Raw genomic sequence first — 111,016 nt, 5'->3', positions numbered from 1 at the left:
TTTTTTTCCCAAACGACCGTTTCCACCCCCTTGGGGGTGCGCGCTCCTTGCGCCCCGGGCCCGGACTGGGGTGTGGGGGGGGGCGTTTCCCCCCCGCCCCACCACACGTGTCACGCCAGTGTACTGACCGACTGTCAGGCCCGTTGCAGCAAGGGCTGTTCCGCCGCGCCGAACAGTCGTCCGACGGGGCGTCAGGCCGCGTCGCCCGCCTTCAGGGCGATCTCGACGACCGCGCCGGTGCTCTTCTTCGACTGCCTCAAGCGGCCCTCGAGCCAGGAGGCGAAGGTGGTGAGGGCGAAGTTCACCGTGATGTAGAGCAGTGCGATCACCAAGAGGGTCGCGATGGTGTTGCTGTAGTTCGCCGAGATCTGCCGGTTCATCGACATCAGCTCGGCGAAGCCCAGCACCGCGCCGCCCAGCGCGGTGTCCTTCAGGATCACCACGAGCTGGCTGACCAGCGCCGGCAGCATCGCCGTGACGGCCTGCGGGATCAGCACGTGGACCATGGTCTGGCCCTTGCGCATGCCGATCGCCTTGGCCGCGTCGGTCTGACCCGAGGGCAGCGAGAGCACGCCCGCCCGGACGATCTCGGCGATGACGGCGGCGTTGTACAGGACCAGGCCCGTCACCACGGCGAACAGCGGCCGGGTCTCCGAGGGGACGTCGGTGAACTGCACGTACAGCTGGTAGCCGAACAGCATCAGCATCAGCACCGGGATGGCGCGGAAGAACTCCACGACGGCGCCGACCGGTATGCGCACCCAGGTGTGGTCGGACAGTCGGCCGATGCCGAGCAGGGCGCCCAGCGGGAGCGCGATCACCATGGCGATCGCGCCGGCCTTGAGGGTCTCCAGCAGGCCGGGGATCAGGAACGTCGTCCAGACCTCGCCGTCGGTGACGAACGGGCTCCACTTGTCGGCTTCGAGCTGCCCCTTCTCCGACATCAGGCCCAGCGCCCACCACAGGGCGAGCCCGATGAGCACGAGGAAGACGGCGGAGTAGATCCAGTTCCGGACCTTGGCCTTGGGGCCCGGGGTGTCGTACAGCACGGAGGTCATCGCTTCACCGCCACTCGTTTGGCCACCCAGCCCAGCAACAGGCCGGTGGGCAGGGTCAGCAGGACGAAGCCGAGGGCGAAGACCCCGAAGACCGCGAAGAGCGCGTCCGCCTCGTTCTCGACCATTTCCTTCATCAGCAGGGCCGCTTCGGCCACGCCGATGGCCGCCGCCACCGTGGTGTTCTTGGTGAGTGCGATCAGTACGTTGGCGAGCGGTGCGATGACCGCCCGGAAGGCCTGGGGGAGCACGATCAGGGTGAGCACCTGGAAGAAGCTCAGCCCCAGTGCGCGGGCCGCTTCGGCCTGGCCGACCGGCACCGTGTTGATGCCCGAGCGCAGCGCCTCGCAGACGAAGGTGCCGGTGTAGGCGGTCAGTGCGAGGACCGCGAGCCGGAAGCCGGTCTCCTTGAAGGTGCTGCCGCCCAGCGTGATGCCGAGCGTCTGGCTGAGGCCCAGCGAGGCCGCGATGATCAGCACGGTCAGCGGGGTGTTGCGGACCACGTTGACGTACGTGGTGCCGAAGCCCCGCAGCAGCGGGACCGGGCTGACCCGCATCCCCGCGAGGACGGTGCCCCAGATCAACGATCCGGCCGCCGAGTAGAGGGTGAGCTGAACCGTCACCCAGAAGGCTCCGAGCAGGTCGTACTGCCCGGAATCAAGAAAATCGAACACGATGCCCTGCGCTCTCCCCAGGATGGCCGGTGAGGGGCGCCGCCGCCCGTGACAGGCGGGCGGCGACGCCCCTCACCGATGAATCAGCTGCCTTCGGTGATCTGCGGGGCCGGCTCGCTCTTGTAGTTGGCCGGACCGAAGTTCTTCGTCACGGCCGCCTGCCAGGCGCCGTCCGCGACCATCTTCTTGAGGGCGGCGTTGACCTTGCCCTGGAGCTCGGTGTCGCCCTTCTTCAGGCCGATGCCGTAGTTCTCGTTGCTCAGGCTCAGCCCGACCAGCTTGAACTTGCCCTTGTTCTTGTCCTGCGCGGCGTAGCCGGCCAGGATCGAGTTGTCCGTGGTCAGGGCGTCAAGCTTCTTGTTCTCCAAGCCGGTCAGGCAGTCGGAGTAGCCGCCCTGCTCCAGCAGGTCGGCCTCCGGGGCCAGCTTGGTCTTGACGTTCTGCGCCGAGGTCGAGCCGGTGACCGAGCAGAGCTTCTTCTTGTTCAGGTCCTCGGCCTTGGTGATGGACGAGTCGTCGGCCCGGACCAGCAGGTCCTGGTGCGCGAGGAAGTACGGGCCGGCGAAGGACACCTTCTCCTTGCGCTTGTCGTTGATCGAGTAGCTCGCGACGACCAGCTTCACGTCACCGTTGGCGATGAGGTTCTCGCGCTCGGAGCTGATGGCCTGCTTGAACTCGATCTGGTCCGGCTGGTAGCCGAGCTCCTTGGCCACGTAGGTCGCCACGTCGACGTCGAAGCCCTGGAACTTGCCGTCGGGGGTCTTCAGGCCCACACCCGGCTGGTCGAACTTGATGCCGATGACGATCTTTTCCTTCTTGCCGCCACCGCTCGCACCGCCGTCGGCGGAGGCCTTGTCGCTGTCGCCACACGCGGTCGCGGTCAGGGCAAGGGTGACGGCGATGGCCGCGGCCGCACCGGCCTTGAAGAGCTTCATGGTGAACTTCCCTCGGATGAGACGTTGTTGAACGACGAGCGACGTGTGCGACGCACCGCCGGCCGGACGGGCCGGCCCCACGGGCCGACCTCGTGATCCGTCATCGGATCACTATCACCACGACGGTCAGTGGTGCAGGATCTTCGACAGGAAGTCCTTGGCGCGGTCACTGCGCGGATTGCTGAAGAACTGCTCGGGCGTGGCCTCTTCGACGATCTTTCCGTCGGCCATGAACACGACGCGGTTGGCCGCGGAGCGGGCGAAGCCCATCTCGTGCGTGACGACCACCATGGTCATGCCCTCGGCGGCGAGCTGCTGCATGACTTCCAGCACCTCGTTGATCATCTCCGGGTCGAGCGCCGAGGTCGGCTCGTCGAACAGCATCACCTTCGGGTCCATCGCCAGCGCACGGGCGATGGCCACGCGCTGCTGCTGGCCGCCGGAGAGCTGCGCCGGGTACTTGTCCGCCTGGGAGGCGACCCCGACCCGCTCCAGCAGCGACAGCGCCTTCGCGTGGGCGGCGGCCGAGTCCGTCTTGCGGACCTTGAGCTGGCCCAGCATCACGTTCTGCAGCACCGTCTTGTGCGCGAAGAGATTGAACGACTGGAAGACCATGCCGACGTCGGCGCGCAGCCGGGCCAGCTCCTTGCCCTCGGCGGGCAGCGGCTTTCCGTCGAGCGTGATGCTGCCCGAGTCGATGGTCTCCAGGCGGTTGATGGTCCGGCACAGCGTGGACTTGCCCGACCCCGAGGGGCCGATCACCACGACGACCTCACCGCGGGCAATGCTCAGATCGATGTCCTGAAGCACGTGCAGCGCGCCGAAGTGCTTGTTGACGTTGCTCAGTACGACCAGGCTGTCCGCGGCGCCGGCCGCGTCCTGCACGTCCTTGGTCACTGATACTCCGCTCATCGGCTTCTTGCTCCGTCCTCCTCGGTTGGGAGGACAGTAGTGACGCGGCCTGCACATCGTCATCACATCTGAGGGAATATTGAGCATAACGATCCGGCCTCGCCCGGATACGCTCCGTACGGATGGTGGATCTTCGGCCCCCTTGCCCGTACCGGGTGGGTAACGGAAGGCGCGCCGCGACGGAACCCGCTTGACGCGGGCCTCCCCATCGGCGTGGATGCTTGGTGGCCCCGGGACGGGGCAAGATCTTCACCTTCGGGAACAGGAAAGGAAAGGGGGACGCCATGAGACTGCTGCTCGTCGAGGACGACGACCACGTCGCCGCCGCCCTGTCCGCGATCCTGGCCCGCCACGGCTTCCAGGTGACCCACGCCCGCAGCGGCGAGGAGGCACTGCAGGCGCTGCTGCCCGCCGGCGCGGCGCCCCACGCCTCTCCCTACGGGGTGATCCTGCTCGACCTCGGACTGCCCGACCAGGACGGTTACGAGGTCTGCGGCAAGATCCGCAAGCGCACCGCCACGCCCGTCATCATGGTGACCGCCCGGGCCGACGTACGCTCCCGCATCCACGGCCTGAACATGGGCGCCGACGACTACGTGGTCAAGCCGTACGACACCGGCGAACTCCTCGCGCGCATCCACGCAGTCGCCCGGCGCACCGGAGCCTCCGAGGAAGCCGCCGCCACCGGGACCGGCGCGCCGTCCGTGGTCCGCCTCGGCCCCGTCAGCATCGAGCTGGCCACCCGCCGGGTCACCGTCGACGGCGCCGACGTGCCGCTCACCCGCAAGGAGTTCGACCTGCTGGCCCTGCTCGCGCAGCGCCCCGGCGTCGTCTTCCGCCGCGAACAGATCATCAGCGAGGTGTGGCGCACCAGCTGGGAGGGCACCGGCCGGACCCTGGAAGTCCACGTCGCCTCGCTGCGGTCCAAGCTGCGCATGCCCGCCCTCATCGAGACCGTCCGCGGGGTGGGCTACCGGCTCGTCGCCCCGGTCGCCCCCTAGCGGGGCCACGCCGTGCGCGCCCGGCTGCTCCCGCTGCTCGTCATCCTGATGGCGGGCACGCTGCTCGCGCTCGGCTTCCCGCTCGCCGTCAGCCTGGCCGCCGGACAGCAGCAGCGCGTGGTGGTCGACCGGATCGACGACAGCGCCCGCTTCGCCGCCCTCGCGCAGTTCGTCATCGACGCCGAGGGCTCCAACTCCACCGGCGCGGACGAGCGCCGCGAGACCCTCGGGCTCGAACTCGCCCGCTACCAGCAGCTGTACGGAATCCGCGTCGGGATCTTCCTGCGCGACGACAACGCCATGGTCCGCGCCCCCGGCTGGTGGGAGCTGCCCGAATCGGGAGAGGGCCGCCGCGCCTTCGAGGAAGCCCTCGCCGGACGGCGCAGCCACGACCCCGGCCAGGTCTGGCCCTGGCAGACCCACGGCAAACTCCTCGTCGCCTCCCCGGTCGTCCTGGACGGGGACGTCGTCGCCGTCGTCGCCACCGAATCGCCCACCGGGCAGATGCGCGCCCGGATCCTGCGGGGCTGGCTGCTCATCATCGGCGGGCTCGCCGGCGCGATGCTCGTCGCCTTCGGCGCCGCGCTGCGGCTCACCAGCTGGGTGCTCAAGCCCGTCCAGACCCTGGACGCGGCCGCCCACGGCATCGCGACCGGGCGGATGAACTCCCGGGTCGCGGCCGCGGGCGGGCCGCCGGAACTCCAGCGCCTGGCCCACTCGTTCAACGAGATGGCCGACAACGTCGAAGAGGTACTGGAGCAGCAGCGGGCGTTCGTGGCGGACGCCTCCCACCAGCTGCGCAACCCGCTCGCCGCGCTGCTCCTGCGGATCGAGCTCCTCGCCCTCGAACTGCCCGAGGGGAACGAGGAGATCGCCTCCGTGCGCACCGAGGGCAAGCGCCTGACCCGGGTCCTGGACGACCTGCTGGACCTGGCGCTGGCCGAGCACGCCTCCGCCGAGATCACCCTGACCGACATCGGGGGCCTGACGGCCGAGCGGGTCGCCGCCTGGCGCCCCTACGCGGAGGAGAAGGGCGTCCGGCTCACGGGCACGGGCCGGGCCGCCGTCACCGGCTGGGCCGATCCCATCGCGCTGTCCAGCGCGCTCGACGCCGTCATCGACAACGCCCTCAAGTTCACCCCTGAGGGCGAGGAGGTCGAGGTTTCGGTCTCCGTGGAAGGGCGCACCGTACGGGTCGTCGTCGCCGACCGGGGGCCCGGCCTCACCGAGGAGGAGCTCCTGCGGATCGGCGACCGCTTCTGGCGCAGCGGCCGCCACCAGAACGTGAAGGGCTCCGGACTCGGCCTCTCCATCTCCCGCGCGCTGCTCGCCGCCGGCGGCGGGTCGCTCTCCTACGAGGCGAACCCGCCGCACGGGCTGCGCGTGACGGTGACCGTGCCGCGGACGGACCCGCACGCGCCCTGACCGCCGGGGCCCAGCGGTTACGGGGCTTCGGTCCAGGTGAGCGTCGTACGGGCCGGGCCGGAGACGGCGTAGACCTCGTCCACCGCCCGCACCTCGAAGGCGGCCGCCCGCTCCCGGCCCGCGCGGGCGACCGCCGGGAGGAAGAGGGCCGTGCCGCAGGTGCCGGCCAGGAACCGGCGGGTGCCGTCGGGGAGGGCGCGCGCCACCTCATAGTGCCGGACCGGCCCGGCTGCCCGCTGCCAGGACAGCCGCACCGCCGCCTTGCCCGCCCGTTGGGCCGAGGCGTCCACGGTCAGCGTGCTCGGGGCGCCCGGCCGCCGCCGGGCGGACGCGTCGCGTACCGTCACCGCTCCGAGCCGCCAGCGCACCGGTTTCGTACCGCGCCCGGTGATCCGTACGGCAAGGCCGTGGGCGGTCTCGCCCGCCAGGGCCGACAGCGGGACCCGGGTCGTGCGCCAGCCCTGCCCGGCGCCGGGAGTCTCGGCCCTCAGCCAGGTGTACGGCACCGGCCCGCCCGCGGCGGCCGGCTCGCGGGTGGCCACGCCGACCTCGACCGCGACCGGACCCGACTCGGCCCAGTGGACCAGTTCCAGCACCGTGGAGCGGGTGAGCGGCAGCCGGGTGGAGTGCAGGGCGACGCTGGCCGGGGCGGTGAGGCGGCCCGAGACGAGCAGGCTGGAGCCGCCGCGCCAGGCGGCTGCGAAGTCGAGGGTCACCTCGGGGCGTTCGCCGGCGGTGTCCACGACCCAGCGCCGGCCCGGCAGCCGGTCCTGGAGGCCGAGGTGGTTCCACGGGGTGTCGCCGACGGACCTGCCCTGCTCGTACCAGCGCTCGCCGTGACCGGTGTTGAACGCGCAGGCGAACGGGAGCGCCGTCACGGTGGAGCGGTCGGCGACGGCCGTGGCGGGCGCGCGCCAGCCGGATTCGGGCGCCGGGCGGGCCGGGTCCAGGGACTCGCCCGTCCAGAACCGGTCGTCGGCCCGGTGGAAGGCGCCGGGGGAGCGGTCGGCGAGGTGGTTGCGGGTCCACTCGGGGCGGTAGAAGCCGTAGCTGACGACGTGGTCGCGATCGCCGCCCGTGTCGCGCGGAATGATCGCGTCCCAGTCGACGCGGGAGTTCCAGCCGTTGGACTCGGTGTCCACGGCCGCCCACAGCTCGTACCGGGAGCGGCCCAGCCGGTCCGCGAGGGCGCCCGAGGCGGCGAGCGTCTGCGGGGTCCAGCGGAAGTCCACGAACATCGTGTCCGCGACCGCGCCCCGGCGGTCCTCGAAGAACTCCTGGTTGAGCTCGTTGAGGGCGCCCTGCCAGCCCACCCGGCCGGTGGAGTTCATCGCGTCGTACCAGGTGATCCGCAGTCCGTGCGGCTCGCCCGCGGCGCGCAGGGCCCGTAGGAACTCCCGCATGCGGGCGGCGAGTTCGCTGTCGCCGCCCCCGGTCTCGGCGTTGACGAACCAGCCGTCGAAGCCGTACGCGCTCGCCACCCGGACCAGCTTCTCGGCGATCGGGAAGCGTCCGAGGGCGTCGCGCTGGACCAGGTCCCGGGTCCACTGGAGGTCGCCGCCGTAGGGCACGGGCGGCAGGAACACGTTGCCCAGCACCCGTACGCCGTTGCGGTGCGCGGCGTCGACCACGGGCGCGTTCGGGGCGAGCACGATGCCCTCGCCGGCGGAGCCGCCCCAGAACACCAGCTCGTCGATGTACGCCCAGTGGCCGAGGGCGTAGTAGTCGGCGGTCGGGGAGCCCTGCGCCGGGTTCCCGGCGGTCGGCCCGAACGAGACGAGCGAGGCGATCCGGGCCTGTCCGCCGCGGGCGGTCGCGTTCGGCGCCACCGGCGTGAACCGCTCGGCGAGCGGCACCGTCGCGGTGTTGTGGGCGAGGTCAGGATCGGACTCGGGGCTCCACTGCTTGAGCGAGCGCCAGGTGATCCCCGGGCCGGGGACGCCCTCGGGCAGCGAGTCCGGGAACCAGTAGGAGGCGTACGGGGCGAGGTCGGCCGGGGCCGCTCGCGGCGTGGGGGTGGCCGCCGAGGCCTGCGGCGTGAGCGCGGGCGCACCCAGCAGGGCGGCGGCCCCGGCGCCCGCGGCCAGCACGGTGCGCCGGGTCGGACGTATGGGCGTCGGCTGTGCGGAGGGGGACGTACGAGGGTCGACGCCGTTGTCGGTCTCGGACATGCGGGCTCCTGAGTCGGGAGGGGAGGGGGAGGGTGACCGGAAGGGGGAGGGCGACCGGAAGGGGGAGGGTGACCGGAAGGGTCAGATCACGTCGGGAACGTGCAGCACCTCGGTGATTCCGCGCGCGGACAGGTGCGCCGGGTCCTGCGCCAGCTCGGCCAGCACCACCGCCGGCCGTTCTCCGGCCGAGGTGAGCGCCGCCCACGCCTCGAAGAACGCCCCGCCCGGCGCGCACACCGAGCGCTTCGGAGCGGCCTCGGCCCCGCCCACGTCCACGGCCAGCGCGGTGGACCGTACGGCCGGGCGGTGCTCCCGGCCCCGCCACTGTTCGGCGATCCGGGCGATGGCCTTGCCGGCGGGCTTCGGCGCGCGGTCGTTGGTGAGCAGCCCGAGGCCGTACTCCAGCTCCGGGAAGTCCGCCAGCTCCCGGGACACGTCGTGCGAGCACCACCAGGTCACGCCCCACAGGTCCGGGCAGTCCAGCGCGTTCGCCACCGTGGCCTCGGTGAACCCGGCCGCCCGCTCCGGCCGGATCAGCGGCGCCGGCGCGCCCACCTCCTGGAGCCACACCGGGCGGTGCGCGTCGCGGGCCCAGGCCTTGGACAGCTCGACCAGGTACGCGGCGTGGTGCTCGGTCGCCGTCCCGGCCGGCCCGTGGCGCTGGGCGGTGCCGTTGAACACCCAGGAGTGCACGGCGGTGGCCGCGCCGAGCCGGGCCGCCTGGGCCGCGGTGAACGGGTGCCCGTCCTGGTACCAGGCGGCGTCGTACTCGGCGTGTACGTGGAACCTCCCGGGCGCGCCCGCCTCGCAGGCGGCGAGCATCCGCTCCAGCCAGCGGCTCGCCTGCTCCCGGGTGATGCGGTCGGGGTCGGGGTGCGGGTCGTCGGAGAACTGGTTGACCTCGTTGCCGACCGTCATGCCCAGGAAGTTGGGCCGGTCGGCGAGAGCGGCGGCCAGCGTGCGCAGGTACTCCTCCTGCCCGGCCAGGACGTCCGGGTCGCTGAAGATGTTGCGCCGGTGCCAGGTCCCGGTCCACGCGGGCAGGAAGTCGAAGCTCGACAAGTGCCCTTGCAGCCCGTCGACGTTGACGTCCAGCCCGCGTTCGGCGGCCGCGTCGGCGAGCGCGACGAGCTGCTCGACGGCGCGCGGCCGGATCAGCGTCCGGTTCGGCTGGAACACCGGCCACAGCGGGAACACCCGGACGTGGTCGAGGCCGAGCGCCGCGATCGAGTCGAGATCGGCCCTGACCTCGTCGAGGTCGAAGTCCAGCCAGTGGTGGAACCAGCCCCGGGTCGGGGTGTAATTCGCGCCGAAGCGGAGGGTTCGTGGGGCGTGGTGCATGAAAGGTCCTGGAGTTCAGGGGAATGCGCCGGATGCGCACAACCTGCCCCGCCGGATGAAGGAAGTCAACAGGGCAGCTAATGCGCTTCAGTCCCGTTGACAGAAGGGTTGTTACTGCTGAAGCTGATCTAACTAATACGGTTTAGCCCTGGTCGTCACACAAGGAAGTGTCCGGAAATGGACAGCGGTATTTCGGTCACGTCGGTCACCACTCCGGCCCTCTTCACCGGGCCGCTCGAATCGCCCTCGCAGGTGGTGCGGATCCACATCCGCGGAGGCAGCGTCCGGCCGGCCCGATGTACGTCTCGGTGTACGGCCCGGGCATCACTGCGGAGCACCCGCGGATCGTCCGCGCGGACCCCGCCGACCCCGCTGCCCCCGGGACGCCGTCCGACGCGACGGTCACGATCGCCGCGCACGACGGCGCGCACGGCGGCCCGGTGGCCCTGGAGGTCCGCGCCCCGCACGGCTGGCGGGCCTCCTGGACCCGGCGCCGCGCCGACCTCCCGCCCGGCGGGCACCTGCGCTTCCCCCTGACCGTCGAACCCGCCGCCGGCGCCGGGCCCGGCGAGCACCTGGTCCGGATCCTGGCCGCCACCCCGGCGGGGGAGTTCGAGGACGCGCTCACGGTCACCGTCCCCGGCGGCCGGCTCCCGGCCGGGCTGTGGGTGCAGGCACCGGACGCCGCCGTCACCGTGGCCCCCGGCGCGCGGGTCCGCGTACGGGCGCGCATCGGCAGCACCGGTATCCGCAGCCCGCTCACCGGCACCGCGTACCTGGCCTCCCCGTACGGAACCTGGCACCTGGCGGGCCCCGCCGCCCGGCCCGTGCACGTGGAGCCGGACCGGCCGGCCGAGCCGGAGTTCGAGATCCGCCCGCCCCTCACCGCCCCGCCCGGGGACCACTGGATGGTGGTCAAGGCGGTGTGTCAGGGCAGGATCGCGTACGGTCCGGCCATCGCAGTTCGCATCACCGGAGGTTGAGGCAGGCCATGGCCCGCAGACCCACCATCAAGGACATCGCCCGCCAGGCCGGGGTGTCGGAGAGCGCCGTCTCCTTCGCGCTCAACGGCCGCCCGGGCGTCTCCCAGGACACCCGCGCCCGGATCCGCCGGGTCGCCGAGGAGCTCGGCTGGCAGCCCAACAGCGCCGCCCGCGCCCTGTCCGGCGAACGGTCCGGCGCCGTCGGCCTGGTCCTCGCCAGACCCGCGCACACCCTCGGCGTCGAGTCCTTCTTCCTCCAGCTCGTCTCGGGCATCCAGGAGGTCCTCGCCGCCGAACGCATCGCCCTGCTCTTCCAGGTCGCCCCGGACCTCGACGCCGAATGCGCGGTCTACCGCCGCTGGTGGGCAGAACGGCGCGTGGACGGTGTCCTCGTCGTGGACCCGCGAACGGACGACCCGCGCCCGGCCCTCCTCGAACAACTGGGCCTGCCCGCAGTCACGGTGGGCCAGAGCGATCCGCCCTCCACGCTGACCTCGGTCTGGGCGGACGACGCCGGAGCCATGGCCCAGGTCCTGGACCACCTGTACGGGCTCGGCCACCGCCGCATCGCCCACGTCGCCGGACTGCCCGGCCTCGCCCACACCGCCCGGCGGATCGCCTCGCTGCGCACCGAGGCGCAGCGGCGCGGTCTCGGCCCGGACCGGGTCCGCTCGGTGCCCACCGACTACTCCGACGCCGAGGGCGCGGCGGCCACCCGGCGGATCCTCGCCGAACCGCGGCCGCCGACCGCGCTGGTCTACGACAACGACGTGATGGCGGTGGCCGGCATCGCCGTCGCCGCCGAGCTGGGCATCCCGGTGCCGGCGCGGCTGTCCATCGTGGCCTGGGACGACTCCGCGCTCTGCCGGGTCACCCACCCCCGGCTCACCGCCCTCGTCCGCGACACCGCGGGCTTCGGCCGCCTCGCCGCCGAGGAACTCCTCGCGGCCCTGGCGGGCGGCCCGCCGCGGTCCCGCGAGAGCGAGCGGCCCCGGCTGGAACCCCGGGAGAGTACGGCCCCGCCGCCCGCCGCATACTGAATCCGTACCCTTCCTGGAGCCGCCACCGTGACCACTCCCGCCCCCACCTCCGCCTTCCGCGCGCCCCGCGCCGCCGCCCAGGCCGCGGCCGGCCCGACGGTGGCGATCGACATCGGCGGCACCAAGGTCGCCGGCGCGCTGGTGCACCCCGACGGCACGATGACGGGCACCACCCGCCGCCCGACCCCGCGCGGCGCGGACGGCGACACCGTCTTCGCCGCCGTCGCCGAGGTCGTCGCGGAGCTCGCCGAGGACCCCCTGTGGTCCTCCGCGGTGCGCTGCGGCATCGGCAGCGCGGGCCCGGTGGACACCTCGCGGGGCACCGTGAGCCCGGTGAACATCGGGGCCTGGCGGGGGTTCCCGGTGCAGGCCCGCGTCGAGGCGGAGCTGGCGCGCCACGGGGCCGGGCTCCCGACGGTCCTGGCCGGTGACGGGGTCGCGATGACCGCGGCCGAGCACTGGCTGGGCGCGGCCCGGGGCCACGCCAACGCGCTGTGCATGGTGGTCTCCACCGGCGTGGGCGGCGGACTGATCCTGAACAACCAGCTCCACCCCGGCCCCACCGGCAACGCGGGCCACATCGGCCACATCAGCGTCGCCTTCGACGGGGAGCCGTGCGCCTGCGGCGGCCACGGCTGCGTGGAATCCATCGCCTCCGGCACCGCCATCGCCCGCTGGGCCCTCGCCCAGGGCTGGACCGGCCCCGACCCCACGGCGGCGGGCGTCGCCGCCTCCGCCGAGGCGGGCGACCCGGTCGCGCTGGCCGCCTTCGACCGCGCCGGCCGCGCGCTGGCCGCCGCCATCGCGGCCACCGCCACCCTCGTGGAGAGCGACATCGCGGTCATCGGCGGCGGGGTCGCCGCCAGCGGGGACACCCTCTTCGAACCGATCCGGCGGCACCTGGCCTCGTACGCGACCCTGTCCTTCGTCCAGGACCTCCAAGTGGTCCCGGCGACCCTGGGCACCCACGCCGGCCTGATCGGCGCGGCCGCGGCCGCCATGATGCTGCTGCCCGCCGAGCCCGCCGAGCCCGCCGAGCCCGCCGAGCCCGCCGAGCCCGCCGAGCCCGCCGCTACGGCTTGACCGAGCGGTAGTACCGCATCGCGCCCTCGTGCAGAGCCAGCGGATCGGTGTAGATCGCCGTCCGCAGGTCCACCAGCTGCGCCGCGTGCACCTCGTGCCCGATCCGGTCGCGGCTGAGGATCACGGTGCGGGTGAACTGCTCCGTCAGCCTCGCGCCCGTGTCCTCGCGGGTCACCAGCAGGTTCGGCACGGCCAGCGTGGCCACCGACGAGGTGTTGCGGGCCCGCCCGTACGCGTCCTGCGGCATCACCGCCGCCCGGTAGTACCGCGCAGGGCTGCCACTGCCCTGGAGCTGTTCCACGAGGTCGCCGAGCTGGACGAGCCGGATGTCGAACCGCTCCGACAGCTCCCGCACCGCGTTGGTCGGCAGGCCCCCCGACCAGAAGAACGCGTCGATCCGGCCCGCCTGCAGCTCCGCCGGCATGGTGTCGATGCCGATGGACACCGGGGTGATGTCCCGCTGCGGGTCCAGCTTGGCCGCCGTCAGCAGCCGGTCCGAGATCAGCCGCACGCCGGAACCGTCCTGCCCGACCGCCACCCGCTTGCCGCGCAGGTCCCGGGCCGACTGCACCGGCGACCCGGCGGGCACCACCAGCTGCACGTAGTCGTCGTACAGCCGTGCGCAACCGCGCAGCCGCTCCGCGCCGGGCTTCCCGTCCAGCCGGTACTTGGCGACCGCGTCCGCCGTCGCCACCGTGAAGTCCGCCTGGCCGTCGGCCACCCGCTGGAGGTTCTGCTGGGAGCCCTCGCTGGTCTCCAGCCGGACGTCCGTCTCGGGCATGTCCCGCGCGAGCTCGGACCGCAGGAGCTGCCCGTAGCGGTGGTACACGCCCGTGCTGACGCCGGTGCTGAACACCAGCTCGCCCTTCAGCTCCGGCTCCCCGAAGGGTCTGAGCCACCACACCAGCGCCCCGAGCACGACGAGTACGGCCACCAGGGCCCGCAGGGCATGGCGCCTGCTGATCCGGGGCGGTACGAGAGGCATGTCCGCGATCCTGCCACCCGTCCGCCCTCCTGTCACGGCTGCCGGGGGACGGCCGCGGAATCGACCGCGCGGGCGGCCCGGGACCAAGCCTTACCCTTGTCGGGTGAGTGTCGAGGGCGAGGCTGCTGTTTTGAAGACGTACGAGGTGCGCACCTACGGGTGCCAGATGAACGTGCACGACTCCGAGCGACTGTCCGGTCTGCTGGAGGGCGCGGGGTACGTCCGCGCCCCCGAGGGCTCGGACGGTGATGCCGACGTCGTCGTGTTCAACACCTGCGCCGTGCGGGAGAACGCCGACAACAAGCTGTACGGGAACCTCGGCCGGCTCGCCCCGATGAAGACGAAGCGTCCCGGCATGCAGATCGCCGTCGGCGGCTGCCTCGCCCAGAAGGACCGCGAGACCATCGTCAAGCGGGCCCCCTGGGTCGACGTCGTCTTCGGCACGCACAACATCGGCAAGCTGCCCGTCCTGCTGGAGCGCGCCCGCATCCAGGAGGAGGCTCAGATCGAGATCGCCGAGTCGCTGGAGGCCTTCCCCTCCACGCTGCCGACCCGGCGCGAGTCCGCCTATGCCGCCTGGGTCTCGATTTCCGTCGGCTGCAACAACACCTGCACCTTCTGCATCGTCCCGGCCCTGCGCGGCAAGGAGGAGGACCGCCGTCCCGGCGACATCCTCGCCGAGGTCGAGGCCCTGGTCGCCGAGGGCGTCTCGGAGATCACCCTGCTTGGCCAGAACGTCAACGCCTACGGCTCCGACCTGGGCGACCGCGAGGCCTTCAGCAAGCTGCTGCGCGCCTGCGGCGCCATCGAGGGCCTGGAGCGGGTCCGCTTCACCTCCCCGCACCCGCGCGACTTCACGGACGACGTGATCGCCGCGATGGCCGAGACCCCGAACGTCATGCCGCAGCTGCACATGCCGCTCCAGTCCGGCTCGGACACCGTCCTGCGGGCGATGCGCCGCTCGTACCGCCAGGAGCGCTTCCTGGGCATCATCGAGAAGGTCCGCGCCTCGATCCCGCACGCGGCGATCTCCACCGACATCATCGTGGGCTTCCCCGGCGAGACCGAGGAGGACTTCCAGCAGACCATGCACACCGTCCGCGAGGCCCGCTTCGCGAACGCCTTCACCTTCCAGTACTCCAAGCGCCCCGGCACGCCCGCCGCGGACATGGAGGGGCAGATCCCCAAGGAGGTCGTCCAGGACCGCTACATGCGCCTGGTCGCCCTCCAGGAGGAGATCTCCTGGGAGGAGAACAAGAAGCAGGTCGGCCGGACGCTGGAGGTCATGGCCGCGGAGGGCGAGGGCCGCAAGGACGGCGCCACCCACCGCCTCTCCGGCCGCGCCCCCGACAACCGCCTGGTGCACTTCACCAAGCCGGACGCGGAGGTCCGTCCCGGTGACGTGGTGACCGTGGAGATCACCTACGCGGCCCCGCACCACCTGCTGGCCGAGGGACCCGCCCGGGAGGTACGCCGTACCCGTGCGGGCGACGCCTGGGAGAAGCGCAACGCCGCCCCGGCCCAGCCGGCGGGCGTCATGCTCGGCATCCCCACCCTGGGCGTGCCCGCGCCGCTGCCCGTCGCCACCTCGGGCTGCGCGATCGACTGACCCCCGGGGGACGGCGGCGGCTAGGCTGCGGATCATGCTCGTAGCCGCCGCCGTCTGTCCCGCCCCGCCGATGCTCGTGCCCGAGGTCGCCGCGGGGGCCGCCGCCGAACTCGGTGCCGCCCGCACCGCATGCTCCGACGCGCTTGCCGTGCTGGCCGCCTCACGGCCCGATCTGCTCGTGGTCGTCGGAGCCGCCGATCCGGAACACCGCGGCTCCTACCCCCAGGGAGCGCGGGGCACCTTCCACGGCTTCGGGGTCGGGGCCGACGTACAACTGGGGCAGGGGGAGGAGGGGCCGCGCCTGCTGCCCCCCTCGCTGGCCGTGGGCGCGTGGCTGCTCGGCCGCGCGGGCTGGGGCGCCGCGCCCGTGGAGGGGCTCGGGGTCGAGGACGCGCTGGAGACCGCAAGGTGCCTGGACGCCGGCCGGGAGCTCGCCGCCCGCGACGACCGGGTCGCCCTCCTCGTCATGGGCGACGGCAGCGCCTGCCGCACCCTGAAGGCCCCCGGCTACCTCGACGAGCGCGCCGCCGCCTTCGACGCGGCGGCCGGGCGGGCCCTCGGCGCCGCCGACGTGCCCGCGCTCACCGCCCTGGACGCCGGGCTGGCGTCCGAGCTCCAGGCCGCCGGGCGGGCCCCCTGGCAGGTCCTCGCCGGCGCCGCCGAGGGTGCTGGGCTGGCGGGGCGGCTGCTGTTCGAGGACGCCCCGTACGGGGTGGGGTACTTCGTCGCCGCCTGGTCCTGAGCGAACGGAAAGGGGCGCGGGACCGTGTGGTCCCGCGCCCCTTTCCGGTTCGGATTCCGAGATCGCCTCAGGTGGCGGCCGGCGGAGTCGGCCCGCCGGTGGTGTCCTTGTGGGCGATCTTGCCCAGGGCGCCCTTCGCCTTGTCCGCGCCGCTCGAGATCTGGCCGTGGTACTTGCCCTTGGTCTTGGAGTCCACGGCCTTCGCCATCTTGTCCAGACCCTGGCCGATCCTGCCCTCGTGCTGCTGCGCGAGGTCCCCGACCTTGTCCTTCGCGGGCGCGAGCTTGGCCTTCAGATTGTCCAGCAGGCCCATGGGTCACCTTCCTGGGATCCCCCCGGACGGAGTCCGGGGGAGGTAGCTACGTACGGGCGCTCTCGCCGGCCTCGTTGTCCGCTGCGACCTCCGCCGACTGCTGCTTCGGGATCTCCACGCCTTCCGCCGCGGACGCCTCGGCCTCAGCCAGCCCGGTCTCGGCCTCCTCGGCCGTCTCGGACTCCGCCGTCAGGGGCTCGGTCGCGTCCTGCTCCGGCGCGACCTCATCCTTGTTGCGAAAAAACCGGTCAAAAATGCCCATGTCTACTCCCGTAACGCTACTCGTGTGAGTGAAGTTCCGCCTTGGCCGGACCGGTGTCCGCCAGGCGTACGCCGACCGTGCGCCGCGCGCACCCCGGCCGGAACCTCGCAAGGGCAACGAACCCGCCCGTACCCCGTCACGTAACTCGATCGGGTACATGCCGTGGGGTTTGCGAGACTGGGGCGGTGAGGAAAGCAGCCCCCGCCCCGCGGGTCATCGCCGTCGTCGGCCCCACCGCCGCCGGAAAGTCCGACCTGGGCGTAGCCCTGGCCCGCCATTTCGACGGCGAAGTCGTCAACGCCGACTCGATGCAGCTGTATCGGGGGATGGACATCGGCACCGCCAAACTGACGATGGAGGAACGCGACGGCGTCCCGCACCACCTTCTCGACATCTGGGACGTCACCGACACCGCGAACGTCGCCGAGTACCAGCGCCTGGCCCGCATCGAGATCGACAAACTGCTCGCGCAGGGCCGTACGCCGGTCCTCGTCGGCGGATCCGGGCTGTACGTGCGCGGCGCCCTCGACGCGATGGAGTTCCCCGGCACCGACCCCGAGGTCCGGGCCCGCCTGGAGCAGGAGGCCACCCTGCGCGGCCCCGGCGCCCTGCACGCCCGGCTCGCGGCCGCCGACCCGGCCGCGGCCGCGGCGATCCTGCCCAGCAACGGCCGCCGCATCGTGCGCGCCCTGGAGGTCATCGAGATCACCGGGCGCCCCTTCACCGCCAACCTGCCCGGACACGAGTCGGTCTACGACACCGTGCAGATCGGCGTCGACGTGGCCCGGCCGGAACTCGACGAGCGGATCGCACTGCGGGTGGACCGCATGTGGGAAGCCGGGCTGGTGGACGAGGTCCGCGCGCTGGAGGCCCGCGGACTGCGCGACGGAATCACCGCCTCCAGGGCGCTCGGCTACCAGCAGGTGCTCGACGCGCTCGCGGGGGAGTGCACCGAGGACGAGGCCCGCGCCGAGACCGTCCGTGCCACGAAGCGGTTCGCCCGCAGGCAGGACTCCTGGTTCCGCCGTGACCCGCGCGTGCACTGGCTCAGCGGCGCCGCCGCCGACCGGCCGGAACTCGCCGGACTCGCGCAGTCGTTGGTCGAACGGGCGGTCACAGCCTGATCACGTGATGGCATCGGGACGCCCCGGGCGCCCGTGCGGGGCCCGGTGGCGTGCCATCATCAAACTCCAGCCGGTGCGGTCACCGGCGGTGAACGGCGGCGTACGAAGTCCGAGTGGGGAGGGCGCGTGGCGATGGAGGCCGGCCCTCGAGACACCGGGCGGGACGAGACCCGGCGGGAAGCGGACCCGATGCTTCTGGCCGGGCCCGGGCCCGGCCCGGACGACGGTCCCGCACTGCGGGACGTCCCCGGCACCCCCGATGGGCTGGGGCTGCCCGCCGAGCCGGCGCGGCTGAGCCCCGACGGCCCCGACACACCGGACCCCGCCGAGGTGGAGAGCGCCTCCGGTCCGGAGTTCGAGGTGGAACTGCGCCCGCAGCGCCGGCTGCGGTTGTGGCAGATCGCCCCCATCGTGGTGCTCGCCGCCTCCGGCTCCCTGATGTTCGCCTTCCCCCTCGCCTTCGAGTTCGGCGACGGCGGAGCGGTCGTCGCCATGCTCGGCTTCCTCATCTGCTGCTGCGCGGGCGGCTGGGGCATGATGGCCGCGCGCCGCGTGGGCTACGCCCTGCCCGGACTCCCGGCCCGCGGGGCCGGGCAGCGCCCCGACTGGCGGGTGGCGGTGCTGTACGCGCTGGCCGCGCTGGCCGTCGTGGCGCTCGCGGTGTACCGGGTGGCCCGGCTGCGGTAGGGCGTGCGGGCGTGCGGGCCGGCGAAGGGGCGTACCCGAGAGCCCGTCTCAAGGGTCAGTCGAGCCGGTCGGTGTCGGCGGCGCCTCGCTACCATGGCCTGGTGACGCAGACCAGCATCTCCTTCCTCAAGGGCCACGGCACCGAGAACGACTTCGTGATCGTCCCGGACCCGGACAACGCCGTCGAGCTGCCCGCCACCGCCGTCGCGAAGCTGTGCGACCGGCGCGCGGGGATCGGCGCGGACGGAGTGCTGCACGTGGTGCGGTCCGCCGCGCACCCCGACGCGGCGCACATGGCCGACGAGGCCGAGTGGTTCATGGACTACCGCAACGGGGACGGCTCCATCGCCGAGATGTGCGGCAACGGCGTCCGCGTCTTCGCCCGCTACCTCCAGCACGCCGGGCACGTCGAAGCCGGTGACCTGGCCGTCGCCACCCGGGGCGGCGTCAAGCACGTCCACCTCGACAAGGCGGGCGACGTCACCGTGTCCATGGGGCGCGCCCGGTTCCCCGAGGGCGAGGTCACCGTCTCCGTCGGCGAGCACTCCTGGCCCGCCCGGAACGTCAACATGGGGAACCCGCACGCGGTCGCCTTCGTTGACAGCCTGGACGACGCCGGGAACCTGTACACCCCGCCCCCGTACAGCCCGGCGTCCGCCTACCCGACCGGTGCCAATGTGGAGTTCGTCGTCGACCGCGGCCCCCGGCACGTCGCCATGCGCGTCCACGAGCGCGGCTCGGGCGAGACCCGTTCCTGCGGCACCGGCGCCTGCGCCGTCGCCGTGGCCGCCATCCGGCGCGACGGCGCGGACCCGGCCGCCACCGGCGAGCCGGTCACGTACACCGTCGACGTCCTCGGCGGCACCCTGCTCATCACCGAACACCCCGACGGGCAGATCGACATGACCGGACCGGCCGTCATCGTCGCCGCGGGCGAGTTCGATCCGGCCTGGCTCACCGAAACGGCTTTCGCCTGAAGCTTCCCTCTAATGGGTGATCCGTTTCACGCTGTGCGAGAGGTGGACTGCGCCACGTGGTGGGGTCGGTAGCATCAGGCACCGGCCCTGAGGGCTCACCCCATGCCCGCCACCGCCGGTCGAAGCCGCCGGAGGTGCCCATGAGTGCAGAGGCCACGAACCCCGAAGCACGCCCCGAAGCGCGCCCTGAACTCCGCAGACGTGGCCGGACCAGGCTTGATCTGCGCCGACTCGGCCGCGCCGCCCTGCTCGGACCCGCCTCCCGGGACCGGCTGCCGGACGCCATCGGCCACGTCGCCGAGGCGCACCGGGCCCACCATCCGGACGCGGACCTGTCCGTCCTGCGGCGCGCGTACCTGCTCGCAGAGACCTCGCACCGCGGCCAGATGCGCAAAAGCGGTGAGCCGTACATCACACATCCGCTCGCCGTCACCCTCATCCTGGCCGAACTCGGCGCCGAAACCACCACTCTGACGGCCTCGCTCCTCCACGACACCGTCGAGGACACGGACGTGACCCTGGATCAGGTGCGCGAGGAGTTCGGCGACGAGGTCTGCTTCATCGTCGACGGCGTCACCAAGGTGGAGAAGATCGACTACGGCGCCGCCGCCGAACCCGAGACCTTCCGCAAGATGCTCGTCGCCACCGGCAACGACGTCCGCGTGATGTCCATCAAACTCGCCGACCGGCTGCACAACATGCGCACCCTCGGCGTGATGCGCCCCGAAAAACAGGCCCGCATCGCCAAAGTCACCCGGGACGTCCTCATCCCCCTCGCCGAACGGCTCGGCGTACAGGCCCTGAAGACCGAGCTGGAAGACCTCGTCTTCGCGATCCTGCACCCCGAGGAGTACGAGCACACCCGCGCCCTCATCGCCGCCCACGCGGGCGAGCGCGACCCGCTGCCCGCCATCGCCGACTCCGTACGCGCCGTCCTGCGCGACTCCGGCATCGGCGCCGAGGTGCTCGTACGGCCGCGGCACTTCGTCTCCGTACACCGCATCGCCCTGGGGCGCGGCGAGCTGCGCGGCTCCGACTTCGGCCGCATCCTCGTCCTCGTCGGCGAAAACGCCGACTGCTACGGGGTGCTGGGGGAGCTGCACACCTGTTTCACCCCGGTCGTCTCGGAGTTCAAGGACTTCATCGCCGCCCCGAAGTTCAACCTCTACCAGTCCCTGCACACCGCCGTCGCCACCCCCGAGGGGTACGTCGCCGAGGTGATCGTGCGCACCCGGCAGATGCACCGCGTCGCGGAGGCCGGGGTGGTGGCGCTGGGCAACCCGTACGCCACGGCCACGGCCGCAGCCGCCGCCACAGCCGCCACCGGCGGTCCGGCGGGGGAGTCGGCGGAGTGCGACGAGGAGCGCGTGGACCCCACGCGGCCCGGCTGGCTGTCGCGGCTGCTCGACTGGCAGCAGTCGGCGCCCGACCCCGACACCTTCTGGAACGTGCTCCGCTCGGAACTGGCGCAGGACCGGGAGATCACCGTGTTCCGCGCCGACGGCGGCACGCTGGGCCTGCCGGCCGGTGCCAGCTGTATCGACGCCGCCTACGCCCAGCACGGCGAGGCGGCCCACGGCTGTATCGGCGCCCGGGTCAACGGGCGCCTCACCTCCCTGTCCTCCCCGCTCTCCGACGGGGACACCGTCCAGCTCCTCCTCGCGCACGACGCCTCCTCCGGCCCCGCCGCCGACTGGCTGGAGCACGCCCGGACCCCGGCCGCCCGCATCGCCATCGGCAGCTGGCTGGAGGCCCACCCCGACGGGGCCGGGCCGGCCGCCGCGGTGCCGCGGGCGCCGCTGTCCGTGGTCGGGGCCCGGGGCGGCGGGGGCAACGCCGTCGCCGACCTGCCGGACGCCACCGTGCGGCTCGCCGGGTGCTGCACGCCGGTGCCGCCCGACGCGGTCGCGGGGTTCGTCGTACGGGGCGGAGCCGTCACCGTGCACCGGATCCAGTGCACGACGGTGGCCCAGATGCGCGCGGTGGGGCGGACCTCCGTCGCCGTGCACTGGCGGGCGACCGCCGACTGCCGGGTCACGCTCCTCGCCGAATCGTTCGGCCGCCCCCATCTGCTGGCCGACCTGACCGAGGCCATCGCCCACGAGGGGGTCGAGGTCGTCTCCGCGACCGTGGAACCGCCCGTGGAGCAGCGGGTCCGGCACACGTACACCCTCCAACTGCCCGACGCGACCGGACTGCCGGCGCTGATGCGCGCCATGCGCGACGTGCCGGGCGTGTACGACGTCAGCCGGGCGTAGTCCACCGCGTGAGGTGTCCCCGTTCGGGTGGACCCGTCGCGCGCCGTTCGCGGCGGTGTGGCGGGCGCTGGTAAGCGGTGGGGGATGCAGCTCACCTCCCCGCGCCTGCGCGCCGCCCTGCTGGCCGCGGCCTCCCTCACCCTCGTCGCCGCCGTGCTGCCCCCGCCGAAGCCACTGGGCATCGGCGACCGGCTGTTCCCCGAGCTCGGGAACCCCGGGTACGACGTGCTCTCGTACGACCTGTCCTTCACCTACAAGGACAACCGCACCCCGCTCGACGCCGTCACCGTCATCAGCGCCCGCACCAGCCAGCCGCTGGACACCGTCAACCTGGACTTCGCCCACGGCACGGTGGCCTCGGCCGAGGTCAACGGCGAGCCCGCCCGGTTCGAGAGCGCAGGGGAGGACCTCGTGCTCACCCCCGCCCGGCCGCTGACCGGCGGCTCGCCCCTGCACATCACCATCCGGCACACGAGCGACCCGCGCGGCCGCGGCGACGGCGGCTGGGTGCCCACCGACGACGGCCTCGCCATGGCCAACCAGGCCGACGCCGCGCACCGGGTCTTCCCGTGCAACGACCACCCCGCCGACAAGGCGTACTTCACCTTCCGGATCACCGCTCCGGCCGGGCTGACGGCCGTCGCCAACGGCATGCCGGGCGCCATGCGCGTCCCCAGGGCCGCCGCCGCCACGACATGGACGTACCGGACGCTGCATCCGATGGCCACCGAGCTGGCCCAGGTCTCCATCGGCGTCTCGACCGTGGTGCACGGCACCGGACCGCACGGGCTGCCGCTGCGCGACGTGGTCGCGACGGCGGACCGGGAGAAGCTGGACCCGTGGCTGAAGAAGACCGCCGGGCACATCGAGTGGATGGAGCAGCGCGTCGGGCGCTACCCCTTCGAGAACTACGGGGTGCTCATCGCGCACGCCAAGACCGGTTTCGAGCTGGAGACCCAGACGCTGTCGCTGTTCGAGAGCGGCCTGTTCTCCGGCCAGGGCTACCCGGAGTGGTACGTCGAGTCCGTGATGGTGCACGAGCTCGCCCACCAGTGGTTCGGCGACAGCGTGACCCCGCGCACGTGGTCGGACCTCTGGCTCAACGAGGGACACGCCACCTGGTACGAGGCCCTGTACGCGGACGGCCTCGGCAAGTACTCCCTGGAGCGGCGCATGCGCGAGGCGTACCAGCGCTCCGACCAGTGGCGGGCCGCGGGCGGGCCCCCGGCCGCGCCGAAGGCGGCCGCGCCCGGGCAGAAGATCGGGCTGTTCCGGCCGGTGGTCTACGACGGGGCCGCGCTGATCCTGTACGCCCTGCGCCAGGAGATCGGCGCCGAAGCCTTCGACCGGGTGGAGCGGCGCTGGGTGGGCGAGCACCGCGACGCGGTCGCGGGCACGGAGGACTTCGTACGCCTGGCGTCGCAGGAGGCGGGGCGGGACCTGGGGGCCTTCCTGCAGCCGTGGCTGTACGGGAAGACGACCCCGGCGATGCCGGGCCACCCGGAGTGGGGCGGGGCGGCGGGCGCGGCGGGCACGGCGGGCACGGCGAAGAAGGGCGCGGCGGGCGCGGCGAAGAAGGGCGCAGCGCCCCACACGAAGGCCGCGGGGGCCGAGAAAAGGGTGTGACGGGCGCCGAACGGGCATGCCACCATCGACGAGGCCGCGCTGCGGGGAATCGTCCGGCGGTGTTACACGTTGGACGTGACAGTGTTATGTCACGCGTGGCAGTAGCTTTGGCCTTGGCTCCGCCCCGGCCGATGCGGACGCGGACACATGAACATCCGCACACGCGGACGCAGGCAAACGAATCGAATCGACGTAAGGATCCAATGACCTCCTCTTCTTCCCCTTCCCAGGACGCGCGGGACGCACAGGACGTGCCGGACTCGCAGAGCTTCACCGAGAGCCTTCGGGCCGACGCCCTGATGGAAGAGGACGTCGCCTGGAGCCACGCGATCGACGGAGACCGGGACGGCGAGCAGTTCGAACGCTCCGAGCGCGCGGCCCTGCGCCGTGTGGCCGGCCTCTCCACCGAACTCGAAGACGTCACCGAGGTCGAGTACCGCCAGCTCCGCCTGGAGCGCGTCGTGCTCGTCGGCGTCTGGACCTCCGGCACGGTGATCGACGCCGAGAACTCCCTCGCGGAGCTCGCCGCCCTCGCCGAGACGGCCGGTGCCCTCGTACTCGACGGTGTCATCCAGCGCCGCGACAAGCCCGACCCGGCCACCTTCATCGGTTCCGGCAAGGCCCGCGAGCTGCGCGACATCGTCATGGAGAGCGGCGCCGACACCGTCGTCTGCGACGGCGAGCTCAGCCCGGGCCAGCTCATCGCCCTCGAAGACGTCGTCAAGGTGAAGGTGGTCGACCGGACCGCCCTCATCCTCGACATCTTCGCCCAGCACGCCAAGTCCCGAGAGGGCAAGGCCCAGGTCGCCCTCGCGCAGATGCAGTACATGCTTCCGCGCCTGCGCGGCTGGGGTGCCTCGCTGTCCCGGCAGATGGGTGGCGGCGGCGGTGGCGGCATGGCCACCCGAGGCCCCGGTGAGACCAAGATCGAGACCGACCGGCGACGCATTCGCGAGAAGATGGCGAAGATGCGCCGGGAGATCGCGGAGATGAAGACCGGCCGCGACATCAAGCGGCAGGAACGGCGCCGCAACAAGGTGCCCTCGGTCGCCATCGCCGGCTACACCAACGCGGGCAAGTCCTCGCTGCTCAACCGCCTCACGGGCGCGGGCGTCCTGGTGGAGAACGCGCTGTTCGCCACCCTCGACCCGACCGTGCGCCGGGCCGAGACGCCGTCCGGCCGGGTCTACACCCTGGCCGACACCGTCGGCTTCGTCCGGCACCTGCCCCACCACCTCGTCGAGGCGTTCCGTTCCACGATGGAGGAGGTCGGCGACTCCGACCTCATCCTGCACATCGTGGACGGCTCGCACCCGACCCCGGAGGAGCAGCTGGCAGCCGTACGCGAGGTCATCCGTGAGGTCGGCGCGGTCAACGTGCCCGAGATCGTGGTGATCAACAAGGCGGACGCGGCCGACCCGCTGGTGCTCCAGCGCCTGCTGCGGATCGAGCGGCACTCCATCGCTGTCTCGGCACGCACGGGCATGGGCATCGAGGAACTCCTCGCGCTCATCGACACCGAGCTGCCGCGGCCCGAGGTCGAGGTGGAGGCCCTGGTGCCGTACACGCGCGGCTCGCTGATCGCCCGGGCGCACGCCGAGGGCGAGGTGATCTCCGAGGAGCACACTCCGGAGGGCACCCTGCTCAAGGCGCGGGTCCACCCGGAACTCGCGGCGGACCTGGCTCCGTACGTGCCCGCCAAGCAGTAGACACGCGACACATGGCTGAGGGCCCCCTGCGGTGCAGGGGGCCCTCAGCCATGTGCGGTGCCGTCGCGGCTACTTGAACTTGCCGCTCACCGCGTCGAAGATCCCCTTGGCCTCCGGCCCCAGCCGCGGCCCCGCCAGCCAGCCCGCCTTGGCCGGGCCGATCGAGGTGTTCGAGACCAGCGCCGGCTTGCCGTCCGCGCCCGCCGCGATCCAGCCGCCGCCCGAGGAACCGCCGGTCATCGTGCAGCCGATGCGGTACAGCACGGGGTCCGTCTTGTTCAGCGCCAGCCGGCCAGGCCTGTCCGTGCACTGGAAGGCCTTCTGGCCGTCGAACGGCGCCGCCGCCGGATAGCCCGTGGCCGTCATGCTCGACACCTTCGCCACCGCCGGGGCGTTGAACTCCACCGGGAGCGCCGTACCGACCGTCTCCTCCAGGGACTTGCCGCCGCCGCCCTCGGGCGTCACGTGCAGTACCGCGAAGTCGTACGGGGCGCCCGCGCCGCCCGTCGGACCGCCGGTCGCGATCCACTGGTCGGAGGTCTGCGCCCAGTCGCTCCACCACACGCCGTACGGAGCCACCTCCGCGCGCGGCGCGCCCTTGAGCTGCGCCGCAGGCTTGCCCGCGTTGTTGTACGACGGGACGAAGGCGATGTTGCGGTACCAGCCGCCGGCCTTGCCCGCGTGCACGCAGTGGCCCGCCGTCCAGACCATGTTGGACTTGCCGGGGTGGGCCGGGTCCTTGACGACGGTCGCCGAGCAGACCATCGAGCCCCCGGGGCCGTCGAAGAAGACCTTGCCGGACGCCGGGACGCTCTGGTGGTACGGCGGGTTCGCGGGCTTGGCCGCCACCGGCGCCGGGGTCGGGTCCGTGACTCCCTGGTCCTTGCCCGCATCCGGGTCGACGGCCGGGGGCTGCGGCGTCTCGGCGTCGCGCATCCGGTCCGGGTCCCACAGGCCCTCGATGATCGGGTTGATGTAGTCACCCGCCTCGCGGAGCCAGTCCTCCTTGTCCCAGTTCTTCCACGCACCCCCCTTCCACTTCTCCAGGTCGATGCCGTGCTGCTTGAGCCTTTCCCTGAGCTGGTCCGGGATCTTGATCCCGTCCACCCCGCCCGGAAGGCTCGCCGCCACGGTCGGCTTGGCGTCGGCCTCCCCGTCGCCGGGTCCGCAGGCCGCGGCGGTCAGCGCGAGCGCGGCCGCGCACAGGGTCGCGATGACCGGTCGGTTCGGTCGCATGTCGTGAGTCCCCCTGGTGGTTCTGGAAGTGAGGCGTATGGAGTTGGCTCCGGGTGCAGCCCACCACTATGCCGCTGCCGTGGGGGACGGCACAGGCCGGGGCGGCGGTTCCGGGGACGGGACCGTGTCTTGCCGGCCGCCCCGACTTCCGCCGGGGCAAGGATCTTGGGCCCGCCCGTGATCCGTCGCCGTCACCGTCGTTGGTACGTACGGGGGATGGGGGAGCAGCGCTCGTGTTCGAGGCGCACTCCGAGGGAGCGAACCGTGCGGGAGGACCGACACTCGTGGCTTTGACCGAGCAGGCCGCGGCTGAGGCTGCGAGTGAGGCGTCGACTGAGGCATCGACTGAGGCGCACGTCCCGCCGCAGGCGGGGCGGGGACCCGGAGCGGGCGCGGAGGCGATCCTGCGCAGGCAGGCCCAACGGGAGTCCGCCGCGCGGACCTACGCCCGCTCCCTGCCCATCGTGCCGGTGCGCGCCCGGGGGTTGACCATCGAGGGCGCGGACGGACGGCGCTACCTCGACTGCCTCTCCGGCGCCGGCACCCTCGCCCTGGGGCACAACCACCCCGTGGTGCTGGAGGCGATCCGGGGAGTGCTCGACTCGGGAGCTCCCCTGCACGTCCTGGACCTGGCGACCCCCGTCAAGGACGCCTTCACCACCGAGCTGTTCGCCAACCTGCCCGCGGAACTGGCCGCAGACGCCCGGATCCAGTTCTGCGGCCCGGCGGGGACGGACGCCGTCGAGGCCGCGCTCAAGCTGGTGCGCACCGCCACCGGCCGCTCGGGGCTGCTCGCCTTCACGGGGGCCTACCACGGGATGACCGCCGGGGCGCTGGACGCCTCGGGCGGCGCGCCGGACGTACGGGTGACCCGGCTGCCGTACCCGCAGGACTACCACTGCCCCTTCGGGGTCGGCGGCGCGGAGGGCGCCCGGCTCGCCGCGGCTTGGACGCAGAACCTGCTGGACGACCCCAAGGGCGGGGTGCCCACACCCGCCGCGATGATCGTCGAGCCGGTGCAGGGCGAGGGCGGGGTGAACCCGGCGCCGGACGCCTGGCTGCGCCGGATGCGGGAGATCACCGCGGCCCGGGGCATCCCGCTGATCGCCGACGAGGTCCAGACGGGCGTGGGCCGCACCGGCGCCTTCTGGGGCGTCGACCACGCCGGGGTGGTGCCCGACGTGATGGTCCTGTCCAAGGCCATCGGCGGAAGCCTGCCGCTCGCGGTGATCGTGTACCGCGCCGGGCTGGACCTCTGGGCCCCCGGAGCCCACGCCGGAACCTTCCGCGGCAACCAACTGGCCATGGCGGCCGGCACCGCCACGCTGGCCTACGTCCGGGAGAACCGGCTCGCACAGCGCGCGGCCGAGCTGGGCGCGCGCATGCTCGCCTCCCTGCGCGGCCTGGCCCCGGCCCACCCCTGCATCGGGGACGTCCGCGGCCGCGGCCTCATGATCGGCGTCGAACTGATCGACCCGGACACAGCAGCCGCCGCCCCCGCCCTCGCGGCGGCCGTCCGCCAGGAGTGCCTGGACCGCGGCCTGATCGTCGAGCTGGGCGGCCGCCACTCCAGCGTCATCCGCCTGCTCCCCCCGCTGACCCTGACCGACGAACAGGCCGCGGCCGTCCTGGACCGCCTGGCCGACGCCATCCCCGCCGCCACCCGCCGCTAAGGACCCGCCATGCCCGACCCGCACCCCCCCACCCCCGCGCCGGGCCCCACCCCCGCGCCGGGCCCCGGCCACTCCCTGGTACCAGGCCCCACGGCGCCACCGCTGGATGGCACCCCAGCCCTCGCGCCGCCCGCGCTCGGCGACGCCCAACCCCCGGCGGTGGGGCGCACCCCGGCCCCGCCCCCGGGGCACACCCCCGGCCTTTCCCCGGCGCCGGGGCACACGGCACCACCGCTGGGCGCCGTCCCGGCCTTCGCGCCGCCCGCGCTCGGCGCTGCCCCAGCCCCGGAGGGGCACACCCCGGCCCCGCCGCTCGGCGATGCCCCTTCTCCCGTACCGCCCGCGCTCGGTGACGCCCCTGCCCCTGCCCCGGCCCCGCTGCTCGGCGGCGCCAGGGACTCGGCGCCTGCCCCCGCGCCGGGGCACGCCCCCGGCCCCTCGGCGGTGGTCGAGGGCGCCCCGCAGCGGGGCGGTGCCCTTTCCCCCGCGCCGTCCGCGCCCGGCGGCGACCGTTCCCCGGGCCCCGGAGACGGGTCCCAGTCCTCCGCTTACTCCGTGCCCGGGCACGAGCCGCCGCTCGGCGGCGCACTTTCCCCCGAGTCCCAGCACAGCGCACCGCCGCCCGGCGGACTCGTGCCGGGGCACACCCCGCAGCCGCCCGGCGGGGCCCCTTCCTCCGCGCCCGGGCACGCCGCGGCGCCCGCGCTCGGCTTCGTCGCGCCAGCCGGTCCCTCGCCGGTGCCGGAGGTGGCCGGCCCCGTGCCCCCGGCCGGCAGCGCGTACCCGGCGGATCCGCGGCCCGGAACCCCCGCCCCGCAGGCGGGCACCCCGGCATGGCCGGCCGTTGCGGTGTCGCCGCCATGCCCCGCGCGGGCAGCCGAGGACCAGCCGCCCGCGCCGCAGCCGACGGGGGAGCGGGCCCCCGTCGCGGATCCGGGTGCCACCGTGCCGCGGCAGAAGGACGGCACGGCCAGACCCCGGACGTTCGCGGCGGAGGGCGGCGGCGCACTGCCCGACCCGCTGGACCACCCCGACCCCGCGGCCGCCGCCGAGGCCGCGGCGGTGGAGAACCTGCTGCGGTGCTGGGTCCGCGAAACCGGACTCGGGCGGCCCGCCGGACCGGTGCTGCGCATCCCCCTCCGCGCATCCGGCACCGCCCTGCTCGTCCCCGTCCGCTACTGGTCCCCCGCAGGCTGGCACCGCTTCGCCCAGGCCCGCCTCGAGGGCGCCCCCGCCGGCGCCCCGGCCGTGGACGCCGTCACCCTCGCCGCGCTCATCTCCCGCGAGGGCCCCCGCACCGCCACCGCACCCGGAGCACCCGGAGCCCACGCAGCCCCCGGAGAACACGGCGGCTCCGACCTCGTCGGCCGGGTCGCCGACTCGGTACACCGCACCGCCGAGTTCATCGCGGACCGGCGCCGTCGCCCGACCGCACCCGCCACCGTCGCCCTGGACCGTTTCCTCAGCGCCGAACAGTCCCTCCTCCTCGGTCACCCGCTGCACCCGACCCCGAAGAGCCGCGAGGAACTCTCCGCGGCCGAGGTGCGCCGCTACTCACCCGAACTCCACGGCTCCTTCCCCCTCCACTGGATGGCCGTCGCGCCCTCCGCGCTCGCCACCGACTCGGCCTGGACCGAACGCGGCCGCCCGATTCCCGCCGCCCAACTGCTCGGACGGCTCGCCCCGGGCCTCCCCCTCCCCGCCGGAACCACCCCCCTTCCCCTGCACCCCTGGCAGGCCCGCGACCTCCTCCAGCGCCCCGCCGTCGCCGCCCTCCTCGACGCGGGGCTCCTGCACGACCTGGGCCCGTACGGCGAGCCCTGGTATCCGACCTCCTCCATCCGCACCGCCCACCGGCCCGGCGCCCCCGCGATGCTCAAGCTGTCCCTGGGCCTACGCATCACCAACTCCCGTCGCGAGAACCTCCGCAAGGAACTCCACCGGGGCGTCGAGGTACACCGGCTGCTCCGCACCGGCCTCGCCGAGCAATGGCAGGCCTCCCACCCCGGCTTCGACATCGTCCGCGACCCCGCCTGGCTCGCCGTCGACGCCCCGGACGGCAGCCCCGTCCCCGGACTCGACGTCCTGCTGCGCCACAACCCCTTCCGCTCCGGTGACGACGCCCTGTGCATCGCCGCACTCACCGCACCCCGCCCGTGGCCGGGCCGGACCGCCATGCGCTCCCGCCTCGCCGAGACCGTCTCGCGGCTGGCGGCCGCCACCGGACGTACGACCGCCGCGGTCTCCGCCGAGTGGTTCCTGCGCTACCTCGACCACGTCGTCCTGCCGGTCCTCGCCTTCGATGCGCTCGCCGGCATCGCCCTGGAGGCCCACCAGCAGAACACCCTGGTCCTCCTCGACCCCGCCGGCTGGCCGGTCGGCGGCCGCTACCGCGACAACCAGGGCTACTACTTCCGCGACTCCCACCGCGCGGAACTGGAGCGCCGGCTCCCCGGCATCGGCAGCACCAGCGACACCTTCGTCCCCGACGCCGTCACCGACGAACGCTTCGCCTACTACCTCGGCATCAACAACGTGCTCGGCCTCATCGGCGCCTTCGGGTCCCAACGGCTCGCCGACGAACGTGTCCTGCTCGCCGCCTTCCGCCGCTTCCTCGGCAAGGCCGCGGACCTCGGCCCGCTCCCCGCGCAGCTGCTCGACTCACCCACCCTGCGCTGCAAGGCGAATCTGCTCACCCGTCTGGGCGGCCTGGACGAGCTCGTCGGCCCCGTCGACACCCAGTCCGTCTACGTCACCATCACCAACCCCCTTCACGACTGACGCGTCCGCGACCCCACGGAGAAGAGCCCCGATGCCCTCCACCGACTCCCACACCGTTGCCGCGGGCCGCGCAGCCGATGCCCTGGCCACCACCGGCGAATCGCGGCTCAACGCCGAGTTGCTGCCCCTGCTCGCCGAGGCGGACCTGCTCGACTCCCCGGCCGGCTGGGGCACCGCCACCACCCAATCCGGAGCCTTCCGCCTGGAACCCCTCCGCCTCGACCGGGACCTGGAGCTCCTCACCGGCTGGATGAACGACCCCGAGGTGGCCGCCTATTGGGAACTCTCCGGCCCCGCCGCCACGACCGCCGCCCACGTGCGGGCGCAACTGGTAGGGGACAGCCGCAGCATCCCCTGCCTCGGCCTCCTGGACGGCACACCGATGAGCTACTGGGAGATCTACCGGGCCGACCTCGACCCGATCGCCCGCCACTACCCGGCGCGCCCCCACGACACGGGTATCCACCTGCTCATCGGAGACGGCACGAACCGGGGCCGAGGTCTGGGGACCGCACTCCTGCGCGCCGTCGCCGACCTGGTGTTCGACAACCGTCCTCGCTGCACACGCGTCCTCGCCGAACCGGACATTCGCAACACCCCCTCCGTATCAGCCTTCGTGAACTCCGGCTTCCGCTGTTCCAAGGAAATCGACCTGCCCGAGAAGCGAGCCGCTCTGATGATTCGCGAGCGGGCGCTGCGCAATCTCCTCTGAGTGCCGCCCCGCTGCATTCACCGCGCCGCTCCTCGCAGCCCTTGCCTCTTCCCTTTCCTTCGCCTCTTCCCTCACCGCTTCACGCCTCTCACCTCGAAAACTCTGCGTCGCGCAGCAAAGTTCCCGATCTCCGAGGAGTGCCGTGCCGAATTTTCCAGCCGTCCCCGCTGGCCCCGACGCCACGGGCCCCGGCTCCGCCGAGCCCCCCGTGCCGCCGTCGTCCCAGCACCCCTGTACGCCGCCCGAGCTCAACCGCGCGACCTGGGATTCCGCCACCGCCCGGCTGCTCGCCAAGCTGCTCGGCGAGTTCGCGTACGAGGAGATCATCAGCCCCGTACCGGCGCCGGCCGCCGCCGGTGACGCCTGGACCCTGACCCTCGACGACGGCAGCAGCCTCGGCTTCCGCGCCCGCCGCCGCGCGTACGGCAGCTGGCACGTCGCACCCGACACCATCACCCTCACGCCGCCGCACCCCTCCACCGAGCCCCCCACCGCCTTCGGGGACCCGTACGCCTTCCTCATCCGGACCCGCCGCCTCCTCGGTCTCGACGGCGCGACCCTCGGACACCTGGTCCGCGAGCTCAGCGCGACGCTCGCCGCGGACGCCCGCATCGAGCACACGGCCCTCACGGCCGACGTCCTCGCCGACCTCGACTACGCCGCCCTCGAAGGCCACCAGACCGGGCACCCCTGGCTCGTCCTCAACAAGGGCCGCATCGGACTCTCCGCCTCCGACACCGCCGCCTGGGCGCCCGAGGCCCGCGTCCGACAGCGGCTGCCCTGGCTCGCCGCCCACACCTCCCTCGCGACCTACCGCGGCACGGCCGGCCTCGAAGACCCCTCACGCCTCTACTCCGCCGAGCTCGACCCCGCCACCCGCGCCGCCTTCGACCAGGCCCTGCGCGAGCGCGGCCTCGACCCCCGCGGCTACCTCTACCTCCCCGTGCACCCCTGGCAGTGGGACGAGATCGTGCTCCCCCTCTTCGCCCCGGCCCTCGCCTCCGGCGCGCTGGTCCCGCTCCCCGCCGACCCCGACGTACGCCTCCCGCAGCAGTCGATCCGCACCTTCCTCAACCTCACCCACCCCGACCGGCACAGCGTCAAACTGCCGCTCTCCGTCCTCAACACCATGGTCTGGCGCGGCCTGCCCTCCGACCTGGCGCTGGCCGCCCCCGCAGTCACCGCCTGGATCCACTCCCTCCGCGACGCCGATCCCTTCCTCCGCGACGAATGCGGGGTGATCCTGCTCGGCGAGGTCGCCTCCGTCACCGTCCGCCACCCCGTCTACGACCAGCTCCCCGAGGTCCCCTACCAGTACAAGGAACTCCTCGGAGCGATCTGGCGCGAGCCCCTGACCGGCCGCCTCGCCCCCGGCGAACGCGCACGCACGCTCGCCTCCCTCCTCCACACCGATCCCCGCGGACGGTCCTTCACCGCGGAACTCGTCGCCCGATCCGGCCTCGCGCCCACCGTCTGGCTCCAGCGGCTCTTCGCCGCCCTGCTGCCCCCGCTGCTCCACTTCCTCTACCGCTACGGCACGGTCTTCTCCCCGCACGGCGAGAACGCCATCGTGATCTTCGACGAGCGCGACGTCCCGGTCCGGCTCGCGGTCAAGGACTTCGTGGACGACGTCAACATCAGCGACGAGCCGCTGCCCGAGCTGGCCGCGATGCCCGCCGAGGTCCGCGCCGTGCTGCTCACCGAGCCCGCCGACTTCCTCCCCCAGTTCATCCACTCGGGTCTCTTCGTCGGCGTCTTCCGCTACCTGTCCGCACTGTGCGAGGACCGCCTCGGCGTCGCGGAGGACGAGTTCTGGTCGCTCGTACGGGCGGAGATCATGCGCCACCAGGCCCGGTTCCCCGAGCTCAAGGACCGCTACGAACTCTTCGACCTGCTCGGCGAGCGCATCGTGCGGCTCTGCCTGAACCGCAACAGGCTCTACGAGGACGGTTACCGGGACCGCCCCGACCGCCCGCACGCCGTGCAGTACGGCACCGTGCCGAACCCCTTGTACCGGCCGTGAGCCCTCGCCGGTGCGGTCGCTGTCGGTGGCGCCCCGTAGGGTTGGCAGTGCTATGACGAAGCCCTCCCTCCCCGACCTGCTGCACGCCGCCGTCTCCGCCGTCGGCGGCACGGAGCGCCCCGGCCAGGTGACCATGGCCGAAGCCGTCGCCGAAGCGATCGACGACAACTCCCACCGGCTCATCCAGGCCGGAACCGGCACCGGAAAGTCCCTCGGCTACCTGGTGCCGGCCCTCGCGCACGGCGAGCGCGTGGTCGTGGCCACCGCGACCCTGGCACTGCAGCGGCAGCTCGTCGAGCGCGACCTGCCCCGGACGGTGGAGGCGCTGCACCCGCAGCTCCGCCGCCGTCCGCAGTTCGCCATGCTCAAGGGCCGCTCCAACTACCTCTGCCTGCACCGCCTGCACGAGGGAGCGCCGCAGGACGAGGAGGAGGGCCTCTTCGACCAGTTCGAGGCGGCCGCTCCCACCAGCAAGCTCGGCCAGGACCTGCTGCGCCTGCGGGACTGGGCGGACGAGACCGAGACCGGCGATCGCGACGACCTGACCCCCGGCGTCTCCGACAAGGCCTGGAGCCAGATCTCGGTCTCTTCGCGGGAGTGCCTGGGCGCGACGAAGTGCGTGTACGGAGCCGAGTGCTTCGCGGAAGCCGCGCGCGAGCGGGCCAAGCTAGCCGATGTGGTCGTCACCAATCACGCGCTCCTGGCCATCGACGCCATCGAGGGTGCCCCGGTGCTGCCGCAGCACGAGGTGCTGATCGTGGACGAGGCCCACGAGCTGGTCTCGCGGGTCACCGGCGTGGCCACCGGCGAGCTCACTCCCGGCCAGGTCAACCGTGCCGTGAAGCGGTCGGCGAAGCTGGTCGACGAGAAGACGGCGGACTCCCTGCAGACCGCCTCCGAGTCCTTCGAGCGCGTGATGGAGCTTGCCCTGCCGGGCCGCCTCGAGGAGGTCCCCGAGGACCTCGGCTACGCGCTGATGGCCCTGCGGGACGCCGCGCGCAATGTGATCTCCGCGATCGGCGCGACGCGCGACAAGTCCGTCCACGACGAGGACGCGGTCCGCAAGCAGGCCCTGGCCGCGGTGGAGAGCGTGCACGGGGTGGCGGAGCGGATCGTGAACCGCTCCGAGTACGACGTCGTCTGGTACGAACGCCACGACCGTTTCGGCGCCACCCTCCGGGTCGCCCCGCTGTCGGTGTCGGGCCTGCTGCGCGAGAAGCTGTTCGAAGACCGCTCGGTGGTCCTGACCTCGGCGACCCTCAAGCTCGGCGGCGACTTCAACGGCGTCGCGGCCTCGCTCGGCCTGTCCGCCGAGGGGGTCGAGGGGGACGACGTACCGGCCTGGAAGGGCCTGGACGTCGGCTCCCCCTTCGACTACCCCAAGCAGGGCATCCTCTACGTCGCGAAGCACCTGGCCACCCCCGGCCGCGAGGGCACCCGGGGCGACATGATGGACGAGCTCGCCGAACTGATCGAGGCGGCCGGCGGCCGCACCCTCGGCCTCTTCTCCTCCATGCGCGGCGCGAAGGCGGCTGCCGAGGAGCTGCGCGGCCGGCTCGACAACCCGATCCTGCTGCAGGGCGAGGAGACGCTGGGCGAGCTGATCAAGGCCTTCGCCGCGGATCCGAAGACCTGCCTGTTCGGCACCCTGTCGCTGTGGCAGGGCGTGGACGTGCCCGGACCCAGCTGCCAGCTGGTGGTCATGGACAGGATCCCGTTCCCGCGGCCCGACGACCCGCTGATGAGCGCCCGGCAGAAGTCGGTCGAGGAGCACGGGGGCAACGGCTTCATGGCCGTGGCCGCCACGCACGCGGCCCTGCTGATGGCCCAGGGCGCGGGTCGTCTCGTACGCGCCACGGGCGACCGGGGTGTGGTCGCGGTGCTCGACCCTCGCCTGGCCACGGCCCGGTACGGGAGCTTCCTGCGGGCCACGCTGCCGGACTTCTGGTACACCACGGACCGCAACCAGGCGCGCCGCTCCCTGTCCGCCATCGACGCCGCGGCGCAGGCCGACGGCAAGTAGCCGACGGCAGGCCCGTACGGGATACGGCGAGGCGCGGGGGCGCACAACAGCCCCGGGACCGGCGCAGTGGGTCCCGGGGCTGGCGAGAGGCGTCGGGTCAGACCCGGCGCAGTACCGCGACGACCTTGCCGAGGATGGTGGCCTCGTCGCCGGGGATGGGCTGGTAGGCGGAGTTGTGCGGGAGAAGCCAGACGTGGCCGTCCTCCCGCTTGAAGCGTTTGACCGTGGCCTCACCGTCGAGCATCGCGGCGACGATGTCGCCGTTCTCCGCGACGGGCTGGCGCCGGACCGTGACCCAGTCGCCGTCGCAGATCGCGGCCTCGATCATCGAGTCGCCCACGACCTTGAGGACGAAGAGCTCGCCATCGCCGACGAGCTGGCGGGGGAGGGGGAACACGTCCTCCACCGACTCCTCGGCGAGGATCGGACCGCCGGCCGCGATCCGGCCGACCAGGGGAACGTACGAGGCGGCGGGCTTGCCGGTGGTGTCCGTGGGCTGCGAGCTGGGCTGGTCGGAGCCGCGGACCTCGTACGCCCGGGGCCGGTGCGGGTCGCGGCGCAGGAAGCCCTTGCGCTCCAGGGCCATCAGCTGGTGCGCGACCGAAGAGGTGCTGGACAGGCCGACCGCCTGGCCGATCTCGCGCATCGACGGCGGGTAGCCCCGCCGCTGCACCGAGTCGCGGATGACCTCGATGACCCTCCGCTGCCGGTCCGTGAGCCCGGAGCTGTCGGCGCGGATGCCTGGAGGTCGCCCTGGCAGCGATCGTGCGGGGCGCACGGGCTCCGCCTCCGGGTTCAGGCTTGCGTCATTCATGGCATGCACCGGCTCGAGTCGGCTCTGGGAGCGGTTCTGGGCAGTGATGGTGGCACTGTCTGCGGTGGTGGTCACGTCGGCCCCTCTCGAAATGTTCTCCCTAGCTGGACAACGGTAGTTGCTTTCGAAAGGTTGCGCCAAACACACGTTCGAGTGAAAAATCGCAGATCGTCCGTCGTGGTCACATCGCGAGGTGTATAGACGAACGGTCGACCGAACGCGGGTTCGGCTCGGCGTCCCCTGCTTACGGTACCCTTCCGGGTCGGGTCGCCACCGTCCGGGCCGGGGCTCAGTGTGGCACCGCGAGCCCCTGTATCCGGCCATCGGACACCGCGACACGCTGAGCCGTGCAATTCCACCGCAACCCAAGATCTAGTGGTTGGATGAGCGCTGCCACCCAGAAGTTGTGGTCCTCGGTCTGTCGCGGTCCTCGACATCGCATATGCTGGTGGCTGCTTCACGAGCCCCCGACAGAGCCTGTCTCTGCCGTTCAGGGGCCCCGTGAGGTGATTCAGTCGTGCCAAGAGGGAGGGTGAGGGAACCATGCACTGCCCCTTCTGCAGGCACCCCGACAGCCGCGTCGTCGACAGCCGGACCACGGACGACGGCACGTCGATCCGCCGGCGCCGCCAGTGCCCCGACTGCTCCCGTCGCTTCACGACGGTGGAGACGGCCTCGCTGATGGTGATCAAGCGCAGCGGGGTGACCGAACCCTTCAGCCGTACCAAGGTCATCTCCGGCGTGCGCAAGGCGTGCCAGGGGCGGCCGGTCACCGAAGACGCCCTCGCCAAGCTCGGCCAGCGGGTCGAGGAGGCGGTGCGCGCCACCGGGAGCGCCGAGCTGACCACCCACGACGTGGGTCTGGCCATACTCGGCCCGTTGCAGGAACTCGACCTGGTCGCCTACCTCCGGTTCGCGTCCGTGTACAAAGCTTTCGACACCCTTGAAGACTTCGAGACCGCCATCGCGGAACTCCGCGTGCCACGGCCTCACCCCCAAGAGCGCGAGCCCGGTGGGACCGGTTCGGTCCCCGTGCCCGCCTCCGCCGCCGACTGACCGGACGGCCCGCACCGCGCTGCACTCGCATCGTGGAGCGGCCGGTTTGTCAGGCGATGAGACGTAGATACAAGACACAGCACCGTGCCGCGGAATAGCGCTGGCACTTTAGGGCGTTTTGCCCGCATTGGGAGGCGGCATGACAGAGACGGCGAGCAGCTCGGCACGTGGTTCCCGCGCCAAGGGGACCAAGGCTGCGAAGAGCGGCCTGCGTATCGAGCGCATCCACACCACCCCCGGCGTGCACCCGTACGACGAGGTGAGCTGGGAGCGCCGTGACGTCGTCATGACCAACTGGCGCGACGGCTCGGTCAACTTCGAGCAGCGTGGCGTCGAGTTCCCCGACTTCTGGTCGGTGAACGCGGTCAACATCGTCACCAGCAAGTACTTCCGCGGCGCGGTGGGCTCCCCGCAGCGCGAGACCGGTCTGAAGCAGCTCATCGACCGGATCGTGAAGACGTACACGAAGGCCGGCGAGGACTTCGACTACTTCTCGTCGCCCGCCGATGCGGAGATCTTCGAGCACGAGCTGACCTACGCCCTCCTGCACCAGATCTTCAGCTTCAACTCGCCGGTGTGGTTCAACGTCGGCACGCCCCAGCCGCAGCAGGTCTCCGCCTGCTTCATCCTGGCCGTCGACGACTCCATGGAGTCGATCCTCGACTGGTACAAGGAAGAGGGCATGATCTTCAAGGGCGGCTCCGGCGCCGGCCTGAACCTCTCCCGCATCCGCTCCTCCAAGGAGCTCCTCTCCTCCGGCGGCAACGCCTCCGGCCCGGTCTCCTTCATGCGCGGCGCCGACGCGTCCGCCGGAACGATCAAGTCGGGCGGCGCCACCCGCCGCGCGGCCAAGATGGTCGTCCTGGACGTGGACCACCCGGACGTCGAGGCCTTCATCGAGACCAAGGTGAAGGAGGAGGAGAAGATCCGCGCCCTGCGCGACGCGGGCTTCGACATGGACCTGGGCGGCGACGACATCACCTCCGTCCAGTACCAGAACGCCAACAACTCCGTCCGTGTGAACGACGAGTTCATGACGGCCGTCGAGAACGGCACCGAGTTCGGCCTGCGTGCCCGCATGACCGGCGAGGTCATCGAGAAGGTCGACGCCAAGGCGCTCTTCCGCAAGCTGGCCGAGGCCGCGTGGGCCTGCGCCGACCCGGGCATCCAGTACGACGGTGTGATCAACAACTGGCACACCTGCCCCGAGTCCGGCCGCATCACCGCGTCCAACCCGTGCAGCGAGTACATGCACCTGGACAACACGTCCTGCAACCTCGCCTCGCTGAACCTGATGAAGTTCCTGAACGACGACGGCAAGGGCAACCAGTCCTTCGACGCCGAGCGCTTCGCCAAGGTCGTCGAGCTCGTCATCACGGCGATGGACATCTCCATCTGCTTCGCGGACTTCCCGACGCAGAAGATCGGCGAGAACACCCGCGCCTTCCGCCAGCTGGGCATCGGCTACGCCAACCTCGGCGCCCTGCTGATGGCCACCGGCCACGCGTACGACTCGGACGGCGGGCGCACCCTCGCCGCCTCGATCACCTCGCTGATGACCGGTACCGCGTACAAGCGTTCCGCCGTGCTGGCCGCGATCGTCGGTCCGTACGACGGCTACGCCCGCAATGCCGAGTCGCACCAGCGCGTCATGAAGCAGCACGCCGACGCCAACGCCGTCGCGCCGCGCACCGAGGACCTGGACAACACCATCTGGGCCGCGGCCACCGAAGCCTGGCAGGACGTCCTGCGCCTCGGCGAGAAGAACGGCTTCCGCAACTCCCAGGCCTCCGTCCTCGCGCCGACCGGCACCATCGGTCTCGCGATGTCCTGCGACACCACGGGCGTCGAGCCGGACCTGGCCCTGGTCAAGTTCAAGAAGCTCGTCGGCGGCGGCTCGATGCAGATCGTCAACGGCACCGTCCCGCAGGCCCTGCGCCGCCTGGGTTACCAGGAGGAGCAGATCGAGGCGATCGTCACCCACATCGCCGAGCACGGCGTGGTCGTCGACGCCCCGAGCCTGAAGACCGAGCACTACTCGGTGTTCGACTGCGCCATGGGCGAGCGTTCCATCTCCGCGATGGGCCACGTCCGCATGATGGCCGCGATCCAGCCCTGGATCTCCGGTGCGATCTCGAAGACGGTCAACATGCCGGAGACGGCGACCGTCGAGGAGATCGAGGAGATCTACTTCGAGGCGTGGAAGCTGGGCGTCAAGGCGCTCGCGATCTACCGCGACAACTGCAAGGTCGGCCAGCCCCTCTCCGCGAAGAAGAAGGAAGCGGAGAAGGTCGAGGTCAGCGAGAAGGCCGAGTCGACCATCCGTGCGGCGGTCGAGAAGGTCATCGAGTACCGCCCGGTCCGCAAGCGCCTCCCGAAGGGCCGCCCGGGGATCACCACCTCCTTCACGGTCGGTGGCGCCGAGGGCTACATGACGGCGAACTCCTACCCGGACGACGGTCTGGGCGAGGTCTTCCTGAAGATGTCCAAGCAGGGCTCGACCCTCGCGGGCATGATGGACGCCTTCTCGATCGCCGTGTCGGTCGGTCTGCAGTACGGCGTCCCGCTGGAGACGTACGTCGCGAAGTTCACGAACATGCGCTTCGAGCCGGCCGGTATGACGGACGACCCGGACGTGCGGATGGCGCAGTCGATCGTCGACTACATCTTCCGTCGCGTGGCGCTCGACTTCCTGCCCTTCGAGACCCGCTCGGCCCTCGGCATCCACTCCGCCGAGGAGCGTCAGCGCCACCTGGAGACCGGTTCGTACGAGCCGCTCGAGGAGGAGCTCGACACGGAGTCCCTGGCCCAGTCCGCCCCGCTGGCGGCGGTCCCGGAGGCCCCGAAGCCGATCGCGGCCGTTCAGGTCCCGGCCCCCAAGACGGCGCACTCCAACGCCGAACTGGTCGAGATGCAGCTCGGCGTGTCCGCCGACGCCCCGCTCTGCTTCTCCTGCGGTACGAAGATGCAGCGCGCAGGCTCCTGCTACATCTGCGAGGGCTGCGGCTCCACCAGCGGCTGCAGCTGACGCGCGGGACGGGGCGGAACTGCGTGGGATGTGACATCCGACGCAGCCCGCACAGGTAGCTGACCAGCAGCTCACGAAGGGGACCGGCCGAAGGCCGGTCCCCTTCGTCGTGCGTGACCCGCTCGTATCCGTACGCCCGCCCGTACAGGAGGCCGGGGCCATGTCCGGATCTTTGCGGCTTCTGCCAGTGCGAAGGCCTGCCGGGATCCGCGGAGACTGCCAGCCAGAAGCCGCGGCGTTCCCGGGAGGGGCCGTGGCCAATCAAGCGGCGCGGCGCCGCGGACGTGTTCGGAGTCGACATCTCCGGTGAGATGGCCGCCGTGGCGCAGGCGTTGGAGGAGCGCAACCCGCTGGGTGTGCGCTACGGGGTGGGCGATGTCGGCGAACTGCGGCCCCTCGGGCAGCACTTCGACGTCGCCGTTGCGGTCCAACTGCTCAACTACGCGCAGGACGTCGCAGCCTTCGAGCAGATGTGCCGCAACGTGCACCGGAACCTGGCGCCCGGCGCCGAGTTCTTCGTGCTGAACCAGGCACCCGACTACCGTTTCGACGGCCCGTCCCCGGACAAGTACGGCTTCCGCTCCGAGCTGACCGGCGAGGAGACCGAGACGGGACCGCGCGTACGGATCACGGCGCTGCTCGACCAGCACCCGATCGAGTTCGTCACCACCTGCCCGCGCCGCGAGGTGTACGAGAAGTGTCTGCGGGCGGCCGGATTCAGCGAGGTGGCCTGGGTCCCGGTGGAGGTGTCCGACGCCGGCGTGCGCACGTTCGGTGCGGACTTCCGGGCGGACTTCCTCGCCACCCCCCCGCTGGAGATGCTGGGCTGTCGCGCCTGACGGCTGGCCGGCCCAGCGGGCATCCCGGCGGCTCGGCTTCCGGCCCGGCTTCTGGCCTTCGGCGCACCCGGGGCGAGGTGGTGAAGTATTTAGCTAATTAGCTTATGTGCTAAAAAGGTCGCATGGCAGAGAACAGCGAGACAGGCGACGAGGCCGGCGTCTTCCGGGCGCTCGCCGATCCCACGCGGCGCCAGATCCTGGAGGATCTGCGCGACGGGGAGCTGGCGGCCGGGGAGATCGCCGGCCGGTTCACCATCAGCGCCCCGTCCGTGTCGCGGCACCTCGGAGTGCTGAAGTCCGCGGGACTGGTGCGGGAGCGGCGCGACGGCAACCGGATCCTCTACACGCTCGTCGAGGAGCGGCTGGCCGCCTCCGTCGGGCGGTTCCTCAGCATGGTGTGCCCGGAGCAGATCGTGCTCCGGCACCAGCGGCGCAAGAACGAATCGGGGGAGAGCGCGCAATGATCGGTCCGAAGATCGCGAGTGTCATCGAGCGTCGGCTGCTCGTGAACTACCGGGTCGACCCCGAGGTGGCGGCGCGGCAGCTGCCGGCGGGGATGCGGCCGCAGCTCGTGGGCGGCTGGGCCGTCGCCGGGATCTGCCTGCTGCGGCTCGGGGACACCCGGCCGCGCTGGGCCCCCGCCGGCACGGGCGTGCGCAGCGAGAACGCCGCGCACCGGATCTCCGTCGAGTGGGACGGCCCCGACGGGGTCGAGGCGGGGGTCTGGATTCCGCGGCGCGACAGCGGCTCGCGGCTCAACGTCCTCGCAGGCGGTCGACTGTTCCCCGGAGCGCACGGGTCCGCCGTCTTCGACGTACGGGAGAGCCAGCAGGAGATCGGGGTCGGGTACGAGACCAAGGACGCCTCCACCCGCGTACGGGTCGTCGCCCGGGTCACGGACGAACTGCGCGGGAGCCGGCTGTTCGGCGACCTGGCCGAGGCCTCCGCTTTCTTCCGGCAGGGCGCCCGCGGCTACTCGCCCGGGCGCGCCGAGGGCCGGTTCGACGGCATGCAGCTACACACGGACGCGTGGCGGGTGGAGGCCACCGAGGTCACCCGGGCCGAATCCTCCTTCTTCGAGGACCCCGAGCGCTTCCCGCCGGGCACGGTCCACTTCGACTGCGCTCTGCTGATGCGCGACGTGCCCGTGGAGTGGCACCCGTTGGACTCCACCGCGAGCGTGGGGTGCGCCGCGCCGGCCGCCTGAAAGCGGTTGGCGTCCGGGGGTGGCCAGCTGATCATGGTGCGGGGCGGCGGTGACCGCGCGGCCCGGACGTGACGGCGGAGTGTGGGGGAGCAGCCATGTGGAGCGGTGACGAGCTGGATCTGGACGCCTATCTGGCGCGGATCGGGTACGGGAACGGCAGCGGGAACGGCAGCGGCGGCAGCAGCGGGGAACTACGGCCGGACCTGCGGACGTTGTACGAAGTGCACCGGGCCCACACCGGTGCGATCACCTTCGAGAGCCTGGACGTGCTGTTCGGCCGCCCTGTCGAGCTGGACGTCAAGAGCATCGAGGACAAGCTCGTGCACGCCCGCCGCGGCGGCTACTGCTACGAGCAGAACTCGCTGCTGGCCGCCGCCCTGGAACGGATCGGCTTCGAGGTCTCCGGGCGCGGCGCCCGCAACCGCACCCGCGGGGACGCCCTGCTCGCGGTGACGCATGCCGTCCTCGTCGTCACGGTCGACGGCGAACCGTGGCTCTGCGATGCCGGGTTCGGCTACCAGGGCCCCCGCGAACCGATCCCGCTGGCGCGCCCCGGTGTTGAGGTGCGACAAGGGGAGTGGACCTTCCGCGTCCGCGAGGAGGAAGGCGGAGTCTTCGCGCTGGCCGCGCTGCGCGAGGGGAGCTGGCGGGACCTGTACGCCTTCTCTCCGCAGCCCTACCACCCCGTCGACTACGTCGTGCTGAACCACTACAGCTCCTCCCACCCCCGGTCCTCCTTCGTGGGGCGGGCCGTCGTCCAGTACCCGGGCGGCGCCGTCCGGCTGGCCCTCGTGGGGCGGGAGTTGACCCGGCTGTACCCCGACGGGCGGGTCACGCGGGAAGACGTCGCCTCCGAGGGACTGCTCGATCTGCTCGACCGGGAGTTCGGGTTTCGGCTGTCCGAGCGGGACGCGGCGGAACTGCTGCGGATCCAACGCGCCGGGGACTGACCCGGGCCCCGCCGGGACCGTACGATGGCGCAGTGCTGGTCAAGTGGATTCGCTGCACGGTGACGGACCGACGCGGGTTCGAGCGTGGGCAGCGCAAATGGGCGGGGCTGCCGGGAGAACCGGGATTCCGGGGACAGGGCGGCGGCTGGAGCCGAGGCCGGCAGGGGGTGGCGCATGTCTTCGCGTTCTGGGAGAGCCGCTCCTTCTACGACTCCTTCATGGCCCGGTCGCACGACAGGCTGGCCGCCTCCCAGAACGGCACCTACACCGACGCGCGCGTCACACTCTTCGACCACCGCTTCGACGTGAAGACCGGCTTCGAGCCGCGCTTCACCGACGCCGATGTGGTCAGGGTGGCCCACACCCGCGTGCGCGAGGGCCGCGTGGACCACTTCGCCCTCATGCAGGAGAAGGTGTGGAACCCGGCCATGGCGGGCTCACCCGGCATGGTCCGGGGCCTGTTCGGGGAGGCGCCGGGCCGGGAGTTCCTGGTGCTGTCGATGTGGCACGCTGCGGCCGAGCACGGCAAGTACCGGCAGGAACGGGTCGAGCGGCTCTCGCTGCGCGCCCAGATCCAGGCCGACGTCGAAGCCCTCACCGGAGACGTCGTCGACCTCGAACCCGCCTGGACGGTATGACCGTAAGACCATCACCGCGCCGACCGGCGTGCCCGGTGGGTCCGTCCGTGCGCGGCCGAATAGGGTCGGGGAATGGCACGACCACGGCGCATCGTCCTTGTCCGGCACGGGGAATCGGAGGGAAACGCCGACGACTCGGTGTACGAGAGGGAGCCCGACCATGCCCTGCGGCTGACCCGCACCGGGCGCGAGCAGGCCGCGGACGTCGGCGTACGGCTGCGCGAGCTCTTCGGCGACGAGCACATCAGCGCGTACGTCTCCCCGTACCGCCGGACCCTGCAGACCTTCCGGGAGCTGCGGCTGGACCCGACGCGGGTGCGGATGCGCGAGGAGCCCCGGCTGCGAGAGCAGGACTGGGGGAACTGGCAGGAACGCGAGGACGTACGGCTGCAGAAGGCGTACCGGGACGCGTACGGTCACTTCTTCTACCGCTTCGCGCAGGGCGAGTCGGGGGCCGACGTGTACGACCGGGTCGGGTCCTTCCTGGAGAGCCTCTACCGCAGCTTCGAGGCCCCGGACCATCCGGAGAACGTGCTCCTCGTGACGCACGGACTGACGATGCGGCTGTTCTGCATGCGCTGGTTCCACTGGTCGGTGGCCGAGTTCGAGGCCCTGTCCAACCCCGGAAACGGCGAATTCCGGATGCTTCTGCTGGGCTCGGACGGCCGGTACCGGATGGACCGCCCGTTTGAGCGGTGGACCACACCCGAGCCTTATGACCTGGACGGCTAAAGTGACGCGGGATGACCGCTGACTCCTCTCCCGAAAGGCGCTACGCACGCGCCATGGCCAGCCTCCGCGGGCTGGCCCTGGGTGACGCCCTGGGCTCCCAGTACTTCGTCCCCGTGAACTACCCGCTGCTCAAGCAGCGCGAGCTGCCCGCCGCTACCGACCCGTGGCAGTGGACCGACGACACCGAGATGGCCTGCTCGGTGGTGGCCGTGCTCGCCGAGCACGGGCGCATCGACCAGGACGCCCTGGCCTCCTCCTTCGCCCACCACCACGACTTCGACCGGGGCTACGGCCCCGCCGTGAACCGGATGCTGCGCCTGATCCGCGAAGGCGCGGACTGGCGGACGCTGGCGGCGGAGCTGTTCAACGGGCAGGGCTCGTGGGGCAACGGCGCGGCCATGCGGGTCGCCCCGCTGGGCGCCTGGTACGCGGACGACCCCGAGCAGGCCACCCACCAGGCGGAGATCTCCGCCTACACCACGCACCAGCACCGCGAGGCGGTGTGCGGCGCGATGGCCGTCGCGGCGGCGGCAGCGCTCGCGGCGGCCCCGACGGGCCCGCCGAAGGCCGCCGACCTGCTGGACGGTGTGATCGCGCTGGTGCCGCGCAGCGCTGTGGGAGCCGGGCTGCGGCGGGCGCGGGACATGCTGGACTACGGCGACGCGACCACCGTCGCAGCGGTACTGGGCTGTGGGCGGCGCACCAGCGCCCACGACACCGTGCCGTTCGCCCTGTGGTCGGCGGCGCGGTCGCTGGACGACTACGAGCAGGCGTTCTGGACCACCGCCAAGGTGGGCGGGGACGTGGACACGACCTGCGCGATCGTGGGCGGTGTACTGGGGGCGCGCGGGGACGCGGTGCTGCCGGCCACCTGGCTGTCGCGGACCGAGGCCCTCCCGGCCTGGCTGCCGGAGGCGGCGCGGTAGCGCGGTCTGCGCCGGTCTGTACCCCTCCGTTTGTCACGGTCCTGCCACAGGGCCCTTTTGAGCCTGTTCAAAACTGCATGTCACCGGCCTACTCTGTCCGCTTCGCCGCCCCACCAGATCATCGTGGGCGGCCGCAGGGGAGGGGAACCCGATGGCAGAGACCACCGACAGAGCCGACGACGGCGTTAACGACGGAGCCGACGACGGCGCGGCGAAGGCCGCGGACGCCGTGGCAGGGAGCGCCGCCGCCGGGACAGCGGCGGGGCAGGCTCCGGTTGCGGAGACGGCCAAGGGCGGAGCCACCGGCCTGCCGAGCCGACCCGCCGCGGGGGCGGGGGCCGGCGCAGGATCCGCGCCGCCGCCGCCGACGCCCACGCCACCGGTGGCCGCGCCGCCCGGCTGGGATCCCAAGGCCTGGCAGATCTACCAGGCGCGCCAGCGCCGGGCCCGGTCCGGAGCCTGGTCCCTCGCGCCGCTGTCCTGGGCCGAGGCCGCCCGCCCCGGCGACACGGGACCCGTCGGCAGCGCCGTCCTGGCCGCCACCGCCGCCTCGGGTCTCGCCGCCGCGCTGCTGCTCGCCGACGGGCTGGGCTCCGGCCTGCTGATCGCGGCGGTGCCCGCGATGCTCGGCGCGTACGCCGCCGCCCGCACGGCTCGGCGTACCGCCCGCCCGTGGACCGTGGTGTGGGCGCTCGGCTGTGTCGCGCTGCTGGCCGTGCCCGCCCTGCGCGACTCGGGCTGGCCCGCCACCCTGGCGGTGCTGGCCGCCGTACTGACGGGCGCCCTGGCCCTGCACGGGGGCCGTAGTTGGCCCGGAATCCTGCTCAGCCCGATCGGGTTCGTCGACTCCGCCGTACTCGGCGTGCGCTGGGCCTGGACCGGCATGCGGTCGCGCGGCGGCGGTGTGCCCCGGGACCGCTGGCTGCCCGTGCTCAAGGCCGTGGTGGTGGCCGCTGTCCTGCTGGTCCTCTTCGGCACGCTCTTCGCGTCCGCCGACGCCGCCTTCGCGGACCTGGTCAGCGGACTGACGCCCGAGATCAGCGCCGCGGACGGGCCGCTGCGCTTCCTGCTCTTCCTCATCGGGGCCCTCGTCGCGCTCGCCGTCGCCCGCACCGCGGCGGCGCCCTCGCGCTGGGACCGCATCGAGGTGGCCCCCGGCAAGCCGCGCTCGCGCGTCGAATGGGCCCTGCCGCTCATCGTGCTGAACCTGCTCTTCGCCGGCTTCAACGCCGTCCAGCTCGCCGTGCTCTTCGGCGGCTACGAGAAGGTCCTGGCCAGCACCGGTCTCACCTACGCCGAGTACGCCCGCCAGGGCTTCTGGCAGCTGCTCTGGGCCACGCTGCTCGTGCTCGTCGTCATCGCCCTCGCCCTGCGCTGGGCCCCGCGCGCCGGAGCCGGCGACCGGCGGCTGGTCCGGGCGGTCCTCGGCACCCTGTGCGTACTCACCCTGGTGGTGGTCGCCTCCGCGCTGCGCCGCATGGACCTCTACGTGGACGCCTACGGGCTGACCCGCCTACGGGTGTCCGTGGCCGGCATGGAGCTGTGGCTCGGGCTGGTCATCGTACTGATCACCGCCGCCGGTGCGTTCGGTGCACGGTGGCTGCCCCGTGCGATCGCGGCGAGCGCCGTGGCCGCCGTACTGGCCTTCGGGCTGCTGTCCCCGGACGGGCTGATCGCGGAGAACAACGTCACCCGCTACGAGCAGGACGGCAAGATCGATCTCGCTTACCTCCATGCCCTGTCGGCGGACGCGGCGCCCGCCCTGGACCGGCTGCCGGAGCCCCAGCGCTCCTGCGCCCTGATCGACATCAACAACGACCTGGCGCACGACGGTGACAAGCCTTGGTACGCCATCAGCCTCGGCGAGTACCGGGCCCGGCAGATCCTGCGCGATCGCCCGGTGAAGGCCTCGTTCGTCGAGTGCCGCAAGCTCGGAGCCTTCGGGACCCGCGTCGAGTACTAGTACGGGTACGGGTCAGGTCGGGGCGGGTCGTACGAGGATCCGGGCGCGGGGAGCATCCGCGCGCCCGGACCCTCGTGATGGTCGTACGGGTATCCGAGCTCAGGCCGCCGGACCGGCCTGCGCGACGGCTCCGTTGAGGGCCTCCAGGTCGCTCTTGCGGACCCGGATCACCAGCAGCGCGGTGACCAGGGCGATCCCCGCCATGGCCACAGCCGCAGTGAACGCGGTGGACATGCCGTGGGTGAGGACGATGTCCCCCCAGGGGTCGGGCAGCCGTCCGGTCTCCTTGAAGACGGCCAACTGGCCCGGCTCGGCCTGCGCCACGAAGGCCGGCACCTGCCGGTCGGCCTCGGTGCGCGCGGCCGTGCCGAAGACGGTGACCAGGATGGACAGGCCCAGCGAGCCGCCGACCTGCTGGCTGGCGTTGAGCAGCCCGGAGGCCGCGCCGGCTTCGTTCGTGGCCACCCCGGAGACGGCCGTGAGGGTGAGGGTGACGAAGTTGAGGCCCATGCCGAAGCCGAACAGCAGCATCGGGCCCAGCACCCCGGCGACGTACGAGCTGTCGGTGCGCAGGAAGGTGAGCCAGATGAGCCCGGCACCGGTGAAGGCGGATCCGGTGATCATGAACGGTTTGGGGCCGAAGCGCGGCAGGAAGCGCTGCGAGAGGGCGGCAGCGCCCACGATGGCCACCGTCGTGGGCAGGAAGCCGAGCCCGGAGCGGATCGGGGAGAAGCCGAGCACGTTCTGCACGAACTGGACGATGAAGAAGAACATGCCGAACATCGCGGCGGCGAGGCTGAGCATGATCAGGTAGGTGCCGGCGCGGTTGCGGTCGGCGAACATCCGCAGTGGGGTGATCGGTTCGCGGGCCCGGGACTCGATGACGACGAAAGCGCCGAGCAGGACGATCGCCGCGCCGAACGAGCCGAGGGTCAGGCCGTCGCGCCAGCCGTCCTCGGACGCGCGGATGAACCCGTAGACGAGCGAGGCCATACCGCCGGTGGAAGTGAGCGCTCCGGCGATGTCGAAGCGGCCGGGGTGGCGCTCGGACTCGCCGATGTAGAGCGGGGTGAGGACGGCTATCAGCAGGCCGATCGGCACGTTGACGAAGAGGACCCAACGCCAGTCGAGCCACTCGGTGAGCATGCCGCCCGCCAGCAGGCCGATAGCGCCGCCGCCCGCCGAGACGGCGGCGAACACCCCGAAGGCGCGGTTGCGTTCGGGGCCCTCGGCGAAGGTCGTGGTGATGAGGGCGAGCGAGGTCGGCGAGGCGATCGCGCCGCCGATCCCCTGGAGGGCGCGGGCGGCGAGCAGTTGCCAGGGCTCCTGGGCGAAGCCGCCGAGGAGGGAGGCCAGGGTGAAGAGCAGGATTCCGGTCAGGAACACGCGACGTCGGCCCAGGATGTCGCCGGCCCGGCCGCCGAGCAGCAGCAGGCCGCCGAAGGCCAGGGTGTAGGCGCTGATCACCCAGGACAGGTCGGTCGTGGAGAAGGCCAGGTCGGTCTGGATGTGCGGGAGCGCGATGTTCACGATCGTCGCGTCGAGGACGACCATGAGCTGGCAGGCGGCGATGACGGCGAGCGCCACTCCGGTGCGCCCTTCGCGGTGGGCCGCACCGGGAGTTCGGGGCTTGGAGAGTTGAGGAGTTGTCACTGAGGATCCCCCCCAAAGTGAAATAGTGAACGCACTCGTTCACTGCGGATCCACCGTAGGAGTGAGCCTTAGTGAACGCAAGCGTTCACTAAGGCTGAAAATACGTGCGAGGGACGCACGAGCCGGTCGGAGGTCGCAAGGATGGTGGGTTCGCGCTGGTCGGCGGCGTCGCCGGGGCGCAGGCGGGGGTCGGAACTCGAACGGGCGATTCTCGACGCCGCGTTGGAACAGCTGAGCACCGTTGGCTGGAACGCGCTCACCATGGAAGGTGTGGCGGCCGGTGCGCACACCGGCAAGGCGGCGCTGTACCGGCGCTGGCCCGCGAAGCCCGACCTGGTGGCCGACGCGCTGCGCACCGCGCTGCCGCCGCTGGGCGAGATCGGGGACCTCGGCTCGATCCGCGAGGACTTGTACGAGCTGTGCGTGCGGATGCGGGACGTGATGCATTCCAGGGCCGGACAGGCCTTGCGGGCGGTCCTTCACGAGTGCGACCAGACGCAGGCGGACCGGTTCCACGGGATCATCCGGGCCGGGCTGCACGAACCGGCCCACTGCTTGATCCGGGCGCTTGTGCAGCGGGGGATCGAGCGGGGCGACGTCCGGTCGGAGGCGACCGGTCCGCTCGTCGTGGACGTCATTCCGGCGATGATGATGTATCGCGCGAAGATGTGCGGCAGCGAATGGACTGAAGCGGATATCGCGGAGATGATCGACGAGGTGATGGTGCCCCTGCTCCGCTCGTGACCCGGTGCGGCACATCGGTGACGGGGGCGGGGTGTGCAGGCGGCGCGGGGCGGCGTACCCTTGCTGGCGCCATGCCGTACGAAGCACCCACCCACACCGTCGAGCGCTCCCTCCGTGCAACCACCGGCGCCAAGGTCATCGCCGGGGTCGACGAAGTCGGACGAGGGGCCTGGGCCGGTCCCGTCACCGTGTGTGCGGCGATCACCGGTCTGCGCCGGCCGCCCGACGGGCTGACCGACTCGAAACTACTCACCCCCAAGCGACGCGACGCGCTCCTCGATGTCCTGGAGAGCTGGGTCACCGCGTACGCGCTGGGGCACGCCTCCCCGGAGGAGATCGACGCACTCGGGATGACCGCGGCCCTGCGGCTCGCCGCGGAGCGCGCGCTGGAGGCGCTGCCGGTCCGGCCCGACGCGGTGATCCTCGACGGCAAGCACGACTATCTCGGCCGGCCCTGGCAGGTCCGTACGGTGATCAAGGGCGACCAGTCCTGCATTTCCGTTGCCGCGGCTTCGGTGATCGCCAAGGTCCGGCGCGACCGGATGATGGCGGAAATCGGCGGACAGGGCGGCGGAATTGAGGATTTCGCTTTCGCCGCCAACGCCGGATATCCCTCGCCAGTGCACCGGGCGGTGCTGGAGGAACGGGGTCCGACCTCGTACCACCGGCTCTCGTGGTCCTACCTCGACGCGCTGCCGCGCTGGCGCCACCTCAAGAAGGTGCGGCGCAGCGAGGAGTCGATGGAACTGGAAATCGGAGGCCAGCTCGGCTTCGATTTCTGATCGCACCCATGTGCCGCCTGCCGGTACGTTTCGTACCGGTGTTTGATAGATGTCAACTCATGCCTCTCACCCCCGCCCCCGAGGAGCCTCAGATTCACGAGAGTGCCCAGGGTCCCCGCGTGACGCCGGCCGCGAGCCGCACCGCGCAGACCCCCCGCCCCGTACCTGGTCCGCGTCCCGCCGCCGTCCCGCGGCCCGGGCGCCCCGGTCCCTCCCCCGCAGCGGCAAGCCGCGCGGGTGGTACCCCCATGCCCACACCGCCCGCGCAGCGTGCTCCGCAGGCCACCGCCGGGCCCGCTCCGGCGGCCCCCACCGCGCCGTCCGTCTCCGCGGCGGTGCCGCAGGTCCAGCTGATCCCGGCCTCCGCCGAGGGTGCGCTGGACGCGGCCGAGGAGGCCGTGGACCTGCTGCTCGACACCGGGCGCGCGCCCGGCGACATCCTGGTCCTCACCACCGGCGACGCGCACCCGTGGGCCGCGCACGAGCTGTCCTTCGGCGAGGCCGCGTACTGGGCCCTGCACGATGCCGGGGACGACGTGTTCTACGCGGACGCCGCGCAGGTCCAGCGCGCCGCGGTCCGTCCCGTCGTGGTCTTCGCGGCCAACGGCGGACCGGTCGACGCGGCCGCCGGCGCTCTGCCGGTCGCGCTCGCGCGAGCCGGTGCGCTGCTGATCGTGTGCGGTGACCCCAAGCAGGTCAACTCCTTGCTGGGTGCGGGCGTCTGACGCCCCGTTCCCGGCGCGGGCGAGGAGTGGGGCGGGCGCGCAGCCGGTCCCGCTGAAGTCCGAGGCCTGACCCGACCGTACGCCCGAATCCGGGTGTACGGCCGTTGGGCATGCCCGGGTGTGGGCGCTGTGGGGGTACGGATGCTGCGGCCGGTGGTCGGGGCCCCGGTTGAAGAGGCCCGGTCGGCTCGGTGGTTCGGTCGGCTCGGTTGGTTCGGTCGCTCGGCTCGGTCGGCTCGTCAGCTGGTCGGCGGAGGCGTCAGCGTGCCGCGGTGCGCCGCAGGGCCTCGGTCGCACCGCCGCCGGCGTGCAGCGCGAGCGGGGCGAACTCCGTCACCACGTCGCCGAGGCGCTCCGGCCGCGATTCCGAGCTGGGCCGCCGGCCGCCGCGCCCCTCGCCCAGCACCTGCCAGCCGCCGCGGGTCAGGGTGATGTAGGCGCCGCAGCGCAGCCCGTGCAGGGTGCAGGCGTCCCGCAGTCCCCACATCCAGGCCCCGTCGTCCTCGGTCCAAAGCTCGTCGCCCTCGCGGCAGTGCATCAGCACCACCGTCCGCACCGGCGTCCGCCGACGCAAGTCGTGCGGGATGACCCGGCGCAGGCGGGAGAGCAGCGCGTTGCGGTAGTCCCAGCCGTCGGCCGACGCCGTGCGCTGCGTGAAGGAGGCGCTCGCGACGAGCTGTTCCTCCGGTCCGAGGACGGCGAGCACCACGGTGGACGGCACGGGGCTGTGCCGGGAGTGCAGACCGCTGACGACCTCCCGCGGGTTGCGCAGCAGGGGAATCCCGGCCGCGGTCCACTCGGCGGGTTCCAGCAGTCTGCCGTGCCGGCTGGTGCCACCGGTGGCCATGGCCAGGGACGCGGTCGAGGGCGGGGCGAATCCGAAGGTCACGGTCCTCCCTTCGGGTACACGCCCGCGGACGGGCACGGCTGGCTGAGGGCGCGCCGCAGCGCGGCCCAGGAGGGTGCCGACGAGCCGAGCGGGAGCACTCCGATTCTCGCGTGGCTGTTGAGCATGCGGCAACGAGCAATTGGCGCCGCCGACCGGAATTCGCCGGTATGCCGTTCATATCCTTGCCCCGCCACGCCGTTGATGACGCATCGGGCTACGGCTGGAGCGCCAGTACCAGCGGGAACACCCCCTTCGCGCCCGCCCGACGCAGGAGCCTGGCGGCCACGGCGAGGGTCCACCCGCTTTCCGCCCGGTCATCCACGAGGAGAACCGGACCCGCTGCCTCTGCGAGTGTCGCAGCGAGGGCCGGGGGAACGGTCAACGCCTGGTGGAGGCCGCGCACCCGCTGGGCGCTGTTCGAGGAGGGCAGCCCGAACTCCGGCGCCTGGTCCGTGTACGCGAGCGCCCCGAGCAGCGGCATCCGTCCGACCTCCGCGATCCGCGCGGCCAGCGAACCGACCAGCTGGGGACGGCTGCGCGAGGGCAGCGCGACCACACCGACCGGCCGGCCGGGCGCGTCCGGGGCCCCGGACGCCCAGCCGCCCGGCCCCCGTGCCCAGTCCGCCAGCACGGCCACCACGGCCTGCGCGACATCGTCCGCGATCGGCTGGTCGGAAGCCTGCGGCGCGAGCATCGGCCGCAGCCGGTTGCCCCAGCCGATGTCGGAGAGCCGGCCCAGCGCCCGCCCGGTGAAGGCCTGTTCGCCCACCGGGATCTTGCCCTTGAGGTCCACGCCGACCGCGGCCAGTCCCGTCGGCCACATCTTGCGCGGCTCCAGCTCCACCCCGGGCCGGCCCAGCTCCCCGCGGGCGGTGTCCAGCGCGGTGGAGGAGACCTCCGCCGTGAACCGGGCCCCGGCGCAGTTGTCGCAGCGGCCGCACGGTGCGGCCTCCTCGTCGTCGAGCTGACGGCGCAGGAACTCCATGCGGCACCCGGTGGCCGCCGCGTAGTCCCGCATCGCCTGCTGCTCGGCGGCCCGCTGCCGGGCCACCCAGGCGTATCGCTCGGTGTCGTACGCCCACGGCTCGCCGGTGGAGGTCCAGCCGCCCTTCACCCGGTGCACCGCGCCGTCCACGTCGAGGACCTTGAGCATGGTCTCCAGCCGGGTGCGGCGCAGGTCGACCAGCGGCTCCAGAGCGGGCAGCGACAGCGGCCGGCCCGCCTGGGCCAGGACTTCCAGGGTGCGGCGCACCTGCTGCTCCGGCGGGAACGCCACCGAGGCGAAGTACTGCCAGATCGCCTCGTCCTCGCGGCCGGGCAGCAGCAGCACCTCCGCGTGCTCCACACCACGGCCGGCGCGGCCGACCTGCTGGTAGTAGGCGATGGGGGAGGAGGGCGAGCCCAGGTGCACCACGAAGCCGAGGTCGGGCTTGTCGAAGCCCATGCCCAGCGCGGACGTGGCCACCAGGGCCTTGACACGGTTGGCCTGGAGGTCGTTCTCGGCCTGCTCGCGGTCGGCGTTCTCGGTCTTGCCGGTGTACGAGGAGACCGTGTGCCCGCGGTGTCGCAGGTACGCGGTGACCTCCTCGGCGGCGGCGACCGTCAGCGTGTAGATGATCCCCGAACCGGGCAGCTCGGCGAGGTGGTCGGCGAGCCAGGCCAGCCGGTGCGCCGCGTCGGGCAGCGTCAGCACCGCGAGGCTCAGGCTCTCCCGGTCCAAGGCGCCGCGGAGCACCAGGGCGTCCGTGCCGGCCCCGGTGCCCAGCTGCTCGGCGACGTCCGCGGTCACGCGGGCATTCGCCGTGGCGGTCGTGGCCAGCACCGGGACGCCCGGCGGAAGATCGGCCAGCATGGTGCGCAGGCGCCGGTAGTCCGGGCGGAAGTCGTGCCCCCAGTCGGAGATGCAGTGGGCCTCGTCCACCACGAGCAGGCCGGTGGCGGCGGAGAGCTTGGGGAGCACCTGGTCGCGGAAATCGGGATTGTTGAGCCGCTCCGGACTCACCAGCAGGACATCCACGTCGCCCGCGGCGATCTCGGCCTGAATTCCCTCCCATTCCTCGGGATTGGCCGAATTGATGGTGCGGGCGCGGATACCCGCCCGGGCCGCGGCTTCGACCTGATTTCGCATCAGCGCGAGCAGCGGGGAGACGATCACGGTGGGGCCGGCGCCGCTCGCCCGCAGCAGCGAGGTGGCGACGAAGTACACCGCGGACTTGCCCCAGCCGGTGCGCTGCACCACCAGGGCGCGCCGCTTGTCCGCGACGAGGGCTTCGATCGCCCGCCACTGGTCCTCGCGCAGCCGGGCGGTGCCCGTGGGGTCGCCCACGAGACGGGCCAGTACGGAGTCGGCCGAGGACCTCAGGTCTGCGTTCATGCCCCCATGCAACCCGATGCCTCTGACAAAGCGCCAATGCCGCTCGCGGCCTGTGGATGTTGAATACCGCAACGATTCGGGAGTTATCCACAGGGGTTTTCGGATCGGATCTTGCGCGGGACCGTCGGGGCATGACGAACAACCACGAAGCACGCACCCCGTCCGGACGGCCTGCCGTCAGCCCCTCCGGATCCCCCGACGACCCCCGGATCACCCTGCGCAGCCCGGCCGAGCTGGCCGACGCGCTGCCCTACATGCTCGGCTTCCACCCGACCGACTCCCTCGTCATGGTCGCCGTGCACGGCGAGGGCGGGCGCTTCGGCGGCCGTCTCCGCGTCGGCATCCCGACCGACACGGCGGAGTGGGAGGACATCGCCCGGCAGGCCGCCGAGTGCCTGGTCCGCGGCAGTGAGCGGCGCGGAGACAAGCCCGACGGCATCGTCGTCTACCTCTGCCAGGACCCCTGCGGCGAGGAGAGCGGGCAACGGGTGATGACCCGGCTGCGCCCGCTCGCCCAGCGGATCCGGCTGGCCTGTGGAGCACTGGACGTGCCCGTGCTGGAGGCCCTGTGCCTCTCCGGCGGGCGGTACTGGTCCTACTGCTGCCCCGATGAGCGCTGCTGCCCGGCCGAGGGCAACGCCCTGGCAGCGCCCGGAACCTCGGTGATGGCCGCGGCGGCCACCTTCGCCGGGCTTCAGGTCCGGGGCTCGCTCCGGCAGATCGAGGGGCGGCTGACACCGATGCCCGGCCGGGCGGCCGCGGAGATGGAGCGGGCTCTGGACCGCGCGGCCGCCGCACTGGTGCCGAAGATCCTCGACGGGGCCACCCGGGAGGAGGTGGGCGCCGAGACCGTCACGCTGGCCCGGGCCCTGATGCAGCGCATGACCCTCGCCCCGCCCGTCGAGGGCGGGCCCGGCGCCGACGACTGGGACGACGCGCTGCTCGGGCACGACGAAGCCGCCTCGCTGATCCTCGGGCTGCAGGACCGCGAGATCCGGGACATCGCCGCCGAGTGGATGGAGGACGAGGAAGCAGCACCCGCCCTGCGCCTGTGGCGGGCCCTGGCCCGGCGCTGCGTGGGGGCCTACGGGGAGCATGCCGCGGCCCCGCTCACCCTGGCCGGCTGGGTGTTGTGGTCCACCGGGGACGAGCCGACCGCCCGGATCGCGCTCAGCCTGGCGCTGCGGGCCGACTCCGAGTACCGGTTCGCCCAGCTCCTCCACCACGCCTGCAACGAGGGCATCGACCCCGAGGGGCTGCGGCACTGCCTGCGCGAGGAGCGGCGCCGCCGGGAGCCGCGGCGCAAGCGCCCGACGGCCGGCACCCGCCCGCCGGGCCGCCGAGTCCGCACGGCCCGCCGCGAGTCCCGCCGCACCGCGGGGAGCGACCAGTGAGCCGGGGCCGGCGCGGCCCCGCCTGGCGGCTGCGCCGTGCGGTGGGCGCCGCGCTCGGCCGAAGGCTCCCACCCGGGCGGGCGCAGGGGCCGCCGGGGCCCGTGACCCGGGCGGGGGTGGGGGCGTTGCGCTGGGGGGCGGTGAGGGCCCGGCCGCGCCGCCGCCCAGCCGAACCGACCGGAGCGCAGACAAGGCGACGCATGTCTCACCCCGTACCCCCCGCCCGTGTACCTCCCTCCCGCAGGTCCGACCTGCCGCCCGTGCACGGCGCCGTGATCTGTCTCGCCGCGCCCTGCCTGGTCATCTCTCCGGAGCACGGTCAGCTCACCGGGCGGGGGATCGACGGGATCTACCGCTCCGGCCGTCGGCTGCTCTCCCGCTGTGTGCTGCGCGTCGGCGGCCGGGATCCGGTCGCCGTCCAGGGGCGCAGCCTCGGCGCCGACCGGGCCTCCTTCACCGCCACGGTGCGCACCGGAGCGGAGGCCGGCCCCGATCCCGATGTCGGCGTCGAGCGGGTCCGGCACGCGGACGGAACCGAGCGGATCACCCTGCGCAGCTTCACGGCCCGGCCGCTGCGGCTGCCCGTGGAGGTCTCGCTCGGCACCGACCTCGCGGAGCTGGCCGACGTGGCGGCCGGGCGGGCGGGGCCGGAGCTGCCCGCCGGGGTGCATGCCGCCGGGCTGCGCTGGAGCACCGGCCGGGAGCAGGCCGTCACCTCGGCCGAGCCGCCGCCGGACGACGCGCTCGCCTCGGCCGGGCTGCTGCGCTGGGAGCTCGAACTGGCACCCGGCGAGTCCCGCACGATCGAGCTGCGGACCACGCGGGGCCGCAGTGCGCGGGCCCCCGCCGGGCAGGTGGCCAACCCGCTGGCCGATGCCCGCGCCGAGGGTGACGACCCGAGGGCCGAAGCGTGGTTCCGGACCAGTGTCGACGACCTCGGTGCGCTGCTGCTGAGGGACCTGCGGGAGCCGGCCGACGCCTACGCGGCGGCCGGGGTGCCGTGGCGCCTCGGCCTGGCCCCAGCGGAATCGCTGTGGGCCGCCCGGATGGCGCTGCCGCTCGGCACCGGGCTCGCCGCGGCCACCCTGCGCACCCTCGCCCGGACCCAGACCGGCGGCCGGGGATCCGACGCGGGGAAGGTTCCGGGGCCGCTGCGCGGGGCGGGACCGCAGCTGCCGCCGAGCTGCACCGGGACCGAGGCGACGCTCGCCTTCCCGGCGGTGCTCGCCGAAGCCCGCCGATGGGGGATGCCCGAGGCGGAGGTGGCCGGGCTTCTCCCGGCCGCCGAGCGGTGCCTGGACTGGCTGCGGGGGGCCCTGGGGGCGGACGGGTTCCTGGCCGACCCCGATCCCGGGCCGCGCCGCTGCGAAACCCAGGCCCACGCCCACCGGGCCGCCCTGCTCGGCGCCGACCTGCTCGACGGGTGCGGCCGGCCCGGAGCCGAGGAGTGGCGGGAGTGGGCCGCCGAGCTGCGGGAGCGGTTCCGGGCCGGGTTCTGGGTCGACGGGCTGGACGGCGGCCGGCCCGCCGCGGCCCTGCACCCCGACGGGCGCCCGCTGCCCCGGCTGACGGGAGCCGCCGCGCACCTGCTGGACACCGGGCTGCTCGGCGGCGGCCGGCTCGCGCCGGGGCTGCTGGACCCGGTCCGTACCGAGCAGCTCGCGCGGCTGCTCGGGGCTCCCGCCATGGACTGTGGATGGGGGCTGCGGAGCATGGCGACCCGCGAGCCCGGGCACAACCCGTTCGGCCACCGCTCGGGTGCGGTACGGGCGTACGAGAGCGCCGTGGCGGTGGCCGGCCTGGCGCAGGCGGGCTTCGAGAAGGAGGCCGCCGGGCTGCTCCGCGGGCTGCTCGACGCGGCGGAGAGCTTCGGGTACCGGCTGCCGGAGATGTACGCGGCCGAGCAGCGCACCGCCGGCAGCGCCCCGCTCCCGCACCCGGCGGCCTGCCGCCCGGCGGCGGTCGCGGCCGCCGCGGGCGTCCACGTGCTGACGGCCCTCGCCGGGATCCGCCCCGACGCACCGGCCGGCACGGTCGCCCTCGCCCCGCTCCCGGGCGCCCCGCTCGGCGCGCTGCGGCTGTCGGGGCTGCGCGTCTCGGGTGAGCCCTTCGCCGTGCGGGTCAGCCGACTCGGCCTCGGCATGGTGGAGGAGGCGGCCGATGCGCTGCAACTGGGTGTCTAGGGCGGTGACCGGAGGGCTGGCACGGGCGGGGCTCGGTGATCTGATCGGCCGGGCGGGCCCCAGGTTGTATGCCGCCGCGTTCAGGATCACCAAAGCTCTGTTTATCGTCAGGCAGACGACTATGATCGCGGCATGTCGCCCTACGACCCGTCGGCCTTTCCGCCCTTCGCCGTCACCGTCGACCTGGTCGTGCTCACCGTTCGGCGCCACGCGCTCTGCGCGCTGGTCGTCCGGCGGGGTGAGCAGCCGTTCCAGGGGCGCTGGGCGCTGCCCGGAGGCTTCGTGCGCGGGGACGAGGACCTGGCGGCGGCCGCCGCGCGCGAGCTCTCCGAGGAGACCGGGCTGTGCGCGCACGACCCGGCGGAGCCCGGCGCGGGCAACGGGGCGCATCTCGAACAGCTGGCGACGTACGGCGACCCGAAGCGCGATCCGCGGATGCGCGTGGTCAGCGTGGCGCACCTGGTGCTGGCTCCGGACCTGCCCGCGCCCCGGGCCGGCGGCGACGCCAACAGCGCGCGCTGGGCCCCCGTCGACGAGGTCCTCGCCACTACCGACGGGGCGTCCGCAGGACTCGCCTTCGACCATGAGCGGATCCTCGCCGACGGAGTCGAGCGGGCCCGCTCGAAGATCGAGTACTCCTCCCTGGCCACCGCCTTCTGCCCGCCGGAGTTCACCGTCGGCGAGCTGCGCCGGGTCTACGAGGCCGTCTGGGGCGTCGCCCTCGACCCCCGCAACTTCCACCGCAAGGTCACCGGTACTCCCGGGTTCCTGGTGCCGGCCGGAGGGACGACGACCCGTCAGGGCGGCCGCCCCGCCCAGCTCTTCCGGGCCGGTGGCGCGACCCTGCTCAATCCGCCGATGCTGCGTCCGGAAGTCTGACGCTCCACCACCGACACGGGCGGACTCCCGAACCGCTTGCGTTAAAAATCGGACATATCGCGTTATCTTGTTTGCGGTATTCACACTGCCGCAGAGCGGTCTCACATCCCGCGAGAGAAGCGATGCTCCAGGCCATCGGACTCACCAGCACACCCCGTCGAGACCTCCCGCCCCTCGTGGACGACCTCACCTTCGAGGCCCGCCCGGGGCACGTGACCGCCCTCCTCGGTGAACCGGGCGCGGGCAAGACCACCGCACTGCGGCTCATGCTCGAGCTGGAACCGGGCCGCGGCGTCACCTACTTCCGCGGCCGGCCGCTGCACCGCATCCCGCACCCCGGCCGTGAGGTCGGTGTGCTGCTCGGCGACCTCCCCGGCAACCCGGCTCGGACCGTGCGCAACCAGCTGCGGATGCTGTGCGCCGCCGCGGGGGTGCCGGCTTCGCGGGCCGACACCATGCTGGAGGTCGTCGGCCTGGCGGGCCTGCGCGACCAGCGGCTCGGATCGCTGTCGCTCGGCATGGAGCGCCGGGTCGGGCTGGCCGCGGCGCTGCTCGCCGACCCCTGCACGCTGCTCCTGGACGAACCGGGCGCCGGGCTCACCCCCCGCGAGCGCGGCTGGCTGCACGCACTGCTGCGCGGCCACGCCGCACTGGGCGGCGCGGTGCTCTTCACCACCGACGACGCGAAGGAAGCCGCCCGCAGCGCCGACCGGGTCGTCAGCATCGAGGCGGGCCGGCTCGTCGCCGACCAGGACGCCGCGGAGTTCGCCCGCACCCGGCTGCGGCCGCGGGTGGCCGTGCGCACCCCGCACGCCGCCCGGCTCGCCGACGTGCTGGGCCGCGAGGCACGGGCCGCGCAGCGCGCGGTGGAGATCGTCGAAGAGAGCGGAAGCCGGCTGTCGGTGTACGGCAGCAACTGCGCCGAGGTCGGCGAGGCGGCCTTCCGGCACGGCGTCCTGGTCCACCAGCTCGCCGACGAGACCGGTGACGCCGGAGCGCCGCCTACGCTCCCGCGCGCCCGGGCCGAGGTCGGCGGCCGGGAAGAGGCCGGGGCCCCGGGCGGCAGCGGCGACGACAGCGGTGACAGCCGCCCCCGCCCCCGGCGGTCCGAGTCGGCGGTGCGCCGGGTCGGCGGTCCGCTCCGGCCGCTCCGCTACGAGCTGCACCGTGTCTTCGGCACCGCCACGCCCGCCCTCACCGCGGCCTTCGCGGTCGCCGTCTCCGTCGTCATCGCGCTGGTCCTCGCCCGCGCCGGCCAGACCCCGCAGAACCGGCTGCTCGCCGCCTGGCCGGAGCTGCTCCCACTGCCGCCCGCCGCCCTCGGCGCCGGGCTGCTCGGGGCGCTCGCCTTCGGCGAGGAGTACCGCTACCCCGCGCTCGCCGCCGACCGGGGAACCGTCCCGCGCCGGATGGGGCTGCTCACCGCCAAGCTGGGGGTCAGCGCCGCCCTCGCCCTGCTCCTCGGCGCCCTGGCCGTCGTCGCCGACGCCGCCGCCCTCGAGCTGGTCTTCGGCGGCGGCCCGCTGCGCTCCCCGGTGGAATGGGTCTCCCCGGTCGCGAGTTGGGCGGGGCTGCTCATCGGCTGTGCCTGGTCCGGGGTGCTGGCCTCCGGCGTCTTCCGGTCCGCGGCGGCGGGACTGGCCGCGGTGCTGGCCGTACCGGTGGCGGTCGTGCCGCTGGTGCGCAAGGCGCTCGACGGACCGTCTGCGTACCCGGTGGGCGGACTCGCCGCCCGGCTGCGCGGCGTGGCCTGGGCGCAGTGGCCGCCGGAGGCCGACCGCCTCGTGCTCGGCGCGCTGAGGGTGATGGCTCAACCCGTTGGCGCCGCGCTGGTGTTGTCGCTGATGGTCCTGTTGTGCGCCTATGGGTTCACAGGACTGCGCAGCAGGGTCCGTTGGTGATCATTCCGGCGCCGGAGATGTCCGCAATGAGGTCGTTGGCGTTCGTGTCGGGTGAAGCGGATCACAACTCCCCTTAAAAGGGCAGGTTTTTTACGATAAGTCGTCAATTGCGTAGGTGGCACCGATCACCCTTTCGTGTGCTTTTCACCAAAGACCTCAAGGGTCATCGAGGCACGACCGACAAAGGATTCGTGAGTACCCTTGCGCACACCATGATGACCGCCGCCCGCCACGCCGACTCCGGCATCGCCGGCCCGGGCGAACTCGACCGCTACCCCTACGCGGAGGCCCCCGGGACCGACCGTGTCGCAGTGCCCCACTGGGACGGAGGCGACGTCGAGTTGAGCCGGGTCGGCCGCCGCGCGGCCGGCAGCCGCGGCCGCGGACTGCACGGCCAACTCGTCCAGCAGCTCGGCCAGATGATCGTCTCCGGCGACCTCGGCGCGGACCGCCCGCTGGTCCCCGAGGAGATCGGCCAGCGCTTCGAGGTCTCCCGCACGGTCGTCCGCGAATCCCTCCGGGTCCTGGAGGCCAAGGGCCTCGTCAGCGCCCGGCCCAACGTCGGCACCCGGGTCCGCCCGGTCGCGGACTGGAACCTGCTCGACCCCGACATCATCGAGTGGCGGGCCTTCGGGCCCCAGCGCGACGAGCAGCGCCGCGAGCTGGGCGAGCTCCGCTGGACCATCGAGCCGCTCGCCGCCCGCCTCGCCGCCGGCCACGGCCGCCCCGACATCCAGCAGCGCCTTGCCGACATGGTCGAGATCATGGGCCACGCCCTCGGCCAGGGCGACTCCATCACCTTCGCGCGCGCCGACCACGAGTTCCACGCGCTGCTCATCCAGGTCGCGGGCAACCGCATGCTGGAGCACCTCTCCGGCATCGTCTCCTCCGCCCTCCAGGTCTCCGGCAGCCCCATCACCGCCTGTGACCGCCCCAGTGAGACCTCCGTCGCGCACCACGCACGCATGGTCGAGGCGCTCGCCGCCGGCGACGCGACGGGCGCCGAGAGTGCCATGCGCCAGCTCCTGACGGTGCATCCGGAGGTCGAGCGCGTGGTTCCCGCCCCGCGCGAGCACTGACGGGCGTACGCGCGGGGGCGCGGGGGTGCACCACCTGTCGCCGGGCCCGGTCGGGTCCGGCGACACCGGCGTCCGGCGCTCGGCAGCCCCTGTCGGCGGGAGCCGTCCGGCCCTCTCGGCCGGGCCTGTTCGGCCGCGTCGGACGCGGGGAGGACCGACGTCGGACCCGCCTGTGTGACCGTATGACCGGCATGGCCGCAAACGCGGTGTGATTCGGGCCACGAAGATTGGGCGTAACGCTCCGCGAGGTCACGCGATGACCTAAGAGGTGATGGCCGACGGAGGGAAGACAGCAGCCCTTGTGGGTGCTGTACAGCTCCCCGGCCCCTGCCCGCGCCCCCGGCCCATCCCCAGTCGGTGGTCGTCGGCTCCGGTCCAGCACCACCAGGCCCGGGGTCGGAAGCCGTTTCCATCGTTCCGAGAGGTTGTTCGTGTCGGCCAGCACATCCCGTACGCTCCCGCCGGAGATCGCCGAATCCGAGTCTGTGATGGCGCTCATCGAGCGGGGCAAGGCCGAGGGGCAGATCGCCGGCGATGACGTGCGTCGGGCCTTCGAGGCTGACCAGATTCCTGCGACCCAGTGGAAGAATGTTCTGCGCAGCCTCAACCAGATCCTCGAGGAAGAGGGTGTGACGCTGATGGTCAGTGCCGCGGAGTCGCCCAAGCGCACCACCCGCAAGAGCGTCGCAGCCAAGAGCCCCGCCAAGCGGACGGCCACCAAGACCGTGACGGCGAAGCAGACCGCGGCCGCTCCGTCCGCCGACACCCTGGCCGGCGCCGACACCACGGCCCCGGCGTCCGAGCCGCTGGCCCCGCAGGCCGCGGACGCTCTCGCGCAGGATCCCGGAACCGAGCCCGCCGCCAAGAAGACGGCGGCGAAGAAGACGGCAGCCAAGAAGACCGCACCCGCGAAGAAGACCGCGGCCAAGAAGACGGCGGCGAAGAAGACCACCGCCAAGAAGGACGCGGACGACGGCGACGAGGAGACCACCGACGAGGGTCCCGACGCCGCGAAGGCCGAAGCCGACGAGGAAGAGGAGGGCGGGGAGAACAAGGGCTTCGTCATCTCCGACGACGAGGACGACGCCCCCGCCCAGCAGGTCGTCGTGGCCGGCGCCACCGCCGACCCCGTCAAGGACTACCTCAAGCAGATCGGCAAGGTGCCGCTCCTCAACGCCGAGCAGGAGGTCGAGCTCGCCAAGCGGATCGAGGCGGGCCTGTTCGCCGAGGACAAGCTGGCCAACTCCGACAAGCTCGCGCCCAAGCTCAAGCGCGAGCTGGAGATCATCGCCGAGGACGGCCGCCGGGCCAAGAACCACCTGCTGGAGGCCAACCTCCGCCTCGTGGTCTCCCTGGCCAAGCGCTACACCGGCCGCGGCATGCTCTTCCTGGACCTGATCCAGGAGGGCAACCTCGGTCTGATCCGCGCGGTCGAGAAGTTCGACTACACCAAGGGCTACAAGTTCTCCACGTACGCAACCTGGTGGATCCGCCAGGCGATCACCCGCGCCATGGCCGACCAGGCCCGCACCATCCGCATCCCGGTGCACATGGTCGAGGTCATCAACAAGCTGGCGCGCGTCCAGCGCCAGATGCTCCAGGACCTGGGCCGCGAGCCCACCCCGGAGGAGCTGGCCAAGGAACTCGACATGACCCCGGAGAAGGTCATCGAGGTCCAGAAGTACGGCCGCGAGCCGATCTCCCTGCACACCCCGCTCGGCGAGGACGGCGACAGCGAGTTCGGCGACCTCATCGAGGACTCCGAGGCGGTCGTCCCGGCCGACGCCGTGAGCTTCACCCTCCTGCAGGAGCAGCTGCACTCGGTGCTCGACACCCTGAGCGAGCGCGAGGCGGGCGTGGTCTCGATGCGCTTCGGCCTCACGGACGGGCAGCCCAAGACCCTCGACGAGATCGGCAAGGTCTACGGAGTCACGCGCGAGCGCATCCGCCAGATCGAGTCCAAGACCATGTCGAAGCTGCGCCACCCGTCCCGTTCCCAGGTGCTGCGCGACTACCTGGACTGACCCGGACCGACCTGGACCGACCCGGACCGACCTGAACGGGCCGGGCCGGGTCCGGCCGGCGGTCATGTGGCTCGGCCCTGTGCCCGGTGGCCGTGCGCGGGTGCGCGCGACCACCGGGCATCCCACTCTGGGTGGAGCAATGCACACTCGGAGTCAGGAGGCCTCATGCGTCGTCCCTTTGCCCAGGTCCTGGCGGGCACGCTGACCCTGTTGGCGGGCACGGCGGTGGCGCCGCTGGCCGGCGCGCCGCAAGCCGCCGCGGACAGCGTGGTGATCGGCGGGAAGCCGGTGAAGGCGGCCGACAACCCCTGGGTGGTGGCCCTCGCGAGCCGTGACCGGTTCGGGGGTACGCGGGGCGGCCAGTTCTGCGGGGGCGTCGTCGTGGCCCCGACCAAGGTGCTGACCGCGGCCCACTGCCTGGGCCGCCAGGTGCTGGGCGGCCCCGTCGAGTCCGTCGCCGACCTCCGGGTGATCGCCGGGCGTACGGAGCTCAGGGCGACCGACGGCTGGGAGATCGCGGTGCGCTCGGCCAGGGTGAACCCGGACTACGACCCCGCGAGCAATGCCGGGGACCTGGCCGTACTGGAACTGGAAGAACCCGTGCCGGCGCACTTCGTCCTGCCCGTGGCCGGGGCGGGGCATCCGGCGTACGCGGCGGGGACGGAAGCCGCCGTGTACGGCTGGGGCGACACGAGCGGATTCGGTGACTATGCGTACGCACTGCGGGCCGCGCGGGTGACGGTGCTGCCCGACGAGGTGTGTGGCCGGGCCTACCCGGGGGACGCCGACGGCCAGTACCGGGCCGAGTCGATGGTGTGCGCGGGGGACCTGGAGGGCGGCAAGGACGCCTGCCAGGGGGACAGCGGCGGGCCGCTGGTGGCCCTGGGGCGGCTCATCGGGGTCGTGTCCTGGGGGCGCGGCTGCGGGCGCGCGGACAGCCCGGGGGTGTACACGCGGATCGCGCCGCTGGCCGACTTCGTGACCGGCTCGGAGACGGGCTCTCAGGGCTCGAGCGGCCCGGAGGCCCGGGGGGTGCCCGGGACGCCCCTACAACCCGCACAGGGGCCCGTCAAGGCGCCGTACGCGGGAAACCGGCCGACGTCCGGACGCTGAGACGGGGCTCGCACACGTGTCCGGACATGAGGACGGGCGGCCCCCCTGGGTCTCAGGGGTGCCGCCCGTCGACCGGCCTGGCCGGTCCTGGCTCGTCGGATGCGAGGTATAGGCCTTGTGTCAGCGGTCCTCGGTGTCGGCCGCATTCGCGGTCGGAGCGGACGTGAGCCGCTCGGTCTCATCCTGTATTTCCGCGGCGATCTTCTTGAGTTCCGGCTCGAACTTACGCCCGTGGTGGGCGCAGAAGAGCAGTTCACCGCCGCTCAGCAGGACGACGCGCAGATATGCCTGGGCGCCGCAACGGTCGCATCGGTCAGCGGCCGTCAGCGGGGTCGCGGGTGTCAGAACAGTAGTCACGTCGCCTCTTCTCTAGCTCGACGAGCTGTCGTACCAGGGTCAACATCCAACCAGGCCGAAAACGTTCCCGCTCGCGGCTTTTCCTCGAAACTTCCTTCCGAAGCTGGCCGGCTGCTGCCGGTTGGCGGCGAAGGAGCCGTATTGCGTTGCTTTACGGTTTCGCGTTGTCAGTCGTTCGCTTGTAGCAGTTCCGTCCTCCCCGGCTGAGTGCCGGTTGTTCATGAGGACGTGCCCGAACCCTAAATGGTTCATGCGTCGAAGGGAACGTGATGTTTGCTTCACTCCCACGGGGGATCGAACACCCGTGCGGGCCTGCACTAGGCTGATGAAGCGCGAGGGTGGCGTTGCATCGGCTCTACCAGGCCTCGGTACCCTCTGACCGGCAACCGAGCCACCCCTGCGCCCGACCGGGCCAGAAAAGAAATTCAGCGAGGAGCGAACTGCGTGACCGCCGACACGTCCGTGCCTTCCAGCGCACTGCTGACCGGAGCAGACCGGGACGGCTCCAACTACACCGCGCGGCACCTGCTCGTCCTCGAAGGCCTCGAGGCCGTCCGCAAGCGCCCCGGCATGTATATCGGGTCCACCGACAGCCGTGGCCTCATGCACTGCCTCTGGGAGATCATCGACAATTCCGTCGACGAGGCCCTGGGCGGGTACTGCGACCACATCGAGGTGATCCTCCACGAGGACTCGTCCGTCGAGGTCCGGGACAACGGCCGCGGCATCCCCGTGGACGTCGAGCCCAAGACCGGCCTCTCGGGCGTCGAGGTCGTCATGACCAAGCTGCACGCCGGCGGAAAGTTCGGAGGCGGCTCGTACGCCGCCTCCGGCGGCCTGCACGGCGTCGGCGCCTCCGTGGTCAACGCCCTCTCCGCCCGCCTGGACGTCGAGGTCGACCGGAACAGCTCGACCCACGCCATCAGCTTCCGCCGCGGCGTCCCGGGCATGTTCACCGAGCAGGGCCCCGAAAGCCCCTTCGACCCCGCCAACGGCCTGCGCAAGGCCAAGCGGATCGCCAAGGGCAAGACCGGCACCCGGATCCGCTACTGGTCCGACCGGCAGATCTTCCTGAAGGACGCCCGGCTCAACCTGGAGACGCTCTACCAGCGCGCCCGCCAGACCGCCTTCCTGGTCCCCGGCCTGACCCTGGTCGTGCGCGACGAGCGCGCCCTCGAAGGCGCCGGCAAGACCGAGGAGACCTTCCGCTACGACGGGGGCATCGGCGAGTTCTGCGACTACCTCGCCCAGGACAAGGCCGTCTGCGACGTGCTGCGCCTGACCGGCACGGGCACCTTCAAGGAGACCGTCCCGGTCCTGGACGACCGCGGCCACATGACCCCGACCGAGGTCACCCGCGAGCTCGGCGTGGACATCGCCCTGCGCTGGGGCACGGGGTACGAGACCAACGTCAAGTCCTTCGTGAACATCATCGCCACCCCCAAGGGCGGTACCCACGTCTCCGGCTTCGAGCGCTCGATCGCCAAGACCGTGAATGAGGTGCTGCGCTCCGCGAAGCTGCTGCGCGTGGCCGAGGACGACGTGGTCAAGGACGACGCGATGGAGGGCATGACGGCGGTCGTCACCGTCCGCCTCGCCGAGCCGCAGTTCGAGGGCCAGACCAAGGAGGTGCTCGGCACCTCGGCGGCCACCCGGATCGTCGCGGCCGTCGTCGCCAAGGAGCTCAAGGCCTTCCTGACCTCCACGAAACGGGACGACAAGCAGCAGGCCCGCGCCGTGATGGAGAAGATCGTCGCGGCCGCCCGGACCCGGATCGCGGCCCGCCAGCACAAGGAGGCGCAGCGGCGCAAGACCGCCCTGGAGTCCTCCTCGCTGCCCGCCAAGCTGGCCGACTGCCGCAGTGACGACGTGGAGCGCAGCGAGCTCTTCATCGTCGAGGGAGACTCCGCCCTCGGCACCGCCAAGCTCGCGCGCAATTCGGAATTCCAGGCGCTCCTGCCGATCCGCGGCAAGATCCTCAATGTCCAGAAGTCGTCGGTCTCGGACATGCTCAAGAACACCGAGTGCGGGGCGATCATCCAGGTCATAGGAGCCGGCTCGGGCCGCACCTTCGACATCGACGCCGCCCGGTACGGCAAGATCGTCCTGCTCGTCGACGCCGATGTGGACGGCGCGCACATCCGCTGCCTGCTGCTCACGCTCTTCCAGCGGTACATGCGTCCGATGGTCGAGGCGGGGCGGGTCTTCGCGGCCGTGCCGCCGCTGCACCGCATCGAGCTGGTCCAGCCGAAGAAGGGCCAGGACAAGTACGTCTACACGTACTCGGACAACGAGCTGCGCCAGACCCTGCTGGAGTACCAGCGCAAGAACATCCGGTACAAGGACTCGATCCAGCGCTACAAGGGCCTCGGCGAGATGGACGCGGACCAGCTGGCGGAGACCACGATGGACCCCCGCTTCCGGACCCTGCGGCGCATCAACATCGGCGATCTGGACTCGGCCGAGTCGGTCTTCGACCTGCTCATGGGCAATGAGGTCGCCCCGCGCAAGGAGTTCATCACCAGCTCCGCGGCGACCCTGGACCGTTCGCGCATCGACGCCTGACGCGGCGGAGCCGGGCGGCCTGGACGGCACACCGGTGCTCTTTGCTCCATCACCTGAAGGAGTGAAGAGCACCGGGACACCCGTCCGGAAAGCGTCCATTCCGCACATCCTTGTGGGCACGCGGCCAATGCGGCAGCGGACAAGGAGAGTTCGGTGGACAAGCACGAATGTCGCGATGCCGGAACGATCCGGCTCGACGACCCCTGGTACGACGCGCTGGCCGTCGGCTGGGGCGAAGGCGAGGAAGCGTCCCCGCCGCGCCCGATGCCCGGCGCCCGGCCGGCGCCCGGGGCGTCAGACATCTACCTCGAAGTGCAGCGCAGCGCCGCCTTCCAGGAGGTCCGCAGCCGCTACCGAAGGTTCGTCGTCCCCGCCACCGCCGGTTTCTTCCTCTGGTACGTCGCCTACGTGGGCGCCGCCACCATGGCGCCCGGGTTCATGGCCCGGCCCGTGGCGGGCGCGGTCAACGTGGCGCTGCTGGCGGGACTCGGCCAGTTCCTCAGCACCTTCCTGCTGACCTGGGCGTACGCCCGGCACGCGCGGCTGCGCCGCGACCGGGCCGCGCTCGACCTGCGCTGGACGGTCTTCGAGCAGGAGCAGGTCCGCCGGGCGGATGTCGGCGAGCGCGCCCGGACCCGGGGGGACGGCCGGTGACCGCCGAACACCAGACACTCGCGCTGATCCTGTTCAGCGCCTTCGTCGCCGTCACCCTGGGCATCACCACCTGGGTCAGCCGCAACAGGCACGGATCGGCGGAGGAGTTCTATGCGGGCGGGCGGCTGTTCTCCCCTCTGGAGAACGGTTTCGCCATCGCCGGCGACTACATGTCGGCCGCCTCCTTCCTCGGCATCTCCGGTCTGATCGCCCTCTTCGGCTACGACGGCATGCTCTACTCGGTGGGCTTCCTGGTCGCCTGGCTCGTGGTGCTGTTCCTCGTGGCCGAACTGGTCCGCAACTGCGGCCGCTTCACCCTCGCCGACGTGGTCGCCGCCCGGATGAGCGAGCGGCCGGTCCGGATCGCCGCCGGGACCTCCTCGGTGGTCGTCTCCGTGTTGTACCTCGTCGCGCAGATGGTCGGCGCGGGCAGCCTGGTGGGCCTGCTGCTCGGGAACTCGGGGACCGGCGCCCGGACGCTGGCCGTGATCGGGGTCGGTGCGCTGATGGTGGTGTACGTGTCCTTCGGCGGGATGCGGGCCACCACCTGGATCCAGATCGTGAAGGCCGTCCTGCTCATGGGCGGGGCGATCACCCTGACGGTGCTGGTGCTGCTCCGCTTCCACGGGAACTTCGACCAGCTCCTCAGCAGCGCCGCCGAGCGCAGCGGGCACGGTCAGCGGTTCCTGGGCCCCGGGCTCAAGTACGGCGGGGACTGGACGGCCCGCTTCGACTTCATGAGCCTCGGGCTCGCGCTGGTGCTCGGGACGGCGGGGCTGCCGCACATCCTGTCCCGCTTCTACACGGTGCCCACCGCGCGGGCGGCCCGCCGCTCGGTGGTGTGGGCGATCGCGCTGATCGGCGGCTTCTACCTGATGACCATCGTGCTCGGCTTCGGGGCCGCGGCGCTGCTGGGGCCGGACCAGGTCCGCACCTCCAACGCCTCGGGGAACACGGCGGTTCCGCTGCTCGCGGCGTACCTCGGCGGAGGCGCTGAATCCACCGGGGGCGCGGTGCTGTTCGCCATCGTGGCCGCCATCGCCTTCGCCACCATCCTCGCGGTGGTCGCCGGGATCACGCTCGCCTCCTCGGCCTCGGTGGCGCACGACCTGTACGCCTCGCTCAAGCGCCGGCACGCCAAGCAGCGCAGTGAGGTGGCGGTGGCCAAGGTGGCGGCCGGCGGCATCGGGGCCGTGGCCATTGCCCTCGGACTGCTCGCCCAGGACCTGAACGTGGCGTTCCTGGTGGGGCTGGCCTTCGCGGTGGCGGCCTCGGCGAATCTGCCGGTGCTCCTGTACTCGCTGTTCTGGCGCGGCTTCACCACCCGGGGCGCCGTCTGGTCGGTGTACGGGGGCCTGGTGCCGGCGGTGGTGCTGGTGGCGCTCTCGCCGGTGGTCTCCGGCAGTCCGGAATCCCTCTTCCCGGGCGTGGACTTCGGGTACTTCCCGCTCCAGAACCCGGGCCTGGTCTCGATCCCGCTGGGCTTCCTGGCGGGCTGGCTGGGCACGGTGACCTCGGCGGACCCCGCCGACGAGGCGAAGCACGCGGAGACGGAGGTCCGCTCCCTGACCGGCGCCGGGGCGGTCTGAGCGGCGGGGTTCCAGGGCTCTACCGGGCCGGGCACCAGGCGTAGCGGTGTTCCGGGCGGCCGGTCTCGCCGTAGCGAAGGGCCAGGGTGACGCGGCCGCTGCGTTCCAGGAGCTTGAGGTAGCGCTGGGCGGTCTGGCGGCTGATGCCCGCGCGCGTGGCGATCTGCTGGGTGGACAGCGGGCCCTCGGCGGAGCGCAGGACCTGGCGGACGAGTTCCGCCGTGGTGGGGGAGTGGCCCTTGGGGAGCTCGTTCGGGGTGCCGGCCGCGGCGAGGGCGCCGAAGATCCGGTCCACCTCGGCCTGTTCGGCCTCGCCGCCCGTTTCCAGGGTCCTGCGCAGCGCCCCGTAGGCCTCCAGCCGACTCCGCAGGCCGGCGAACGTGAACGGCTTGACCAGGTATTGCAAGGCTCCCAGGCGCATGGCGGCCTGGACGGTGGCGAGGTCGCGGGCGGCCGTCACCATCACCACGTCGGTCCGGTGGCCCAGCTGGCGCAGCCGGCGTACGAGGTCGAGGCCGTTCTCGTCCGGCAGGTAGTGGTCGAGGAGGATCAGGTCCACCGGGTGGGCCGACAGGAACTCCAGGGCCTCGGCCGCGGAATGGGCCTGGCCCGCCACGCTGAAGCCGGGAACCTTCTCCACATACGCCGCGTTGATCCGGGCAACACGCATGTCGTCGTCGACGACCAATACGTGGATCGGGGTCTCGTTCATCGCAGGGCCTCCGGGAGTACGACGGAGAATTCCGCGCCTCCGTCCGATGCTTCCCCGGCGACGGCCGTGCCGCCCTGCCGCTCCGCGAGGCGGCGCACCAGCGCGAGACCCAGCCCGCGCTCGCGGTGGGCCTGGGGCTGTTTGGTCGACCAGCCCTCGGTGAAGATCTCCTCGCGCCGGGCCGGCGGGATGCCCGGCCCGCTGTCCCGGACCCGCAGCACCGCCGTCCGGCCGTCGGTGCGCAGGTCCACCTCCACCAGGGGCGTCGTAGAGCCCGCCGCGGCGTCCAGGGCGTTGTCGACCAGGTTGCCGACGATGGTGACCAGGCCGCCGGGGTCGACCAGGCGGTCGGGGAGGTGCGCGGCGGGGGCCAGTCGCAGCGGGACGCCGCGCTCCGCCGCGACGGTCGCCTTGCCGACCAGCAGGGCGGCCAGCAGCGGGTCGTGGATCTTCTCGGTGACCTGTTCGGCGGTGCTGCGGTGCACTCCGACGACCTCGGTCACGAACTCGACGGCTTCCTCGTGCAAGCCGAGTTCCAGCAGGCCGAGGAGGGTGTGGAGGCGGTTGGCGTGCTCGTGGTCCTGTGCGCGCAGGGCGTCGATCAGGCCCTTGGTGGAGTCGAGCTCGCGGCCCAGGTGCTCGAGTTCCGTGCGGTCGCGCAGGGTGGCGACGGCGCCGCCGTCCTCGGTCGGCATCCGGTTGGCGACCAGGACCCGCCGGCCCTGGACGGTGACCAGGTCGTGTCCGCTGACGCGGCCGGCCAGTACGTCGGTGGTGCGGCCGGCGCCGAGTACGTCGTCCAGCGCGCGTCCCGCGACGGAGCCGGCGCGGTCGGGTGAGAGGCCCAGCAGCCGGGCGGCCTCGTCGTTGACCAGGCGGATCCGGCCCTCCCGGTCGAGGGCGATCACGCCCTCGCGGATGGAGTGCAGCATCGCCTCACGCTCGGCGAGCAGCCCGGCGATATCGGAGAAGGCCAGGTCGCGGGTCTGCCGCTGGATGCGGCGGGCCAGCAGGACGGCTGCGAGCGCGCCCGCCGCCAGGGCGCCGCCCGCGTAGGCGAAGAGGCCCGGGATGGCGCCGAGCAGCCGGTCGCGGACGCTGTCGTAGGCGATGCCGACCGAGACCGCGCCGATGATCTCGCCGTCGGCCGAGAGCAGCGGGACCTTGCCGCGCGCGGAGCGGCCCAGGGTGCCCTCGTCGATCTCCATCACCTCGCGGCCCGCGAGAGCATCGCTCGGGTCGGTGGAGACCGGCAGGCCGATCCGGTCGGTGCTGGGGTGGGAGCGGCGGATGCCGTGCAGGTCGAGGACGACCACGTACTCGGCGCCGGTCGCCCGCCGGATCCGCTCGGCGGTGGCCTGCACGGGGCTGTCAGGCGTGGGCCCCGAGTCCAGGAGGTCGGCGGCCAGTGCCGGGTCGGCGGCGGCGCTCTGCGCGATGGTCAGGGCGCGGCGCATGGCCTGGTCGTCGAGCTGCGCGCTCAGCGGGGCCAGGAAGAGCCCGGTGGCGAGCACCAGCACCCCGGCGGCGATGGCGAGCTGGGTGAGCAGGATCTGGGAGACGGCCCGTCTGGGCAGCCCCAGGCGCCGAGCGCTCATGTGGAGGAACCGCATGAGTAGGACGGTAGGACGGTTCGGGCGGGATCGGTATTTCCAGGGTGCACGCAAATCGCTTGCGCTATTTGCTCCCAGCTTGCGCAAGCCGTGACGGCACAAAAATATGGTCGGAGGGATAGGCGACTCGGCAGAGTTCTGCAAGTCTCGTACTGCACAATGCAAATTCCTATCTCATCTGGTTCGTAAAGCTCATGTCGAGGGACAAGGACATATGAGAAGGCGCACGTGGAGATGGCGGGCCCTGGCCCGGCGGACCGAGCGTCTCGGCGGGCCGGCCCGCCACCGCGAGCAGCACCAACGGCGCCTACACGGCCGCCAACGCCACCGACGGCAACCAGACCACCCACTGGGAGAGCGTCGGCGGCACCTCCCCGCAGTGGGTGCAGACGGACCTGGGCGCCGCCACCCGCGTCGACCAGGTGGTGCTCAAGCTGCCCGCCGCGCTCGGCAAAACCCTCTCCGCGAGCAGCAGCACCCAGGTCTACGTCCCGGCCAACGCCAACGCCAACGCCAACGCCAACGCCAACGCCAACGACGGCGACACGGCCAGCTGCTGGGCGAGCGTGAACAACACCGTGCCCCAGCGGCTCCAGGCAGACCTCGGCTCCTCCGTACGCGTGGACCGCGTGGTCCTGCGGCTGCCCGGGAACCGGGGCGCCCGTACCCAGGCCCCGAAGATCCAGGGCAGCGCCAACGGCTCGACGACCTTCGAGAACGTCTCGATCGTCCGCTCCGGCGGGCACTTCGGGGGGCGCAGACCCTCCCCGGAATCTGGATCTTCTCGGCGTCGAAGCGAGATGCCCGAGGCGGGGCAGGGCCCGGCGGTGGGTGAGGTCACCATCCAGAACCTCAAGTTGAGCGGCAACGCCGTGGACGTGCGGAACGCGACCACGGCCTTCAAGATCAAGCAACTGCCGTAGCGCGCAGGCCCACCGGCGCCGTCCGGGGCCTTCCCGGGCGGCACCGGCATGACCGAGAATGTGGGGCAAACTGGCTGTAATCGACTGCAAGGAACTTGCATCTCTTGCGCTACTCTTGCGTTCATGACGCGACGACTTGCTCAAGTGGCTAAGAAGGTGGGGGTCAGCGAGGCAACGGTCAGCCGGGTGCTCAACGGCAAGCCGGGCGTCTCGGTGGCGACCCGCCAGTCCGTGCTCACCGCCCTGGACGTCCTCGGCTACGAGCGCCCCACCCAGCTGCGGGGCGAGCGTGCCCGGCTGGTCGGCCTGGTCCTGCCGGAGCTCCAAAATCCCATCTTCCCGGCCTTTGCCGAGGTCATCGGCGGCGCCCTGGCCCAGCAGGGGCTGACCCCGGTGCTCTGCACGCAGACCACCGGCGGGGTTTCCGAGGCCGACTACGTCGAACTCCTGCTCCAGCAGCAGGTGTCCGGCGTCGTCTTCGCCGGAGGACTCTTCGCGCAGGCCGATGCCCCGCACGAGCACTACCGCCTGCTGTCCGACCGCAAGGTCCCGGTGGTGCTGATCAACGCCTCCATAGAGGACCTCGGCTTCCCCAGCGTGTCCTGTGACGACGCCGTGGCGGTCGAGCAGGCCTGGCGCCACCTGGTCTCCCTGGGCCACGAGCGCATCGGGCTCGTGCTCGGTCCGCCCGGCCACATCCCCTCCCTGCGCAAGCTGGTGGCCGCCCAGACCGTCGCCGCCGCGGCCGGCGCCGAGCTGCCCACGGAGCACGTGGAGCGGGCTCTGTTCTCCCTGGAGGGCGGCCACGCGGCCGCCTCGCGGCTGCTCGACCGCGGGGTGACCGGCGTCATCTGCGCGAGCGATCCGCTGGCCCTGGGCGCCGTACGGGCGGCCCGCCGCCGGGGGTTGGGCGTACCCCGGGACGTCTCCGTCGTGGGCTACGACGACTCGGCCTTCATGAATTGCACCGAGCCCCCGCTGACCACCGTCAGGCAGCCCATCGAGGCCATGGGACGGGCCGCCGTGGAACTGCTCACCGCGCAGATCCACGGCGCCGCCGTGCAGCCCGGCGAGCTGCTCTTCGAGCCCGAGCTGGTGGTCCGCGGCTCCACCGCGCAGGCCCCGCGCCACCGGCCGGAGTAACGGCGCCAGCACGGAACACCCCGTACGACAGGGCCCCGGAACGTCTAACAGGCGTTCCCGGCCTGTTTTGCGTTCTCCACCCACCCCGGCGGCGTCAAATTGTCAATATCTTCCGAAATTTACACGGAATATTGCGTTCCTCTGATGGGGTGGTTGAGTGTGCCGTGCTCGCCCCTGCACCCGCTTCCATGTCGCCTGTCTCCGTCGCCATCGCTTTCCATGTGGATGAACATGGGCGGCGCGACGCTGATCTGCCTGGCCGCACTCCAGGGGGTACCCGGCGAGCTGTACGAAGCCGCCGAGCTCGACGGAGCCGGGCTGTTGCGCAAGATCTGGCACGTCACCATCCCGCAGACCAAGCTCATCCTTTCGCTCATGCTGCTGATGCAGGTCATCGCGACGATGCGGGTGTTCGTCGAACCGTTCACGCTGACCGGCTGCGCCGGCCCCGAGGGTTCGACCACCACCGTCGTCGTCCTCATCTACCAGTACGCCTTCAGCTTCAGCCAGTACGGCGGCGCCGCGGCCCTGGGCCTGTGCCTGCCCGTCCTGCTCGCCGGCTTCTCCGCCGCGTACGTCCGGCTGAGCCGCGACAACGAGGACTGACCACAACCCGAGCCATCAGGCTCGAGAAGCAGCCGGGGGAGCACCTCACATGGAAGAGCGCACGCTGACATCGCCGGCCCAACTCGGCCGCACCCGGGGCGAGATCGCCTACTGGATGCTCCTCGTCCTGGTCGTCGCCGGCTTCACCCCCGTCTTCCTCGGGCCCCTCTACTGGATGGTCGCCAACGGCCTCAAGAGCACCCAGGAGTGCACGCGGGTCCCGCCCACGCCCCACGCTGGTGCCGGACTCGCTGCACACCGACAACTACACGGCGGCCTGGAAGGTCATGGACCTCGCCAAGCTGCTCTTCAACACCCTCTACTACGCCTTCGACGCCCTGGCCTGCCAGCTCGTGCTCGACGTGGCCGCCGCTTACTCGCTGTCCAAGCTGCGGCCCGTCTTCGGCAAGGCCGTCCTCGGCATGATGCTGGCCACCCTGATGATCCCGGCCACCGTCTCGTCGTGCCGCAGTACCCAGGGTCTTGGACATGCCGCTCATCCAGCGGGACCTGTTCAACTAGCCCTGGGTGATCTGGCTGCCGTCCGTCACCAACGCCTTCGGTTCTTCGACTCCATCCCGCGCGAGATCCTCGCCGCCGCCGCCACCGATGGAGCTGGCGCCCTGCGCTCCGTGGTCCTGCCCAAGCCCCGGCCCGTCCTCGGCGTGGTGTCGATCTTCGCGATCGTCGGAGTCTGGAAGGACTTCCTCTGGCCCATGCTCACGCTCCCCGACCCGGCCCTGCAGACGCTCCACGTCGGCGTCTACTCGCTGGCCAGGGGAGTTCCCGAGAACCATCTCGTTGCCGCGCTCGCGATGGCCTGCGCACCCACACTCGTCATCTTGCTGATCTTCCAGCGCAACATCATGAGCGGTCCGACGGCAGGTTCCCTCAAGGGCTGACCACCCGGAACCCCGACGAGCGCCGCCGCGACGGGGACGGCACCGGTGACCTCGCGGGCGTCCGGGTCCGTCTCCCGCACCTCGCCGAACTGGGCGTGGACGCCCTCTGGTTCACCCCCTGGCACCTCTCCTCGCTGGCCGACGGCGGCCACGACGTGGCCGACTACCGCACCCTCGACCCCGCCTTCGGCACCCTCGCCAACGCCGAGAAGCTCATCGCGCGGGAGCTCCTCCACTGCCGCCCCGGCCGCGGCGAGCACGGCGAGCTGCCACCCGGGGACTGGCCCTCGCAGTTCAACGGCGCCGCCACGTGGACGCGGGTACCGGACGGGGAGTGGTACCGGCACCGGTTCACCCCGCGGCAGCCCGACCTCAACTGGGGCCACCCGGCGGTCCGCCGCGAGCACGAGGAAGTCCTGCGCTTCTGGTTCGAGCGGGCGTGGCGGGGGTACGCATCGACTCCGCGGCCCTGCTCGCCAAGGACCCGGCGCTGCCCGACCTGGCCGGCCGCTCGCCCGCGCCCTGGCCCGGGGAGGTCCACCCGTACATCGACCGCGACGAACTGCACGACATCTACCGGGCCTGGCGCGCCGTCGCCGACGAGTACGGGGCCATCTTCGTCGGCGAGGTCTGGCTGCCGGACGCCGAGCGCTTCGCCCGCTACCTGCGGCCCGACGAGCTGCACACCGCCTTCAACTTCTCCTTCCTCGGCTGCCCCTGGGACGCCGGACGGCTGCGCACCTCAAGCGCGGAGACCCTCGCCGAGCACGCGCCCGTCGGGGCCCCGGCCACTTGGGTCCCGTGCAACCACGACGTGACCCGTACGGTGACCCGCTACGGGTGCGCCGACACCGGCTTCGACTTCGCCGCCAAGGCCTTCGGGACCCCGACCGGCCTGGCGCTCGGCACCCGGCGGGCGCGTGCCGCCGCCCTGCTGACGCTCGCCCTGCCCGGCGCGGTGTACCGCTGCCAGGGCGAGGAACTGGGGTTCCCGGAAGCCGAGATACCGCTCGGCCGGATCCAAGACCCCATGCACGTGCGCTCCGGCGGCGTCGACCCCGGGCGCGACGGGTGCCGGGTGTCGCTCCCGTGGACCGCCGAGCCGTGGCACGACCCCTGGCTGCCCCAGCCCGCGGGGTGGGCGGCGTACGCGGCGAACCGTCAGGAGGGGGACCCGGACTCGATGCTCACCCTCTACCGCACGGCCCTCGCGCTGCGCCGCGCCGCGGCGGGTTTCGGCGGCGGCTCGGTGCGGTGGCTGGAGGCGCTGCCCGGGGTGCTGGCCTTCGACCGCCCCGACGGGCTGGTCTGCGTGGTCAACCTGTCGCCGGGGCCGGTGGCGCTCCCGGCCCACACGAGCCTCCTGCTGAGCAGTTCCGCCCTGGACGACACGGGACTGCTCCCGCGGGACACGGCGGGCTGGCTGCGGACCTGACGCCGCAGGCGGACCGCCGGCACTACGGGGGACCGCCGCCCGTCACGGCATCGGCTGGGGCGGGCGCGGCCCGATGTACTGCCCGCTCGGCCGCATGCGCAGCGGCCGCTCCTGGTACTCCTCCAGCGCGTGCGCGATCCAGCCCGCCGTCCGGGCCACCGCGAACAGCGTCTCCCCGGCCTCCGCGGCCATCCCGCACGAAACCGTCAGCACGGACAGCGCCAGATCCACATTGGCGTGCAGCCCGCCCCCGTGCCGGGCCATCACCCCGGCCACCTCGCGGGCCGCGGCCAGCGCCGGCCCCGCCTGCTCCAGCCCCTCCAGCCGCGCGAACAAGGCCGTCGCCCGGGGGTCCTCGCCCCGGTACAGCCGGTGCCCGAGCCCCGGCACCCGGCGCCCCGCACGCAGGTACTCCGCGACCACCGGCGCCGCCCCGCCGCGCTCCAGCACCTCCACCAGCATCCGGTGCGCGAGCCGGCCCGCCGCGCCGTGCAGGGGTCCCTCCAGCGCGCCGAGCCCGGCCGACACCGCCGCGTAGGGGTGTGCGCGCGCCGACGCGGCGACCCGTACCGCCAGCGTCGAGGCGGCCAGATCGTGGTCCGTGAGCAGCCCCAGCGCCAGGTCCAGCACGGCCAGGGCGTCCGGGTCCGGCTCCCGCTCCGTCAGCCGTGCCCACAACTGGCGGGCCAGCCTGCCGTCCCCGCTCCACCGCTGCGCGGCGAGCTCGGGCAGTGCGCCGACCAGGGTGGGGATCAGGCAGCGCGCGGAGCCCAGTACGGACTCCTCGGACAGGTCGAAGCGCAGCGGATCGGCCACCGCGGCGGCCGCGACGGCGACCCGGAGCCGGTCGACCGGACCGCTGTGCTCCGGCAGCGCGGCCACCGCCCGACGGGCGGCGGCCAGGGTTTCCGGGGGAGCGGTGAACCGGGCTCCGGGCATCAGTGTCCCGGTCCACAGCCACTCGGCGACCTCCTCGTAGCGGTACCGGGAGGCCAGCTCCACGGCGTCCACGCCCCGGAACCAGAACCGGTCGCAGTCGATGAGCGTGAGCGAGGTGCGGACGGAGAACTCCCCGGTGGGCGCGGCCGCCTCGCGCCGGCTGCGCAGGGCCAGCGCTTCCACTTCGCCCGCGTCGAAGCTGCTGCCCCGCCCGACGGGGTCGCGGCGGCTCGTGAGCTGGCCGCGGCTGACGTACGCGTACACGGTCGCGGGTTTCACGCCGAGCAGTTCCGCCGCTTGCCGGGTGTTCAGCCGCCGTCCGCCGCCATCCTGGTCGTCCATGACCGCCACCCTATACATATTGATTCAATCAATATTGACAACGATCCAGTCAAGCATGGATGGTCGATCCATGAACACCACCGTCGAAGTACCCCGCGGTCTCGCGGGAGTCGTGGTCACCGAGACCCAGCTCGGGGACGTCCGGGGCCGTGAAGGCTTCTACCACTACCGCCAGTACTCGGCCGTCGAACTCGCCGCGAGCCGCGGTTTCGAGGACGTGTGGCACCTGATGTTCCGCGGCACGCTGCCCGCCGACGCCGCCGAGCGGGCCGCCTTCGCCGCCGAGATCGCCCCGCTGCGCCGACTGCCCGCCGAGGTGCGGGAAGCCCTGCCCGCCCTGGCCCGGGCCACCGCCCTCGCCGGCCCGCTCGCCGGGCTGCGTACCGCGCTCTCGCTGCTCGGCGCCTGCGCCGGCTTCCGGCCGGTCTACGACCTCGGCCCCGAGCGCCGGGCCGCCGACGCGCTGGCCGCCTGCGCGGCCGTACCGACCCTGCTCACCGCACTGCACCGGCTCGGGCAGGGGCTGGAGCCGGTGGAGCCGCGCGAGGACCTCCCGTACGCCGCCAACTACCTGTACATGCTGACCGGCGAGGAGCCCGACCCGGTCAGGGCCCGCGCGGTCGAGCAGTACCTGATCTCCACGATCGACCACGGTTTCAACGCCTCCACCTTCACCGCGCGCGTGATCGCCTCCACCGGCGCCGACATCGCTGCCTGCCTCACCGGGGCGATCGGCGCGCTCTCCGGGCCGCTGCACGGCGGGGCGCCCAGCCGGGCCCTGGACACCCTGGACGCCATCGGAACGGCCGAGCGGATCGACCCGTGGATCCGCGAGCGGGTGCTGGCCGGGGACCGGATCATGGGTTTCGGGCACCCCGTGTACCGCACCGAGGACCCCCGCTCGCGCATGCTGCGTGACATCGCCCGCGGGTTCGGCGGCCCGCTCGTCGACTTCGCCGTGGAGGTCGAGCGGCAGGTCGAGAGCATCCTCGCCGAGCTCAAGCCGGGGCGCGAGCTCCACACCAACGTCGAGTTCTACGCGGGCGTGGTCATGGAGCTGTGCGGGCTGCCGCGCGAGATGTTCACCCCGACCTTCTGTGCGGCCCGCGTGGTCGGCTGGAGCGCGAACATCCTGGAGCAGGCCGCCGACTCGAAGATCATCCGCCCGGCCGCCCGCTACACCGGCCCCACCCCGCCCCAGCCGGTGCCGTCGCTCGGCTGACGGCACGGCGCCGGTCGCGACGGTGCCTGGTTACGATCGGGCGGGTGAACAGCAGGCAGCCCATCCCCGTCGTCGTCCTCGCCGGATTCCTCGGATCCGGCAAGACCACCGTGCTCAACCACCTCCTCGCCAACCGCGGGGGCACCCGGATCGGGGTCGTCGTCAACGACTTCGGGTCGATCGAGATCGACGCGATGTCGGTGGCCGGCCAGGTAGGGGACTCGATGGTCTCCCTCGGCGGCGGCTGCCTGTGCTGCGCGGTGGACGGCAGCGAGCTGGACGCGTACCTGGAGAAGCTCGCCGCGCCCGTGCACCGCATCGACGTGATCGTCATCGAGGCGAGCGGGCTGGCCGAGCCCCAGGAGATGATCCGGATGCTCATGGCCAGCGAGAATCCGGACATCCGCTACGGCGGGATGGTGGAGGTCGTGGACGCGGCGGAATTCGACGCGACCCGGGACAAGCACCCCGAGACCGACCGCCACCTCGCCGTCGCCGACCTGGTGGTGCTCAACAAGACCGACCGGGTGGACGCCGCCGAGCGGACGCGCATCGAGGGCGTACTGAGCACGCTCTGTGGTCCGGGGACCCCGGTCATCGGCGCCGACCACGGGCGGATCGACCCGGAGCTGCTCTTCGACCGCCGCCCGTGGACCGAGACCCGCGGGCAGCTGTCCTTCGAGGACCTGCTCGCGGAGGCTGACGAGCAGGAGCGGGAGCAGGAGCGGGAGCAGGAGCAGGAGCAGGAGCAGGAGCAGGAGCACGGACACGGCCCCTGCGGACACGCGCACGCGGCGTACGAGAGCGTCGGGTTCGTGTCCGAGCAGGCCCTCTCCCCGCGCCGCTTCATCGACTTCCTGGACCGCCGCCCGGCCGGGCTCTACCGCATCAAGGGCTTCGTCTACTTCGGCGTCCCCGGCCACGAGGAGTGCTACGAGGTCCACGCGGTCGGCCGCTTCCTCCGCTTCGCCCCGCGACCCTGGCGCCGCGACGAGCCGCGTCTGACACAGCTCGTCCTGATCGGCTCCGGCACGGACGGGCCCGCGCTCCTGGACGAACTGGCCGCCTGCCGCGAGGAGTCCCCGCGGCAGCTCGGCCCGGAGAGCATGTGGGGCGTCCTGCGATACGTCGCCCGGCGCGAGCCGGAGCGGGAAGCCGCGGGCGAAGCCGGGGCCGAGGCCGGACCCGAGGAGTCCTGGCCCGAGGAGCCCTAGGCGACCTCGACGCCGTGTTCGCGCAGGAGGTCCTCCAGGCCGGCGCGGTAGCCCTTGCCGCCGATCACGAAGTCCCAGTCGCCGTTCGCGCGGCGGCGGAACGAGCCTAGGACCAGGGCGGTTTCGCCCGCGCGGCCGTCGGAGACCTCCAGGCGGCCCAACTCCTCGCCCGTGGCGCCGAGCAGGCGGACGTGCGCGTCGGTGAAGCCCGCCAGGTCGGCGTGCGGATCGGCCTCGGGGTCGATCGCGGCGACGAGGACCAGCCGGTCGGCGCGCTGGGGCAGGTCCTCGAAGGAGACCTCCAGCGCGGCCTTGTCGGGCGCCGCGTGCGCGCGGGTGCGGACCGAACCGTCCGGGGTGCGAGGGTTGTTGAAGAACACGAAGTGGTCCTCGCTCAGGACCCGGCTGCCCTCGCAGACGAGCGCGCACACGTCGAGCGCGACCGAGCCGGCCCAGGACATGCCCAGCACGCTGTGCTCCGAGGGCGCGGCGGGCGCCGGCTCGGGCGTCCGCTGGGCCGGCACGGAGGAGCCCACGCCTCCGCCCGCGCTCCCGCCCACGCCCCCGCCCACGCTCCCACCCCCGCCGGAGCCCGCGCCGAGGCGTCCCCGCAGCCCGTACTGGTGCAGCAGCTCCACGAGCTCGGCGCCGGGAACCAACTCCAGCGGCTTGCCGTTGGCAAAGGTGTACGACCCGGGCCCGAAGGACGAAGTGGTGACCAGCACGCCCTTGTTGGCCCCCGCGTCCTGGACCGTGCCGTACAGGTCGCGTACCGCCGTCGGCGGCACGGTGTTGCGGTAGCGCTTGACCTGGACCACGATCCGCCCGCCCCGGATCGGGGCCGGGTCCAGCGCCTCGACGTCGACACCGCCGTCGCCCGAGCGCTGCGTGGTCACCGCCTCCATGCCCATCGCCCGGAACAGCTCCGCGACCAGGTTCTCGAAGGCGATCGGGTCCATCGCGAAGAGGTCGGGCTCGTCCTCGCCGCCCTCCACGTGCCCGCCGTGGCTGACGACGCCCCCGGAGCCGCCGACCTCGTCGGGCCTGCGACCGGGCCGAACGGCGGTCAGCTGGTCCGGGCGCGCCGACAGCTGCCCGCGCAACCCCTCGACCAGGCAGTCCACCGCGCTCACCTGCTCCAGCCGCAGCCCGGTGAAGGCGGTGCGCGCCGCCGACACCGTGGCCAGGACGAGCCGCGCCTCCCGGCCCGTCACCGGATCGTGGTCGTCCACGAAACCGTTGACCACCACCGAGTCCAGTACGCCGAACTCGTCCGCCGCGTACAGCTCGCGCACCACCAGCAGGACGCACTGGGCCACCAGGTCCCGGTACAGGCCGCGGCGCTGCGTGGCCGGCCGGGCCGTCTCCTTGTCCTGGTCCGTGCCCGGCACGTACCGCACCGACTTGGCCTCCGGCACCACCTCGTACCGCGGCAGCTCCCAGTCCAGCACCAGCTGCCGCGCCGCGGGATCGTACGCCGCCGAGACCTGCCGCGGCAGCTCCTCGGGCCAGGCCGTGGAGGCGTACAGCGCCGCCGAGAAGTACTCGACCGCGGCCTCCGCCCCGCCCGCCCGCAGCGCGGTCGCGAGTTCGGTGAGCCCGTCGTTGTGCCGGCGTACCCCGGCGAGCTGCTCGGCCGCCCACCGGTCGTACTGCTCGCGGTAGGCCGCCAGTTGCCGGCGCCGCTCGGTTTCCGCCGCGTGCGCGGCCTGCCAGGCCTGGGTGTAGCGGGCGTGCGCCTCGCGCTCCGCCTGGGCGCGCCGCCCGGCGCCCGGCAGCCAGCCGCCCGGCTGCTGGAACTGCTCGATGCGGGGCATCGGCACCGGGTGCGCCAGGTTCCCGGGGTTGAAGGGTTCGAGCGCCTCGGACCGCCGCACCAGGTCGGCCATCCGGAAGGCGGGCGCCCGGCAGCCCGCGGCCAGCAGGCCCTGCAGGGCTGTCACTTCCGCGTCGATCCGCTCCGTACGCCGCCGGGCCTCGGCCTCGCGGTGCTGGCGGTAGGCCGCCTGCTGCTCGCGCTGCCCCCGGGCCACGTCCCGTTCGTACGCGCGCCGGCGGCGCTCGGCCTCCCGCTGCTGGATCAGCTGCGTACGCTGCTGCCGGCGCTGGGCCTCGGCCCAGTCCCCGATCAATCCGCCCGACCGACGACTCATCAGCTTTCTTCCCCCGCCCGCCCGCAAGCACCAACGGGAAAACACTAGTCGGTGCTTCCGGGCGGAGCGGGGCGCTTCCGGCAGGGGCGGGGGATCGCGGCCCGTGGACCGCGACACCCCACCCCGCCGGGGTACGTCCTACAGCGCGGCTCCCGCCAGTGCCGTGACGACGGCGGGCAGCGCGGCCCCCGAACCGTCCCGGCGCGGGTCCACGCCCGGCAGCTCGGCGGGCGTGCCGTTCGTGGTCGCCGCGCGGACCGGCGAAGCGCCGGCCCAGGCCAGTACCAGCAGGTCCTCGCCCTTCAGGAACCGCTGGCAGCGCACCCCGCCCGTGGCCCGGCCCTTGCGCGGGTACTGGTCGAAGGGGGTCAGCTTGCCGGAGAGCATCGAGTCGTCCAGCGTCCCGTGCGAGCCGGCCACGGTGAACACCACGGCGTCCCGGGCCGGGTCCACGGCCGAGAAGTGGATGACCTTCGCGTTGTCGGTGAGCTTGATGCCCGCCATACCGCCCGCCGGGCGGCCCTGCGGGCGCACCTGGCCCGCCGGGTAGCGCAGCAGCTGGGCGTCGTCCGTGATGAAGACCAGGTCCTCCTCGCCCGTGCGCAGCTCGACCGCGCCGACGATCCGGTCCCCGTCCTTGAGGGTGATGACTTCCAGCTCGTCCTTGTTGGCGGGGTAGTCCGGCACGACGCGCTTGACCACGCCCTGCTCGGTACCGATCGCCAGACCCTGGCCGGACTCGTCCAGCGAGGTCAGGCAGATGACCTTCTCATCGGCCTCCAGACCGGAGAGGAACTCCGAGACCGGGGCGCCGCCCGCGAGGTTCGGCGCCGCGTGCGTGTCCGGCAGCTGCGGCAGGTCGATCACCGACAGCCGCAGCAGCCGCCCGTACGAGGTGACGGCGCCGACGTCGGCCCGGGCGGTCGCGGCGACCTGCGAGACGATCAGGTCGTGCTTCGCGCGGGCCCCGCCCTCGTCCTCGGGCAGCGGATCGGCGTTCGCCGTGCGGGCCAGCAGGCCGGTGGAGGAGAGCAGCACCCGGCACGGGGTGTCGGCGACCTCCAGCGGAACCGCCGCGACCGGCGTGCCCGCCGACTCCAGGAGCACCGTACGGCGCTCGGTGCCGAATTTCTTCGCGACCGCGGCCAGTTCGGTGGAGACCAGCTTGCGCAGCTCGGTGTCGGAGTCGAGGATCCCGGTCAGCTCGTCGATCTCGCCGGTCAGCCGGTCGCGCTCGGACTCCAGCTCGATCCGGTCGAAGCGGGTGAGCCGGCGCAGCGGGGTGTCCAGGATGTACTGGGTCTGGATCTCGCTCAGCGAGAAGCGCTCGATCAGCCGCTCCTTGGCCTGGGCGGAGTTGTCGCTGTCGCGGATGAGCCGGATGACCTCGTCGATGTCGAGCAGGGCCACCAGCAGGCCCTCGACCAGGTGCAGGCGGTCGCGCCGCTTGCCGCGGCGGAACTCGCTGCGCCGCCGCACGACCTCGAAGCGGTGGTCGAGGTAGACCTCCAGCAGCTCCTTGAGGCCCAGCGTCAGCGGCTGCCCGTCGACCAGTGCGACGTTGTTGATGCCGAAGGACTCCTCCATCGGCGTCAGCTTGTAGAGCTGCTCCAGCACGGCCTCCGGGTGGAAGCCGTTCTTGATCTCGATGACCAGGCGCAGGCCGTGCGAGCGGTCGGTGAGGTCCTTGACGTCGGCGATGCCCTGGAGCTTCTTCGAGCCGACCAGGTCCTTGATCTTCGCGATGACCTTCTCGGGGCCGACCGTGAAGGGCAGTTCCGTGACGACCAGGCCCTTGCGGCGCGGCGTGACGTTCTCCACGGCCACCGTCGCGCGGATCTTGAAGGTGCCGCGGCCCTTCTCGTACGCGTCCTTGATGCCCGCGAGGCCGACGATCCGGCCGCCCGTGGGCAGGTCGGGACCCGGCACGAAGCGCATCAGCGCCTCCAGGTCCGCCTGCGGGTAGCGGATCAGGTGCCGGGCGGCCGCGATGACCTCGCCGAGATTGTGCGGGGCCATGTTGGTGGCCATGCCGACCGCGATCCCGGACGCGCCGTTGACCAGCAGGTTCGGGTACGCCGCGGGCAGCGCGACCGGCTCCCGCTCCTGGCCGTCGTAGTTCGCGGTGAAGTCGACGGTGTCCTCGTCGATCGACTCCGTCATCAGTGACGTCGCGTCGGCCATCTTGCACTCGGTGTAGCGCATCGCGGCCGGCGGGTCGTCATTGCCGAGCGAGCCGAAGTTGCCGTGGCCGTCGACCAGCGGCAGCCGCATGGAGAAGGGCTGGGCCATGCGTACGAGGGCGTCGTAGATGGAGGCGTCGCCGTGCGGGTGCAGCTTGCCCATGACCTCGCCGACGACGCGGGCGCACTTCACGTAGCCGCGGTCGGGGCGCAGGCCCATCTCGTTCATCTGGTAGACGATGCGGCGGTGCACCGGCTTCATGCCGTCCCGGGCGTCCGGCAGGGCGCGGGAGTAGATCACCGAGTACGCGTACTCGAGGAAGGAGCCCTGCATTTCGTCGACGACGTCGATGTCGAGGATCTTCTCCTCGAAATCCTCCGGCGGCGGCGGGGTCTTCGTGCTGCGGCGGGCCATCGCTGCGCGGCTCCTTAACCAAGAATCGGGATGAGCTGGGTCTCACGGGGGGTTCTGCTGGGTCTTGCTCGGTCCTGCGGGGTGTCTCGCGAGGGTATGACGCGGACCATTGTGGCCCGAGCCACCGACAACGCCGACTCCGACCCAGGAGTGAGCCGGGAACTTCTCCGGTCGCCGACGCGCTTGCATACAGTGGCAGGTCTGACAGAAATCTCTGCATCGCGATCGAAGGGACCACATGCCCATGGGTCACACGGCCACAGCTCAGGCCGGCTCCGGCGGCCTGACAGCGACCGAGCACCGGCTGGCCAACGGCCTGCGCGTGGTGCTTTCCGAGGACCACCTGACCCCGGTCGCCGCGGTCTGCCTCTGGTACGACGTCGGCTCGCGCCACGAAGTCAAGGGGCGCACCGGCCTGGCTCACCTCTTCGAGCACCTGATGTTCCAGGGCTCGGCGAGCGTACCGGGCAACGGGCACTTCGAACTGGTCCAGGGCGCCGGCGGCTCCCTGAACGGAACCACCAGCTTCGAGCGCACCAACTACTTCGAGACGATGCCGACCCACCAGCTGGAGCTCGCGCTGTGGCTGGAGGCGGACCGGATGGGCTCGCTGCTCGCCGCCCTGGACGACGAGTCCATGGAGAACCAGCGCGACGTCGTCAAGAACGAGCGCCGCCAGCGGTACGACAACGTCCCGTACGGCACGGCTTTCGAGAAGCTGACCGCCCTGGCGTACCCCGAGGGCCACCCGTACCACCACACCCCGATCGGCTCCATGGCCGACCTGGACGCCGCGTCCCTCGAGGACGCGCGCAACTTCTTCCGCACGTACTACGCACCCAACAACGCGGTGCTGTCGGTCGTCGGCGACATCGACCCCGAGCGGACGCTCGCCTGGATCGAGAAGTACTTCGGCACCATTCCCTCGCACGACGGCAAGCAGCCGCCGCGCGACGGCTCGCTGCCCGAGGTGATCGGCGCGGAGCTGCGCGAGGAGATCGTCGAGGAGGTCCCGGCGCGTGCGCTGATGGCCGCCTACCGGCTCCCGCACGACGGCACCCGCGACTGCGACGCCGCGGACGTGGCGCTGACCATCCTGGGCGGCGGCGAGTCCTCGCGGCTGCACAACCGCCTGGTACGCCGCGACCAGACGGCCGTCGCGGCCGGTTTCGGCATGCTGCGGCTGGCGGGTGCGCCCTCGCTCGGCTGGCTGGACGTCAAGACCTCCGGCGGCGTGGAGGTGCCCGACATCGAGTCGGCCGTCGACGAGGAGCTCGCGCGGTTCGCCGCCGAGGGCCCGACGGCCGAGGAGATGGAGCGGGCGCAGGCGCAGCTGGAGCGCGAGTGGCTGGACCGGCTGAGCACGGTGGCCGGCCGCGCCGACGAACTGTGCCGCTTCGCGGTGCTGTTCGGCGACCCGCAGCTGGCGCTGACCGCCGTCCAGCGCGTCCTCGACATCACCGCCGAGGAGGTGCAGGCCGTGGCCGCGGCCCGACTGCGCCCGGACAACCGCGCGGTGCTGGTCTACGAGCCGCTGGCCGGTTCGGACGCCGACGAGTCCGACGAGTCCGACGAGTCCGACGAGAGCGACGAGAACGAGGGGGCGGAGCAGTGAGCGACACCGCAGCCGTCACGATGACCTTTCACCCGCAGCCGCAGCCCGGCGAGCCGCAGCCGTGGGCCTTCCCGGCCCCCGACCGCGGGGTGATGCCGAACGGCCTGACCGTGCTGCGCTGCCACCGCCCGGGCCAGCAGGTGGTGGCGGTCGAGATCAACCTCGTCGCCCCCCTGGACGCCGAGCCCGAGGGCCTGGACGGCGTGGCCACCATCATGGCCCGCGCGCTGTCCGAGGGCACCGACAAGCACTCCGCCGAGGAGTTCGCGGCCGAGCTGGAGCGCTGCGGCGCCACCCTCGACGCGCACGCCGACCACCCGGGCATCCGGGTCTCCCTGGAAGTCCCGGTCTCCCGGCTGCCCAAGGCGCTCGGCCTGCTCGCCGAAGCCCTGCGCGCGCCCGCCTTCGCCGACTCCGAGGTGGACCGGCTGGTGCGCAACCGGCTCGACGAGATCCCGCACGAGCTGGCCAACCCGCAGCGCCGCGCGGCCAAGCAGCTGTCCAAGGAGCTCTTCCCGGCCTCGCTGCGGATGTCTCGCCCGCGTCAGGGCACCGAGGACACGGTCGCCCGTATCGACTCGGCGGCCGTGCGCGCCTTCTTCGAGGCCCACGTGCGCCCCGCCACCGCCACCGCGGTGGTCGTCGGCGACCTGACCGGGGTCGACCTGGACGCGGTCCTGGCCGAGACCCTGGGCTCATGGACCGGCGACTTCGCGGAGCCGCTGCCGGTGCCGCCGGTGACCGCCGACGACACCGGCCGCGTGGTCATCGTCGACCGGCCCGGCGCGGTGCAGACGCAGTTGCTGATCGGCCGCATCGGACCGGACCGGCACGACCGGGTCTGGGCGCCCCAGGTGCTCGGCACGTACTGCCTGGGCGGCACCCTCACCTCGCGCCTGGACAAGGTGCTGCGCGAGGAGAAGGGGTACACCTACGGCGTGCGCGCCTTCGGCCAGGTACTGCGCTCCACCGCCGACGGCAAGGGCGCCTCGATGCTCGCCATCAGCGGCTCGGTGGACACCCCGAACACCGGCCCGGCGCTGGAGGACCTCTGGAAGGTGCTCCGCACCCTCGCGGAGGGCGGCCTGACCGATGCCGAACGGGACGTGGCGGTACAGAACTTGGTGGGCGTGGCCCCGCTGAAGTTCGAGACGGCCGCCTCGGTCGCCGGCACCCTCGCCGACCAGGTCGAGCAGGAGCTGCCGGACGACTACCAGGCGCAGTTGTACGCCCGGCTGGCCGAAACCGGCACGGTGGAGGCGACTTCGGCGGTCGTCAGCGCCTTCCCGGTGGACCGGCTGGTCACGGTGCTGGTGGGCGACGCCGCACAGATCGAGGAGCCGGTGCGCGCCCTCGGGATCGGTGACGTGAGCGTCGTCACCAACTGATCGGCCGACCGGCCGGACAGCGGCCCAACCGGGCGGCACGCAGGGGGCTTCGGTGGCTTGTCCGCCGAGGCCCCTTTTGTCTGTTTAGGGGTGAGGTTGCTTGTATGTGCTGTGGCGTACGCAACAAAAAGGCGTGTCTGTTTGGCGATTGACTGATGATCCGCCTAGCGTCGGCCGTGCTGTTCGTCAGTTGTACCCGCCGCACCCGCGGCACCGGACAGCGATCGCCGAGTCCCCGTCAGGCGCGAGCCTGGGGAGCCGGGGACCCACATCAGTCCCTGGGGTGAATCGGACCGCCTCGCAAGAGGAGGCCCGTAGGAGACCTTCCTGCTCCGAACCCGTCAGCTAACCCGGTAGGCGAGAGGGAAGGAAAGGATCAGCCCCGTCATGGCGTTTGGCAGTCGTGCCGCCGGTAAGCACCGTGGTTCCAGTCGTCTGAGCCGCAGGACCGCCGGCTACGCCGGCATAGCCGCCCTCGCCACCACTGGTGTCGTCGGCTCCCTGGCCGGTCCCGCGTTCGCCGCGGACCAGGCCGCCCCCTCCATCGAGGACACCGGCCTGAACACCATCGTGGTGGCCGAGGACCTCGCGGGCGAGATCGAGGCCCAGGCCCAGTCCCAGCAGCGCGCCGCCGAGGCCGCCGCCGCCAAGGCGCAGGCCGAGGCCGACGCCAGGCAGCGGGCCGCCGAGGCCAAGCGCGTGGCCGAGGCCCGGGCGCAGGAAGAGCGCGAGGCCGCCGAGCGCGCGGCCCGCGAGGAGGAGCGCAAGCGCCTCAACACCTTCGTCGCCCCCGTCGAGGGCTCCTACGTCAGCACCCAGTGGCACGCGGGCGGCGGCATGTGGTCCTCCGGCAGCCACACCGGCATCGACTTCCACGCCGCCACCGGCACCACGGTCCACGCCGTGGGCGCGGGCACCGTGGTCGAGTCGGGCCAGGGCGGCGCGTACGGCAACAACATCGTCATCAAGCACGCCGACGGCACCTACACCCAGTACGGCCACCTGTCCGTGCTGAGCGTCTCCGTCGGCCAGCAGGTCACCGCGGGCCAGCAGATCGGCCTGTCGGGCTCCACGGGCAACTCCAGCGGCCCGCACCTGCACTTCGAGGCCCGCACCGGCGCCGACTACGGCTCGGACATCGACCCGGTCGCGTACCTGCGCGGGCACGGCGTCACCGTCTGACCCGCACCGCACGACATCCGCGAAGGCCCCGGCTCCCCGAGCCGGGGCCTTCGCGTTGTGGGAATGTTTCGTATTTCGGCCGTCCTCGGAAATTATCGTGTGTTGCCATAGAGTTGCACGCATCAATGATGTCGGCAGTCGGAAATAGGCGGAGGTCCGGTCTTGCGTATTCCCGCGCACGCGGTGTGCACAGCAATTCGCGACGACATCGTCTCCGGGGTGTTCGGGCCGGGCAGCCGGCTCACCGAAGAGGTGCTGGCCCGCCGGTACGGAGTCTCGCGCGTCCCGGTGCGCGAGGCGCTGCGCACCCTGGAATCCGAGGGCTTCGTGACGACCCGGCGGCACGCGGGCGCCTGTGTGGCCGAGCCGACCGAGCAGGAGGCCGCGGACCTCCTGGAGGTGCGGATGCTGCTGGAGCCGCTGGCGGCCGCCCGGGCCGCCCGGCGGCGTACCGAGGCCCACCTCAAGGTGCTCCGCGGGCTGGTCCGGCTGGGGCAGGAGCGGGCGAAGCGGGGCCAGGGGGAGGATCTGCGCTCCCTGGGCGGCTGGTTCCACGAGACCCTCGCCCAGGCCTCCGGCAGCCCGGGGCTGATCGCGCTGCTCACACAGATGCGGCACAAGGTGGCCTGGATGTACGCGGTGGAGGCCCCGGCGCGGCCGGTGGAGTCCTGGGCGGAGCACGGGGCGATCGTGGACGCCGTGGCGCGCGGTGACGCGGAGCGGGCCCGGGCGCTCACCGCGATGCACGCGGACCGGGCGGCCGGGGCGCACCGGATGCGGGTGAGGACTTCGCAACCTGCCGTAAACATGGCGAGCGGCCCGCATTAACAAACGCCGTATACAAAGGACGGATATTCGCGCGGCTCCGGGCAATTCACGGATCCGCATTATTTTCGGCCGGTGCGAGCGGCTGGAATTCCGCTATTCGCGGACCGGTCGGGGGGTCCGGCGGTCCGGGAAAAGCAGCGAAGCCGTGGCCGCCGGCATTCCGGTGGCCACGGCTTCGCCGTACGAGCAGTAACAGCAGCCGAGCGGTACGAGCCCTACGGGCCGCACGACTCGAACCCGAGGGGTCAGACGGTCTCGGGGAGCTCCTCGAGACCCTCGGCGACCAGCTTCGCGAGGCGGTCCAGCGCGACCTCGGCGCCTTCGGCGTCGGACGCGAGGACGATCTCCTCGCCGCCCTGGGCGCCCAGGCCCAGAACCGCCAGCATGGAGGCGGCGTTGACGGGGTCGCCGCCGGCCTTCGCGATGGTCACCGGGACGCCGGAAGCGGTCGTCGCGCGGACGAAGATCGAGGCGGGACGAGCGTGCAGGCCCTCGGCCCACCCGACGTTGACGCGGCGCTCTGCCATGGTGATGCCCTTCAGGTTCTTACGGTTGTCTAGACCAGTCTCTCATGACGTCCGGAATGCTCCGACCGACCTTCGGCCTGAATCTCCCTGCCGTTCGGCCTTCCCCAGCTTGCACTGTTTGCGCCAGCTTGCCTGATGCGCCGCGCCAGGGCTGCATGGGCCGCAGGAGCCTTAAGGTGGCCCCATGACCACCGAGTCGGACCCCTCGTACCCGGCACACTGGGAAGCGGACGTCGTCCTGCGGGACGGCGGCACCGCCCGCATCAGGCCCATCACCACCGAGGACGCGGGCCGGCTGGTCAGCTTCTACGAGCAGGTCTCGGACGAGTCGAAGTACTACCGCTTCTTCGCCCCCTACCCCCGGCTCTCCGACCGCGACGTGCACCGCTTCACCCACCACGACTACGTGGACCGGGTCGGCCTCGCGGCGACCATCGGCGGGGAGTTCATCGGCACCGTCCGCTACGACCGGATCGGCTCCGACGGCCGCCCGGCCACCGGGCCCGCCGACGAGGCCGAGGTCGCCTTCCTCGTCCAGGACGCCCACCAGGGCCGGGGCGTGGCCTCCGCCCTGCTCGAACACATCGGCGCGGTCGCCCGCGAGCGGGGCATCCGGCGCTTCGCCGCCGAGGTGCTGCCCGCCAACAACAAGATGATCAAGGTGTTCACGGACGCCGGATACCAGCAGAAGCGCAGCTTCGAGGACGGCTCCGTCCACCTCACCCTCGACCTCGAACCCACCGCCGAGTCCCTCGCCGTACAGCGCGCCCGCGAGCAGCGCGCCGAGGCCCGCTCGGTGCAACGACTGCTGACCCCGCGCTCCGTGGCCGTGATCGGAGTCAGCCGCTCCGGCAGCGGGGTGGGCGCGGCGACCCTGCGCAACCTGCGGGACAGCGGCTTCCACGGCCACCTCTACGCCGTCAACGCGGCCCGCGCCCCCGGCATCGGGGGAGACCTGCTCGACGGCGTACGGGCCTACCGCGCGCTCGCCGACATCGGCGCGCCCGTGGACCTCGCGGTGGTCGCGGTCCCGGCGGACCGGGTCCCGCAGGCGGTGGCCGACTGCGGGGAGCACGGGGTGCAGGGGCTCGTCGTGCTCTCCGCCGGGTACGGGGAGAGCGGGGCGCAGGGGACGGCCCGCCAGCGCGAACTGGTGCGGCAAGTGCGCTCGTACGGGATGCGGCTGATCGGACCGAACGCGTTCGGGGTGATCAACACGGCACCCGAGGTGGAGCTCAACGCCTCGCTGGCCCCCGCGCCGCTGCCCAAGCGCGGCCGGATCGGCCTCTTCACACAGTCGGGGGCGATCGGGATCGCGCTGCTCTCGGGGCTCCTGCGCCGCGGCGAAGGACTGTCCTCCTTCGTCTCGGCGGGCAACCGCGCCGACGTGTCCGGAAACGACATCCTCCAGTACTGGTACGACGACGAGGCGACGGACGTCGCGCTGCTCTACCTGGAGACCCTGGGCAACCCGCGCAAGTTCACCCGGCTCGCGCGCCGGACGGCGGCCGTCAAGCCGGTGGTCGTCGCCAAGGGCGGCCGCCACACCCCCGCGGGCCACGTGGTCCCCGACACCCGCCTCCCGGACGCGACGGTCTCGGCGCTGCTGCGGCAGGCGGGCGTGATCCGGGTCGACACGGTCACCGAGCTGGTGGACGTGGGCCTGCTGCTGGCCGCGCAGCCGCTGCCCGCCGGACCGCGCATCGCGATCCTCGGCAACTCCGAGTCCCTCGGGGTCCTCACCTACGACGCCTGCCTGACGCAGGGGCTGCGGCCGCTGCCGCCGCTGGACCTGACGACGGCGGCCTCGCCCGCGGACTTCCGTACGGCCCTGGCCGCCGCGCTCGCCTCCGACGACTGTGACGCGGTCGTCGTCACGGCGATCCCGTGGGTGAGCGAGCGCGCGCTGGCCGACGACCTCGCGGACGCCCTGCGGGAGGCCGTGGCCGAGGCGCCGAGCAAGCCCGTGGCCGTGGTGCACGTGGAACTCGTCGAGCTGGTCGAGGCCCTGTCGGCGGCGCGCGGCACGGGGCCGGGGCCGGGGCCGGAGCCTGCGCCGCCGCCTCGGTCGCCGTCGGCCGAGAGCGTGCCCACGGCCGCCCCCGCCCCCGTGACCCCGCCCGCGGACCCCCGCCCGCCCGGCGAGCGGGACCGGATCCCCAGCTATCCCGCCGCCGAGCGCGCCGTCAAGGCCCTCGCCGAGGCCGTGCGCTACGGCCAGTGGCGGCGCGCCATCGCCGAGCCGGGCCAGGTGCCGGAGTACGAGGACATCGACGAGGGCGGGGCCGCCGGGCAGCTCTCCCGGCTGCTGGCGGCCGTGCCGGACGGCGAGGTGCACACCCTGGCCGACCCCGACGCCCGCGAGCTGCTCGGCCGCTACGGGATCCGCGTGCACACCACCCTCCCCGCGCCCAGCGCCGACGCCGCGGCCCGCGCCGCCAGAGCGCTGGGCTACCCGGTCGCCCTCAAGACCACCGCCTCGCACCTGCGCCACCGCGCGGACCTGGGCGGCGTACGCCTCGACCTCACCACCGAAGCGGAGCTGCGGCGGTCCTACGAGGAACTCACCGAAGCCCTCGGCAAGCCCGCCGAGCTGCTCCCCGTCGTCCAGGCCATGGTGCCCCGGGGCGTCGATACCGTCGTCCGCTCCGTCATCGACCCCGCCGCCGGAGCCGTCCTCTCCTTCGGTCTCGCCGGCGTCGCCTCCGAACTGCTCGGCGACACCGCGCACCGCCTGGTCCCGGCCACCGACCGGGACGCCGCCGGCCTGATCCGCTCCATCCGCGCCGCGCCGCTCCTCTTCGGCTGGCGCGGCAGCGACCCCGTCGACACCCCGGCCCTGGAGGAACTGCTCCTGCGGCTGTCGCGCCTCGTCGACGATCACCCCGAGGTGGTCGGGGTCTCCCTGGAGCCCGTGGTCGTCGCCCCCGACGGCCTCTCCGTGCTCAGCGCCACCGTCCGCCTCGCCCACGCCCCCGCCCGCAGCGACCTCGGGCCGCGCACCCTGCCCAGCTACTGACGTCCGGCGCGGCCGGGGCGCCTCCGGCGGGCCTTAAGATGGACCTCATGGCGAAATCCGGTACGACGACCCAGGGGCTGCGCACGGCGATCGAGCGCAGCGGCTACTACCCGGCCCTCGTGGCCGAGGCCGTGGAGGCCGCGGTGGGCGGCGAGCCGATCTCGTCGTACCTGGTCCACCAAGAAACGACCTTCGACGCAAACGAGGTGCGCCGCCATGTCACGGTGCTGGTCCTGACCGGCAACCGCTTCATCGTGAGCCACACCGACGAGCAGGCCGCCGACGCCGGATCCCCGTCCCCGTACGCGACCACCTCCACCGAGTCGGTCAAGCTCTCCAGCATCTCCTCCGTGGTGCTCAGCCGCGTCGTCGCCAACCCGGAGTCGTACACGCCCGGAACCCTGCCCCGCGAGGTCGTCCTGACCATCGGCTGGGGCGCGGTCTCCCGCATCGACCTGGAGCCGGCCGCCTGCGGTGACCCGAACTGCGACTCCGACCACGGTTACACCGGCAACTCCACCGCCGACGACCTGAGCCTGCGGGTCAGCGAGGCGGGCGACGGACCGGAGGCCGTGCGCCAGACGCTGGTCTTCGCGCAGGCCCTCAGCGAAGCCACCGCGGCCACCGCGGCGCCTTCCGCCACCGCTCGCTGATGGCGTACTCCGCGGCGCAGAACTGGGCGGACGAGCCGGAGCTCCTGGACCTCGCCGGCGCCCCGGTGCCGCAGTACGGCACGGGTTCGCTCGCCGATCTGCTGCCGACCCTCGTGGCCGGCCAGGGCGTCCCCGGATTCACCGCCGCCATCGCCGAGCTCACCCCGGCCGACCGAAACTGCGTGTTCCTGGTCGACGGCATGGGCTGGGAGCAGATAAAGGCACACCCGGACGAGGCCCCCTACCTGGCCTCCCTCCTCGGCACTTCGCGCGGCGGCACCGGCCGCCCGATCACCGCGGGCTTCCCGGCGACCACCGCCACCTCGCTGGCCTCCGTCGGCACCGGCCTGCCGCCGGCCCGGCACGGCCTGCCCGGCTACACCGTGCGCAACCCCGCCACCGGTGAGCTGATGAACCAGCTCCGCTGGCACCCGTGGACCGCGCCGAAGCCCTGGCAGCCGTACCCGACCGTCTTCCAGAAGGCCGACGCGGCCGGAGTGGCCACCGCCCAGGTGTCCTCGCCCGCGTTCCAGACCACCCCGCTCACCAAGGTCGCGCTGAGCGGCGGCACCTTCCTCGGGCGGATGACCGGCGAGGAGCGCATGGACCTCGCGGCCGAGCGCCTCGCGGCCGGCGACCGCTCGCTCGTGTACACGTACTACAGCGAGCTCGACGGCGCGGGACACCGGCACGGCGTGGACTCCGACGCCTGGCGCGGTCAGCTGATGTACGTGGACCGGCTGGTCCAGCGGCTCGTGGAACAGCTCCCGGCGCGCACCGCCCTGTACGTCACCGCGGACCACGGCATGGTGGACATCCCCTTCGACGAGGACGCGCGGATCGACTTCGACGACGACTGGGAGCTGGGCGCGGGCGTGGCCCTGCTCGGCGGCGAGGGCCGGGCCCGGCACGTGTACGCCGTGCCGGGCGCGCAGGCCGACGTCCTGACCGTGTGGCGCGAGGTGCTCGGCGACCGGTTCTGGGTCGCGAGCCGTGAAGAGGCCCTGGAACTGGGCTGGTTCGGCGCGCCGGGGGAGTGCGACGAGCGCGTCCTCGGCCGCATCGGCGACGTCGTCGCGGCCGCCCAGGCGGACGTGGCCATCACCGCCTCGCGCAACGAGCCCAACGAGTCGGCGCTCGCCGGCATGCACGGCTCCATGACCCCGGCCGAGCAGCTGGTCCCGCTGCTCGAAGTCCGCACCTGATCCTTCCCGCCGCCCTCCCCGCGACCCCGTCCACGACCCGAAAGGTCCCGTACTTCCCATGCCCGAGCTGGTGTTCTTCTCCAGAACGATGGACTGCGGAAAGAGCACCAACTCACTGGGGAATCCGCCATCTCACGCAGGGGTCGCCGGTCACCGCTGCCCCACGGTCTGCCCGCCCCGAAAGGTCACCCTCCTCTGATGTCCGAATTGGTATTTTTCTCCGGCACCATGGATTGCGGGAAGAGTACTTTGGCGCTCCAGATCGGGCACAACCGATCGGCCCGCGGGCTCCAGGGCGTGATCTTCACGCGCGACGACCGCGCGGGCGAGGGCAAGCTGTCCTCCCGCCTGGGCCTGGTAACGGAGGCGGTCGAGGCGACCGAGGGTATGGACCTGTACGCGTACCTGGTCGCCGAGCTCTCCAAGGGCGGCCGGGCGGACTACGTGATCGTGGACGAGGCCCAGTTCCTCGCGCCCGAGCAGATCGACCAGCTGGCTCGGATCGTCGACGACCTCGACATGGATGTCTTCGCCTTCGGGATCACGACGGACTTCCGCACGAAGCTCTTCCCGGGCTCGCAGCGGCTGATCGAGCTGGCGGACCGGATCGAGCAGCTCCAGGTCGAGGCCCTGTGCTGGTGCGGTGCCCGCGCCACCCACAACGCCCGCACGATAGAAGGCGAGATGGTGGTCGAGGGCGCCCAGGTCGTGGTGGGTGACGTGAACCGGCCGGCGGGGGAGATCGGTTACGAGGTCCTCTGCCGCCGCCACCACCGCAAGCGGATGACCTCGTCGGCGGCCCACGCGGGCGCCCTCTCCCCGGACGTGCTCCCGGTCAACCACGTCTGAACCTCTCTTCCTTCTTTGCAACGTGTCCGTTCCATGGTTGTTTTTGGGAACGAGCCCCTCTGGCGCACTCAGTGGCTGAAACGAGCCGCGGTCTCGGGGAACACCCGTCCTTGTCCTGCGGTGTACTTGTCTGGCCTGTGGGGCCATGACGGCATACGCGCCGCGTGAACTGAGGGCAGGGTGCCGTCGCTACGGCAGGTCCGTGCGTCCACTACCGCTCGACCAGCACATTCGCGTCGAGGAGGCGGACTCATTCGGCCAACCTTGTGGGGGTTCGACGGGCAGACGCAAAATGTCGAGTTTGTGGTCTGGTGGTTCCCCCTGTTCACCGTCAAGATGCGCCCCGGATCGCTTAACGGGGGAGCAGTATGGGGATGGCGTGGGGGGTGCGTGCAAAGGGAACTGGCAAGGAGGCGAACACGGATTGGCCGGCTGTGCCGGTTCAGCGGACCACTGCACCCAGTGTGTCGGGACGAGCCGGGGACGTGGATGCCACCGCTTCCGAAGCGACGCGGCTTCTCTGCCAGGCCGTGTACGCCCGTCCTGATCGCGTCAAGGCGGTCAAGGCGTGGTGGCGCAGGATCCGAGGGGTAGAAGGGCAGCCGAGGAAGGCTCGGCGCAGTACCAGGCGGCCGATCTACCTGGAGGGGAACGACGACTGCCCTACGCTCGGCGAGCCGACCGCTCAGTGGGTGGTTGATCACGTACTGCACGGCCCTCCGCTGCCTGTGCCTTCGTACGGCTTCGACCTCGTACCCGTGGTGGCTCACAGCCTGCGCGCGCGTAGGCGTCGGTGGCTCCGGCGCCTTCTCGTGCTGGTCCTCATTGTGCTTCTCAGCTCTGCGGCACCGGGGGCGGCCGCAGTCTGGGGCGGGGCCATTTTGCTCGCATTGGTCCTGCGATGGGCAACACTCCGCGCTGAGGCCAAGCGTCGCTCGACTCGACTGACTCGCTCGCCGCGCCTTGCCTACGGCGTGTTGTTCGGGCCCCTTCTCCTGGCATTGGTCCTGACCGTACTGCGACTAGGTGAGGCGTCTGATCTGCCTACCTGGCTCGCCCTGCTGCCTGCCACGCTGCTGATTAGTGCGGCTCTGGTGTGTGCTGCCGATCGGCTACTCGCACGAGCTGCGTTGCGTGTACTCGGCAGGGAGGGAGTGTCCTTGGAGCGCCTTCCCTGGGCTGCTGCCAAGGGCGGACGAAGAATCTCGTACATCGGGAAGCACCAGTCACACCTATCACTGCCGTACGACTCGCTCGACCGGTTCGTCGGCGCCGGGCGCGATGTCTGGGGGCCGGCGCACATCAACATCCCTTTGAAACCCAAGGACGAGGGGGTATCTGTCAGACCATTCGGGGAAGCGGAACTTCTGCGGAGAGTAGGCGCTTCCCTTGATGAGCTGGGCCGGGGTGCTCGCGAAATCACCGACCCGCTCCCGGGATTCTCGATGAAGCACGCCATGGGGATGCCGTCCGCGATGTGGCTGCAGAGCACGCGGGAAGCGGAAATCGAAGTCCCGGATCTGAGCGGGTTGGGACGCGCATCCCCGTCCGGTCGTCCGGACCGGATGTACCTGCGGGCCCAATGCGTCAGCTGGGGCGGTCATGTGATCGTCAGTGTCTTCGTCCATGCCGCGCTGGAGGCGGGAGAACTACGGCTGACAGTCCGGCCACAAGTCATGACCCCCCTCTTCAACGAGCTCCGAGGAGTGATGGCGCCCGTTTCGAAACGCGGAATCCAACTCCTCGGTTGGATCGCCGTTCAGTCACTGCTGGATGCGGTCATGGGGGCCGGCGCTCTGTGGACCTCCGCGACTAGGTTCGGCAAAAAGTCCGGCGAACGGACGGAGGAAGAGGATCCGGTGAGTCTGCGGGACCGGTACTCGACAGAGGAAGTGGCGGACATGCACCAGAGCGACGACGCCAAGAGGCACGTCGTGTTGATGCAGTCCTGCGTGTTCCGGGCGGTTGCCGAGTACCTCGATGGGCAAGGGGTCGACACTGCCCCGTACGAGCGCCAAGTGGCCGCCGTCGTCAACAACATCCAAGTCTTCGGCGACAACAATGCCCCGATCCAGAACGTCGCAGGCAACGGCATCAGCCATGTAGGACAGGACAACAACCCCAAGGGAGAAGCATGATGGCAGGATGGCGCCGCTCTGGTCAGGAGCCCGAACACGGATCAGGTATCAGCGTCGGCGGCAACAACTTCGGCGCGCTCCAGAATGTCGTGGGACAGAACATCTCCCACGTACATCAGTCGGCCGCGGGCGATGTCCAAACAGCGGACGCCGAGTCGGTACGGGAGCTCCTCGCCCTGTTCCGAGCCGAGGTGGACAGCAATGAGTCGACCCTTCACCACGTCGGCGCGTTGAGAGACATGACCAACACAGTGGAGTCGTCGCTCGCCTCTCCGGTAGCCCAGATCGGTGCTCTGCGAGGAGTGGCCCTGGCCCTCCCCGCTTTGGTGGCGGGCACCGCGGTTCAGCAAGGTGGCGAGGCCCTTGCCCACGCCATCGGCGGGATGTTGGGCTAGATCGCAGGCTTGCGGAAACTACCTGCCCGGATGACGAGGGTGGATCTCGGGCATCAGGACCTGGTCTCGGAGGCTGAGAGCGAGGTGGAGCGCCTCCTCCATCGGCATCCGACACATGGGCGACGTCGGCGGCTTCCAGTTCTGGAACCTTGGAAGTGGCGCCGCCGACACCTACCGATCACTGCGGCATTGATCTACGTGAACCCGGAATTGACATCCAAGCATCGATAGCCGTTAGGCCAAAGTGACTGAAAATAGACTGAGTTGATGTGGTCCCATGCGTCTGGCATGCCTGACATACTCCTTGGATCATGATCGGCAGTGCGTGGGGGTGCGGCAGTGACGCAGCAGCTTGACTGGCTCTCGGAGGCCATATCGACCTTCGGTGCGTCGTGCAAGGACATGGTGCTCGGTCCGGGTGACCCGGAGGCGTCTATCCGCCCGCCGTTGCAGAAGCTCCTGGAGACCGTGGGTAGTCACGACGCCATGGACGGCGTTCTGTGGCACTCCGAAACGCCTCTGCGTGACGTGGGCGTGCGCCCCGACTACGCGGTCGAGGTGCATGGCGACATCGTCGGCTACATCGAGGTCAAGCGTCCTGGGCACCCTGTCGATCCGGAGAAGTTCACCGGGCGTAATAAGAAGCAGTGGGAGCGACTGCGCGACCTGCCGAACGTGCTCTACACAAACGGCACGGAATGGCGGCTCTTCCGCACCGGAGAGCTGATCGGCACCCCGGTCGTCTTCGAGGGTGATTTGGCAACTGCGGGCCGCGCGTTGACCGCCCGTGAGCCTGCCGCGTTCAGCAGTCTCCTGCGAACCTTCCTGCACTGGGTTCCCGAGCCGATCCGTCAAGCCTCCGCACTGGTCCGACGCACTGCCCCGCTGTGCCGCCTTCTGCGGGCGGCGGTCCTGGAACAACTGGAGTTCGAGGGGCGGTATGCGGCGGAGGGCGCGCGTCCTGAGGAGCTGCGTTTCACCGGGCTGAAGAACGACTGGCGCAGGCTGCTCTTTCCGACGGCGGACGATGCGACCTTCGCTGATGGATACGCCCAGACGGTGACCTTCGCGCTGCTGCTCGCGCGCACGGAGGGTATCTCCCTGAAGGGGGTGGGGCTCCATGAGGTCGGCCGGCGCTTGGATGCTGGACATGCCCTGATGGGTAAAGCTCTCCAGCTCCTGACCGACAACATCACGGTGAGCTTCGAGGTCAGCCTCGATCTGCTCATCCAAGTAATCGACGCCGTCGACTGGGCCGCGATTCGCAAGGGCCGCAGGGATGCGTACCTGCACCTGTACGAGTCGTTCCTGGAGGTGTATGACGAGAAGCTGCGGCAGAAAAGCGGCTCGTACTACACCCCGCGCGAGGTAGTCGAGGAGATGGTGCGCCTCACTGAGGACGTGCTGCGTACCCGTCTGGGGCGTGCGGACGGCTACGCGGACGAGAGCGTTCGCATCGTCGATCCGGCGATGGGGACGGGCACGTACCTTCACGCGGTCATCGAGCATGTCGCCGCCTGGACGGCGGAGAACGTCGGACCGGGGGCGACGCCGGACGCGATTGGCAGTTTGGCGAAGCGCCTGATCGGTTTCGAGCTGCAGATGGGCCCCTTCGCCGTCGCGGAACTACGGGCTTCGGACCTGCTCAAGCGGCATCAGGCGGTTGCGCCGCAGGACGGCATGAAGCTGTTCGTCACTGACACATTGGACGACCCTTACCTGGCTGAGGAATCCCTCGCCTCGACGTACGGCGTGATCTCGGAGTCCCGTAAGCGGGCGAATGAGGTGAAAGCCAGCACGCCGGTCACTGTCGCGATCGGCAACCCGCCTTACGACGACAAGGCCAAGGGACGCGGCGGCTGGATCGAGAAGGGCACTTCCGCTCAGGGCGTTGCTCCCATCGAGGCATTCAAGTGGCCCGGCAACGGTCGCTATGAGCACGTGCTCAAGAACCTGTATGTCTACTTCTGGCGCTGGGCGACTTGGAAGGTATTCGACGCCCATCCGCAGGACCAGCAGGGGGTCGTCTGCTTCATCACCCCCTCCGGCTTCACTACGGGACCGGGCGGGCGCGGTATGCGGAACTACCTGCGGCGCACCTGTGACGAGGGCTGGATCATCGACCTGTCTCCGGAAGGGCACCGCCCAGACGTGGCCAGTCGAATCTTCCCCGGTGTTGCCCAGCCGCTGGCCATCTGCATCTTCGTCCGCAGCAAGGACACCGATCCTGAGCGGCCCGCGCGCATCCATTATCGCGCTGTGCACGGCAAGCGAGTCGTCAAGTACCGCCAACTCAAAGAGATCCAATTGGACGACAGCGGCTGGCAGGACGTGCACTCCGCCGCCATCCGTCCCTTCCGCCCGACCACCGAGACAGCGTGGGAGGACTACCCCGCTATCGATGATCTCTTCCTCTGGGGAAGCCTGGGAGCCACGACCAACCGGTCCTGGGTAAATTCCCCCAGCGAGCAGGTGCTCAAGCGACGCTGGGCGCGTCTGATCCATGAGACCAATCCCGCCAAGAAGGCGGAGTTGTTCAAGGAGACGAGAGACCGTTCGCTGTCCGACAGCCGGACCCCGTTGCCTGGACAACCGGAGCACACCCAGGGGCTCGTGGACGAAACAGAGCTGGTGCCGGACGTGACGCGTCTCGCCATGCGCAGCTTCGACCGTCAGTGGTTGATCTCCGACAGCCGTGTCATTGACTTCGCCCGCCCCACGTTGTGGGAAAGTCTGCAGCCGGGCCAGATCTTCCTCAACCAGCAGTCCTCCCACGAGATCGAGACGGGGCCGGCCGTCGTCGCCACCGCCCTGCTTCCCGACACCCACCACTTCAACGGTCGCGGCGGCAAGGTCATGCCGATCCTCCATCCGGACGGCACCCCCAACGTGCATCCGCGCCTCCTTGCCCACCTGGCGGCTGAGCTCGGCCTCGACCACCGCATTACGGTGCACGACCTCGCCGCGTACGCGGCAGCTGTCGCCGGGCATGCCGGATTCACCAAGCGGTTCACGGAAGAGCTGCTCACCCCTGGGGTCCGGCTGCCACTCACTCGCGATCCTGCCCTCTGGCACGAGGCCGTGCAGCTGGGCGAACATCTGTTGTGGGCTTCGACCTACGGGGAACGATACGTCGATCCGGAAGACGGTCGACCAGCCGGCGACGTCCTCTTCCCGCAGGGCGATCCGCGGCGACTCCGCTACGACCAGCACATCGGGACGGAAGTCCCCGCCGAGATCAGCTACGCCGAGATGAACCGGACCCTGCACCTGGGTGCTGGATATGTCAGTCCGGTCCCCGCAGAGGTGTGGAACTACGACGTCGGCGGCATGCAAGTCGTCAAAAAGTGGTTCGGCTATCGCAAGGCAAGCCCCAACAGCCGCAAGACCAGTCCTCTGGATGATCTGCACGTCGAGTCCTGGCCAGCCGAATGGTCGCGCGAGCTCATGGAACTGCTCTCTGTGCTGCGCCGACTCGCCGACCTCGCTCCCGCACAGCAGGGCCTGCTGGACCGGATCCTCGCTGCTCCCACGGTCACGGCAGCCGACCTGGAGAAGGCCGGCATTCTTCCGGTACCCGCCAAGGCACGCAAACCCCACCGTCGAGTCGAGTTTCCCCCGCACGTCAACGAGGAACCGTAGGGGCGCTTCAGTGCTCCTCCGCCCGGCGCTCCAGGTACGCGGTCGCCTCCGTCACGCTCCACGCCCCCTCTGCGAGCTGACGTAGCGCGTACATTTCCGTGCTGAGCGACGGGGTACGGCGCTGCAACTCGTCCGCGAAGACGCTGACCTCGACCAGACGTTTCCCAAGTGTGGCGCACTCGGCTTCGAGGCAGGCTGCCCTGCCGCGTGGCGTGATGGCGACACGTTCACCCGTGACTTCCAGCAGGCCCATCCAGCTGAGAGTCTGCACGTCGCCAGCGATGCTCGTCTCGTCGAGACCCCGGACTGCCACCGCGATCGCATCGGCGGATGGAATCTCGGCGGTCATGAGGTGATGCAGAAGTTGAAGCTGCGAAGGGGAGAGAGCTGAGTGCACAGTCCCATGTCTAGCAGCAGGGGGACAGTCCTGCACATCAGGACTGAATCCGCCCAACTGGCACTTGAACCCGGTTCGGTATTTCCGGCCTGCTCAGGGCTCCGCGGAGGCCTCCTGCCGGTGCGCTACGCGAGCAGCTGTTTGAAGGGGGCGACGATGGGACACCTGTGCGGAAGCGTAACCGAGACCACGCGATGTCCAAGACGCGCCAGATGGGTTGCACGGCAACGCGTGGCTGCTACTCCTGGACATTGGCGCTTGTGGCGGTCGGCAGCAGGTTCACGGCACTCCCCGGGGCAGCTGCGGCTCGGTGGTCATCGTCGGCCATCACTGTTCAATCTGGCAGTGGCTCCTGCACGGAGGGATCTGCTCCGGCCGGTGACGGCCTTCGCGGGGGGTGAGCATGGTCGTCCACCTCGGTTCGCGCCTGGGGGCTGCTCCTATGCGGCTCGTCTCGGAGGCGTATAGATCGCCACACCCGCTCGTGGAGTTCGGCGATGCATGGGCTGCAGGCGAACATCGGCGCTTGCATGCCCGCGACGCTCGCTGGTCCGATCCATAAGACTCGTGTCCAGCGTTGGCCGCAGTACAGCCAGCAGACACCGTCAACCCATGCGTTCGAGTCGTCGGGTTGGGCGGGGGTAGGCAGACCTTCGTGGGTGTACGCCGCGATCCCGGGAATCACCGGGTGGTTGAGCATGACGAGTCTCCAGTTCGGTCGGCGCCTCCACCGGTCGGGGGATGGGCATTCCAGATGGTTCTTGCGGCGGTGGCTACTGGCGGACGTATGCGAGTCTGGGAGCGCGCTCGAGGTCGAGGGTGAAGCGGTCGATCTGGTCCGTGCTGCTGGGCACGGTGAGGGTGTAGCCGTTGCCGGCGTAGAGGCCCGGGCCCGAGTGGGTGAGCTGGTCGCATGTACCTCGGCGCCACAGGTGGAGAGCATCAGCTCTGCGGGTGAGGCGCAGGCTGCCGGGGGCCTGGTCGCAGGCGAAGGTGCCGAGCTCTGTGTGCTGGCCGAGGTCGTCGGGTGTGGGCTGGTCTCGTGTGGCAGTGCTTGGGGTTCGCTCCAGGGCTGTGGCGCGGACGAGAGCCTCCTTCGGGGCCAGCGTCGGCTGCTGGTGGAGGTCCCGGAGGATGGCGGCGGTGACGCGGTCGGCCGAGAGCCCGGCATTGTTGGACAGGGCGATCACGCGTAGCCCTGATGCTTCCACTTGGGCAGCGGCGGAGAAGCCCTGTTCGTGGCCGTAGTGGAAGACGGCAGTGCGGCCGGGGCGGGCGTCGGCGTAGAGCCCGGGGCCGTAGAGATAGGGCTTGTGGTCGCTGGGCTCGTAGTCGACAGCTTCCTGCCAAGGGAGCTGGTGGGGGTGCTGCCAGTGCTGGTGGAGGTATGTGAGCCAGCGGTCGAGGTCGCCGACGGTGGTCCATAGGGTTCCGGGGCCGGGCAGGGTGACCGGCGCTGCGGCGTGCTGCCAGTCGTCGTGGGTGGCCTGGTAGGCGGCTGCGGCTGCGGGGATGACCTGGCGGGGGTCGCTCTGGAAGTGGGTGGAGTGCATGCCGAGCGGGCCGAAAACGCGGTGCCGGGCGAGGTCGGGCAGCGTGGTGTGGTGGACCGTTTCGAGGATCTCGGCCAGGAGGAGGTAGTTGGTGTTGCTGTAGAGGAAGCGGCCTTCGGGGACGGCGCGCTGGTGCTGGCGGTAGGCGAGGGTTCGCAGGTCGTCGGCCGTGTAGTGGTCGAGGTCCCGGAAGCCGGCGAGGGAGAGCAGGGACTCGGCGTCGCGTATGCCCGATCGATGGGTGACGAGGTCCGCGACGGTGACATCGCTGATCTTGAGTCGGGGCAGCAGGTCCGCGGCCTGCTGGTCCAGGCGCAGGAGATCGTCATGCGCGGCGAGCAGGATCAGGTGGGCGGTGATCTGCTTCGCGACCGAGCCGACGTTGAAGGTGGTGTCCGGTCCGATGGGCAGTCTGTGTTCGAGGCTGGCCAGACCGGTGTGCAGAAGAGTGGGCTCTTCGCCTGGCCGGTGGACCAGCAGGGACAGGCCGGGCTCCTCGTCGCGGGCCGCGTTCACAGGGCGAGTGCATGGTGGTGGGCGGCAGCGAGGCGGTGGCGGAGACCGTCGTTGCTGATCAGCTCCAGAGCACGGGCATGGTCGATCGCGGTGCTGGCGAGGAGGCTTCGCTGCTGGTCGAGGTAGGCGGTCAGGAACCGGTGCAGGGCTCCCTCGGTGCTGTTCAGCGCGTGCGCAGTGAACAGCATGGTGAGCGGGAACGCCCAGCAGGCGTGGAGGAAGCCGAACGCCGGCCGCGTTGTCCGCTTCCACGGGGAGTGGAAGTGCGCGGCGTCGCTGATCCTGCATCCCGTTGCCGCGAGGGCGTCGTTCAGCCAATTGTGCCCAGCCTCGTGGATGAGGTCGCGGGCCAGGACGACCGCGTTGTCGACGTGGTCCATGAAGACCGTGCCGGGCAGGCGGCTGATGGTCCAGCTGTCAAGGGTCTCGCCGAGGTTCTTGGTCCGCAGCAGGCACAGGATGACGGCGTGCGCGGCGAGCAGTTCGCCGAACCCCGCTCGTGCGGCGCTGCTGTACGCGTCGGCCGCGAGGCTGCGCAGGTGGGGCTGGGCGGGCTCGGTACCGGGGCCCAGGACGTAGTAGGGGGTCTCGGAGATCGCGGAGCGGGGCAGGTCGGCGAGTGTGGGTGCGACGACCACGCGGGCGCCGACCGCTGTGGGGACGGAGTTGGTGGTGGCCCCCGCGTCGGGGTGGGCGACGTACCAGTCGAAGGTCGCGGCATCGCCGGCGCGGGCGGCTGCTTCGGCTCCTTCGAGGGCATGGTGGGCCAGGCAGTAGTCGGCCGCCCTACTGGTGGTGGACTGAGGTGGCTGGGCTCCGGGGCGGATGACGGCTTGGATGCGCTGCGTGCGTTCGTGGTGCAGGCGGTCGATCGGCGGGAGGTCGAAGAGGTCGGCGAGGGTGTGCATGAGGCGCGTCTCCTGTTCGGTGGTGGCCCGGGGCTGGGCCGCAGGTGCTGGCGGCCCGGCCCCGGGTGTATTCACCGGCGGCGCTCAGAGCGCCGGGCGGCTGTGGGTTTTCAGGCGGTGGTGGCCTCCGCCTCGGCCGCCGGCCAGCCCTCGGCCGAGACGCTGGAGGTGTGGGCGGTGGTACGGACGGTCTCGTCCTCGCCGCGCAGGTCCTCGACGTTGGCGAGGAAGTCGGCGATGCGGTCCTGGTTCATGGGGTGTTCCGCCTTTCGGTCTCGTTGGCTTCGGCTTGTTCCGCTTGCTCTGCTGTGGGGCCGGATTCGGGGCGGAGATCTCGCCCTGGGCATGAGGGGCTCCCGCGTGTCGGTCAGCGCTGGTGGAGGTCGGCCGCCGTGCGGAGCACGGTGCGCAGGTCCTCCATGGCGGGCCGGTCGCCCGCGTCGTCGGAGAGCGCGGCGGTCACGATGCTGCGCAGGGGCTCCGGGATGAGGGGCAGGTTCGTGTGGCCGGCCAGGCGGGGGATGTCCGCGCACAGGTAGCGGTAGACGAGGACGGCGAGGCTGAAGACATCGGCTGCCGGGGTGGCCTCGTGGTAGCCGGTGAGGTACTCCGGCGGCCAGTGCACCTCGGGCCCGCGGTGTTCAGGTCCGCGTGGGGTGGACAGGCGGCGGGCGGCTCCGAGGTCGGTGATCAGGCCCCGGTCCTGGTCGATGAGGATGTTCTCCTGGTAGACGTCGCGGTGGACGATTCCGCGCTGGTGCAGGTTGTCCAGGCCGTCGGCCACGTCGGCGAGGATGCTGAGGCCCTTACTGGAGTCCTTGGATGAGGCCATGAAGGTCCGGAAGTTCCCGCCGTCGCAGTGCGGCATGGTGTACCAGTCGAACCGCTCTGAGCTGCCCTGTTCCAGCAGCGGGACGATGTGATCGGTTCCTCCGGCGGCGGCGGCGGTCAGCTCCGCCTCGTGGCGAAAGTCTTCACGGGTGAGAGCGCGTTCGGTCTCGGTCATCTGCGCGTACCAGTAGAAGCCGTACGCGGCGGGCTTCTCACTGGGGTCAAGCTCGGCCAAGACGTGGTTGCTGCCGAAGCCCGCCTTCAGTACGACGTCCTCCTGGCCGGGCCGGCCCGCTCTGACCAGGGTGCTGGCCCGCGTGAACGCGAGGAGGTCTTTGATGTGCCAGCCGTCCGTGCTGAGCTGATCGAGGACCCCGGCTGCGGGATGCATCGGGTGCAGGTTCATCGGCTCGCTTCCTTGTTCGGGGCCGTGGGACTCTCGGCCGAGCGGAGGTCCTCCATGCAGGCGTCGACCAGGGCTTCGAGGTCGGCATGTGTCCTGCAGGGGTGCTCTAGCACTGGAAGGCCAGTGGCCTTGGTCCAGGCGTCGGCGGCCTCGTTGTAGAGGTCGGCCAGCCGGGCGGCGGCCTCGGGCTGTTCGGTGAAGCGGCGCTCTGTCGCACGTCGAGTGATGCGGGTGTGGCAGATGTCAGGCTCGGTGGTCAGCAGAACGGTCAGCTGCGGACGAGCCTGGGTTTGCTCGGCGAGGCGTTCGACGTACGCGTCGACGGGCTGGTGGTAGAGCAGGGCGAGCAGGCAGGCGGTGGAGAGGGTGAACCGGTCGGCGAGGACCGGGCCCTCGGTGAGGGCGACTGCGATGTTGAAGCGGGAGTGCAGGGCCAGGTCCTGGGCGGCGGCCTCGATGGCCTCCTGCTCATCGCCGCCGTGCCCGGCCCGCAGGCGGATCAGCGTGCGGGTGGCCGGGTGGGAGAGCCAGGAGAACTGGCCGATGTGGCTGAGGGGGATGCCCTCGGCGTGGGTGGTGGCCAGGAGCCGGTCGCGGAGGGTGCTCTTTCCGGCGCCGGCTATGCCTTCCAGGGCCAGGAGCACGCGCTCACCCGGCCGTGGTGGGCTCGGCGATGAGCCAGCTGATGAACTTGGCGACCCGGCCGGCGGTGACCGGGAGGGTTCCGTGCGCGAGCTGGGAGCCGTACAGCAGGGCCGTGCCGGGGGCCGGGGCGACGCTCCAGCGGGTGCGGGGCATCTGCTGGAACCAGGTCGCGGAGTTGTCGGCTCCGTCGTGGGTCAGCCACATGCCCTCCGCGTAGCCGTTCGAGGCGGCGTCGGGGGTCTTGCCGTTCCACAGGCGTTCGCTGGAGGCGGTCTCGACGTAGAAGTCGCCTCCGGCGTCGGCCTGGGTGATCACGACGCTGATGCCGGCGATCTGGCGGGGCCAGGCGAGCGGGTCGGGGGCGATGCCGTCGAGGTGGCTGGTGATGTGCTGGCCCACGCCGTACTCGACGTACGTCCACGGGCGGCAGAGGGTGATCGAGGGCATGACGCGTGAGAGCGCCGGGCGAGCGCGTTCGAAGGCGTCGCTCAGGAGCTTCTCGGCGGCCTGGGGGATCGAGGGGATCTCGACGCGTCCGGCCGGCTCGTAGACGGCCATAGCCTGTTCGGGGCTGTGGCCAGGGATTTCGTGGATGGAGGTGCGGCGCTCGTAACCGAAGCGGCTGGTGCCGCCGCTGGTTAGGACGTCGTTCATCAGGTCGGCGAGGTGGGCCCGCTCGGCGTCGCTGAGGAAGTTCTCGACGCTTCCGACGCCGACGGTCTCGGCTATGTGGATCACTTCGTCGTTCCCCCTTGCTGGAGCACGCGGTGGATGTCGTTCAGGTCCGTGCAGTGGTTGAGCCAGCTGACGACCGGGCTGCGGGTGGCGGCCAGCGGGTCCTGCCACAGGGCGAGGAGCTCTCCCGTCAACGGCAAGTCGTCGCTGTCAGGCAGCAGGTCAGCGTCAGGTGTCTCGGCTTGGGCCAGGGCGCCGCACGAGGCCCCGTGCTGCTGGGTGAAGACGAGGGCGAGACGGGTTGCCGCTGTGGTGCGGCAGGCCCGTGCGAAGGGGTCCGCGGGTAGCGGCAGGCCGTACGAGCGGTGTTCGGTGACTGTCCATGCCTGGGCGATGGCGGCGCCGGAGGCTGTGATGCGGCAGGCCGCGCAGCACCGGTGGTCGGAGTCCGGGCAGAGGCGGAGGTGGTCGCCGAGGGTGGTCGCGATCTCGTCGAGGACTGCCCAAGCGGTACTTGCCAGCACGGTACCGACGTCTGGCTGTCGGTATCCCGCGGTGCTCTTGTGGTTGCAGCAGGCCTCGCCCGCTCCGGGCTGCTTGTTGGAGGTGAGGGCGGGTTCGATGAACAGGGTGTGGAAGTAGGCGATGCGTCCCAGGAGCTGGTGGATGGTGACCGCGTCGCCGGGTTTCATCGCAGCACCCCCTCGGGGGCTTGCGGCGACACCGGCAGTGGGCAGGCGCACGCGGATTCGACCGTGGGGAGATCGGCGTCGAGGGCTGCGGCCAACACAGCGGTGGCCTCGTTCAGGCGGGCGAAGTAGCCGTCCCACCCCTGACCGGAGCCGGGGTCCAGGCTCAGGTCGAGGACCGGGGTGGTGGTGCCCGTGTTCTCGCAGGTGAGCTCCGAGCGGCCGACGTTGACCTCGATGCCCGCGGGGAGGAGGGCGCTTACGAAGGTGGCGGCCCGGCACAGTGCCGCAGCAGCGCTGGCGTACTCCCGGCGGTCACGGGGGAGGAGCCCGATGCGTAGACCTGTTGGGGTCAGGTCCGCGCCGGTGTACTGGTGGCCCTGGCAGCTGTCGTACGTGACGAGTCCCCAGGCTCGGGTGACCGTGTCGACCAACGGCCAGACGCCGGGTTCGATGGCCGCCCGCCACATCGGGTGGGCTGGGGTCAGATCGTCGGCCTCGTGGATACCGGCGAGGCCCACGGTGTTGATGTTGCCGTGCTCACTTCTGTGCAGCCTGACTTCGTTGCCGATGAGTGGCTGTTGTCGTTCCGATCTTGTGGGGTGTTGGTCGAACGGGGGTCTCGTTCGGGTGATCACGTCGGGTTCCGGGCATGAGAACAGGGCCTCTTGGTAGCTCGGTAGGTGTCTACGCCAACGAGTGTTCCAGGAGGCCCTGTTGTCGCAGTTCTACGCC

General features: G+C 71.8%; 86 protein-coding genes, 3 pseudogenes and 1 riboswitch. Of the genes and pseudogenes, 59 read left to right on the top strand and 30 right to left on the bottom strand.

Translation table 11 applies throughout. From position 1 onward, the window contains the following. Positions 1–191: 191 nt before the first annotated feature. The 4 genes from ACFWB8_RS07955 to ACFWB8_RS07940 form a co-directional block, all read right to left on the bottom strand. Positions 192–1,058: an amino acid ABC transporter permease gene (locus ACFWB8_RS07955; RefSeq protein WP_385223630.1), complete on the bottom strand. Its 867-nt coding sequence runs from the start codon at positions 1,056–1,058 to the stop codon at positions 192–194. Continuing rightward, on the bottom strand, positions 1,055–1,729 hold the full coding sequence (locus tag ACFWB8_RS07950) for an amino acid ABC transporter permease (RefSeq protein ID WP_385223629.1): 675 nt from the start codon (positions 1,727–1,729) through the stop codon (positions 1,055–1,057). The genes ACFWB8_RS07955 and ACFWB8_RS07950 overlap by 4 nt, the downstream gene beginning before the upstream one ends. An 83-nt stretch (positions 1,730–1,812) precedes the next feature. Continuing rightward, on the bottom strand, positions 1,813–2,664 hold the full coding sequence (locus tag ACFWB8_RS07945; protein WP_385223628.1) for a glutamate ABC transporter substrate-binding protein: 852 nt from the start codon (positions 2,662–2,664) through the stop codon (positions 1,813–1,815). Between the two features lie 126 nt (positions 2,665–2,790). Next, a complete protein-coding gene (locus tag ACFWB8_RS07940) occupies positions 2,791–3,576 on the bottom strand; it encodes an amino acid ABC transporter ATP-binding protein (RefSeq protein WP_385223627.1) in 786 nt (261 codons plus the stop codon). A 284-nt stretch (positions 3,577–3,860) separates the two neighbouring features. Between ACFWB8_RS07940 and ACFWB8_RS07935 the strand changes: the two genes are divergently transcribed. Beyond that, complete coding sequence (locus tag ACFWB8_RS07935; protein ID WP_385223626.1) at positions 3,861–4,577, top strand: response regulator transcription factor; 717 nt, start codon at positions 3,861–3,863, stop codon at positions 4,575–4,577. A 12-nt stretch (positions 4,578–4,589) separates the two neighbouring features. Then, on the top strand, positions 4,590–6,002 hold the full coding sequence (locus ACFWB8_RS07930; RefSeq protein ID WP_385223625.1) for an ATP-binding protein: 1,413 nt from the start codon (positions 4,590–4,592) through the stop codon (positions 6,000–6,002). Between the two features lie 17 nt (positions 6,003–6,019). Here ACFWB8_RS07930 and ACFWB8_RS07925 read toward each other — a convergent pair whose 3' ends face one another. Beyond that, the gene (locus ACFWB8_RS07925; RefSeq protein ID WP_385223624.1) at positions 6,020–8,173 is read right to left on the bottom strand and encodes an endo-beta-N-acetylglucosaminidase; all 2,154 of its coding nucleotides are present in this window, start codon (positions 8,171–8,173) and stop codon (positions 6,020–6,022) included. Between the two features lie 81 nt (positions 8,174–8,254). Then, positions 8,255–9,514: a glycosyl hydrolase gene (locus tag ACFWB8_RS07920; protein WP_385223623.1), complete on the bottom strand. Its 1,260-nt coding sequence runs from the start codon at positions 9,512–9,514 to the stop codon at positions 8,255–8,257. Between the two features lie 296 nt (positions 9,515–9,810). Here ACFWB8_RS07920 and ACFWB8_RS07915 point away from each other — a divergent pair, with 296 nt between their 5' ends. From ACFWB8_RS07915 to ACFWB8_RS07905, 3 genes are all read left to right on the top strand, one after another. Further along, on the top strand, positions 9,811–10,497 hold the full coding sequence (locus ACFWB8_RS07915; protein ID WP_385223622.1) for an NEW3 domain-containing protein: 687 nt from the start codon (positions 9,811–9,813) through the stop codon (positions 10,495–10,497). An 8-nt stretch (positions 10,498–10,505) separates the two neighbouring features. Beyond that, entirely contained in the window at positions 10,506–11,537 is a 1,032-nt protein-coding gene (locus ACFWB8_RS07910) for a LacI family DNA-binding transcriptional regulator (RefSeq protein ID WP_385223621.1), read from the top strand. A gap of 99 nt (positions 11,538–11,636) precedes the next feature. Further along, positions 11,637–12,620 (top strand): ROK family protein, encoded by a 984-nt coding sequence (locus ACFWB8_RS07905; protein ID WP_385223654.1) that lies wholly within the window; start codon positions 11,637–11,639, stop codon positions 12,618–12,620. Here the strand turns inward: ACFWB8_RS07905 and ACFWB8_RS07900 are convergent. Next, positions 12,610–13,605: a TAXI family TRAP transporter solute-binding subunit gene (locus tag ACFWB8_RS07900; RefSeq protein WP_385223620.1), complete on the bottom strand. Its 996-nt coding sequence runs from the start codon at positions 13,603–13,605 to the stop codon at positions 12,610–12,612. The two genes, ACFWB8_RS07905 and ACFWB8_RS07900, sit on opposite strands and share 11 nt — an antisense overlap. Positions 13,606–13,708: 103 nt before the next feature. Here ACFWB8_RS07900 and miaB point away from each other — a divergent pair, with 103 nt between their 5' ends. Then, the gene (gene miaB / locus ACFWB8_RS07895) at positions 13,709–15,214 is read left to right on the top strand and encodes a tRNA (N6-isopentenyl adenosine(37)-C2)-methylthiotransferase MiaB (protein ID WP_385223619.1); all 1,506 of its coding nucleotides are present in this window, start codon (positions 13,709–13,711) and stop codon (positions 15,212–15,214) included. 34 nt (positions 15,215–15,248) lie between these two features. Continuing rightward, positions 15,249–15,956 (top strand): hypothetical protein, encoded by a 708-nt coding sequence (locus ACFWB8_RS07890; RefSeq protein ID WP_385223618.1) that lies wholly within the window; start codon positions 15,249–15,251, stop codon positions 15,954–15,956. 67 nt (positions 15,957–16,023) lie between these two features. Here the strand turns inward: ACFWB8_RS07890 and ACFWB8_RS07885 are convergent, their stop codons facing one another. Together ACFWB8_RS07885 and ACFWB8_RS07880 are read right to left on the bottom strand one after the other, a co-directional pair. Then, on the bottom strand, positions 16,024–16,269 hold the full coding sequence (locus ACFWB8_RS07885; RefSeq protein WP_385223617.1) for an antitoxin: 246 nt from the start codon (positions 16,267–16,269) through the stop codon (positions 16,024–16,026). A 46-nt stretch (positions 16,270–16,315) separates the two neighbouring features. Beyond that, positions 16,316–16,531 (bottom strand): gliding motility protein, encoded by a 216-nt coding sequence (locus tag ACFWB8_RS07880; RefSeq protein WP_385223616.1) that lies wholly within the window; start codon positions 16,529–16,531, stop codon positions 16,316–16,318. Positions 16,532–16,716: 185 nt separating this feature from the next. Between ACFWB8_RS07880 and miaA the strand changes: the two genes are divergently transcribed. From miaA to hflX, 6 genes are all read left to right on the top strand, one after another. Further along, positions 16,717–17,655, top strand: a complete 939-nt coding sequence (miaA, locus tag ACFWB8_RS07875) for a tRNA (adenosine(37)-N6)-dimethylallyltransferase MiaA (RefSeq protein ID WP_385223615.1) — start codon at positions 16,717–16,719, stop codon at positions 17,653–17,655. Positions 17,656–17,787: 132 nt separating this feature from the next. Next, positions 17,788–18,342 carry a hypothetical protein gene (locus ACFWB8_RS07870; RefSeq protein WP_385223653.1) on the top strand — a complete coding sequence of 185 codons (555 nt, stop codon included), beginning with the start codon at positions 17,788–17,790 and terminating at the stop codon, positions 18,340–18,342. A 101-nt stretch (positions 18,343–18,443) separates the two neighbouring features. After that, on the top strand, positions 18,444–19,319 hold the full coding sequence (gene dapF, locus ACFWB8_RS07865; protein ID WP_385223614.1) for a diaminopimelate epimerase: 876 nt from the start codon (positions 18,444–18,446) through the stop codon (positions 19,317–19,319). Positions 19,320–19,459: 140 nt separating this feature from the next. Then, positions 19,460–21,577, top strand: coding sequence for a RelA/SpoT family protein (locus ACFWB8_RS07860; protein ID WP_385223613.1), 2,118 nt, complete (start codon positions 19,460–19,462; stop codon positions 21,575–21,577). An 84-nt stretch (positions 21,578–21,661) separates the two neighbouring features. After that, a complete protein-coding gene (locus ACFWB8_RS07855) occupies positions 21,662–23,203 on the top strand; it encodes a M1 family metallopeptidase (protein ID WP_385223612.1) in 1,542 nt (513 codons plus the stop codon). A gap of 203 nt (positions 23,204–23,406) precedes the next feature. Beyond that, a complete protein-coding gene (gene hflX / locus ACFWB8_RS07850) occupies positions 23,407–24,912 on the top strand; it encodes a GTPase HflX (protein ID WP_385223611.1) in 1,506 nt (501 codons plus the stop codon). Between the two features lie 69 nt (positions 24,913–24,981). On the opposite strand, the gene ACFWB8_RS07845 is transcribed toward hflX, so the two are convergent. After that, complete coding sequence (locus ACFWB8_RS07845) at positions 24,982–26,148, bottom strand: trypsin-like serine peptidase (RefSeq protein ID WP_385223610.1); 1,167 nt, start codon at positions 26,146–26,148, stop codon at positions 24,982–24,984. A gap of 284 nt (positions 26,149–26,432) precedes the next feature. Between ACFWB8_RS07845 and ACFWB8_RS07840 the strand changes: the two genes are divergently transcribed. The 5 genes from ACFWB8_RS07840 (at position 26,433) to ACFWB8_RS07820 (ending at position 35,360) form a co-directional block, all read left to right on the top strand. Then, entirely contained in the window at positions 26,433–27,821 is a 1,389-nt protein-coding gene (locus tag ACFWB8_RS07840) for a diaminobutyrate--2-oxoglutarate transaminase family protein (RefSeq protein WP_385223609.1), read from the top strand. An 849-nt stretch (positions 27,822–28,670) separates the two neighbouring features. Next, the gene (locus ACFWB8_RS07835; protein WP_385223652.1) at positions 28,671–30,602 is read left to right on the top strand and encodes an IucA/IucC family protein; all 1,932 of its coding nucleotides are present in this window, start codon (positions 28,671–28,673) and stop codon (positions 30,600–30,602) included. A 31-nt stretch (positions 30,603–30,633) separates the two neighbouring features. Next, complete coding sequence (locus tag ACFWB8_RS07830) at positions 30,634–31,314, top strand: GNAT family N-acetyltransferase (RefSeq protein WP_385223608.1); 681 nt, start codon at positions 30,634–30,636, stop codon at positions 31,312–31,314. 142 nt (positions 31,315–31,456) lie between these two features. After that, positions 31,457–33,337 (top strand): IucA/IucC family protein, encoded by a 1,881-nt coding sequence (locus ACFWB8_RS07825; protein WP_385223607.1) that lies wholly within the window; start codon positions 31,457–31,459, stop codon positions 33,335–33,337. 52 nt (positions 33,338–33,389) lie between these two features. Further along, a complete protein-coding gene (locus ACFWB8_RS07820; protein ID WP_385223606.1) occupies positions 33,390–35,360 on the top strand; it encodes an ATP-dependent DNA helicase in 1,971 nt (656 codons plus the stop codon). Between the two features lie 97 nt (positions 35,361–35,457). On the opposite strand, the gene lexA is transcribed toward ACFWB8_RS07820, so the two are convergent. After that, a complete protein-coding gene (gene lexA, locus ACFWB8_RS07815) occupies positions 35,458–36,249 on the bottom strand; it encodes a transcriptional repressor LexA (RefSeq protein ID WP_385223605.1) in 792 nt (263 codons plus the stop codon). Positions 36,250–36,717: 468 nt separating this feature from the next. On the opposite strand from lexA, the gene nrdR reads away from it, so the two are divergent. From nrdR to ACFWB8_RS07765, 10 genes are all read left to right on the top strand, one after another. Continuing rightward, a complete protein-coding gene (gene nrdR / locus ACFWB8_RS07810) occupies positions 36,718–37,230 on the top strand; it encodes a transcriptional regulator NrdR (protein ID WP_385223604.1) in 513 nt (170 codons plus the stop codon). Positions 37,231–37,369: 139 nt separating this feature from the next. Next, complete coding sequence (locus ACFWB8_RS07805; protein WP_385223603.1) at positions 37,370–40,258, top strand: vitamin B12-dependent ribonucleotide reductase; 2,889 nt, start codon at positions 37,370–37,372, stop codon at positions 40,256–40,258. Between the two features lie 113 nt (positions 40,259–40,371). Beyond that, positions 40,372–41,097, top strand: coding sequence for a class I SAM-dependent methyltransferase (locus tag ACFWB8_RS07800; protein WP_385223602.1), 726 nt, complete (start codon positions 40,372–40,374; stop codon positions 41,095–41,097). Positions 41,098–41,219: 122 nt separating this feature from the next. Next, on the top strand, positions 41,220–41,561 hold the full coding sequence (locus tag ACFWB8_RS07795; RefSeq protein WP_385223601.1) for a metalloregulator ArsR/SmtB family transcription factor: 342 nt from the start codon (positions 41,220–41,222) through the stop codon (positions 41,559–41,561). Continuing rightward, positions 41,558–42,304, top strand: a complete 747-nt coding sequence (locus ACFWB8_RS07790; protein WP_385223600.1) for a DUF2071 domain-containing protein — start codon at positions 41,558–41,560, stop codon at positions 42,302–42,304. Before ACFWB8_RS07795 ends, ACFWB8_RS07790 begins: the two co-directional genes overlap by 4 nt. Positions 42,305–42,399: 95 nt before the next feature. After that, complete coding sequence (locus tag ACFWB8_RS07785) at positions 42,400–43,254, top strand: arylamine N-acetyltransferase (protein ID WP_385223599.1); 855 nt, start codon at positions 42,400–42,402, stop codon at positions 43,252–43,254. 32 nt (positions 43,255–43,286) lie between these two features. Beyond that, positions 43,287–43,892 (top strand): YdbC family protein, encoded by a 606-nt coding sequence (locus ACFWB8_RS07780; RefSeq protein ID WP_385223598.1) that lies wholly within the window; start codon positions 43,287–43,289, stop codon positions 43,890–43,892. Positions 43,893–43,964: 72 nt separating this feature from the next. Next, positions 43,965–44,624 carry a histidine phosphatase family protein gene (locus ACFWB8_RS07775; RefSeq protein WP_385223597.1) on the top strand — a complete coding sequence of 220 codons (660 nt, stop codon included), beginning with the start codon at positions 43,965–43,967 and terminating at the stop codon, positions 44,622–44,624. Between the two features lie 11 nt (positions 44,625–44,635). Next, entirely contained in the window at positions 44,636–45,550 is a 915-nt protein-coding gene (locus ACFWB8_RS07770) for an ADP-ribosylglycohydrolase family protein (protein ID WP_385223596.1), read from the top strand. 151 nt (positions 45,551–45,701) lie between these two features. Continuing rightward, a complete protein-coding gene (locus ACFWB8_RS07765; protein ID WP_385223595.1) occupies positions 45,702–47,513 on the top strand; it encodes a DUF4153 domain-containing protein in 1,812 nt (603 codons plus the stop codon). A 99-nt stretch (positions 47,514–47,612) separates the two neighbouring features. On the opposite strand, the gene ACFWB8_RS07760 is transcribed toward ACFWB8_RS07765, so the two are convergent. After that, positions 47,613–49,166, bottom strand: a complete 1,554-nt coding sequence (locus ACFWB8_RS07760) for an MFS transporter (protein WP_385223594.1) — start codon at positions 49,164–49,166, stop codon at positions 47,613–47,615. Positions 49,167–49,307: 141 nt separating this feature from the next. Here ACFWB8_RS07760 and ACFWB8_RS07755 point away from each other — a divergent pair, with 141 nt between their 5' ends. The 3 genes from ACFWB8_RS07755 to ACFWB8_RS07745 all read left to right on the top strand — a co-directional run bounded on the left by ACFWB8_RS07755 (position 49,308) and on the right by ACFWB8_RS07745 (position 51,417). Then, entirely contained in the window at positions 49,308–49,910 is a 603-nt protein-coding gene (locus ACFWB8_RS07755; protein ID WP_385223593.1) for a TetR/AcrR family transcriptional regulator, read from the top strand. Positions 49,911–49,981: 71 nt separating this feature from the next. Then, positions 49,982–50,692, top strand: a complete 711-nt coding sequence (locus ACFWB8_RS07750) for a ribonuclease HII (RefSeq protein WP_385223592.1) — start codon at positions 49,982–49,984, stop codon at positions 50,690–50,692. Between the two features lie 59 nt (positions 50,693–50,751). Beyond that, entirely contained in the window at positions 50,752–51,417 is a 666-nt protein-coding gene (locus ACFWB8_RS07745; RefSeq protein ID WP_385223591.1) for a hypothetical protein, read from the top strand. A gap of 259 nt (positions 51,418–51,676) precedes the next feature. Here the strand turns inward: ACFWB8_RS07745 and ACFWB8_RS07740 are convergent, their stop codons facing one another. Both ACFWB8_RS07740 and ACFWB8_RS07735 read right to left on the bottom strand, forming a co-directional pair. Beyond that, positions 51,677–52,306 (bottom strand): hypothetical protein, encoded by a 630-nt coding sequence (locus ACFWB8_RS07740; protein WP_385223590.1) that lies wholly within the window; start codon positions 52,304–52,306, stop codon positions 51,677–51,679. 214 nt (positions 52,307–52,520) lie between these two features. Further along, positions 52,521–54,680, bottom strand: coding sequence for a RecQ family ATP-dependent DNA helicase (locus ACFWB8_RS07735; protein WP_385223589.1), 2,160 nt, complete (start codon positions 54,678–54,680; stop codon positions 52,521–52,523). Positions 54,681–54,811: 131 nt separating this feature from the next. On the opposite strand from ACFWB8_RS07735, the gene ACFWB8_RS07730 reads away from it, so the two are divergent. The 7 genes from ACFWB8_RS07730 to ACFWB8_RS07700 all read left to right on the top strand — a co-directional run bounded on the left by ACFWB8_RS07730 (position 54,812) and on the right by ACFWB8_RS07700 (position 65,253). Further along, positions 54,812–56,074, top strand: coding sequence for a DUF4192 domain-containing protein (locus tag ACFWB8_RS07730; RefSeq protein ID WP_385223588.1), 1,263 nt, complete (start codon positions 54,812–54,814; stop codon positions 56,072–56,074). Between the two features lie 200 nt (positions 56,075–56,274). Beyond that, a complete protein-coding gene (locus ACFWB8_RS07725) occupies positions 56,275–58,257 on the top strand; it encodes a glycogen debranching N-terminal domain-containing protein (RefSeq protein ID WP_385223587.1) in 1,983 nt (660 codons plus the stop codon). A gap of 132 nt (positions 58,258–58,389) precedes the next feature. After that, positions 58,390–59,136 (top strand): NUDIX domain-containing protein, encoded by a 747-nt coding sequence (locus ACFWB8_RS07720; protein ID WP_385223586.1) that lies wholly within the window; start codon positions 58,390–58,392, stop codon positions 59,134–59,136. 122 nt (positions 59,137–59,258) lie between these two features. Then, complete coding sequence (locus ACFWB8_RS07715; protein WP_385223585.1) at positions 59,259–61,037, top strand: ATP-binding cassette domain-containing protein; 1,779 nt, start codon at positions 59,259–59,261, stop codon at positions 61,035–61,037. Positions 61,038–61,174: 137 nt separating this feature from the next. Continuing rightward, positions 61,175–62,116: a FadR/GntR family transcriptional regulator gene (locus tag ACFWB8_RS07710; protein WP_385223584.1), complete on the top strand. Its 942-nt coding sequence runs from the start codon at positions 61,175–61,177 to the stop codon at positions 62,114–62,116. Between the two features lie 425 nt (positions 62,117–62,541). Beyond that, positions 62,542–64,140 (top strand): RNA polymerase sigma factor, encoded by a 1,599-nt coding sequence (locus ACFWB8_RS07705; protein WP_385223583.1) that lies wholly within the window; start codon positions 62,542–62,544, stop codon positions 64,138–64,140. A 165-nt stretch (positions 64,141–64,305) separates the two neighbouring features. Then, the gene (locus ACFWB8_RS07700) at positions 64,306–65,253 is read left to right on the top strand and encodes a S1 family peptidase (RefSeq protein ID WP_385223582.1); all 948 of its coding nucleotides are present in this window, start codon (positions 64,306–64,308) and stop codon (positions 65,251–65,253) included. Positions 65,254–65,373: 120 nt separating this feature from the next. Here the strand turns inward: ACFWB8_RS07700 and ACFWB8_RS07695 are convergent, their stop codons facing one another. Further along, a complete protein-coding gene (locus tag ACFWB8_RS07695) occupies positions 65,374–65,610 on the bottom strand; it encodes a hypothetical protein (protein WP_385223581.1) in 237 nt (78 codons plus the stop codon). 444 nt (positions 65,611–66,054) lie between these two features. On the opposite strand from ACFWB8_RS07695, the gene ACFWB8_RS07690 reads away from it, so the two are divergent. The 3 genes from ACFWB8_RS07690 to ACFWB8_RS07680 all read left to right on the top strand — a co-directional run bounded on the left by ACFWB8_RS07690 (position 66,055) and on the right by ACFWB8_RS07680 (position 70,418). Continuing rightward, positions 66,055–68,175 (top strand): type IIA DNA topoisomerase subunit B, encoded by a 2,121-nt coding sequence (locus ACFWB8_RS07690; protein ID WP_385223580.1) that lies wholly within the window; start codon positions 66,055–66,057, stop codon positions 68,173–68,175. Positions 68,176–68,328: 153 nt separating this feature from the next. Further along, positions 68,329–68,829 (top strand): DUF485 domain-containing protein, encoded by a 501-nt coding sequence (locus ACFWB8_RS07685; RefSeq protein WP_385223579.1) that lies wholly within the window; start codon positions 68,329–68,331, stop codon positions 68,827–68,829. Next, a complete protein-coding gene (locus ACFWB8_RS07680; protein ID WP_385223578.1) occupies positions 68,826–70,418 on the top strand; it encodes a cation acetate symporter in 1,593 nt (530 codons plus the stop codon). The genes ACFWB8_RS07685 and ACFWB8_RS07680 overlap by 4 nt, the downstream gene beginning before the upstream one ends. A 19-nt stretch (positions 70,419–70,437) precedes the next feature. On the opposite strand, the gene ACFWB8_RS07675 is transcribed toward ACFWB8_RS07680, so the two are convergent. Both ACFWB8_RS07675 and ACFWB8_RS07670 read right to left on the bottom strand, forming a co-directional pair. Continuing rightward, positions 70,438–71,130, bottom strand: a complete 693-nt coding sequence (locus ACFWB8_RS07675; protein WP_385223577.1) for a response regulator — start codon at positions 71,128–71,130, stop codon at positions 70,438–70,440. Further along, positions 71,127–72,743, bottom strand: a complete 1,617-nt coding sequence (locus ACFWB8_RS07670; protein ID WP_385223576.1) for an ATP-binding protein — start codon at positions 72,741–72,743, stop codon at positions 71,127–71,129. The genes ACFWB8_RS07675 and ACFWB8_RS07670 overlap by 4 nt, the downstream gene beginning before the upstream one ends. 293 nt (positions 72,744–73,036) lie before the next feature. Here ACFWB8_RS07670 and ACFWB8_RS07665 point away from each other — a divergent pair. From ACFWB8_RS07665 to ACFWB8_RS07645, 5 genes and pseudogenes are all read left to right on the top strand, one after another. Next, a pseudogene (locus ACFWB8_RS07665) lies at positions 73,037–73,666 on the top strand (discoidin domain-containing protein); the annotation flags it as partial. A 123-nt stretch (positions 73,667–73,789) separates the two neighbouring features. Then, a complete protein-coding gene (locus ACFWB8_RS07660) occupies positions 73,790–74,809 on the top strand; it encodes a LacI family DNA-binding transcriptional regulator (protein WP_385223575.1) in 1,020 nt (339 codons plus the stop codon). Positions 74,810–75,025: 216 nt separating this feature from the next. Further along, positions 75,026–75,415, top strand: a pseudogene (locus ACFWB8_RS07655) (carbohydrate ABC transporter permease); the annotation flags it as partial. A 239-nt stretch (positions 75,416–75,654) separates the two neighbouring features. Further along, a complete protein-coding gene (locus ACFWB8_RS07650) occupies positions 75,655–76,317 on the top strand; it encodes a carbohydrate ABC transporter permease (protein ID WP_385223574.1) in 663 nt (220 codons plus the stop codon). A gap of 29 nt (positions 76,318–76,346) precedes the next feature. Then, positions 76,347–77,752 (top strand): annotated as a pseudogene (locus ACFWB8_RS07645) (alpha-amylase family glycosyl hydrolase); the annotation flags it as partial. 42 nt (positions 77,753–77,794) lie between these two features. Here ACFWB8_RS07645 and ACFWB8_RS07640 read toward each other — a convergent pair. Beyond that, a complete protein-coding gene (locus tag ACFWB8_RS07640) occupies positions 77,795–79,033 on the bottom strand; it encodes a citrate/2-methylcitrate synthase (RefSeq protein WP_385223573.1) in 1,239 nt (412 codons plus the stop codon). Positions 79,034–79,103: 70 nt separating this feature from the next. Here ACFWB8_RS07640 and ACFWB8_RS07635 point away from each other — a divergent pair, with 70 nt between their 5' ends. Next, positions 79,104–80,255, top strand: a complete 1,152-nt coding sequence (locus ACFWB8_RS07635; protein ID WP_385223572.1) for a citrate synthase/methylcitrate synthase — start codon at positions 79,104–79,106, stop codon at positions 80,253–80,255. A gap of 44 nt (positions 80,256–80,299) precedes the next feature. Then, positions 80,300–81,469 carry a CobW family GTP-binding protein gene (locus tag ACFWB8_RS07630; RefSeq protein WP_385223571.1) on the top strand — a complete coding sequence of 390 codons (1,170 nt, stop codon included), beginning with the start codon at positions 80,300–80,302 and terminating at the stop codon, positions 81,467–81,469. On the opposite strand, the gene ACFWB8_RS07625 is transcribed toward ACFWB8_RS07630, so the two are convergent. Next, positions 81,466–83,622, bottom strand: coding sequence for a restriction endonuclease (locus ACFWB8_RS07625; protein ID WP_385223570.1), 2,157 nt, complete (start codon positions 83,620–83,622; stop codon positions 81,466–81,468). The genes ACFWB8_RS07630 and ACFWB8_RS07625 overlap by 4 nt on opposite strands. Before the next feature lie 138 nt (positions 83,623–83,760). Then, positions 83,761–86,220 (bottom strand): DNA topoisomerase (ATP-hydrolyzing) subunit A, encoded by a 2,460-nt coding sequence (locus ACFWB8_RS07620; RefSeq protein ID WP_385223569.1) that lies wholly within the window; start codon positions 86,218–86,220, stop codon positions 83,761–83,763. A 244-nt stretch (positions 86,221–86,464) separates the two neighbouring features. On the opposite strand from ACFWB8_RS07620, the gene ACFWB8_RS07615 reads away from it, so the two are divergent. From ACFWB8_RS07615 to ACFWB8_RS07600, 4 genes are all read left to right on the top strand, one after another. Next, positions 86,465–87,835, top strand: coding sequence for a M16 family metallopeptidase (locus tag ACFWB8_RS07615; RefSeq protein ID WP_385223568.1), 1,371 nt, complete (start codon positions 86,465–86,467; stop codon positions 87,833–87,835). Positions 87,836–87,855: 20 nt separating this feature from the next. Beyond that, complete coding sequence (locus ACFWB8_RS07610; protein ID WP_385223651.1) at positions 87,856–89,223, top strand: M16 family metallopeptidase; 1,368 nt, start codon at positions 87,856–87,858, stop codon at positions 89,221–89,223. Positions 89,224–89,438: 215 nt separating this feature from the next. Continuing rightward, positions 89,439–89,598, top strand: a riboswitch (cyclic di-AMP (ydaO/yuaA leader). Positions 89,599–89,610: 12 nt separating this feature from the next. Beyond that, complete coding sequence (locus ACFWB8_RS07605) at positions 89,611–90,405, top strand: M23 family metallopeptidase (RefSeq protein WP_385223567.1); 795 nt, start codon at positions 89,611–89,613, stop codon at positions 90,403–90,405. 162 nt (positions 90,406–90,567) lie between these two features. Beyond that, positions 90,568–91,233 (top strand): GntR family transcriptional regulator, encoded by a 666-nt coding sequence (locus tag ACFWB8_RS07600; RefSeq protein WP_385223566.1) that lies wholly within the window; start codon positions 90,568–90,570, stop codon positions 91,231–91,233. Positions 91,234–91,478: 245 nt separating this feature from the next. Here ACFWB8_RS07600 and ACFWB8_RS07595 read toward each other — a convergent pair whose 3' ends face one another. After that, positions 91,479–91,760, bottom strand: coding sequence for an HPr family phosphocarrier protein (locus ACFWB8_RS07595; RefSeq protein WP_362052369.1), 282 nt, complete (start codon positions 91,758–91,760; stop codon positions 91,479–91,481). A gap of 184 nt (positions 91,761–91,944) precedes the next feature. On the opposite strand from ACFWB8_RS07595, the gene ACFWB8_RS07590 reads away from it, so the two are divergent. The 7 genes from ACFWB8_RS07590 to ACFWB8_RS07560 all read left to right on the top strand — a co-directional run bounded on the left by ACFWB8_RS07590 (position 91,945) and on the right by ACFWB8_RS07560 (position 103,661). Next, a complete protein-coding gene (locus tag ACFWB8_RS07590) occupies positions 91,945–94,779 on the top strand; it encodes a GNAT family N-acetyltransferase (protein WP_385223565.1) in 2,835 nt (944 codons plus the stop codon). A 47-nt stretch (positions 94,780–94,826) separates the two neighbouring features. Then, positions 94,827–95,432, top strand: coding sequence for a DUF5998 family protein (locus ACFWB8_RS07585; RefSeq protein WP_385223564.1), 606 nt, complete (start codon positions 94,827–94,829; stop codon positions 95,430–95,432). Next, positions 95,432–96,637: an alkaline phosphatase family protein gene (locus tag ACFWB8_RS07580; protein ID WP_385223563.1), complete on the top strand. Its 1,206-nt coding sequence runs from the start codon at positions 95,432–95,434 to the stop codon at positions 96,635–96,637. Before ACFWB8_RS07585 ends, ACFWB8_RS07580 begins: the two co-directional genes overlap by 1 nt. A 198-nt stretch (positions 96,638–96,835) precedes the next feature. Next, on the top strand, positions 96,836–97,486 hold the full coding sequence (locus ACFWB8_RS07575) for a thymidine kinase (protein WP_385223562.1): 651 nt from the start codon (positions 96,836–96,838) through the stop codon (positions 97,484–97,486). 1,160 nt (positions 97,487–98,646) lie between these two features. Continuing rightward, positions 98,647–99,624, top strand: coding sequence for a hypothetical protein (locus ACFWB8_RS07570; RefSeq protein WP_250746473.1), 978 nt, complete (start codon positions 98,647–98,649; stop codon positions 99,622–99,624). Next, on the top strand, positions 99,621–100,019 hold the full coding sequence (locus tag ACFWB8_RS07565) for a hypothetical protein (protein WP_250746471.1): 399 nt from the start codon (positions 99,621–99,623) through the stop codon (positions 100,017–100,019). Before ACFWB8_RS07570 ends, ACFWB8_RS07565 begins: the two co-directional genes overlap by 4 nt. Before the next feature lie 339 nt (positions 100,020–100,358). Further along, the gene (locus ACFWB8_RS07560; protein WP_385223561.1) at positions 100,359–103,661 is read left to right on the top strand and encodes a type ISP restriction/modification enzyme; all 3,303 of its coding nucleotides are present in this window, start codon (positions 100,359–100,361) and stop codon (positions 103,659–103,661) included. A gap of 7 nt (positions 103,662–103,668) precedes the next feature. On the opposite strand, the gene ACFWB8_RS07555 is transcribed toward ACFWB8_RS07560, so the two are convergent. The 9 genes from ACFWB8_RS07555 to ACFWB8_RS07515 all read right to left on the bottom strand — a co-directional run bounded on the left by ACFWB8_RS07555 (position 103,669) and on the right by ACFWB8_RS07515 (position 110,802). Continuing rightward, positions 103,669–104,010: a hypothetical protein gene (locus ACFWB8_RS07555; protein ID WP_250746467.1), complete on the bottom strand. Its 342-nt coding sequence runs from the start codon at positions 104,008–104,010 to the stop codon at positions 103,669–103,671. A gap of 821 nt (positions 104,011–104,831) precedes the next feature. Next, a complete protein-coding gene (locus ACFWB8_RS07550) occupies positions 104,832–106,127 on the bottom strand; it encodes a serine hydrolase domain-containing protein (RefSeq protein WP_385223560.1) in 1,296 nt (431 codons plus the stop codon). Next, on the bottom strand, positions 106,124–107,035 hold the full coding sequence (locus ACFWB8_RS07545; protein ID WP_385223559.1) for an aKG-HExxH-type peptide beta-hydroxylase: 912 nt from the start codon (positions 107,033–107,035) through the stop codon (positions 106,124–106,126). Before ACFWB8_RS07545 ends, ACFWB8_RS07550 begins: the two co-directional genes overlap by 4 nt. A gap of 110 nt (positions 107,036–107,145) precedes the next feature. Continuing rightward, on the bottom strand, positions 107,146–107,289 hold the full coding sequence (locus tag ACFWB8_RS07540) for a hypothetical protein (RefSeq protein ID WP_385223558.1): 144 nt from the start codon (positions 107,287–107,289) through the stop codon (positions 107,146–107,148). Positions 107,290–107,402: 113 nt separating this feature from the next. Continuing rightward, a complete protein-coding gene (locus ACFWB8_RS07535; RefSeq protein WP_385223557.1) occupies positions 107,403–108,272 on the bottom strand; it encodes a protein kinase in 870 nt (289 codons plus the stop codon). Then, complete coding sequence (locus ACFWB8_RS07530) at positions 108,269–108,916, bottom strand: hypothetical protein (protein WP_385223556.1); 648 nt, start codon at positions 108,914–108,916, stop codon at positions 108,269–108,271. The genes ACFWB8_RS07535 and ACFWB8_RS07530 overlap by 4 nt, the downstream gene beginning before the upstream one ends. A 4-nt stretch (positions 108,917–108,920) precedes the next feature. Beyond that, positions 108,921–109,655 carry a hypothetical protein gene (locus ACFWB8_RS07525; RefSeq protein WP_385223555.1) on the bottom strand — a complete coding sequence of 245 codons (735 nt, stop codon included), beginning with the start codon at positions 109,653–109,655 and terminating at the stop codon, positions 108,921–108,923. Further along, positions 109,652–110,284 (bottom strand): hypothetical protein, encoded by a 633-nt coding sequence (locus ACFWB8_RS07520; RefSeq protein WP_385223554.1) that lies wholly within the window; start codon positions 110,282–110,284, stop codon positions 109,652–109,654. Before ACFWB8_RS07520 ends, ACFWB8_RS07525 begins: the two co-directional genes overlap by 4 nt. Beyond that, on the bottom strand, positions 110,281–110,802 hold the full coding sequence (locus ACFWB8_RS07515; protein ID WP_385223553.1) for a hypothetical protein: 522 nt from the start codon (positions 110,800–110,802) through the stop codon (positions 110,281–110,283). The genes ACFWB8_RS07520 and ACFWB8_RS07515 overlap by 4 nt, the downstream gene beginning before the upstream one ends. Positions 110,803–111,016: the final 214 nt, after the last annotated feature.

The organism is Streptomyces sp. NPDC060031, assembly GCF_042736805.1.
Classification (GTDB): Bacteria; Actinomycetota; Actinomycetes; order Streptomycetales; family Streptomycetaceae; genus Streptomyces.
The sequence above is the reverse complement of the archived record's forward strand: the minus strand, read 5'-3'. Positions and strand labels throughout refer to the sequence as shown.

Coding starts and splice junctions, on each gene's coding strand:
- ACFWB8_RS07955 (WP_385223630.1), bottom strand. CDS start 1,058: ATGACCTCCGTGCTGTACGACACCCCGGGCCCCAAGGCCAAGGTCCGG.
- ACFWB8_RS07945 (WP_385223628.1), bottom strand. CDS start 2,664: ATGAAGCTCTTCAAGGCCGGTGCGGCCGCGGCCATCGCCGTCACCCTT.
- ACFWB8_RS07940 (WP_385223627.1), bottom strand. CDS start 3,576: ATGAGCGGAGTATCAGTGACCAAGGACGTGCAGGACGCGGCCGGCGCC.
- ACFWB8_RS07935 (WP_385223626.1), top strand. CDS start 3,861: ATGAGACTGCTGCTCGTCGAGGACGACGACCACGTCGCCGCCGCCCTG.
- ACFWB8_RS07925 (WP_385223624.1), bottom strand. CDS start 8,173: ATGTCCGAGACCGACAACGGCGTCGACCCTCGTACGTCCCCCTCCGCA.
- ACFWB8_RS07920 (WP_385223623.1), bottom strand. CDS start 9,514: ATGCACCACGCCCCACGAACCCTCCGCTTCGGCGCGAATTACACCCCG.
- ACFWB8_RS07915 (WP_385223622.1), top strand. CDS start 9,811: ATGTACGTCTCGGTGTACGGCCCGGGCATCACTGCGGAGCACCCGCGG.
- ACFWB8_RS07910 (WP_385223621.1), top strand. CDS start 10,506: ATGGCCCGCAGACCCACCATCAAGGACATCGCCCGCCAGGCCGGGGTG.
- ACFWB8_RS07900 (WP_385223620.1), bottom strand. CDS start 13,605: ATGCCTCTCGTACCGCCCCGGATCAGCAGGCGCCATGCCCTGCGGGCC.
- ACFWB8_RS07890 (WP_385223618.1), top strand. CDS start 15,249: ATGCTCGTAGCCGCCGCCGTCTGTCCCGCCCCGCCGATGCTCGTGCCC.
- ACFWB8_RS07885 (WP_385223617.1), bottom strand. CDS start 16,269: ATGGGCCTGCTGGACAATCTGAAGGCCAAGCTCGCGCCCGCGAAGGAC.
- ACFWB8_RS07880 (WP_385223616.1), bottom strand. CDS start 16,531: ATGGGCATTTTTGACCGGTTTTTTCGCAACAAGGATGAGGTCGCGCCG.
- ACFWB8_RS07870 (WP_385223653.1), top strand. CDS start 17,788: ATGGAGGCCGGCCCTCGAGACACCGGGCGGGACGAGACCCGGCGGGAA.
- ACFWB8_RS07860 (WP_385223613.1), top strand. CDS start 19,460: ATGAGTGCAGAGGCCACGAACCCCGAAGCACGCCCCGAAGCGCGCCCT.
- ACFWB8_RS07855 (WP_385223612.1), top strand. CDS start 21,662: ATGCAGCTCACCTCCCCGCGCCTGCGCGCCGCCCTGCTGGCCGCGGCC.
- hflX (WP_385223611.1), top strand. CDS start 23,407: ATGACCTCCTCTTCTTCCCCTTCCCAGGACGCGCGGGACGCACAGGAC.
- ACFWB8_RS07845 (WP_385223610.1), bottom strand. CDS start 26,148: ATGCGACCGAACCGACCGGTCATCGCGACCCTGTGCGCGGCCGCGCTC.
- ACFWB8_RS07830 (WP_385223608.1), top strand. CDS start 30,634: ATGCCCTCCACCGACTCCCACACCGTTGCCGCGGGCCGCGCAGCCGAT.
- ACFWB8_RS07820 (WP_385223606.1), top strand. CDS start 33,390: ATGACGAAGCCCTCCCTCCCCGACCTGCTGCACGCCGCCGTCTCCGCC.
- nrdR (WP_385223604.1), top strand. CDS start 36,718: ATGCACTGCCCCTTCTGCAGGCACCCCGACAGCCGCGTCGTCGACAGC.
- ACFWB8_RS07805 (WP_385223603.1), top strand. CDS start 37,370: ATGACAGAGACGGCGAGCAGCTCGGCACGTGGTTCCCGCGCCAAGGGG.
- ACFWB8_RS07795 (WP_385223601.1), top strand. CDS start 41,220: ATGGCAGAGAACAGCGAGACAGGCGACGAGGCCGGCGTCTTCCGGGCG.
- ACFWB8_RS07790 (WP_385223600.1), top strand. CDS start 41,558: ATGATCGGTCCGAAGATCGCGAGTGTCATCGAGCGTCGGCTGCTCGTG.
- ACFWB8_RS07785 (WP_385223599.1), top strand. CDS start 42,400: ATGTGGAGCGGTGACGAGCTGGATCTGGACGCCTATCTGGCGCGGATC.
- ACFWB8_RS07775 (WP_385223597.1), top strand. CDS start 43,965: ATGGCACGACCACGGCGCATCGTCCTTGTCCGGCACGGGGAATCGGAG.
- ACFWB8_RS07770 (WP_385223596.1), top strand. CDS start 44,636: ATGACCGCTGACTCCTCTCCCGAAAGGCGCTACGCACGCGCCATGGCC.
- ACFWB8_RS07765 (WP_385223595.1), top strand. CDS start 45,702: ATGGCAGAGACCACCGACAGAGCCGACGACGGCGTTAACGACGGAGCC.
- ACFWB8_RS07755 (WP_385223593.1), top strand. CDS start 49,308: ATGGTGGGTTCGCGCTGGTCGGCGGCGTCGCCGGGGCGCAGGCGGGGG.
- ACFWB8_RS07750 (WP_385223592.1), top strand. CDS start 49,982: ATGCCGTACGAAGCACCCACCCACACCGTCGAGCGCTCCCTCCGTGCA.
- ACFWB8_RS07745 (WP_385223591.1), top strand. CDS start 50,752: ATGCCTCTCACCCCCGCCCCCGAGGAGCCTCAGATTCACGAGAGTGCC.
- ACFWB8_RS07735 (WP_385223589.1), bottom strand. CDS start 54,680: ATGAACGCAGACCTGAGGTCCTCGGCCGACTCCGTACTGGCCCGTCTC.
- ACFWB8_RS07730 (WP_385223588.1), top strand. CDS start 54,812: ATGACGAACAACCACGAAGCACGCACCCCGTCCGGACGGCCTGCCGTC.
- ACFWB8_RS07725 (WP_385223587.1), top strand. CDS start 56,275: ATGTCTCACCCCGTACCCCCCGCCCGTGTACCTCCCTCCCGCAGGTCC.
- ACFWB8_RS07720 (WP_385223586.1), top strand. CDS start 58,390: ATGTCGCCCTACGACCCGTCGGCCTTTCCGCCCTTCGCCGTCACCGTC.
- ACFWB8_RS07715 (WP_385223585.1), top strand. CDS start 59,259: ATGCTCCAGGCCATCGGACTCACCAGCACACCCCGTCGAGACCTCCCG.
- ACFWB8_RS07700 (WP_385223582.1), top strand. CDS start 64,306: ATGCGTCGTCCCTTTGCCCAGGTCCTGGCGGGCACGCTGACCCTGTTG.
- ACFWB8_RS07675 (WP_385223577.1), bottom strand. CDS start 71,130: ATGAACGAGACCCCGATCCACGTATTGGTCGTCGACGACGACATGCGT.
- ACFWB8_RS07670 (WP_385223576.1), bottom strand. CDS start 72,743: ATGCGGTTCCTCCACATGAGCGCTCGGCGCCTGGGGCTGCCCAGACGG.
- ACFWB8_RS07660 (WP_385223575.1), top strand. CDS start 73,790: ATGACGCGACGACTTGCTCAAGTGGCTAAGAAGGTGGGGGTCAGCGAG.
- ACFWB8_RS07640 (WP_385223573.1), bottom strand. CDS start 79,033: ATGGACGACCAGGATGGCGGCGGACGGCGGCTGAACACCCGGCAAGCG.
- ACFWB8_RS07635 (WP_385223572.1), top strand. CDS start 79,104: ATGAACACCACCGTCGAAGTACCCCGCGGTCTCGCGGGAGTCGTGGTC.
- ACFWB8_RS07625 (WP_385223570.1), bottom strand. CDS start 83,622: ATGAGTCGTCGGTCGGGCGGATTGATCGGGGACTGGGCCGAGGCCCAG.
- ACFWB8_RS07620 (WP_385223569.1), bottom strand. CDS start 86,220: ATGGCCCGCCGCAGCACGAAGACCCCGCCGCCGCCGGAGGATTTCGAG.
- ACFWB8_RS07615 (WP_385223568.1), top strand. CDS start 86,465: ATGGGTCACACGGCCACAGCTCAGGCCGGCTCCGGCGGCCTGACAGCG.
- ACFWB8_RS07610 (WP_385223651.1), top strand. CDS start 87,856: ATGACCTTTCACCCGCAGCCGCAGCCCGGCGAGCCGCAGCCGTGGGCC.
- ACFWB8_RS07605 (WP_385223567.1), top strand. CDS start 89,611: ATGGCGTTTGGCAGTCGTGCCGCCGGTAAGCACCGTGGTTCCAGTCGT.
- ACFWB8_RS07595 (WP_362052369.1), bottom strand. CDS start 91,760: ATGGCAGAGCGCCGCGTCAACGTCGGGTGGGCCGAGGGCCTGCACGCT.
- ACFWB8_RS07590 (WP_385223565.1), top strand. CDS start 91,945: ATGACCACCGAGTCGGACCCCTCGTACCCGGCACACTGGGAAGCGGAC.
- ACFWB8_RS07585 (WP_385223564.1), top strand. CDS start 94,827: ATGGCGAAATCCGGTACGACGACCCAGGGGCTGCGCACGGCGATCGAG.
- ACFWB8_RS07580 (WP_385223563.1), top strand. CDS start 95,432: ATGGCGTACTCCGCGGCGCAGAACTGGGCGGACGAGCCGGAGCTCCTG.
- ACFWB8_RS07575 (WP_385223562.1), top strand. CDS start 96,836: ATGTCCGAATTGGTATTTTTCTCCGGCACCATGGATTGCGGGAAGAGT.
- ACFWB8_RS07565 (WP_250746471.1), top strand. CDS start 99,621: ATGATGGCAGGATGGCGCCGCTCTGGTCAGGAGCCCGAACACGGATCA.
- ACFWB8_RS07555 (WP_250746467.1), bottom strand. CDS start 104,010: ATGACCGCCGAGATTCCATCCGCCGATGCGATCGCGGTGGCAGTCCGG.
- ACFWB8_RS07545 (WP_385223559.1), bottom strand. CDS start 107,035: ATGCACACCCTCGCCGACCTCTTCGACCTCCCGCCGATCGACCGCCTG.
- ACFWB8_RS07540 (WP_385223558.1), bottom strand. CDS start 107,289: ATGAACCAGGACCGCATCGCCGACTTCCTCGCCAACGTCGAGGACCTG.
- ACFWB8_RS07535 (WP_385223557.1), bottom strand. CDS start 108,272: ATGAACCTGCACCCGATGCATCCCGCAGCCGGGGTCCTCGATCAGCTC.
- ACFWB8_RS07520 (WP_385223554.1), bottom strand. CDS start 110,284: ATGAAACCCGGCGACGCGGTCACCATCCACCAGCTCCTGGGACGCATC.